This is a genomic window from Gordonia sp. BP-119, from assembly GCF_016924115.1.
GTDB classification, from domain to species: domain Bacteria; phylum Actinomycetota; class Actinomycetes; order Mycobacteriales; family Mycobacteriaceae; genus Gordonia; species Gordonia hongkongensis.
Window position 1 is genome coordinate 1 of the sequence record NZ_JAFFZF010000011.1, and the last position, 114,894, is coordinate 114,894.

General features: G+C 68.8%; 101 protein-coding genes, 4 tRNA genes, 1 pseudogene and 2 riboswitches. Of the genes and pseudogenes, 42 read left to right on the plus strand and 64 right to left on the minus strand.

The window, feature by feature from the left end; all coding sequences use genetic code 11:
- From JW364_RS08740 to JW364_RS08775, 8 genes are all read right to left on the minus strand, one after another.
- On the minus strand, positions 1-643 hold a 643-nt coding region (locus JW364_RS08740), incomplete at its 3' end, for a hypothetical protein (protein WP_240198858.1).
- A 102-nt stretch (positions 644-745) separates the two neighbouring features.
- Positions 746-1,987, minus strand: a complete 1,242-nt coding sequence (locus tag JW364_RS08745; RefSeq protein WP_205333516.1) for an MCE family protein — start codon at positions 1,985-1,987, stop codon at positions 746-748.
- Positions 1,984-3,327, minus strand: a complete 1,344-nt coding sequence (locus JW364_RS08750) for an MCE family protein (protein ID WP_159370212.1) — start codon at positions 3,325-3,327, stop codon at positions 1,984-1,986. The genes JW364_RS08745 and JW364_RS08750 overlap by 4 nt, the downstream gene beginning before the upstream one ends.
- On the minus strand, positions 3,327-4,658 hold the full coding sequence (locus tag JW364_RS08755; protein WP_205333515.1) for an MCE family protein: 1,332 nt from the start codon (positions 4,656-4,658) through the stop codon (positions 3,327-3,329). Before JW364_RS08755 ends, JW364_RS08750 begins: the two co-directional genes overlap by 1 nt.
- Complete coding sequence (locus tag JW364_RS08760; RefSeq protein WP_065629320.1) at positions 4,658-5,764, minus strand: MCE family protein; 1,107 nt, start codon at positions 5,762-5,764, stop codon at positions 4,658-4,660. The genes JW364_RS08755 and JW364_RS08760 overlap by 1 nt, the downstream gene beginning before the upstream one ends.
- A gap of 5 nt (positions 5,765-5,769) precedes the next feature.
- The gene (locus JW364_RS08765) at positions 5,770-6,852 is read right to left on the minus strand and encodes an MCE family protein (RefSeq protein ID WP_058253304.1); all 1,083 of its coding nucleotides are present in this window, start codon (positions 6,850-6,852) and stop codon (positions 5,770-5,772) included.
- Positions 6,849-8,216: an MCE family protein gene (locus JW364_RS08770; protein WP_205333514.1), complete on the minus strand. Its 1,368-nt coding sequence runs from the start codon at positions 8,214-8,216 to the stop codon at positions 6,849-6,851. The genes JW364_RS08765 and JW364_RS08770 overlap by 4 nt, the downstream gene beginning before the upstream one ends.
- Before the next feature lies 1 nt (position 8,217).
- Entirely contained in the window at positions 8,218-9,099 is an 882-nt protein-coding gene (locus JW364_RS08775) for an ABC transporter permease (RefSeq protein WP_068970874.1), read from the minus strand.
- Positions 9,100-9,182: 83 nt separating this feature from the next.
- Here JW364_RS08775 and JW364_RS08780 point away from each other — a divergent pair, with 83 nt between their 5' ends.
- The 4 genes from JW364_RS08780 (at position 9,183) to JW364_RS08795 (ending at position 11,728) form a co-directional block, all read left to right on the plus strand.
- Complete coding sequence (locus JW364_RS08780) at positions 9,183-9,581, plus strand: helix-turn-helix transcriptional regulator (protein WP_128190659.1); 399 nt, start codon at positions 9,183-9,185, stop codon at positions 9,579-9,581.
- A complete protein-coding gene (locus tag JW364_RS08785) occupies positions 9,578-10,456 on the plus strand; it encodes a permease (RefSeq protein ID WP_205333513.1) in 879 nt (292 codons plus the stop codon). Before JW364_RS08780 ends, JW364_RS08785 begins: the two co-directional genes overlap by 4 nt.
- A gap of 43 nt (positions 10,457-10,499) precedes the next feature.
- On the plus strand, positions 10,500-10,661 hold the full coding sequence (locus tag JW364_RS08790; RefSeq protein WP_164877222.1) for a hypothetical protein: 162 nt from the start codon (positions 10,500-10,502) through the stop codon (positions 10,659-10,661).
- A gap of 80 nt (positions 10,662-10,741) precedes the next feature.
- On the plus strand, positions 10,742-11,728 hold the full coding sequence (locus JW364_RS08795; RefSeq protein ID WP_205333512.1) for an IS481 family transposase: 987 nt from the start codon (positions 10,742-10,744) through the stop codon (positions 11,726-11,728).
- Here the strand turns inward: JW364_RS08795 and JW364_RS08800 are convergent.
- From JW364_RS08800 to rplJ, 5 genes and pseudogenes are all read right to left on the minus strand, one after another.
- Entirely contained in the window at positions 11,725-12,531 is an 807-nt protein-coding gene (locus tag JW364_RS08800) for an ABC transporter permease (protein ID WP_004023366.1), read from the minus strand. The genes JW364_RS08795 and JW364_RS08800 overlap by 4 nt on opposite strands.
- A gap of 2 nt (positions 12,532-12,533) precedes the next feature.
- A complete protein-coding gene (locus JW364_RS08805; protein ID WP_068970872.1) occupies positions 12,534-13,760 on the minus strand; it encodes an ABC transporter ATP-binding protein in 1,227 nt (408 codons plus the stop codon).
- A 373-nt stretch (positions 13,761-14,133) separates the two neighbouring features.
- A pseudogene (locus JW364_RS08810) lies at positions 14,134-15,094 on the minus strand (hypothetical protein).
- 283 nt (positions 15,095-15,377) lie between these two features.
- Positions 15,378-15,767 (minus strand): 50S ribosomal protein L7/L12, encoded by a 390-nt coding sequence (gene rplL / locus JW364_RS08815; RefSeq protein ID WP_004019500.1) that lies wholly within the window; start codon positions 15,765-15,767, stop codon positions 15,378-15,380.
- Positions 15,768-15,854: 87 nt separating this feature from the next.
- Positions 15,855-16,385 (minus strand): 50S ribosomal protein L10, encoded by a 531-nt coding sequence (gene rplJ, locus JW364_RS08820; protein WP_004019499.1) that lies wholly within the window; start codon positions 16,383-16,385, stop codon positions 15,855-15,857.
- 279 nt (positions 16,386-16,664) lie between these two features.
- On the opposite strand from rplJ, the gene JW364_RS08825 reads away from it, so the two are divergent.
- A complete protein-coding gene (locus JW364_RS08825) occupies positions 16,665-17,852 on the plus strand; it encodes a glycoside hydrolase family 76 protein (RefSeq protein ID WP_205333511.1) in 1,188 nt (395 codons plus the stop codon).
- Between the two features lie 214 nt (positions 17,853-18,066).
- Positions 18,067-20,094: a CocE/NonD family hydrolase gene (locus JW364_RS08830; RefSeq protein ID WP_205333510.1), complete on the plus strand. Its 2,028-nt coding sequence runs from the start codon at positions 18,067-18,069 to the stop codon at positions 20,092-20,094.
- Positions 20,095-20,100: 6 nt separating this feature from the next.
- Here the strand turns inward: JW364_RS08830 and JW364_RS08835 are convergent, their stop codons facing one another.
- Entirely contained in the window at positions 20,101-20,619 is a 519-nt protein-coding gene (locus JW364_RS08835) for a TIGR04338 family metallohydrolase (RefSeq protein WP_078113079.1), read from the minus strand.
- Between the two features lie 44 nt (positions 20,620-20,663).
- Between JW364_RS08835 and JW364_RS08840 the strand changes: the two genes are divergently transcribed.
- Positions 20,664-21,605 (plus strand): YhjD/YihY/BrkB family envelope integrity protein, encoded by a 942-nt coding sequence (locus JW364_RS08840; protein WP_159370210.1) that lies wholly within the window; start codon positions 20,664-20,666, stop codon positions 21,603-21,605.
- Here JW364_RS08840 and JW364_RS08845 read toward each other — a convergent pair.
- The 6 genes from JW364_RS08845 to JW364_RS08870 form a co-directional block, all read right to left on the minus strand.
- Positions 21,602-22,432 carry a DUF2786 domain-containing protein gene (locus JW364_RS08845; RefSeq protein ID WP_205333509.1) on the minus strand — a complete coding sequence of 277 codons (831 nt, stop codon included), beginning with the start codon at positions 22,430-22,432 and terminating at the stop codon, positions 21,602-21,604. The two genes, JW364_RS08840 and JW364_RS08845, sit on opposite strands and share 4 nt — an antisense overlap.
- Before the next feature lie 10 nt (positions 22,433-22,442).
- A complete protein-coding gene (locus tag JW364_RS08850) occupies positions 22,443-23,144 on the minus strand; it encodes a YoaK family protein (RefSeq protein WP_240198859.1) in 702 nt (233 codons plus the stop codon).
- 72 nt (positions 23,145-23,216) lie between these two features.
- Positions 23,217-23,678 (minus strand): VOC family protein, encoded by a 462-nt coding sequence (locus JW364_RS08855; RefSeq protein WP_065629259.1) that lies wholly within the window; start codon positions 23,676-23,678, stop codon positions 23,217-23,219.
- Complete coding sequence (locus JW364_RS08860) at positions 23,675-24,151, minus strand: helix-turn-helix domain-containing protein (RefSeq protein ID WP_065629258.1); 477 nt, start codon at positions 24,149-24,151, stop codon at positions 23,675-23,677. The genes JW364_RS08855 and JW364_RS08860 overlap by 4 nt, the downstream gene beginning before the upstream one ends.
- A gap of 21 nt (positions 24,152-24,172) precedes the next feature.
- Positions 24,173-24,445, minus strand: coding sequence for an excalibur calcium-binding domain-containing protein (locus tag JW364_RS08865; protein WP_205334516.1), 273 nt, complete (start codon positions 24,443-24,445; stop codon positions 24,173-24,175).
- A 151-nt stretch (positions 24,446-24,596) separates the two neighbouring features.
- Positions 24,597-24,986, minus strand: coding sequence for a hypothetical protein (locus JW364_RS08870; protein WP_139114240.1), 390 nt, complete (start codon positions 24,984-24,986; stop codon positions 24,597-24,599).
- Positions 24,987-25,111: 125 nt separating this feature from the next.
- On the opposite strand from JW364_RS08870, the gene JW364_RS08875 reads away from it, so the two are divergent.
- Positions 25,112-25,996 carry an alpha/beta fold hydrolase gene (locus JW364_RS08875; RefSeq protein WP_205333508.1) on the plus strand — a complete coding sequence of 295 codons (885 nt, stop codon included), beginning with the start codon at positions 25,112-25,114 and terminating at the stop codon, positions 25,994-25,996.
- Between the two features lie 2 nt (positions 25,997-25,998).
- Here JW364_RS08875 and JW364_RS08880 read toward each other — a convergent pair whose 3' ends face one another.
- Positions 25,999-26,952 carry an L-lactate dehydrogenase gene (locus tag JW364_RS08880; RefSeq protein ID WP_137809761.1) on the minus strand — a complete coding sequence of 318 codons (954 nt, stop codon included), beginning with the start codon at positions 26,950-26,952 and terminating at the stop codon, positions 25,999-26,001.
- A 117-nt stretch (positions 26,953-27,069) separates the two neighbouring features.
- Positions 27,070-27,248: riboswitch (cobalamin riboswitch) on the plus strand.
- A gap of 46 nt (positions 27,249-27,294) precedes the next feature.
- Here JW364_RS08880 and JW364_RS08885 point away from each other — a divergent pair.
- The 4 genes from JW364_RS08885 (at position 27,295) to JW364_RS08900 (ending at position 32,203) form a co-directional block, all read left to right on the plus strand.
- The gene (locus JW364_RS08885; protein ID WP_065629253.1) at positions 27,295-28,374 is read left to right on the plus strand and encodes an iron ABC transporter permease; all 1,080 of its coding nucleotides are present in this window, start codon (positions 27,295-27,297) and stop codon (positions 28,372-28,374) included.
- 23 nt (positions 28,375-28,397) lie between these two features.
- The gene (locus tag JW364_RS08890) at positions 28,398-29,204 is read left to right on the plus strand and encodes an ABC transporter ATP-binding protein (RefSeq protein ID WP_137809826.1); all 807 of its coding nucleotides are present in this window, start codon (positions 28,398-28,400) and stop codon (positions 29,202-29,204) included.
- A gap of 11 nt (positions 29,205-29,215) precedes the next feature.
- The gene (locus JW364_RS08895; protein WP_205333507.1) at positions 29,216-30,295 is read left to right on the plus strand and encodes an ABC transporter substrate-binding protein; all 1,080 of its coding nucleotides are present in this window, start codon (positions 29,216-29,218) and stop codon (positions 30,293-30,295) included.
- 249 nt (positions 30,296-30,544) lie between these two features.
- On the plus strand, positions 30,545-32,203 hold the full coding sequence (locus tag JW364_RS08900; protein WP_058253354.1) for an HNH endonuclease signature motif containing protein: 1,659 nt from the start codon (positions 30,545-30,547) through the stop codon (positions 32,201-32,203).
- A 70-nt stretch (positions 32,204-32,273) separates the two neighbouring features.
- Here the strand turns inward: JW364_RS08900 and rplA are convergent, their stop codons facing one another.
- The 10 genes from rplA to JW364_RS08950 all read right to left on the minus strand — a co-directional run bounded on the left by rplA (position 32,274) and on the right by JW364_RS08950 (position 37,167).
- Positions 32,274-32,990 carry a 50S ribosomal protein L1 gene (rplA, locus tag JW364_RS08905; protein ID WP_065629251.1) on the minus strand — a complete coding sequence of 239 codons (717 nt, stop codon included), beginning with the start codon at positions 32,988-32,990 and terminating at the stop codon, positions 32,274-32,276.
- Positions 32,991-33,072: 82 nt separating this feature from the next.
- A complete protein-coding gene (gene rplK / locus JW364_RS08910; RefSeq protein WP_004021736.1) occupies positions 33,073-33,507 on the minus strand; it encodes a 50S ribosomal protein L11 in 435 nt (144 codons plus the stop codon).
- A 75-nt stretch (positions 33,508-33,582) separates the two neighbouring features.
- The gene (gene nusG, locus JW364_RS08915) at positions 33,583-34,446 is read right to left on the minus strand and encodes a transcription termination/antitermination protein NusG (protein WP_165630503.1); all 864 of its coding nucleotides are present in this window, start codon (positions 34,444-34,446) and stop codon (positions 33,583-33,585) included.
- Between the two features lie 70 nt (positions 34,447-34,516).
- A complete protein-coding gene (secE, locus tag JW364_RS08920; protein ID WP_068970021.1) occupies positions 34,517-34,990 on the minus strand; it encodes a preprotein translocase subunit SecE in 474 nt (157 codons plus the stop codon).
- 39 nt (positions 34,991-35,029) lie between these two features.
- Positions 35,030-35,102 (minus strand) — tRNA-Trp (locus tag JW364_RS08925).
- A 246-nt stretch (positions 35,103-35,348) separates the two neighbouring features.
- Positions 35,349-36,446 (minus strand): fused (3R)-hydroxyacyl-ACP dehydratase subunits HadA/HadB, encoded by a 1,098-nt coding sequence (locus JW364_RS08930; RefSeq protein ID WP_065629247.1) that lies wholly within the window; start codon positions 36,444-36,446, stop codon positions 35,349-35,351.
- A gap of 94 nt (positions 36,447-36,540) precedes the next feature.
- A complete protein-coding gene (rpmG, locus tag JW364_RS08935) occupies positions 36,541-36,708 on the minus strand; it encodes a 50S ribosomal protein L33 (RefSeq protein WP_045823858.1) in 168 nt (55 codons plus the stop codon).
- 93 nt (positions 36,709-36,801) lie between these two features.
- A tRNA-Met gene (locus JW364_RS08940) sits at positions 36,802-36,875 on the minus strand.
- A 21-nt stretch (positions 36,876-36,896) separates the two neighbouring features.
- A tRNA-Thr gene (locus JW364_RS08945) sits at positions 36,897-36,969 on the minus strand.
- 117 nt (positions 36,970-37,086) lie between these two features.
- Positions 37,087-37,167: transfer RNA gene (locus JW364_RS08950), tRNA-Tyr, on the minus strand.
- A gap of 155 nt (positions 37,168-37,322) precedes the next feature.
- Positions 37,323-37,417, plus strand: a riboswitch (TPP riboswitch).
- On the opposite strand from JW364_RS08950, the gene JW364_RS08955 reads away from it, so the two are divergent.
- The 6 genes from JW364_RS08955 to htpX all read left to right on the plus strand — a co-directional run bounded on the left by JW364_RS08955 (position 37,405) and on the right by htpX (position 42,293).
- Entirely contained in the window at positions 37,405-38,115 is a 711-nt protein-coding gene (locus tag JW364_RS08955; protein WP_068970022.1) for a TenA family protein, read from the plus strand. Its footprint overlaps the riboswitch before it by 13 nt.
- Positions 38,112-39,137 (plus strand): ABC transporter substrate-binding protein, encoded by a 1,026-nt coding sequence (locus JW364_RS08960; protein ID WP_058253355.1) that lies wholly within the window; start codon positions 38,112-38,114, stop codon positions 39,135-39,137. Before JW364_RS08955 ends, JW364_RS08960 begins: the two co-directional genes overlap by 4 nt.
- Positions 39,112-39,906, plus strand: a complete 795-nt coding sequence (locus JW364_RS08965; RefSeq protein WP_078113040.1) for an ABC transporter permease — start codon at positions 39,112-39,114, stop codon at positions 39,904-39,906. Before JW364_RS08960 ends, JW364_RS08965 begins: the two co-directional genes overlap by 26 nt.
- Positions 39,899-40,726 (plus strand): ABC transporter ATP-binding protein, encoded by an 828-nt coding sequence (locus tag JW364_RS08970; protein ID WP_078113039.1) that lies wholly within the window; start codon positions 39,899-39,901, stop codon positions 40,724-40,726. Before JW364_RS08965 ends, JW364_RS08970 begins: the two co-directional genes overlap by 8 nt.
- Positions 40,727-40,777: 51 nt before the next feature.
- Complete coding sequence (locus JW364_RS08975; protein WP_058253332.1) at positions 40,778-41,269, plus strand: YajQ family cyclic di-GMP-binding protein; 492 nt, start codon at positions 40,778-40,780, stop codon at positions 41,267-41,269.
- Positions 41,270-41,435: 166 nt separating this feature from the next.
- Entirely contained in the window at positions 41,436-42,293 is an 858-nt protein-coding gene (htpX, locus tag JW364_RS08980; RefSeq protein ID WP_078113074.1) for a zinc metalloprotease HtpX, read from the plus strand.
- Positions 42,294-42,326: 33 nt separating this feature from the next.
- Here the strand turns inward: htpX and JW364_RS08985 are convergent, their stop codons facing one another.
- Positions 42,327-43,343 (minus strand): polyprenyl synthetase family protein, encoded by a 1,017-nt coding sequence (locus JW364_RS08985; RefSeq protein ID WP_068970024.1) that lies wholly within the window; start codon positions 43,341-43,343, stop codon positions 42,327-42,329.
- Positions 43,344-43,460: 117 nt separating this feature from the next.
- Here JW364_RS08985 and JW364_RS08990 point away from each other — a divergent pair, with 117 nt between their 5' ends.
- Together JW364_RS08990 and JW364_RS08995 are read left to right on the plus strand one after the other, a co-directional pair.
- A complete protein-coding gene (locus JW364_RS08990) occupies positions 43,461-44,720 on the plus strand; it encodes a geranylgeranyl reductase family protein (protein ID WP_058253334.1) in 1,260 nt (419 codons plus the stop codon).
- A gap of 124 nt (positions 44,721-44,844) precedes the next feature.
- A complete protein-coding gene (locus JW364_RS08995; protein WP_078113037.1) occupies positions 44,845-45,801 on the plus strand; it encodes an oxygenase MpaB family protein in 957 nt (318 codons plus the stop codon).
- On the opposite strand, the gene JW364_RS09000 is transcribed toward JW364_RS08995, so the two are convergent.
- Both JW364_RS09000 and JW364_RS09005 read right to left on the minus strand, forming a co-directional pair.
- Positions 45,798-46,532, minus strand: a complete 735-nt coding sequence (locus tag JW364_RS09000; protein ID WP_058253357.1) for a demethylmenaquinone methyltransferase — start codon at positions 46,530-46,532, stop codon at positions 45,798-45,800. The genes JW364_RS08995 and JW364_RS09000 overlap by 4 nt on opposite strands.
- Before the next feature lie 75 nt (positions 46,533-46,607).
- Positions 46,608-47,762 carry a glycosyltransferase family 1 protein gene (locus JW364_RS09005; RefSeq protein WP_058253336.1) on the minus strand — a complete coding sequence of 385 codons (1,155 nt, stop codon included), beginning with the start codon at positions 47,760-47,762 and terminating at the stop codon, positions 46,608-46,610.
- Between the two features lie 107 nt (positions 47,763-47,869).
- Here JW364_RS09005 and JW364_RS09010 point away from each other — a divergent pair, with 107 nt between their 5' ends.
- The gene (locus tag JW364_RS09010) at positions 47,870-48,490 is read left to right on the plus strand and encodes a Type 1 glutamine amidotransferase-like domain-containing protein (protein WP_058253337.1); all 621 of its coding nucleotides are present in this window, start codon (positions 47,870-47,872) and stop codon (positions 48,488-48,490) included.
- Here the strand turns inward: JW364_RS09010 and JW364_RS09015 are convergent.
- On the minus strand, positions 48,471-49,013 hold the full coding sequence (locus JW364_RS09015) for a hypothetical protein (RefSeq protein WP_058253358.1): 543 nt from the start codon (positions 49,011-49,013) through the stop codon (positions 48,471-48,473). The genes JW364_RS09010 and JW364_RS09015 overlap by 20 nt on opposite strands.
- A 77-nt stretch (positions 49,014-49,090) precedes the next feature.
- Positions 49,091-50,794: a 2-succinyl-5-enolpyruvyl-6-hydroxy-3-cyclohexene-1-carboxylic-acid synthase gene (gene menD / locus JW364_RS09020; RefSeq protein ID WP_159370194.1), complete on the minus strand. Its 1,704-nt coding sequence runs from the start codon at positions 50,792-50,794 to the stop codon at positions 49,091-49,093.
- Between the two features lie 64 nt (positions 50,795-50,858).
- Between menD and JW364_RS09025 the strand changes: the two genes are divergently transcribed.
- From JW364_RS09025 to JW364_RS09040, 4 genes are all read left to right on the plus strand, one after another.
- A complete protein-coding gene (locus tag JW364_RS09025; protein ID WP_058253339.1) occupies positions 50,859-51,476 on the plus strand; it encodes a class I SAM-dependent methyltransferase in 618 nt (205 codons plus the stop codon).
- 45 nt (positions 51,477-51,521) lie between these two features.
- Entirely contained in the window at positions 51,522-52,607 is a 1,086-nt protein-coding gene (locus JW364_RS09030) for an AbrB family transcriptional regulator (protein ID WP_068970029.1), read from the plus strand.
- Between the two features lie 57 nt (positions 52,608-52,664).
- Positions 52,665-53,957 carry a trans-acting enoyl reductase family protein gene (locus tag JW364_RS09035; RefSeq protein ID WP_058253359.1) on the plus strand — a complete coding sequence of 431 codons (1,293 nt, stop codon included), beginning with the start codon at positions 52,665-52,667 and terminating at the stop codon, positions 53,955-53,957.
- Positions 53,958-54,207: 250 nt separating this feature from the next.
- Entirely contained in the window at positions 54,208-54,654 is a 447-nt protein-coding gene (locus JW364_RS09040; protein WP_058253341.1) for an Hsp20/alpha crystallin family protein, read from the plus strand.
- 296 nt (positions 54,655-54,950) lie between these two features.
- Here JW364_RS09040 and JW364_RS09045 read toward each other — a convergent pair whose 3' ends face one another.
- Positions 54,951-56,156: an EAL domain-containing protein gene (locus JW364_RS09045; RefSeq protein ID WP_205333506.1), complete on the minus strand. Its 1,206-nt coding sequence runs from the start codon at positions 56,154-56,156 to the stop codon at positions 54,951-54,953.
- A gap of 461 nt (positions 56,157-56,617) precedes the next feature.
- On the opposite strand from JW364_RS09045, the gene JW364_RS09050 reads away from it, so the two are divergent.
- Complete coding sequence (locus JW364_RS09050; RefSeq protein ID WP_223258822.1) at positions 56,618-57,823, plus strand: diguanylate cyclase; 1,206 nt, start codon at positions 56,618-56,620, stop codon at positions 57,821-57,823.
- On the opposite strand, the gene JW364_RS09055 is transcribed toward JW364_RS09050, so the two are convergent.
- Positions 57,769-58,527 carry a hypothetical protein gene (locus tag JW364_RS09055; RefSeq protein ID WP_165630509.1) on the minus strand — a complete coding sequence of 253 codons (759 nt, stop codon included), beginning with the start codon at positions 58,525-58,527 and terminating at the stop codon, positions 57,769-57,771. The genes JW364_RS09050 and JW364_RS09055 overlap by 55 nt on opposite strands.
- A gap of 171 nt (positions 58,528-58,698) precedes the next feature.
- Here JW364_RS09055 and JW364_RS09060 point away from each other — a divergent pair, with 171 nt between their 5' ends.
- Positions 58,699-60,846 carry an Rv1355c family protein gene (locus JW364_RS09060; RefSeq protein WP_165630510.1) on the plus strand — a complete coding sequence of 716 codons (2,148 nt, stop codon included), beginning with the start codon at positions 58,699-58,701 and terminating at the stop codon, positions 60,844-60,846.
- On the opposite strand, the gene JW364_RS09065 is transcribed toward JW364_RS09060, so the two are convergent.
- Entirely contained in the window at positions 60,837-61,487 is a 651-nt protein-coding gene (locus JW364_RS09065; RefSeq protein WP_165630511.1) for a PaaI family thioesterase, read from the minus strand. The genes JW364_RS09060 and JW364_RS09065 overlap by 10 nt on opposite strands.
- A gap of 34 nt (positions 61,488-61,521) precedes the next feature.
- The gene (locus JW364_RS09070; RefSeq protein ID WP_240198861.1) at positions 61,522-61,755 is read right to left on the minus strand and encodes a hypothetical protein; all 234 of its coding nucleotides are present in this window, start codon (positions 61,753-61,755) and stop codon (positions 61,522-61,524) included.
- A gap of 178 nt (positions 61,756-61,933) precedes the next feature.
- Here JW364_RS09070 and JW364_RS09075 point away from each other — a divergent pair, with 178 nt between their 5' ends.
- Positions 61,934-62,908, plus strand: coding sequence for a 1,4-dihydroxy-2-naphthoyl-CoA synthase (locus tag JW364_RS09075; protein WP_165630512.1), 975 nt, complete (start codon positions 61,934-61,936; stop codon positions 62,906-62,908).
- Between the two features lie 508 nt (positions 62,909-63,416).
- Here the strand turns inward: JW364_RS09075 and JW364_RS09080 are convergent.
- Entirely contained in the window at positions 63,417-63,608 is a 192-nt protein-coding gene (locus JW364_RS09080) for a hypothetical protein (protein ID WP_083207227.1), read from the minus strand.
- A gap of 265 nt (positions 63,609-63,873) precedes the next feature.
- Between JW364_RS09080 and JW364_RS09085 the strand changes: the two genes are divergently transcribed.
- Positions 63,874-65,133, plus strand: coding sequence for an HNH endonuclease signature motif containing protein (locus tag JW364_RS09085; protein WP_205333505.1), 1,260 nt, complete (start codon positions 63,874-63,876; stop codon positions 65,131-65,133).
- 379 nt (positions 65,134-65,512) lie between these two features.
- Here the strand turns inward: JW364_RS09085 and JW364_RS09090 are convergent, their stop codons facing one another.
- The 4 genes from JW364_RS09090 to JW364_RS09105 all read right to left on the minus strand — a co-directional run bounded on the left by JW364_RS09090 (position 65,513) and on the right by JW364_RS09105 (position 84,491).
- Positions 65,513-67,273 carry a DUF4012 domain-containing protein gene (locus JW364_RS09090; RefSeq protein WP_205333504.1) on the minus strand — a complete coding sequence of 587 codons (1,761 nt, stop codon included), beginning with the start codon at positions 67,271-67,273 and terminating at the stop codon, positions 65,513-65,515.
- The gene (locus JW364_RS09095) at positions 67,270-67,893 is read right to left on the minus strand and encodes a low molecular weight phosphotyrosine protein phosphatase (protein ID WP_240198862.1); all 624 of its coding nucleotides are present in this window, start codon (positions 67,891-67,893) and stop codon (positions 67,270-67,272) included. The genes JW364_RS09090 and JW364_RS09095 overlap by 4 nt, the downstream gene beginning before the upstream one ends.
- The gene (locus JW364_RS09100) at positions 67,887-82,823 is read right to left on the minus strand and encodes a non-ribosomal peptide synthetase (RefSeq protein WP_205333503.1); all 14,937 of its coding nucleotides are present in this window, start codon (positions 82,821-82,823) and stop codon (positions 67,887-67,889) included. The genes JW364_RS09095 and JW364_RS09100 overlap by 7 nt, the downstream gene beginning before the upstream one ends.
- 603 nt (positions 82,824-83,426) lie before the next feature.
- The gene (locus tag JW364_RS09105) at positions 83,427-84,491 is read right to left on the minus strand and encodes an LLM class F420-dependent oxidoreductase (RefSeq protein WP_068970733.1); all 1,065 of its coding nucleotides are present in this window, start codon (positions 84,489-84,491) and stop codon (positions 83,427-83,429) included.
- Positions 84,492-84,634: 143 nt separating this feature from the next.
- Here JW364_RS09105 and JW364_RS09110 point away from each other — a divergent pair, with 143 nt between their 5' ends.
- From JW364_RS09110 to menE, 4 genes are read left to right on the plus strand one after another with little or no spacing between them, the layout of a single operon-like run.
- Positions 84,635-85,930, plus strand: a complete 1,296-nt coding sequence (locus tag JW364_RS09110) for an inorganic phosphate transporter (protein WP_137809708.1) — start codon at positions 84,635-84,637, stop codon at positions 85,928-85,930.
- Positions 85,931-85,932: 2 nt separating this feature from the next.
- A complete protein-coding gene (locus tag JW364_RS09115; protein ID WP_165630516.1) occupies positions 85,933-86,214 on the plus strand; it encodes a hypothetical protein in 282 nt (93 codons plus the stop codon).
- A 29-nt stretch (positions 86,215-86,243) separates the two neighbouring features.
- On the plus strand, positions 86,244-86,588 hold the full coding sequence (locus JW364_RS09120) for a DUF3349 domain-containing protein (protein WP_159370171.1): 345 nt from the start codon (positions 86,244-86,246) through the stop codon (positions 86,586-86,588).
- 38 nt (positions 86,589-86,626) lie between these two features.
- A complete protein-coding gene (gene menE / locus JW364_RS09125) occupies positions 86,627-87,751 on the plus strand; it encodes an o-succinylbenzoate--CoA ligase (RefSeq protein WP_307814764.1) in 1,125 nt (374 codons plus the stop codon).
- Between the two features lie 42 nt (positions 87,752-87,793).
- Here the strand turns inward: menE and JW364_RS09130 are convergent, their stop codons facing one another.
- Positions 87,794-88,669, minus strand: coding sequence for a type IV toxin-antitoxin system AbiEi family antitoxin domain-containing protein (locus tag JW364_RS09130; RefSeq protein WP_068971444.1), 876 nt, complete (start codon positions 88,667-88,669; stop codon positions 87,794-87,796).
- A gap of 145 nt (positions 88,670-88,814) precedes the next feature.
- On the opposite strand from JW364_RS09130, the gene JW364_RS09135 reads away from it, so the two are divergent.
- Positions 88,815-89,684 carry a 1,4-dihydroxy-2-naphthoate polyprenyltransferase gene (locus tag JW364_RS09135; protein ID WP_205333502.1) on the plus strand — a complete coding sequence of 290 codons (870 nt, stop codon included), beginning with the start codon at positions 88,815-88,817 and terminating at the stop codon, positions 89,682-89,684.
- Between the two features lie 30 nt (positions 89,685-89,714).
- Here JW364_RS09135 and JW364_RS09140 read toward each other — a convergent pair whose 3' ends face one another.
- From JW364_RS09140 to JW364_RS24125, 6 genes are all read right to left on the minus strand, one after another.
- Positions 89,715-90,515, minus strand: coding sequence for a Clp protease N-terminal domain-containing protein (locus JW364_RS09140; RefSeq protein WP_205333501.1), 801 nt, complete (start codon positions 90,513-90,515; stop codon positions 89,715-89,717).
- The gene (locus JW364_RS09145; RefSeq protein WP_065629224.1) at positions 90,508-90,789 is read right to left on the minus strand and encodes a hypothetical protein; all 282 of its coding nucleotides are present in this window, start codon (positions 90,787-90,789) and stop codon (positions 90,508-90,510) included. Before JW364_RS09145 ends, JW364_RS09140 begins: the two co-directional genes overlap by 8 nt.
- 92 nt (positions 90,790-90,881) lie before the next feature.
- Positions 90,882-93,446: an FtsX-like permease family protein gene (locus JW364_RS09150; protein WP_165630517.1), complete on the minus strand. Its 2,565-nt coding sequence runs from the start codon at positions 93,444-93,446 to the stop codon at positions 90,882-90,884.
- The gene (locus tag JW364_RS09155; protein WP_165630906.1) at positions 93,446-94,147 is read right to left on the minus strand and encodes an ABC transporter ATP-binding protein; all 702 of its coding nucleotides are present in this window, start codon (positions 94,145-94,147) and stop codon (positions 93,446-93,448) included. Before JW364_RS09155 ends, JW364_RS09150 begins: the two co-directional genes overlap by 1 nt.
- Before the next feature lie 45 nt (positions 94,148-94,192).
- Positions 94,193-95,326: a PLP-dependent cysteine synthase family protein gene (locus JW364_RS09160; RefSeq protein WP_165630518.1), complete on the minus strand. Its 1,134-nt coding sequence runs from the start codon at positions 95,324-95,326 to the stop codon at positions 94,193-94,195.
- Between the two features lie 12 nt (positions 95,327-95,338).
- Positions 95,339-95,716: a DUF4229 domain-containing protein gene (locus JW364_RS24125; RefSeq protein ID WP_058252667.1), complete on the minus strand. Its 378-nt coding sequence runs from the start codon at positions 95,714-95,716 to the stop codon at positions 95,339-95,341.
- 190 nt (positions 95,717-95,906) lie between these two features.
- On the opposite strand from JW364_RS24125, the gene JW364_RS09170 reads away from it, so the two are divergent.
- The 3 genes from JW364_RS09170 (at position 95,907) to JW364_RS09180 (ending at position 97,086) form a co-directional block, all read left to right on the plus strand.
- Positions 95,907-96,131: a BldC family transcriptional regulator gene (locus tag JW364_RS09170; protein WP_058252666.1), complete on the plus strand. Its 225-nt coding sequence runs from the start codon at positions 95,907-95,909 to the stop codon at positions 96,129-96,131.
- A gap of 136 nt (positions 96,132-96,267) precedes the next feature.
- A complete protein-coding gene (locus JW364_RS09175; RefSeq protein WP_058252665.1) occupies positions 96,268-96,486 on the plus strand; it encodes a hypothetical protein in 219 nt (72 codons plus the stop codon).
- 123 nt (positions 96,487-96,609) lie between these two features.
- The gene (locus JW364_RS09180; protein ID WP_058252664.1) at positions 96,610-97,086 is read left to right on the plus strand and encodes a helix-turn-helix domain-containing protein; all 477 of its coding nucleotides are present in this window, start codon (positions 96,610-96,612) and stop codon (positions 97,084-97,086) included.
- Between the two features lie 36 nt (positions 97,087-97,122).
- Here the strand turns inward: JW364_RS09180 and ccsB are convergent, their stop codons facing one another.
- From ccsB to JW364_RS09215, 7 genes are all read right to left on the minus strand, one after another.
- Positions 97,123-98,142: a c-type cytochrome biogenesis protein CcsB gene (gene ccsB, locus JW364_RS09185; RefSeq protein WP_165630519.1), complete on the minus strand. Its 1,020-nt coding sequence runs from the start codon at positions 98,140-98,142 to the stop codon at positions 97,123-97,125.
- Positions 98,143-98,162: 20 nt separating this feature from the next.
- Positions 98,163-99,920: a cytochrome c biogenesis protein ResB gene (locus JW364_RS09190; protein ID WP_205333500.1), complete on the minus strand. Its 1,758-nt coding sequence runs from the start codon at positions 99,918-99,920 to the stop codon at positions 98,163-98,165.
- Positions 99,921-99,931: 11 nt separating this feature from the next.
- The gene (locus tag JW364_RS09195; protein WP_065629218.1) at positions 99,932-100,744 is read right to left on the minus strand and encodes a cytochrome c biogenesis CcdA family protein; all 813 of its coding nucleotides are present in this window, start codon (positions 100,742-100,744) and stop codon (positions 99,932-99,934) included.
- Positions 100,744-101,337 (minus strand): TlpA disulfide reductase family protein, encoded by a 594-nt coding sequence (locus JW364_RS09200; RefSeq protein WP_165630521.1) that lies wholly within the window; start codon positions 101,335-101,337, stop codon positions 100,744-100,746. The genes JW364_RS09195 and JW364_RS09200 overlap by 1 nt, the downstream gene beginning before the upstream one ends.
- A gap of 15 nt (positions 101,338-101,352) precedes the next feature.
- A complete protein-coding gene (locus tag JW364_RS09205; RefSeq protein ID WP_078113019.1) occupies positions 101,353-101,979 on the minus strand; it encodes a histidine phosphatase family protein in 627 nt (208 codons plus the stop codon).
- Positions 101,979-103,328: a glutamate-1-semialdehyde 2,1-aminomutase gene (gene hemL, locus JW364_RS09210; RefSeq protein ID WP_165630522.1), complete on the minus strand. Its 1,350-nt coding sequence runs from the start codon at positions 103,326-103,328 to the stop codon at positions 101,979-101,981. The genes JW364_RS09205 and hemL overlap by 1 nt, the downstream gene beginning before the upstream one ends.
- Positions 103,329-103,411: 83 nt before the next feature.
- Positions 103,412-104,353 (minus strand): SGNH/GDSL hydrolase family protein, encoded by a 942-nt coding sequence (locus JW364_RS09215; RefSeq protein WP_165630523.1) that lies wholly within the window; start codon positions 104,351-104,353, stop codon positions 103,412-103,414.
- Positions 104,354-104,489: 136 nt separating this feature from the next.
- Between JW364_RS09215 and JW364_RS09220 the strand changes: the two genes are divergently transcribed.
- Together JW364_RS09220 and JW364_RS09225 are read left to right on the plus strand one after the other, a co-directional pair.
- Positions 104,490-105,959, plus strand: coding sequence for an NAD-dependent succinate-semialdehyde dehydrogenase (locus JW364_RS09220; protein WP_165630524.1), 1,470 nt, complete (start codon positions 104,490-104,492; stop codon positions 105,957-105,959).
- Positions 105,960-106,154: 195 nt separating this feature from the next.
- Positions 106,155-106,643 carry a YdcF family protein gene (locus JW364_RS09225; RefSeq protein ID WP_238995077.1) on the plus strand — a complete coding sequence of 163 codons (489 nt, stop codon included), beginning with the start codon at positions 106,155-106,157 and terminating at the stop codon, positions 106,641-106,643.
- A 142-nt stretch (positions 106,644-106,785) separates the two neighbouring features.
- Here the strand turns inward: JW364_RS09225 and JW364_RS09230 are convergent, their stop codons facing one another.
- Entirely contained in the window at positions 106,786-107,949 is a 1,164-nt protein-coding gene (locus JW364_RS09230) for an acyl-CoA dehydrogenase (RefSeq protein ID WP_205333499.1), read from the minus strand.
- A gap of 170 nt (positions 107,950-108,119) precedes the next feature.
- The gene (locus JW364_RS09235) at positions 108,120-108,815 is read right to left on the minus strand and encodes a TetR family transcriptional regulator (RefSeq protein ID WP_078113015.1); all 696 of its coding nucleotides are present in this window, start codon (positions 108,813-108,815) and stop codon (positions 108,120-108,122) included.
- A 157-nt stretch (positions 108,816-108,972) separates the two neighbouring features.
- Here JW364_RS09235 and JW364_RS09240 point away from each other — a divergent pair, with 157 nt between their 5' ends.
- From JW364_RS09240 to JW364_RS09250, 3 genes are all read left to right on the plus strand, one after another.
- Positions 108,973-111,066: an acyl-CoA dehydrogenase gene (locus JW364_RS09240; protein ID WP_205333498.1), complete on the plus strand. Its 2,094-nt coding sequence runs from the start codon at positions 108,973-108,975 to the stop codon at positions 111,064-111,066.
- 230 nt (positions 111,067-111,296) lie between these two features.
- Complete coding sequence (locus JW364_RS09245) at positions 111,297-112,211, plus strand: manganese catalase family protein (protein WP_078113013.1); 915 nt, start codon at positions 111,297-111,299, stop codon at positions 112,209-112,211.
- 95 nt (positions 112,212-112,306) lie between these two features.
- Entirely contained in the window at positions 112,307-113,011 is a 705-nt protein-coding gene (locus JW364_RS09250; RefSeq protein WP_159370159.1) for a hypothetical protein, read from the plus strand.
- Here the strand turns inward: JW364_RS09250 and JW364_RS09255 are convergent.
- From JW364_RS09255 to JW364_RS09265, 3 genes are read right to left on the minus strand one after another with little or no spacing between them, the layout of a single operon-like run.
- A complete protein-coding gene (locus JW364_RS09255) occupies positions 112,993-113,556 on the minus strand; it encodes a hypothetical protein (protein ID WP_058252651.1) in 564 nt (187 codons plus the stop codon). The two genes, JW364_RS09250 and JW364_RS09255, sit on opposite strands and share 19 nt — an antisense overlap.
- 5 nt (positions 113,557-113,561) lie before the next feature.
- Entirely contained in the window at positions 113,562-113,987 is a 426-nt protein-coding gene (locus tag JW364_RS09260; RefSeq protein WP_058252650.1) for a hypothetical protein, read from the minus strand.
- On the minus strand, positions 113,984-114,754 hold the full coding sequence (locus tag JW364_RS09265; protein WP_205333497.1) for a hypothetical protein: 771 nt from the start codon (positions 114,752-114,754) through the stop codon (positions 113,984-113,986). The genes JW364_RS09260 and JW364_RS09265 overlap by 4 nt, the downstream gene beginning before the upstream one ends.
- Positions 114,755-114,894: the final 140 nt, after the last annotated feature.

The window sequence follows — 114,894 nt, forward strand, 5'->3', positions numbered from 1 at the left end:
CTTCCGGAGCCGGGGCCGGGGCCGCGGGGGCGGGCGCGCCACCGCCGTCGGCGTAGGCGATGCCCTCCAGACCGAGGATGTTCTCGGCCTTCCAGGTGTCGCCGTCCTTGGTCATGCTGACGTCGAAGCCGCGTGTCTCGTCGATCCCGGGCTGGCCGGGGCGTTCGAGCGTCGTCACGACGTAGACGAGCACCTTGGCCTTCTGCTCGTCGGCGTCGACCTCGCTCGGTGCGCTGCGCAAGAGGCGCGCGTTCAGCTTGGCGGTGTTCGGTCCGGCGGTCCCGAGCATGTCGAGCACGTTGCCGCCCTCACCGTCTTTCTCACTGCCGAGCACCTCGTCCTTGGCCTTCCCGGTCAGGGACGCCTCCGCACGCTTGCGGAAGCCGTCGACGTCGGCCGGGTCGATCGTCGTGATGTTGAGGACGGCCTGCTCGGCGGCCTGGGTGGCGGCGTCGCGCGTCTCCTGCGCCGGGTACTCGTCGAAGTAGACGTTGTAGGCCCGCACACCGAACACGGCGACGAGCACCACGCCGACCACGACCGCCACGGCAGCCAGGACGAACGGTGCGGACTTCGCCGCCCGCCGCAGGGCGGGACGGGGGCCGCCGGGCTTGTTCTCTGTCGGTTCTGCGGTGCCAGTCATCGGGAACACACTGTATATATCGCTCCTGAGCGCAAGCCAAGGCCGAGGTTCGGACCGTGGGAGGTCCGATCAGGGGCGGCGACGCTCGTCGGGTGGTCGGGTCTAGCGCGGCCGGACGCCGAGCAGCGCTGCGAGCTGCTGGGCGAGCGGGTTGAGGTTGAGCTTGTCGGGATCCTTCTTGGGGGTGTTGTCCCACGGCTGCGGGTACGCCGGGTTGGCGTACTGGGCACGCCCGGCACTGCGGACACCCGTCGGATTACCGAACGGCACCGTACATTTCGCCTCGGTGTTGAACGCGAAGTCGTCGTAGTGGACGTCGAAGTCCGGGTTCTGGCGACGAGCCTCGGCCAACACCGCGTCGGTGCTCTCGTATCCGCGCGTACAGGCCGCGGGGTTGTTCGTCTCGAGGACGACACCGAAGTGGATCTGGCCGTCGCCCGGCGCGGGTGCGTGGCTGCCCGCCGACAGCGCGGAGAGCATCGCGAACGTCGTCGACGTCGTGTAGGTCGCCGGCTCGATCGTGCGGGCCACCTCGGCGAGATCCTTCACGACCTTCGACAGGTCGTTTCCGTTCTTCTGGATCAGCTCCGAGATCTGCGTCGCCGACAAGGTGCCCGTGGTGAGCAGTCGCCGCAGGTCGGGATCGGCCGAGGCGAGGGTCGCGGTCACCAGGTTCAGGTTGCGCGACCAGGTCAGGATCGCGTCGGACTGGTCGGCCTGCGTGTCGAGCACGACGTTCGAGTTCTGGATGAGCGCGACCGTCTCGCTCAGGTTGTCGACGCCGGCCCGCGAGAGCTTGCCGAGCGAGTCGACGAGGCGGGTCAGGTTCTCGCCCTGGCCGTTGAACGCGTTGCCGAGTTCGGTGATGACCGTGTTCAGGTCGTCGACCGGGATCGAATCGGTGAAGTCGATCGCCGAGGCCACCACGTCCTCGAGCGGCTCGGGCAGCGCGTACTTGGTGATCGTGTCGCCGCCCTTCAGGTACGGCCCCTCCGACGACGTCGGCTGCAGATCGACGAACTGCTCACCGATCGCCGACCGGTTCGCGACGACCGCGGTCGCCGACGCCGGGATCTCCGGCCCACCCGAGTCGATGTCGAGAGCGACGTCCACGCCGTCGGGCGTCAGCGTCAGCTTGCCGACGCGACCCACGGGCACACCCTGATAGGTGACCTCGGCGTTGGTGAAGATGCCGCCGGAGTCGGGCAGCTTGGCGGTGACGGTGTACATGCCGACACCGGCCAGTTTGTCCAGACGGGCGTACTTCGCGCCCACGTAGACCAGCGCCACCAGGCCGACGACGACGAACACGATCAGCTGGATCTTGACGAGCTTGCCGATCATCGTCCACCTCCTGACGGGTCGGATGCCGGGTTCCCGGCGGACGCCGCCGGAGCGAGCCCCATGGCGGCCAGCGGACCGTCGAGGATGCCCTGACCGGGCACCGCCGGGGTCGGCATCTGTCCGGCCGCATCGGCCGGGCGTGAGAACGACGCGGGGTAGGTGCCACCCGACGGCGGGGTGTTCGGTCCCGGACGTGAGTTCGGGGCCGGCGGGAGCAGCGTGATCGTCGGCCAGCCGTAGCGCGGGCCGTTGCCGCGGTAGTACGGGTTGCGCCGGTCGACCGGCACGTTCACCCGAGCGGGCGGGACGTACCTCGGGGTCCCCTGGCCGACACCGAGCGCCTCGAGCTGATTGAGCACGCGGAGGTCCAGCGTCATGAACAGGTTGGTCGAGTCACCGCGCACACCCGGCAGCAACCAGTCCGGGAACGGATGCGTGAGCATCAGCGGCGCGGCGGTGATCAGATCCGGAGCCGCCGCGGCGAGCTGCGTCAGCACCGGCCGCAACGCCTTCAGGTCGTTGATCAGCGCCTTGCGCGACTTGCCCAGCACGTCGGTACCGACCTGGCCGAGCTCGTCGAGCTTGGTCAGCAGTTCGACGAACTGCGGACGCTGCTCCTCGAGCACCTCGACGCCCGCGGGCAGCTGCTTGAGGATGCGGTCGATCTGCGCGGTCTGCGCGGCGGTCCGGGTGGACAGCTCGGCCAGGCCGTCGATCGCGGTGATGATGTCGTCGCGCTGACGGTTGAGGCCGGCGATCAGGTCCTCGGTCTCGCCGATCAGGTCGCGCACCTTGTCGGTCCGGCCGTCGAGTGCCTTGTTGAGCTCGGTGACGATCGGCTGCAGCTGGTTGAGGCCACCGCCGTTGAGCAGCAGCGCGAGCGCCCCGAGGACCTGTTCGATGTCGGTGGCGGTCCGTGTCCGCGACACCGGGATCGGCTGGTCCGGGTTCTGGCGCGGCGCGTCGGCACTGCCGTCGGGCTCGGTGAGCGACACGAACTTCTCACCGAGCAGCGAGGTCTGCTGCACGCTCGCCTCGGCCTCATCGGACAGGTCGACGTTGTTCTGCACCTCGACGGTGACCTGGGCGAACCACTGATCGTTGGGCACCTCGACCTTGGTCACGCGCCCGACCGGGATCCCGTCGCGTTTGACCATCGACTGCGGCACGAGGTCGAGCACGTCGTCGAACTGGATCTTGTACGTGCGCGCGTTGTCGCCTGTGTTCACCCCGCCGGGCAGCGGGATCGACTGGATGCCGTTGGACATACAGCCGGTCACCAGCAGGGTCAGCGACAGCGCCGCGCCGGCCATCGCCGTACGCATCGACGTGCGGTTCATCAGTTGCCTCCCCGGGGTCGCGGGGTGGTCGACGAGGAGGCCGGGGCCCGCTCCGACGGCGGGTTGCCGATCTCCGGATCGGGGTTGCCCGGGACGGTGCCCGGCACCGGCGCACGCTGCAGTTTGTTGTTGCTCATGATGCCGAAGGGCAGCACGGGCAGCAGCGGCTCGAGGACGCCTTCCTGGATCTGCTCACCGATCTCCTCGCACTGGCTGATCAGCGGCCGCAGGGTGTCGCTGAACTGATCGGCGGCCGGGTTGCCCGGCAGCAGCTTGCCGAGGTCGAGCAGGCGACACTGGGCACCGATCAGATCCTGCAGGTCCGGGATCGTCAGGCGCATCGACAGCGTGCCCGACTCGGCGTCGTAGGCGTTGATCAGGTTGTTCACCGTGATCGGCAGCACGGTCAGGACCTCTTTGAGGTTGTTCTTCTGATCGAGCAGGGCCTGGGTCGTCGGCTGCAGGTCCTTCACCGTCTCCCCGATCTGCTCACGGTTGTCGGCAAGGAACGTCGCCACGTCGCCGAGAGCGATCGACAGCTTGTTCAGCGCCGCGGCGAGCTGCTCGCGCTCACCGGCGAGGAACTGGTTGAACGAGGCCATCTGCGTGTTGAACTGCCGCACCTGGGCGTCGTTCTCACGCAGCGCGCCGACGAAGACGTTCAGGTTCTTGACGGTGTCGAAGAGGTTGCCGCGCGAGTCGCTGAGCGTCGTCGACGCTTTCGACAATCCCTCGATGGCCGCGCCGAGCTTCTCGCCGTTGCCCTCGAGGTTCTCCGCGCCGGTGGTGACGAGTTCACTCACCGCACCCTGCCGGCCGGTGCCGTCGGTCTTGTTGGCGCCATCGGGTCCGAGAGCGTCGGACAGCTCCTTGACACTCGCGTAGATCTGGTCGACCTCCACCGGGACCATCGTCTGGTCGACGGAGAGGGTGAGGTCGCGAGGCGCCTTCTCCCCGCCCGTGTAGGCCGGGGTCAGCTGGATGTAGCGATCCGCGACGACCGACGGGATGATCTGCACCGCACGGACATCCGCGGGCAGCTCGACACCGCGGTCGACGGTCATCGTCACCTTGACGGTGTCGCCCTCCGGCGTGACCGAGTCGACCTTGCCGACCGCCACCCCGAGCACCCGGACATCGGAGCCCTCGTAGATGCCGACCGACCGCTTGAAGGTCGCGGTGATCTTGGTGGTGCCGACCGAGGTGAACACCCACCACAGCGCACCCGCGACGATGAGTGCGAGGATCAGCCCGATCACGAGCACCACGATGTGCCGCGGCGTGAACCAGCGACCGGGACCCGAGTTCTGGGTCAGGTCTGGTGCGGTCATCAGCCGACCCCCGTTCCGGCCTGGTTCTCCATGGCCTGCTTGTTCGGCGGCCGCGTCGTGTTCTGCTGCGGCAGTGCCGGCGGCAGGAGGTTCACGACCGACGACTCGAACCATCGACCGTTGCCGAGCACGTTCGCGTACAGGCGGTAGAAGGGCGCCATGTACTTGATCGAGTCGCGGATGTTCTGGTTCTGCCGCTGCAGCAGCTCGTTCACGCCCTTCAGCGCGTCGAGTGCCGGTCCGATCTGTTCCTCGTTGTCGCGCACGATGCCGGTGAGCGAATCACCAAGGCTCGTGGTGCTGGCCAGCAACGCCGAGATGTTGCGCTGGCGGTTGTTCAGCTCGTCGAGCAACTGACCGGCGCCGCCGATGAGGCGCACGAACTCCTCGTTGCGGTCGGCCAGGATCTTCGAGGTGTCCTTCGTCGCGGCGAGCAGTCGCTGCACCTCTTGGTCGCGGCTCGAGATCGTCTGCGACAGACGGGCGATGCCGTCGAGCGCCGGTCCCGTGGTACCCGCGGTCCCCGAGAAGGTGTCCGACAGCACGCGCATCGACTCGGCCAGCTGGTCGTTGTCGAGTTCGCCGATCTGCTCGGCCGCACCGGAGAACGCCTCGATGACGTCGTACGGGGCGACCGTGTCGGTCAGCGGGACGTCGGGATCGGCGGGCTCGCTGCCACGCGGATTCAGCGACAGGAACTTCTGACCGAGGATCGTCTTGATCTGGATCGTCGCCTGGGTCTGGTCACCGATCCAGGTGTTCTCCACCCGGAAGGTCACGTTGACGCGGTCCCCGTCCAGGGTGACGTCGTCGACCTCGCCCACCTTCACGCCCGCGACGCGGACCTCGTTGCCCGGCTTGAGGCCGGCGGCCTCGGTGAACTTCGCCGTGTAGCGCGCACCCGCGCCGAGCAGCGGCAGTTCGGCGAGATAGAACGAGCTGAGTCCGAGCATCATCAGGATGAGGATGCCGATGGCGCCGATGCTGACCGGGCTGCGCCGGCCGCCGAAGCGCCGGTGCGGATGCTGCACCGGGGCGTCAGCCGCGTCGCGTTCGTCGTCGTTCACATTCGGGTCACGCGGGTTCGGATCGTTGTTGTCTGCCATCGTGGTCACCCCCCTGGCCGGTCGTCGGCCCAGCAGCGCGTCGCCGCACTGGTGTAGAGCACATGGTTGATGTCGGGCAGCGGGACAAGCGGTTGCGTCAGCACCGGCGACTTGCCGTTGCCCGCCACCACGTCGATACCGCACAGGTAGAACTGGAACCAGGAACCGAATGTCGCTGCGCGGCCGATCTTCTGGAGCTTGATCGGCAGATTGGTCAGCGTCTCCTCGATGTCCTCGTCGCGCGCGTTGATCTGATCGGCGAGCGACTTCAGGCCGGCGATGTCGCCCTGGATGGACGGCCGCGTCGCACCGAGGATGTTCGCCGTGACCGAGGTCAGATTGGAGACCGAGGTGATCGCCGAACCCACCGAACCGCGTTGCGCCGCAAGGCCTGTCACGAGCTTCTCGGTGTTGTCGAGCAGGCTGGTGAACTGTTCGTCGTTGCGGTTGACGGTGTCGAGGACCTTGGTGAGGTTCGTGATCAGCTCACCGATGACCTTGTCCTTGTCGGCGATCGCGTTCGTCAGATCGGCGGTGTCGCTGACCAGACGGGTGATCGAACCGCCCTGACCGTCGAAGATCGCGATGATCTGCTCGGTCAGCTTGTTCACGTCGGAGGCCGAGAGCTGTTGGAACAACGGACGGAATCCGTTGAACAGCTCGGTCAGGTTGACCGGCGGGTGGGTGTCCTTGACGCCCGGGTTCAGACCGAAGGTGTGCCCCTGCGCGACCGTCTGCGACGGATCGCCCGCCCCGCGCTCGAGCGCGAGGTACCGGAGCCCGGTCAGGTTGCGGTAGCGGATGAAGAGCTGGGTCCCGTCCGGCAGCCGGTCGCGGTCGACGTTGAACGCGACCTTCGCCTTGTTGCGGTCGTAGACCTCGACGCTCTCGACCTGTCCCACACGCACACCGGCGATGCGCACGTCGTCGCCCGGGTTGAGCAGCGTGGCGTCGGTGAAGACGGCGTTGAACTTCGCGTCCCCGTCACCGCCCGCATTGGCGATGGTGACGGCGAGCAGACTCGTGGTCACCACCGTGACCACGCCGAAGATGACCAGCTTGATCAGCGGTCCGACGATCGACTTCATTTGATGTCGACCTTCGCACCCTGCAGCGCACCGCCGCCGATCATGGTCACCCAGGTGGGCACCTCTTCGGGCGCCTTGCCCGAGGTGGCGCCGTAGATGACCTGCAACTGCTTGCGGTAATCCGGGTCGTCGAACGGGTTGGACTCCACCGCGACCGGCTTCGCACCCGACGCGGCCGAGACCGACCCCGCGGGCACGCCGCTGAACTGCGGCTGCGGCAACTCGGGCATCGTGCGCGGACCGGGGTTACGTGACGGCGGCTGGTAGCTGCCGTCGGCGAGCGAACCACCCGGGTACTGCGGGAACGGGCGGTCGCCACCCATCTTGGGGTCGTAACACACAGCGGGCGCATCGAGGTCCATGAAGCGGGGTTCGTCCTGGTTCGGTAGGTAACGGCCACGGGGGTTGACGAACTGCAGGTTCACCCGCACACCCGGATTGTCGGTGCCCTGGCCGACGATCTTGCGCGACTCCGGGATCAGACCCGCGAAGTTGCGGAAGGTGCACACGAACACCGGTGACTGCTTGGCGAGTCCGACGAGGAGTTCCTCGGAGTCGACGGCCAGGTCGATGAGGTCGGTGCGGTTGGCACGGAGCCAGCCGGTCAGGTCGTCGGACGCGACACCCAGGGTGGCGATGAGGGTCCGCAGGTCGTCCTGGCGTTCGACGATGGTGTTCGTCGTCGTGCGCAGGGAGTCGAGCGCGTCCACCACGTCGGGCAACGCCTCGGAGTAGGTCTGCGAGAAGCTGGCCAGCCCCTCGAGGGTGCCCTCGAGTTCGGGCAGGTTCTCGTTGATCTCGCCAAAGATCTGGTCGAGCTCTTCCAGCGTCGTGCCCAGCTGTTCTCCGCGGCCAGACAACGCCGACGAGAGCGAGGTCAGCGTGGCGTTCAGATCCTGCGGCGGGATCGCCTCGAGGACCGGGAGCAGCTTGTCGAACAACTGCTGGATTTCCAGCGCGTTGCCGCTCTGGTCGGTCTGGATCGTCGCACCGTTGCTCAGCGTCGGCCCGGAGTTGTCCTCCGGCACCTGCAGGGCGACGTAGCGCTCGCCGAACAGGGTCTTCGGCAGGATGCGCGCGGTGGTCTCGGCCGACAACGTCGACGCCTGATCGGGGTTGAGTCCCAACACGACTTCGACGGAACCGTCGGGTCCGGGCTTGACCTCGCGCACCTCGCCGACGGTCATGCCGCGGGCCTTGACGTCGGCGTTCGCCGGCAGCGCGTTGCCGGTCGAGTCGGTCAGCAACGTGACGTCGGTGAACTCGGTGAACGTCTTGTTGAACTTGGTGATCGTCAAGGTGAGGAACAACGCGACGACGAGGAAGAAGACGAGTCCGAGCAACCGTTTACGCAGCAGCGTCACGTTAACCTCCCACTCGCACGGTTGTCGTGGTGCCCCAGATCGCCAGGCCGAGGAAGAAGTCCAGGACCGCGATCAGCACCAGAGCCGCTCGAACCGCGTGCCCGACGGCCACGCCCACACCCGCGGGACCGCCCGAGGCGTAGTAGCCGTAGTAGCAGTGCACGAGGATGATCACGAACGCGAAGACCAGCACCTTGCCGAACGACCACAAGACGTCGGCCGGTGGCAGGAACAGGTTGAAGTAGTGGTCGTAGGAGCCGCCGGACTGGCCGTTGAAGACCGTCGTCACCACGCGGGAGGCGAGGTACGCCGACAGCAGGCCGAGCACGTACAGCGGGATGACCGCGATGAAACCGGCGATCACTCGGGTCGACACCAGGAACGGGATCGACGGCACGGCCATCGTCTCCAGCGCGTCGATCTCCTCCGAGATCCGCATGGCGCCGAGCTGGGCGGTGAAGCCGCAGCCGACAGTCGCCGACAGCGCGAGACCCGCCACCAGCGGCGCCACCTCGCGGGTGTTGACGTAGGCGGAGAGGAAGCCGGTGAGGGCCTGCGACCCGATCTGGTCGAGCGCGGCGTACCCCTGCAGGCCGACCACGACGCCGGTGAACCCCGACATCAGCACCATCACACCGATGGTGCCGCCGATGACCGCGAGTCCGCCCGATCCGAACGCGACTTCGGCGAGCAGGCGCAGGACCTCGCGCGTGTAATGCACGATCGTCTTCGGCATCCACCCGAGCGTCCGGCCGTAGAACGACATCTGCTCGCCGGCGCCGTCGAGCACCTTCAGCGGCTTGCCCAGCTGCTTGCGGGCCTCGTACATGTAGTACTCGGGCCGGCTCTTGGCGATGGTCACACCGCCCCCACCTTCGGTCACGTCTAGCTGTACTGACCAGGGACGTTGATCGTTAGACAAGTGCCCACTTGTCACACAAAGAAGCGCTTGTCTATAGTGTGGGTATGACAGTTTCACTGGATGTTGCCATGCCGCGCACGGACCTGTCGGCGCGGGATCACGCGCGGATGCTTGCTCCGTTGTTGAAGCCTTTGTCAGACGAGAACAGACTGATGATCGTGCTGACGCTTGCGGCGGGGGCGTGCTCGAACAAGCAGTTGCAGGAGGCCACCGGGTTGAGCCAGGCGCTGGTGAGTCACCATGTGGCAGCCTTGCGGGAAGCGCGGCTGATCAGTGTGCGGGCCGAGGGCCGGTCCAACATCTACGAGCTGTGTTGTGAGCAGTTGGCGGCGCCGGTGCAGTGGCTCGCTCACTTGGCGACTCTCACTCCAGAGGGACAGAAGGCGTGCTGCACTGCCCCAGCAGGGGAGGGTCAGGCATCGACTGAGGGTGCTGCGCGGTGATTCATGCGGTACAGACCTTCGGGTTGATCCTGGTCCAGTTGCTCGTCCTGTTCTCGCTGATCTCGGTTCTCGTTGCGCTGGTGAACCGGCGGTTCGGGCCGGATCGGATCCAGAGCTGGATGGCCGATGGGCGCCTTCCCGGCCCGGTCAAAGGGCTACTGCTGGGGGCGATCACGCCGTTCTGTTCCTGTTCGACGCTGCCGGTGCTGGCTGGGATGTTGAAGTCGGGGGTGGCGTTCCGGACGTCGATGACCTTCCTGATCTCGTCACCGCTGCTGGATCCCATCATCGTGGCCGGGGTGGTGCTGCTGTTCGGCTGGCGTATCGCGTTGGTCTACACGGTGGTCACCGCCGCATGGTCCCTGCTCGCCCCCCTCGTATGGGAACGACTCGGTATGGCCAGCCAGCTCAAGCGAGTCAAGGTCGTCGGCGACGACAGCACCCCCCGCCCCTGGGCGGGACTGCGCAACGAGATCCGGCCCGCACTCGGCGAGGCCTGGGCCGATCTGAGACCGCTGCTCGTCCCGATGGTGCTGGGTGTCTCGGTCGGTGCATTTATCTACGGTTTCGTGTCTCAGGACCAACTCGCCGCGGTCGCTGGCGACGACAAGCCATGGGCCGTGCCGTTGGCCGCCGTGCTTGGCGTTCCGCTTTACGTGCGGATCGAGACGATGTTGCCCATCGGCTTGGCCCTCAGCTCGGCCGGTATGGGGCTAGGGGCAGTGTTCGCGCTGATGATCGGCGGCGCCGGAGCCTCGATCCCCGAGATCTCGATGCTCACCGCCTTGTTCAAGCCCCGACTGGTCGTCACTTTCGTGGTCACTGTCATCGGCACGGCCATCGCCGCTGGCTACCTCATCCCACTGATCGCCTGACCCCACCACCACATTCCCAACCACACGAGGAGAACAAACAACCATGGGACTCAAGGACCTCTTCACCGCACGCAAGCAGGACAGCAGTTGCTGCGGAGCCCAGATCGTGCCCGACGATGACGACCAGCCCCAGAGCGAGCAGGGAACGCCCACCGAGACGGCTGCCTCTTCAGCGCCGAACCGCGAGGACACGGACGGCAACTGACATACCGAATCGATGGGGGCTGCACCACAGGGTGCAGCCCCCATCACCGTCTCCACCCGCTCGTCACCAGGAAGACCACCATGCCCCACGCCAATGCCGCCCTCACACCGCGTCACCGCTTGAAGGTCGCCCAACTCGTCGTCGACGACGGATGGCCGATCAGCGAGGTTGCCGCCCGCTTCCAGGTCTCTTGGCCCACCGTCAAACGCTGGACCGGCCGCTACCGAGCGGGCGAGTCCATGCAGGACCGGTCTTCCCGACCGCACCACTCACCGAACAAGATCAGCCCGACGGTCACTCGCCGCTGTATCCAGCTGCGGCTACGACTCCGAGAAGGACCCGTGCAGTTGGCGTGTCGGCTGGGGATCGCGCCGTCGACGGTCCACCGGATCCTGACCGACGCCCACCTGAACCGGCTGTCGCATGTGGACCGCGCCACGGGGGAACCGGTGCGCCGTTACGAGCACGACCATCCCGGCGCGATGCTCCACGTCGACGTGAAGAAGCTCGGCAACATCCCCGACGGCGGAGGCTGGCGCTACGTCGGACGCCGACAGGGCGAGAAGAACCGGGCAGCTACACCAGGCAAGCTCAGGAGCAAGTACTCCGACCCGTTGATGGGCAAGGCCTACGTCCACACCGTCATCGACGACCACTCCCGCGTCGCCTACGCCGAGATCCACGACGACGAAACAGCCCACACCGCCACCGCGGTCCTGGTGAGGGCCGTCGAGTGGTTCAACGCCCGCGGGGTGACCGTCGAGCGGGTTCTGTCGGACAACGGCGGGGCATATCGCTCACACCTGTGGCGCGACACCTGCGCCGAGCTCGGTATCAGGCACAAACGGACCAGGCCGTATCGCCCTCAGACCAACGGCAAGATCGAGCGCTTCCACCGCACCCTGGCCGACGGCTGGGCATACGCCCGCTGCTACACCTCCGAGACGGAGCGCCGCGGCGAACTCGACGGATGGCTGCACTACTACAACCATCACCGGCCCCACACGGCCTGCGGGAACCAGCCGCCCTTCTCACGATTGACCAACGTCTCCGGTCAGTACATCTAGCTCCCCTTCGGTGGGACGACCTGCAGGTAGACCGCAGTGATGATCAGGTTCGCCAGGAACAGCAGCAGGAACGTGATGACGACGCTCTGGTTGACCGCGTCACCCACGCCCTTCGGACCGCCCTTGGGGTTGAGGCCCTTGTACGACGCCACGACGCCGGCGAGCACACCGAAGATCGCGGCCTTCAGGGTCGAGACCCAGAGGTCGGGCAGCTGTGCCAGCGCACCGAACGACGCGAGGTAGGCACCCGGGGTACCGCCCTGGACGACGACGTTGAAGAAGTAACCACCGCCGATACCGATGACGGCGACCAGACCGTTGAGCAGCATCGCCACCAGAACCATCGCCAGCACACGCGGTACGACGAGACGCTGGATCGGGTTGATGCCGAGCACCTCCATCGCGTCGATCTCCTCGCGGATGGTGCGCGAGCCGAGGTCGGCGGCGACGGCCGACCCGGCCGCACCCGCGATCAGCAACGACGTCACCAGCGGCGAACCCTGCTGGATGACGACGAGCACGCTGGCCGCGCCGGTGTAGGACTCCGCGCCGAGCTGCTTGATGAGTGAACCCGTCTGCAGCGAGACGATCGCGCCGAACGGAATCGCGATCAGGGCGGTGGGCAGGATCGTCACACTGGCGATGAACCACGCCTGCTGGATGAACTCCCGCCACTGAAACGGGCGCACAAAGGTCTGGCGTGCAACATCGACGAAGAGCTGAACGATATTGCCGGTCTGTGACAGGGCACCTGTCCCGGCTTGCGCGATTCGGTCGACGCCACGCGTGGTGGCACTGCTCATCCCTAGGGTGTCCGCCCTTCGTTCCCATCAGCACGATGGCTGGGCTTGGTCAGTGCATCACCGGGTGTGTGCCACTGTTCGGTCGGGGCATCGCTGCCGCCGTAGTCGATGACGTCGGTCTTGGAGTCCGCGACGGCGACGTTGCTCGGCGCGGTCGTCCACTCATTGCCGGAGCTGTTGTTGCCGGACGGGCCGTTGCCGTTCGCCATGTTGTCGGCGTGCTGGCGGCTCTCCTCGCGGATCTGGTCTTCCTGCTCCTGGCTGCGGCGGATCGCCTCCTGAGCGTTATGGGGCAGGTCGGGCAGCATCGCGTGCACGCGCTCGCGGTGCCGGGCGATCGCCTTGCGTTCGGGCATACCGGGATTGGGCTGCACCTGCGGAATGATCTCGGTGAAGTCCTCCTTGGTACCACCACCGGAGATACCCGCGGCCTGCATCGCCTCTTCCTGCTTCTGGACCGCCTCGTCCTTCTCCTCGGACATACCGATCGGACCGAACCGGTCACCGGAGAGGAACTGCTTGACCACCGGCTGCTCCGAGGTCAGCAACTGCTCCCGCGGACCGAACATGACCAGTTCCTTGCGGAACAACATGCCGATGTTGTCCGGGATCGTCCGCGCGATGTTGATGTTGTGGGTCACGATCAGGATCGTGGCGTCGATCTGGGCGTTGATGTCGATCAGCAACTGCGAGATGTAGGCGGTACGCACCGGATCCAGACCCGAGTCCGGCTCGTCGCACAGGATGATCTGCGGGTCGAGGACCAGCGCGCGCGCCAGCCCGGCGCGCTTGCGCATACCGCCGGAGATCTCACCGGGAAGCTTGTCCTCGGCACCGGTCAGACCGACGAGGTCGATCTTCTCCATCACGATGTCGCGGACCTCGTTCTCCTTTTTCTTCGTGTGCTCACGAAGCGGGAACGCGATGTTGTCGAACAGGCTCATCGACCCGAACAAAGCGCCGTCCTGGAACAGCACGCCGAACAGCTTGCGGATCTCGTAGAGCTCCTTGGCCGAACACTGCGTGATGTCGGTCCCGTCGATGATCACCGACCCCTGCTCCGGATGCAGCAGCCCGATCAGGGTCTTCAGGAACACCGACTTACCGGTACCCGACGGACCCAGCAGCGCCGAAACCTCCCCCTCCGGCAGGGTCAGAGTGACATCACGCCAGATGTTCTGCGAACCGAACGACTTGGTGAGTCCTTCGACGCTGACCTCAACACCCACAACTTCCTCCAGACGATCGCTGCCCCCGAGGCGGCCACGGTGTGACCGCGCACCAACCGGCGGCATTTGTGGTTGGGGTCACTCTAACCGACCCGTCCCCGCCCACAACGCCGCCGCGTGGTTCTCGGTGATGGCTGCGGGAAACCTACCGCCCGGTAACTCTCGCCGCGCCGATGACAATATCCGATGGTTCGCGGTGAGGGAAGTCGGGCCGGCCCCTCGATGTGACGGCCACCGCAGACCTGGGCTTCACCTGCGGAACACGATTTCGACGGCTCAGCACCGCGCGTCGGGGTCGAGGCGCGGGTGGTCGTCGTAAGTGCGTCGAATGCGTAAACGCATTCGATGGGGACTGTGTTAGCTCTGCGTACGGTCAGGCCGCGGGCGAACCTGTCGTCGTCAACCACGGTCGTAGTAGAGCCACGAGTTCTCGGCGTTCGAGAGTCGACCAGGTCCAGCGGATCACCATGATCCCAAGAGCGCGCAGCGCGTCCTCCCTGCGCTTCTCGCGGATCAATGCATCACGTGGCTCTTCGTCGGGGCGGAGTAGCCGACCGTACTTCTGGAGGCCGTCGAACTCACCGATCACCCGGCCGTCCCAGTCGAAGTCCGCTCGTATTTCTCCGTCCGGTGTCGAGAACGAGCTCTGCAGGCGGGGTGCCGGGAGTCCGGCGACGATCATCTGCGCGCGGCTCCACGACTCACCGACGCTTTCCGATCGACGGTTCGAACACGCCAGCGCTCTGCGAGCAGTGCCGACGTTCTTCCATCCCGTGCGTGCGTCGAGCATGGCCGCCATCGTGTCGTGATCCGCGTCCTTCGCCAGCGCCCGGTCGAAGACGACGACCCCCTGGGCGAAGTCACCGGCCATCGCGATGTCGACCGCGGTGCGTTCGACACTCGTGACCGACAATCCGTCCACTGTGACCGTCTCATCGCGGCCCAGCGGGCCGTTGTGGACATGACGGTGTCCGCGCACATAGCCGCCACTGGATTTCGCGGCCTTCGTCAGGTGCACCGTGGTGCGATCGGGATGCAGGGTGTCGAGCCCGAGAAGCGCGGCGGCCGATTCGTGACTCAGTGTCGAGATGCCGCGGTCGCGCGCCGATGTCGCCACGGCTATGGATCGGTGCCGGAAGAGCAGATCGGCGCCCGCCGGCCCCCTCGAACCGCGCTCCCCCCTCGACCCACACCCCCGGCGCCAGCCGCAGGAGTTGACCGCGTCGGACTGCAGCGGCGACGACGTCGTCCCCGACACCGGCCCGCAGGGTCGCTTCCCGACGAACGAGACCGTATCGGTCGACGGGCAGTTCATGAGCGAAGGGCGCAGGCATGGGACTTGGACGCACGGACCGCCCCGTCGGTTTCATCCGCCGAGCCGGGTCTCCTACCGAGCCGGCCAACCTCTTGGTCGCATGCGACTTCATGTCGTCGATGCGACTTCGATCGAGGTCGCAACGACGAAACGAGATCGCATGCGACCTCAATTCGCGGGCCGGTGTGCGGGCGAACCCCGACCCAGCGCCCTCCCGACCCAGCGCCCCTCCCCGGGACAGCAACGAGCCCGGGACAGCGATGCTGTCCCGGGCTCGTGAAACGCTTGCGCGTGAGTCGGTCTTACTTGACCGAAACCTTGGCGCCGGCCTCTTCGAGCTTGGCCTTGGCAGCCTCGGCGGCCTCCTTGTCGACCTTCTCCAGCAGAGCCTTCGGAGCGCTCTCGACGAGGTCCTTGGCTTCCTTCAGGCCCAGGCCCGAGACGACCTCGCGGACGACCTTGATGACCTGGATCTTCTTGTCGCCGGCACCCTCGAGGATGACGTCGAACTCGTCCTGCTCGGCAGCAGCCTCGGCGCCACCGGCAGCCGGGGCACCGGCAGCGGCGACGGCGACCGGAGCCGCAGCGGTGACCTCGAAGACCTCTTCGAACTTCTTCACGAAATCGCTGAGCTCCAGCAGGGTCAGTTCCTTGAACTGATCGATGAGCTCGTCAGCGGTGAGCTTCGCCATGGTTGGCGTCCTTCCTGTCAGTCCCCGTACGGGGCTTCGGTGTTCATCCCCGTACGGTTCGGGGATTGGTGTGGTGCGGCGGACGACCTATTCGGTCTCGCCGGCTTCGTTCTTCTTCTCCTGCAGGGCCGCGGCCAGGCGCGCCACCTGCGAAGCCGGCTGGTTGAACAGACCGGCGGCCTTTGCCAAGTTGCCCTTCATGGCACCGGCGAGCTTGGCCAGCAAGACCTCACGGGTCTCAAGGTCGGCGATCTGCTCGATCTCGGCAATGGACAGCGCGCGGCCGTCCATGTACCCGCCCTTGATGACCAGCGCCTTGTTGTCCTTGGCGAACGTCTTGATCGCCTTCGCGGCCACGACCGGCTCACCTTCGATGAAGGCGATCGCGGTCGGACCGGTGAACAGCTCGTCGAGCCCTTCCACGCCCGCCTCAGCAGCGGCACGCTTCACCAGGGTGTTCTTGGCGACGGAGTAGGTTGCACCCTCACCGAGGGAACGTCGCAACGTGCTGATCTGGGTGACGGACAGGCCACGGTATTCCGTGACAACCGTCGCCGTGGAGCTCTTGAACTGCTCCGCGATCTCCGCAACTGCGGCGACCTTTTCGGACTTGGCCATACTTCGCCTCCTCTCCTCGTCACTATGAGTTGGTCGAGTCCAACAGAAGAGCGACAGGCATCGGGAGGCGATCGAGGGCGGAGATGACAAACGCCCCGGCACACAGGCACGGGGCGTGAACGCACACACTGTTCGTGTGGAGCGACATTCCTCGTTCATCCTGCGTGGGCCGGCGACCTCGTCGCGCCTTCGTCCGGGAAATCCCGACGACCAACGGTCTCTGGTTGAACCGATACGACGCACGGGTGTGCATCACATCGACGACTAGGCTACGCGGACGTGGACGAACAATCCAAATCGTCGGACCTGCGGGACCCCAACGCCCGCGCACAGGCCGCCGCGGACGCCATCTACGACCGTCACCTGCAGCGGGCCTTCTGGCTGCCGGGGACACGTGCCGGAGCCGTCGCCTGGCCCATCGGGCGCGTGCAGGCCCAGTTCGGATCCTGGCATTACTGGTGGCAGGCACACCTCGTCGACCTGATCGTCGACGCCGCGATCCACCGTGTCGGCTCGGACCGCTCCTTCGACCCCGACGTCGCCGACGACGCCAACCGGCTGCTGCGCGGCATCCGGGTCCGCAACGGCGGCCGCTGGACCAACAACTATTACGACGACATGGCGTGGCTGGGACTGGCCATCGAACGCGCCGACCGGCACCTGCACCTCGACCATGCGAGCGGACTCCGTGTCCTCGCCGGGCAGATGCTCGACGCCTGGGTGCCCGCGGACGGCGGCGGCATCCCCTGGCGCAAGGCCGATCAGTTCTTCAACGCACCGGCCAACGGCCCGGCCGCGATCCTGCTGGCACGCACGGGTCACGTCGAACGCGCCGTGGCGATGTGCGACTGGATGGACGCCAACCTCGTCGATCCCGACACCCATCTGGTCATCGACGGTCTCAAGAAGCTGCCCGACGGTTCACTGAAACCCGAGACCGGCACCTACACCTACTGCCAGGGCGTCGTGCTGGGCGCCGAACTCGAGGCGTTGCGGACGACCGGGGATCGCCGGCACCTCGACCGGCTGGCCCGGCTGCTCGGCGCCGTCGAGCACCACTCCTGCACCGACGGGGTGATCAACGGCGGAGGTGGCGGCGACGGCGGCCTCTTCCACGGCGTACTGGCCCGCTACCTCGCACTCATCGCCACCGACCTGCCCGAGGCCGACGGTTCGGATGAACTCCGTACGCGGGCAGCCCGGATCGTGACCCGTAGCGCGGACGCCGCGTGGGCTCATCGCACCGAGTTCGCCGGCCGGGTGATCTTCTCCAGCGACTGGCGACGCACCGCGGTGATCCCGACCGACGCCGGCACGAAAGCCCAGTTCGTGGCAGGCGCCGTCAATCCGTCCGAGGTCCCGGAGCGGGATCTGTCGGTGCAGTTGTCGGCGTGGATGGTGCTCGAGGCGGCGGCCGCCATCGACCTGGGTTTACCTGAATGTGACCAGGAACACACACGGCCATGACCAAAAGACGCCACCTCGTTAGCCATCCGATACCGGCGCTGAGTTATCCTTCAGCGACTACGTGAAGTGACCTGGACCACACTGTGATCCGCAGCCAGCGGACGGGCCGGGAAGCAAGCGACCGACACAACGGGGTGTCGGTGTCCACCCGGCCGTCTCGATCCGTGCAACAACTCGCGGGTGCGACACCTCATCCCAGGCAGGGTGATGCACCATGACGTACCAGCTGGATCCCACACAGCCGCGCGCCCGCGTCGCTCCGTCGACGCGAACCCGCACCACTGGTGCGCCGCATTTCGGCACGCTCCCCCTCGGCGATCCCACCGGCGGCGCCGACGGTCTCCGCTGGCGCGAGCAGGTCGACGGCAAGCAGCTCTACCCGCGCGTCGTCATCGACCGGAACGTCTCCATCACCATGAGCGACGGCGTCGTCCTGCGCGCCACGGTCATCCGGCCCGCCAACCGGTTCGGGCAGACGATCCTCACCCCCTATCCCGCGGTCATCAACATCAACCCGTACAACCGCGCGGCCATCGACTTCATCGACCAGACCCTCCACGCCCCCGTCCTCGGCAAGGCACTGCACACCGCATCCCGGTCGATGGACGCGACGGGCACGGCCCTCGAGGGACTCACGACGTTGACACAGACCCTGTCGGGCGGCGTCTTCGACGTCTTCGGCATCAATCGCAACCTGGTACGCAGCGGGTACGTGCAGGTCGTCGTCGACGTCCGCGGAACCGGCGCGAGCCTGGGTAAATGGCAGATCCTCGGTCCTCGCGAGCAGCAGGACTCGGTGGAGGTCATCGATTGGGTGACCGAGCAGGAGTGGTGCGACGGGACCGTCGGGATGGCCGGCTGGTCGTACTCGGCGATCAACTCGCTGCAGGCCGCGGACAAGCGGCCGCCACAGCTGAAAGCCGTGTTCGCCGTAGAGGGTTGCGACGACCTGGTGCGCGACATCTACATCACCGGCGGCATGCCGTCGGCCTTCATCCCGGTGTGGTTGTCCGCGGTCAACATGCTCAAGTGGGTTCCCAACCCCGCCAACGTGATCCGCGACCTCGTGCGCGGCGACGCGGTGCGCTGGGCGATCGACCGGGTGAAGTCCCCGGCCACCGAGATCCCCTCGCTGCTGTGGGGGTTCCTGACCGCCCGTGATCCACGCATCTTCGACGACCCGTACTTCGACGCCCGCGACCCGATCGTCGACCGCATCGAAGCACCCACCTTCACCGTCGGCGCCTGGCATGATCTGTTCGGCCGCAGTGCAACCGGTGTGTACGAGCGCCTGCAGATGGAGCCGGGCCGCAAGCAGATGATCGTCGGCGACGGCTATCACCTCGACGTGGGGTCGGGATACGGCGGCAAGTTCGCTCCCCCGCGTCTGGACGTCCTCGAACGCGCGTGGTTCGACCGCTGGCTCAAGGGCCACCGCAACGGGATCGAGTACTACGGGCCGGTCACCATGCTGCAGCAGGGCGGTGCGTGGACCGCGGGGCAGAGCTTCCCCCGTCCCGGGGTGGCCCCGACGCGGCTCTACCTGACTGCCGAACCGTCGTCGACCGCCGACCATTGCGTCCACGACGGTTCGCTGAGCACCACTCCCGCACAGGGTGTTTCGTCCCTACACGTCCGGCCCGACACCCGCGGACTCCGGTCCCGGGACATGACCCAGGTGACCGCGGGGGCGACGCTGGCCCTCGGCGCGGACTTCGCCCGGGATGCGCGATACCAGGAGCGAGGCGCGTTGTCGTTCACCACGGAGCCGGTCGGAGAGGCCACCCCGATCAGCGGCGCCATGAACTTGCGCCTCAACGTCGCCACCACGGCACACGAGGCCGTCTGGGCGGTGACCGTGAACGACGTCGCTCCCGACGGTACGTCGGTGGTGCTGACCAACGGTGCGCTGTCGGCGTCGAATCGCGCACTGGATCAATCGAAGTCGACGTACGCCGACGACGGCAGCCTGCTCTCGGCGCACCACTATCTGTCCCGCAAGCGCAAGCTGCCGGTGCCCGCCGACGAACCGATCCGCCTCGACGTCGATCTCGTCCCCACCGACGCGGTCCTGCAGCCGGGCCATCGGCTCCGGGTCGACGTCTACGCCGCGAGTCTCCCGCGTTACCTGACGCTCGTGCCCGACCTCATCAAGGCACGCGGCCGCCGACACCAGCGCCTGGTCCTCGACCCCGACCACCCGAGCCACCTGACGCTGCTCGCCGGCGACGGGCTGCGCTGAGATCATTCACCCCACCCCGGAATCCGACAGCACGACGCGATAGACGAACGCGGCTTCGGGCCCCAGTACGAGCCCGACGAGTTCGATGAGCGTCAGCACGAATCCGCGCCCGTGAGCCGGGCCGGTCGTGCCGTCGAGGTGATGGGCGAGCTCGTGCAGCACCACCAGTTCACGCAGCGCCCAGCGTCCGTCGGCCGCGGACGGGATGGCGATCTCGGCGGCGACCGGCACACCGTTGGATCTGCGAACCCGCGCCGCGTAGTGGGCGGACCGCTGGCCGCGCCGTTCGCGGACCGATACCGGGTGCGACGCGCGCTCGAAACTCGACCGCACGCCCGGCAGCGCGAGCACGCGGCCCACGTAGTCGTCGACGGCGTCGATCGAGGCGAAGCGCGCCTCCGCGGGGAGGGTGACCTCGGTGCCGGCGAGTTGCACCGTCCGTGACGACGACACGTTGTCGAACAGGCGATGCACGAGGTGCTCGGCCTCATAGAATCGTGCGCGCCCGGTGTCCCGTTCACTCACGGCATCGCCGATGATGAGAGACCCCGGAGCCGATGGGAGACTTCATGCGCCGTCCCGACCTCGATGCCGTACGCGAGCGCGTGATGCGGCTGCCCGGCGCCTCCCTGATGCTCCGCATCGTCATCGACATGGCTCGAGGCAATCTCACGGACCGGTCGATGACCCTGGCCGCGCAGGCCTTCACCTCGATCCTCCCGGTCGTGATCCTGGTGCTCACCCTGCCGGGCGCCAGCGTCGTCGACGACGCACTCACCCAGCTCGGTATCCCCGTCAGCAGTCTCGACACGCCCACGATCGACGACCCGACCTCAGCGACGACCTTCGGCATCGTCGGTGCGCTGATGACCATCGCCGGCGCCACCTCCCTGTCCCGTGCCCTCGGCCGAATGTATGTGTCGATCTGGGACGTCGCCAAACTGCCGTGGAGCAGCTTCTGGCGATGGGTCGTCGTCGTCTTCCTCATCCCCGCCGCGGTCACCGTGCAGGGTCTGTCCACCGGAGTGGAGGCCACCTCGCTGTTCGGCATGCACATCGGCGATCGGGGCGTCCTGGGAATCGGGCTCATCGTCGCCGTGACCGTGTTGATCTGGTCGGTCACCTTCACCGCGATCCCGCGGCTCCTGGTGTCGTCGCAGGTACCGATGAAGCTGCTCGTCCTCAACGGCCTCGGTACCGGTATCCTCATCACCGCCCTACTCGCCGGCAGCCGCGTCGCACTGCCGACGCTCGCGGCGGGCACCATCCGCAGTTACGGCACCCTCGGTGTCGTCTTCGTCGCGATCAGCTGGCTGTTCGTGTTCGCACTCATCCTCGTCGTCACCGCCATCGTCGTGCACGCCGTGGCAACGGACGAGGGTCGTCTGGGCCGGTGGGTGCGGCGGTGGGCCGGCACACCGACACCGTTCGTCCCGCACCCGTCTGCATCCTGGTACGACCGGCCGCCCGGGGGTCCGGTCGACGCCCCGCCCACGCGTGTGGAGCCCTAACCCTCCAAAGCGCCACGCGCACCGCCGAACTCGCGGTCGGCACCGATCTTCGCGCGACGTCCCGCGCGGTCGCCGGCGCGGCGTGCGGCCTCCGAGTAGCCGGCCGAGGCGCTCGACGGACGCCACGTCCCGCGAGCACTCGACTCCGTCCGGTAGAAGTCGGTGACCTCGATCTCCTTGTTGCGCAACGCGACCGCCGTCGAGCGCGTGGTGTCCCCGGAGTCGCGTTCGGCGGCCAGGGCCTCCGCACGCGCGGCGTCGCGGGCCTCGGCGAGACGCTTGCCGATGCGTTCGGCGAACGCCGACTGAAAGTTGAGCCGCGCCGTGATCGGCGACAGCGGCTTCTCCTCGATCACCCGCCGGGCACGCCACCCGTTCCCGCGGGTGACGACCCGCGCGAACGTCTCGCCCTTGTAGGCACCCGACCGCAGGTAGGCGTCGCTGGCCGCGACCATCTGCACGATCAGCGACGTGTAGAGGGCCTCGCAGGCGTCGATGTCGGCTTCGTACCCGTAGGCGAGCACGAAGGTCGAGTTGCTCGCCACGTCGACGGTCACGTCGTTGGCGGCGGTGATGGCGACGAAGAGCTGCACATAGGTCCGCAGTCCGCGTTTGCCGGGCTCGCCGATCGCGATCTGGCGACTGATCGGGGTGACCTTCTTGCGCGCCGCGGGGTCGTGGGCACGCGCCACCGCCAGGTCGATCGACGACGCCGTCGCGAGCCGCTGGGCGGCCTGCATGAAGGTCTCGGCCTCGTGCTCGTTGTCGGTGTTCTCCGCTTGACGGAGAAGGGCGGAGATCCGGGTGAGCAGCTTGTCGTCGCGCATGTAACTCAGACTATCCAGCGGCCCGTTCGGTTCCATCTGAGCGCGAATTGCCCCGAGACAACGTCTCGGCAACCCGCAGGAGGAGGGTGCAGGCGGCGATCGCGACCCCGGCCCACAACCCGGCGACACCCCAGTGACGTTCTGCGAAACCGCCGCACACCGCGCCCAGGACGAACACCGGCCACATCCAGAACACCGCCAGCCACGCCCACGGTCGATCGGTACCCAGCGAGGCGACCAGCTCGTGCGCGGACTTCACCAGCGTGCCGGTGACGTACGTCAAGCCGCCCGGCACCGTCGAGGTGTGCGACAGTGCCGAGTTGATCGCGCCGGTCGCCGTCGCCACCACGATCATCCCGGCCGTCGGCGACGCGGTCAGCGCGACAACGGTGCCGGCGAGAAGCGTCACCGTCACGGCTACGAGAACCCAGACCGGCGAGTGCTGTCCGCCCCAGCGACCGAGTGCCGCGCCGCCCACGGCCCCGCCGAAGAAGGCCGCGACGAGTCCGGCGACGACCGCGATCGTCGACCACCCGCCCGCGGCCGTCGACGCTCCCAGGATCGTCGAATTGCCGGACATGAACGCGACGAAGCTGCCCTTGAGCACGACGAACGCGATGGCGTCGACCAGCCCGGCCAGGAACAGCAACGCCGCCGCGATCGCGATGTCCGGGTGGTTGCTGCTCAGGTACTTGTCGAGTCGGACCGCCATGGGCACGAATCTAACGCCTACTCCGGTCGCGGCCGGATCGTTGCTCGCATCCGACCCATGGCCCTGGACTGGTCAGCTGTCCGGTGGGGCCCACCGCGCGATGTCGGCGTCTGCGACCGGCCGGTCCGCGGTCGCCCGCTGGGTCATCCGCAGCTGGTTCCCGAACGGATCCCGGAACGCACAATCGGTGCCGTAGGGCTGGTCTTCGGGGTCCTGGGTGAACTCGACGCCGCGTGCGACGAGCGCCGCGTGGGTGCCGCGACAATCGTCGGTCGACAGGATCGTCACCGGCATCGCCCCCTGCGTCACGAGGTCGCGGATCTTCGCGGCGGTCTCGTCGGAAAGCGCGGGCGGCCCGGGCTTCTCGAGCAGGATGAGCCGGTCGGGTTGACCGGGCGGCGCGATCGTCAACCACCGCATGAAACCCATGTCGACGTCGGTGTCGACCGTGAAACCGAGTGTGCCGACGTAGAAGTCGAGTGCGACGTCCTGATCGAGGACGTAGACGGAATGGATACCGATGCCGTTGATCATGCGCCCGACGATACGACCGGCGGCCCGGTCGGCGCTTCTCCGAAATCGCTCACTTCGGCCGCTCGCGGGACCCCGGTGGCAGCATCGCTCGGCCTGGTCCACCGGCGCACGAAGCAACCGGGAACGGGAATCGGAGCGACACGCTGCCGGTAGGCCGTGGGACTACAGCAGACGATTCGGCTGAACGTCCGGCCGAACGTGCCAGGACTGTCGTAGCCGACCAGCAACGCGACGTCGAGCACCGGGACGTCGGTGGTCCGAAGGAGGGCACAGGCTCGCTCGATGCGCCGACGCTGCAGGTAGCGGTGCGGCGTCTCCCCGAACACGGCCCGGAACCGGCGGATGAAGTGCGACGGCGACATCAGCGCGATGCGGGCGAGCGTTGCGATGTCGAGGTCGTCGGCGTAGGAGAGGTCGATGGCGTCGCGCGCACGGAGCAACCGGCGGTTCTCGTCCTCGACCTGGGTGAACACGTCACCCAGTGTGACGCACGCTCAGTGCTTCTCGCAGGCGATGCCGTCCCCGTCGCGGTCGCTCTCGGAGTTCGCCTCGTACAGTTCGTCGTCGACGGTGAACGTCGTGACCGGCGTACCCGACGTCGAGTCGACGGCGCCGGTCTTGCCGACACCGTGCGGGTAGTCGCCGCGCAGTTCGGTGCAATTGGCGTAGTCGGTTGCCGCCGCGGCGGGTGCCGCCACCATCAGCGGAGCTACCGTCATCGACGCCGCGGCCAGAAATCCGGGAACCATCTTTCGCGAGCAACGCATCGTGCTTGACCTTCTTCGTAGTGTCCCCCGACACCTCAATTGTGACGAAGTGACACTACGGGTTCCGGCCGGCGAAAAGCGCATGCGACGCGAAGATTGGTCCGGCCGACGGACACGCCATCGGCCGGACCCGGCATCGGAAGGCGCGGGGTCAGCGACGCGGCTGTTCCTTCAGCAGCGCACTGCCGAGCGGGACGCCCCAGCTGTACATTGTGCCGACATATCCGTTCTTGGTGCGCCGAAACTCCGTACGCGCGAACCACTGCATCACCGGGTCCGCAGTGTGCGCCACGACGCCGCCGTGTGGAGTCTGCTGGATCTGCTGACGCTGCAGATTCCACGGCCCGATCCCGTAGTAGTCGGTGTACATGCCGTTGCCGATGACCCGCGCATTCGACTCCGGCATCGGAACGAATCCGTAGATGAGTTGCTGCTGTTTGTAGTTGCCCGGCTTGATCTTGGCGTCGGAATCACCCGCGCCCACAGTCAATCCGAATACTGCCGCTCCGGCGATCAACGCCCCCGCTATCAATCTCTTCACGACGGCAGACGCTAGCAGCGTCGACGTCGGGTTCCATCTCGCTTTCCACAGCCTCCGGCAAGCCTGCCATTCGACAACGCGTATTGGTACAGTCCGGCCAGGAAACCACCGACAGCGGGGAAACGATGATCAGGAACGACGTCGAGTTCGATTCGTCCGGGACGACATGCCGGGCCTGGTCGTACCGGCCCGAGGGAACCACTCCGGCGCCGGTCATCGTGATGGCGCACGGGCTCGGTGCGGTCCGGCGGATGCGCCTGGACGCGTTCGCCGAGCGCTTCTCCGCCGCGGGATACTCGTGCCTGGTGTTCGACTACCGCCACTTCGGTGACAGCGACGGCGAACCGCGACAGCTGCTGTCCATTCGCCGCCAACTCGACGACTGGGCCGCGGCAATCGCCTTCGCCCGAACACTCAGCGGTGTCGACACCTCACGGATAGTGCTGTGGGGCACCTCCTTCGGCGGCGGACACGTCCTCGTCGCGGGCGAACGCGACGGCCGGGTGGCCGCAGTGATCTCCCAGTGCCCCTTCACCAGCGGCGTCGCATCCACCGCCGCGCTGGGCGTGGCGTCCGGGGCAAAGGTGACCGTGCGCGCGCTCGCGGATCTGGCAGGTTCGGCACTGGGCCGTCCGCCGGTCACCGTCGGCCTCGCCGGTGCGCCCGGCTCGGCCGCCCTGATGACGGCACCCGACGCGGTGTCGGGATACCTACCGCTGGTGCCCGACGACCTGGAGTTCATCAACGAGGTCGCCGCGCGGGTCGGTCTCGCCATCCCGCTGCACACGCCTGGTCGGGCATTGCGAAAGCTCACCTGTCCCACGCTCGTGTGCATCTGCGACAAGGACACCGTGGCGCCGGCCGGACCGACTGCCCGGTACGCCCGCCGCGCCCCGGCAGCGCGAGTGATTCGTTATCCGGCACAACATTTCGACATCTACGTCGGCGACGACTTCGAGCGGGTGGTCGCCGATCAGCTCGAGTTCTTGCGCGGGACCGTCCCCGTGTGACGTCAGAACCCGAACCGCGCCTGCATCCCGCGCAGCGTTTCCGCCGATGCCAGCAGACCCGCCCGCTCGGAGTCCGACAGCGGGACATCGAGCCGGGTCTGGGCACCACCGCGGTCGACGACGGTCGGCAACGAGAGGCACACGCCGTCGAGCCCCTCGATACCGTCGGCCCGCGTCGACACCGGCAGCACCCGGTGTTCGTTGTTCAGGATCGCTTCGACGATGCGCGTCGAGGCCAGACCGATCGCGTAGTTCGTCGCCCCCTTGCCCTCGATGATGGTGTACGCGGCGTGCACGACCTCGTGGTGAATACGTTCGCGCGCAACGACGTCCATCGCCGGACGGCCGGGTAGCGGCGTCCACGAGGTGAGCGGCACGCCCCCGATCGACGCCGAACTCCACAGCGGGATCTCGCTGTCGCCGTGTTCGCCGACGATGTAGGAGTGCACGCTCTGTACCGCGACCCCGCAGTGTTGCGCGATCAGGAATCGCAGCCGGGACGAGTCCAGCACCGTGCCCGACCCGAAGACCTGGTGCGGTGACAGCCCGCTGATCTCCTGGGCGGCGTAGGTGACGATGTCGACGGGATTGGTGACCATCACATAGATCGCGGTCGGGGCCACCGCCAGCACCCCGGGGAGGATGGCTCGTGTGAGACCGATTGTGGCCTCGGCCAATTCGAGGCGCGACTGCCCTGGCTTCTGCTTCGCGCCGGCGGTGAACACGACGACGTCAGCGTCCGCGCACACCGACACGTCGTCGGATCCGATGATGTCCGCGCGGGGCACGAACTCGAGGCCGTGGGACATGTCGAGCACCTCGGCGGTCACCTTGGCGGCGTTGATGTCGAGGAGGGCGATGGTCCGTGCGACACCTCGGATGAGGGATGAGTAGGCGATCGCGGTGCCCACCGCACCCGCCCCGATGATGGCCAGTTTCGTGTCTCGTACGTCCATCGGTTCACCGTTTCCGCGTCGGGTTCATCGATCGTCGGCACCCAGCGTAGGTGCTCGCGTGCCGGCTGTCCGGGCTGCGCCGGCCGACCGCGCGTTCGGTCGGCGGTCGATGTTGATAGCGTGAGCGCCGAGAACGGTCACACCCGCACACGTGGGTGTCAGGGAACCCGGTGTGAATCCGGGACTGGCGCGCAACGGTATGGGAGACGGATTCGGCGCGGACACCGGGGCGACCCGGGAAGGCGCCGGCGCCACGATCCCGAGTCCGATTACCGGCCGTTCTCGCTCGAGTCCATCGTGTATCTCGCGCACAGATACCCAGACCGATAGGCAGTACCACCCGTGTCCCGTCGTACCGACGGCACGACCGAGAGCGCGACCGCCCCGTCGGTCCGGCGACTCCCGTCGACGCCGCTAGCCGCAGTATTGTTCGTCCTCACCCTCCTCAGCATCGCCCTGGCCACCGCTTTCGGCGCGGAGACCATCCCCGTCGGCGACGTGTGGCACACCGTCGTCGGCCGGATGACCGGGGCTGAGCTCGACTCCGCGCACGCCGTCATCATCTGGGATCTCCGGTTGCCCCGGTCCGTGCTGGCCGCGCTGGTCGGAGCCGGGCTGGCGCTGGCCGGCGCACTCATGCAGGCCCTGGTCCGCAACCCACTGGCCGAGCCGTACCTGCTGGGTGTGTCCGCCGGCGCGGCGGTCGGGGCCACCGCGGTGATGACCCTCGGCGTGCTCGCGGGACTGGGCGTCTGGGCGCTGTCCGGCGGGGCGCTGCTCGGCGCGCTGGCCGCCACCGTCACGGTGTACCTGGTGGCCCGCGCCCAGGGCGGGCTGACCGCGCTGCGACTCATCCTGTCCGGGGTGGTGTTGTCGTCGGCGTTCATGGCGTTGTCGTCGCTGCTCGTGTTCACCGCCGCCGACCCGCACGCCGCCGACAACGTGATGTTCTGGATGCTCGGCAGCGTCGCGGGCGCCACCTGGGCGAAAGTGCAGATCGCCGGGGCGGTCGTGCTGGTCACCGTCGTGGCCATGCTCGCCATCCACTCCTGGCTCGATGCCTACGCGGCCGGCACCGACACCGCGACGTCGCTGGGCGTGCCGGTACGGGCGATGCGCAACGCGCTGTTCGGTGTCCAGGGTCTCCTGGTCGGCGTGCTCGTCGCGGTGGCGGGCGGCATCGGCTTCGTCGGTCTCATCGTCCCGCACGCGGCGCGACTCCTGGTCGGCGCCACCCACCGCGCGATGTTGCCGGTGGCGGTCTGCGGCGGTGCGCTCTTCCTGGTGTGGGTCGACGTCATCTCACGGGTGGCGGCCGCACCGCGCGAGATGCCGCTGGGCATCGTGACCGGCCTGATCGGGGCGCCGATCTTCCTGTTCCTCATGGGACGACGCCAGTACGTGTTCGGGGGAGGCTCGTGATCGACCCCGCCCGCGCATCGTCGATGTCGTTGCGCGCGAACGCGCTTGCGTGCCGTCGCGGTGGCCGCGTCGTACTGCGGGATGTCGATCTCGCGGTCCCCGCCGGCACCCGACTGGCCATCGTCGGGCCCAACGGTTCCGGCAAGACCACCCTGCTGCGCACGCTGTGCGGTCTCGAACGACCAGTCGCCGGCACCGTCGAGGTGAACGGAGACGACCTCCACCACATCCCCTCCCGACGCCGCGCCATGTCGATGGCGGTGGTCGGCCAGGAGGAACAGCCCTCCGCTGAGCTGACGGTCGCCGAGGCGGTCGGCCTCGGCCGGACCCCGTACCGGTCGGCCTGGTCCACCGGGAGTTCCGACGACAAGACGGTGGTCGATCGCGCGTTGATCCAGGTCGGGCTCGACGGCTGGGGCACCCGCTCGTGCACCCAGCTGTCCGGCGGCGAACGGCACCGCGTCGTCCTCGCCCGCGCGCTCGCTCAGCAGACCCCGATCCTGGTGCTCGACGAACCCACCAATCACCTGGACGCCGCCTGGCGACTACGCCTGATGGAGGTTCTCGACGAGCTCGACGCCACCGTGGTCGCGGCGATGCACGACCTCGACCTCGTGTTGCGTCACTTCGACTCCGTCGCAGTGGTTTCCGACGGCGGTGTCATCGTGCACGGGCCACCGGTCGAGGTGCTGACGCCGGCTCTGCTGGCCGACGTCTTCGAGGTGTCCGGCACCGTCGTCGACCATCCATCGACGGGCCTGCCCCATCTGCTCCTGAACACTCCCACCACCACACCCGCCCCCAGCACTCTGACGAAAGACATCCCGTGAGAGGACATCCTTTGACCATACGTACGTCCCGAGTCCACCCGACCGTCGCCATCGTGGCGGCGGCTCTGACGCTGGGAACTGCCACCGCCTGCGGTGCCGACAGCACTGTGGCGTCGGAAAGCACTGTCACCGTATCGAATTGCGGAGCCGACGTCGCTTACCCGCAACCCCTCGACCGGTTGTTCGTCAACGACGGCGGCATGATCGCGATCGCACTCGCCGCGGGTGCCCGTGACAACATGGTGGCGGTCAGCGCGCTCGCCCGGGACAAGGACGTCCTGCGGCTGGAGTACGGACCCCAGGTCGACACGCTGAACGAGGTCGCGACCGAACGTCCCACCCTCGAGAACATCGTCGCGGCGAAACCCCAAGTGCTGTATGCCGGATACAACTACGGCATGAGCGAGTCGCGCGGGATCACACCCGAGATTCTCGCCGGACACGGCATCGACGTGTACCAGTTGTCCGAGGCGTGCCGGCAGACCGAGGGCGAGGCGCAGCGCGGCACCATGGACCCGTGGGTCGCGCTCGACACCGATCTGCGCAACATCGGCACCCTCACCGGCAATCCCGAGCAGGGCGCCGCCGCGGCCGACGAGGTGGCCGACCGCCTCGAGAAGCTGCGCGCCGCACCACAACCCGCCGCGAAACCGACGGTCTTCGTCTTCGACAGCGTCTCGGACACCATCTTCTCCTCCGGATCCTTCGGCGGCCCGCAGGGCATCATCGACGCCGCGGGCGCGCGCAACGCGACCGAGGACATCGAGGACACCTGGACCGCCGTGAGCTGGGAACGCCTCACCACCGCGGACCCCGACGTCATCGTGTTCGTCGACTATCCCGGCCAGTCGGTCGACGAGAAGATCGCCGCCCTGCGTTCTAATCCGGCGAGCCGGAACCTGAAGGCCGTGCGCGAGAACCGCTTCGTGAACCTGCCGTACGCGATGTGGGTGTCGAGCCCACTCAACATCGACGCCGCCGAGATCATGCGCGGCGTTCTCGAGAACCACGGCCTCGCACCGGAATCCGGTATCACCCCTTCCCTGGATGTCGCGCAATTGGACCTCGGGGGCAACAACTGGCTGGAGTGAGTCGCGGGACGCCCCGTTGAACACGTGGGGCCGCGGCGATTGTCGCGCCGCCGCCCATGGGAATCCAGTGCACCCACCGTCGAAGTTCGCAACACCTGACTGCGTTCGCACCCCTACCATGAGGCACCGACAAGTTCGAGCCGACGAATACCGTTGCACAACATGGCTTTTTGGGATTGCCATCCGGCCACGCGGGTGTACACTCGAACGTACATTCGCAGCAACGGTTCTTCGGGGGAGGTGACCGTCATGCCCAGCACCACACCACTCGCCGACCACGGCGCGCCCGTGTCCCGCGCGGCCGAACTCGTCGCCGAACTCCACGCGAACCTCGACGAACTACAGACCGTCGACTTGTCCTCGTGCACCGACGAAGAACTGATCGACGTCGCCGCGGAGACCGAACGCGCCATCGCGCGTCTGACCGTTGCCGGTGACCGGCAGATCGATCAGGTCGAGGCCCGCGACCTACCCCGCAAGGCCGGCTGCCGAACCCTCATGCAGTTCATGACACACCGGCTACGAGTCTCGAACCCGATGCGCCGCCGTAAGCAGATGGACGCCACCGCCCACCGCACCAGCCTCGGCGGCGAGGTCCTCCCACCCGAATACCCCTGCCTCGCCGAAGCTTTCGCACAAGGAACAGTCGGCACCGCGCACGTGCAGGCCACCCTCGACGTCCTCGACCGCATCCCGGTCGCCGTCGACCACGACATCAAGGTCGCCGCTGAACGACAGATGGCCGAGATCGCCACCGACCACACCCCGGCCGACATCACCCAACTCGGCTCGCGGCTGCTTGCCCACCTCGACCCCGACGGCACCCTGGCCGATGACACCGACCAGAAACGACGCCGCGGCCTGTGGATCGGACGGCAACGCGCCGACGGCACCGCCAAAATATCGGGCACCCTGACACCCGCACTCGCCGCCCGACTCACCATGATGTTCGCCGTGTGGGGCAAACCCGGACTCAACAACCCCGACGACCCACAGTCGCCCCAAGGCCCGGCCGGCACCGCCGACCCCGAAGCCCTGGCCACCGCAGCCGACCGCGACGGCCGCACCCTCGCCCAGACCAATCACGACGCACTCGACGCCGCACTCGCCGCCGGATTCGCCGACGGAACACTCGGCACCTCGCACCGCGGCCTGCCCGTGCAACTGATCATCAAAGCCGACCTCGGCGACCTCATCCGCGAAGCCGGACTCGCGACCACCGCCACCGGAACCCTGCTGCCCATCCGGGACCTGATCGCGATGGCCGGTGACGTCCAGCCATGGTTGGCGATCTTCAAAGACGCCACCACCGTCCCCCTGCACTTCGGGCGCGGCAGACGTCTGGCCACCCGCGAACAACGCCTCGTCTCCTTCGCCCGCCCCGACGGGGAAGTGTGTTCGGCACCCGGCTGCGATCAGCCCGCCACCCAGGTCGAACTCCACCACGCCCACAAAGATTGGGCCAAAGGCGGACTCACCGACATCGACGACCTCGCCCCCGCCTGCCCGCGACACAACCGCATGGTCGGCGACCAACCCGGCCAATACACCACCCGCATCGCCCGATCCGGACCCGACGAAGGCCGCTGCCTCTGGCGATTGAACGCCGAACCCGGCGTACCACCCAATCCCGAACACCTCAACCGCCGACCCGACATACCCCGGCGGTTCGCACAACACCTGAACACCGTGCGCAACGAGATCCACAGACCTGCCACCAGGTCCGGCGACCAGTCGCGCCCGAACCGGTCGCGCCCCGACGCCGTCGGCTACGGCGACCGCGGCCGGCGCCTCGAACTCGCTTATCGCGAACTGGTCCATCCGCGAACACCGCCGGAGCACCTCACCACCCCACCGCTGACCCCGGTCGAAGCAGCACTCGCACGCATACTCGCTGACCACGCGTGATTGCACACGACACGAGGGGCCCGGCATCGGAATGCCGGGCCCCTCGTGGGTGTCAGTGCGCCTGATCAGATCAGGCCTGCGGTGCCTCCGCGAAGTTGCGGGTGACCGCCGGGTCGACCGGGATGCCCGGGCCCGTCGTCGTGGAGACGGTGACCTTCTTGATGTAGCGGCCCTTGGCGGCCGACGGCTTGGCGCGCATGATCTCGTCGTAGGCAGCGCCGTAGTTCTCGGCCAGCTTGGCCGGGTCGAACGAGGCCTTGCCGATGACGAAGTGCAGGTTCGCAGCCTTGTCGACGCGGAAGTTGATCTTGCCGCCCTTGATGTCGTTGACGGCCTTGGTGACGTCGGTGGTCACGGTGCCCGTCTTCGGGTTCGGCATCAGGCCGCGGGGTCCGAGGACACGCGCGATACGGCCGACCTTGGCCATCTGATCCGGGGTGGCGATCGCGGCGTCGAAGTCCAGCCAACCGCCCTGGATGCGCTCGATCAGATCCTCGGCGCCGACCTCGTCGGCACCGGCGGCGGTGGCCTCGGCGGCCTTGTCGCCGGCGGCGAACACGATCACGCGGGCAGTCTTACCGGTGCCGTGCGGCAGATTGACGGTGCCTCGAACCATCTGGTCTGCCTTACGGGGGTCGACGCCCAGCCGGATCGCGACCTCGACGGTCGCGTCGGTGTTCTTCGACGACGTGTCCTTGGCCAGTTCCACAGCCTCCAGCGGGCTGTACAGCTTGGTCTTGTCGACCTTCTCGGCCGCGGCCGCGTAGGCCTTGCTCTTCTTGCTCATTGCTCTGTTCCTTCTCCGCCGTCAGTCGGCGGGGTGTGTGGTGCGGGCCGAGCCGGCCCTCCCACGGTGATGATGAGGTCTGTCAGCCTTCGACGGTGATGCCCATGGACCGAGCAGTACCGGCGATGATCTTCGCGGCCTGGTCGATGTCATTGGCGTTCAGGTCTTCGGCCTTGGTCTTGGCGATCTCACGGACCTGGTCCATGCTCACCTTGCCGACCTTGTTGGTGTGGGGCTCGCCGGAGCCCTTCTGGAGGCCGGCGGCCTTCAGCAGGAGCTTCGCAGCCGGCGGGGTCTTCAACTTGAAGTCGAAGGAGCGATCTTCGTACACGAAGATCTCGACCGGGATGACGTTGCCGCGCTGCGACTCGGTCGCCGCGTTGTACGCCTTGCAGAACTCCATGATGTTCACGCCGTGCTGACCGAGCGCCGGACCCACGGGCGGGGCCGGGTTGGCCTGGCCTGCCGAGATCTGGAGCTTGATGATCCCGGCGAGCTTCTTCTTCTTGGGAGGCATCTTCTGTTCCTTGCTTGTTTCCTTGCGAATTCACGCCCGCTGGAGACGTGAAAGTTCTGGGTTGGTGGTCCGGCCCTAGATCTTCTCGACCTGGTTGAACCCGAGCTCGACTGGCGTCTCGCGACCGAAGATCGACACGAGGACCTTGACCTTGCGCTGCTCGGCGTTGACCTCGCTGATCGACGCGGGCAGCGTGGCGAACGGGCCGTCCATGACGGTGACCGACTCGCCGACCTCGAAGTCGACCTCGATGACGTTCGACGCGGCGGCAGCTGCGGCCTCGACGCCCTCGGCGGCGGCACCACGCGACGCGGCGGGCTTCTTGGCCTCGGTCCGCGGCATCAGGAACTGCAGCACCTCGTTGAGCGAGAGCGGCGACGGCTTGCTGGTCATCCCGACGAAACCGGTGACACCCGGCGTGTTGCGCACGGCGCCCCACGATTCGTCGTTGAGTTCCATGCGGACGAGGATGTAGCCCGGCAGCACCTTGCGGTTGACCTTCTTGGGCTGGCCGTTCTTGATCTCGGTGACCTCTTCGGTCGGCACCTCGACCTGGAAGATGTAGTCGCCGACGTCGAGGTTCTGCACGCGGGTCTCGAGGTTGGCCTTGACCTTGTTCTCGTAACCGGCGTAGCTGTGGATCACGTACCAGTCGCCGGGCGCGCGCCGGAGCTGCTTGCGCAGTTCCTCAACCGGATCGACCTCGGCCTCTTCCACCGGGACCTCGTCGGCGGCGGCCTCGTCGACCGGGACCTCGTCGGCATCCTCGGAGACGGTGTCCTCGGCGGGGGCCTCGTCACCCTCGACGACCGCGTCGTCGGCGACCGCGTCACCCTCGGTGTCCACCGCGTCGGTCACGGCCGCGTCGACAGCGTCGACGTCGGCAGCAGCCACGTCGACGGAATCGGTCGAGGCGAGTTCGTTCTCCGGGGTGCTCACTGCAGCCCACGCTCCTTATGGTTCATCTGGCGGTCGTATTCCTCGTCGCCGGCCGAGCCCACCGCGTGGGTCAGCCGAACAACCAGAGCACGCCCTTGGCGAAGGCGAGGTCGAGGCCGGCAATGAACGCGGTCATCACGATGACGAACACGAGCACGACGATCGTGTAGGTGATCATCTCGCGCCGATTAGGCCAGATGACCTTCTTCAGCTCGGCGACGACCTGCGTCAGGAAGACCCAGATCCGTACGAACGGATTCCGGCTCTCCTCGGCAGACGCCTTCTTCTTGGTCTTGCGTTCCTTGACGGCGACCGACCCCGTGTCGGAGTCGGCGTCACCGTCGGTTGCACCCGCCGCCGAGCGACGTCCGCGAGCCGAGCGCTTACCGGACGGACGCAGCTCCTTCGCGGTTCCGGTCGACGTGTCGTCGTCCGTACCCGCGTCGATGGCCTCGTCGCGACCGTCGAGCTCAGCCGCGGCCGAATCGGCCGCAGAACCCTCTGCGGCGTCTTTGGCGCGGGCGGCCCGGTCTCGCTTGCTCAACTTCGCGGTCCTCTCGTCAGCGTGTGCCCTTCACCAGGGCAGGGGCGACAGGACTTGAACCTGCAACCTGCGGTTTTGGAGACCGCTGCTCTGCCAATTGAGCTACGCCCCTTTGCGACGCCCGCCACCGGAGTGGTCGGCGTTGCCGTCCTTCTCGATCCGGCCTCGCGGCCCGTCGACGTTTCGTCGCCGACAAAACCAACGCGCCACCCTATGGGTAGCGCGCAAGTCTGAATCAATCAGACACTTCAGTGTAGATCACCGGGGCGGTGGACCCAAAACGGGCTCGCCTCCGCTCCCCCGACGACCGTACACGCCACCCGTCCGTGAGCCGCCCGAACGGCTCGCGACCGGTCGATCAGTTGAACTGGATGACGGCCTGCGCGCGTCCGAAGATGCGGCGATCGCCCTGCTTGGCGGTGATGGCGATGGTCCCGCGGCGGGTCGCGGGATCGAGCGACTTCACCTTGCCGGTGAAGTCGACGGCCGCGCTGTCGTCGGCCGGGACGTACACCGGGCTGGTGAAGCGCACGTTGTACTCGCAGAAAGCCGCCGGGTCACCGATGAACTCGGAGACGAAGCTCGCGCCGAGCCCCATCGTCTGCATGCCGTGCGCGACGACGTCGTCCATGCCGGCCGCGTTCACGACGTGGTCGGAGAAGTGGATCGGGTTGGGGTCGCCGGCCACGCCCGCATAGTTCGCGAGATTGCCGCGCGTCAACAGGTAGCGCTTGGGCGTGAGTTCCTGACCCACCGTGAGCGTGTCGAAGTCGACGGCACCGAAGGCGCCCGGCGACTGCGTCGGGTCGGGGAGGTCGTAGCGACCCGCCTTCGGCTCGACGGTGTGCCCGGATTCGCCGATGGCGTCGACCTTGATCATCACGTGGTCGAGGGAGGCCTCGAGTTCCGGGTCGACGTCCATGCCGGGACGCGCGGCCAGGGAGGTCCACGTGGTCATGACCGGCTCGTCGTGCTGGTTCCAGATGACGTTCTTGGTGACCATCAGGTCGATCATCTCGGGACTGCTCACGTGCCGGAACGACTCGAGCGAGACGTCGCAGATCAGGCGGTCCCCGACCTTCATCGGCTGGTGGTAGACCAGCCGCTGGTCGGTCTGCATGATCTGCCACATGTCGTAGCCGGTGACGACGTCTTCGAAGAGCTTGCGCTGGGCGATGATCCCGAGCACCGACACATAGGTCGGCGCGGCGATCAGGCGGTCGTGACCGAAGGCCCGGGCGCCCTCCTCGCTCCAGTGGGTCGGGTGCGCATCCTGCACCGCCATCGCGTGCTTACGGATCTCCTCGCGGCCGATCTCGTAATAGTCGTCGACCGTGTAATGGAAGCCGACAAGGCTCTGGGTGTGGGCGGCGATCTCGTCGGGGGTCGGCTTCGCGCCACCGTTCGACGCCTCGTCCGGACGATCCTGGATCTCGGCTCCGCTTACCTGTGACATTGAGCTCTACTCCTTCGGCCGACACAGCAAGACGGGCTGCCTCATCGAGAGGCAGCCCGCTGCTGGTGGTACTTCGAAACGGCCGACGACGGCGTCAGCGCGATTCCTTGTGCCCCTGGTGCTTGCCGCAGTTCGGGCAGAACTTCTTGATCTCGAGGCGATCGGGATCGTTGCGGCGGTTCTTCTTCGTGATGTAGTTACGGTGCTTGCACACCTCGCAGGCCAAGGTGATCTTGGGGCGAACATCTGTTGAGGAGGCCACTTGATTGCCTTCTTTCGGGTGGTACGTGGTCGGGTTCGGAAGTTCCCTCAGGGCTTGCGACCCTTGCGCTCGGTTCCGGTCGGACCCGATGTGTAGCGGTGGAGGGACTCGATCCCTCGACCTCACGATTATGAGTCGTGCGCTCTAACCAGCTGAGCTACACCGCCCCGCGGACTTCTCGTCCAGCGAGCCCCCTGACGGAATCGAACCGTCGACCTTTTCCTTACCATGGAAACGCTCTGCCGACTGAGCTAAGGGGGCGTGCCCCGGGCGGTTGTGCCCGAGAGCCTTAACGAGGTTACACACTCGCGTCTGCGCTAGACAAATCGCTGGTCGGAGACCGTCTGTAGAGCAGTTTCGCGAGATTGGACCACGCTGTGGCAGGTATAGGATTCGAACCTATGTAGCTTGCGCGACGGATTTACAATCCGCTCCCTTTGGCCGCTCGGGCAACCTGCCGTGCCGCTCTTCCGGCCACCGTGACGGCCGTACGAACAACGCCGTGAAGAATACAACGAACACCGCATCAACGCGCAAACCGGCTGGTCAACAGGCCGGGACATGGTCGTGGCACAGGCGTCCCACTGCGACCCCCACTCCTGCTACTGTGGCTGCGTTCTGACACGGGGTGCTCCGCGACGCGGGGCTGAGATGAGACCCGAGAACCTGTCCAGGTAATGCTGACGAAGGGATGTCATGTCTGTGCATGCGCACTTGCCGGTCTCCGGCCGATTCTCCGACCACCTCTGGGAGGAGACGAAGGGGTTGCGGACGGCGATCGACGACCTCGAGTTCCTGCGGCGGCTCGGCGACGGGACGCTGCCACTCGAGGTGTTCCGCACCTATATGGAGCAGGACTCGCTGTACCTGGCCGGGTACGCGAAGGCGCTGGCGATCCTGGCGTCGAAGTCCCCCGACCCGCAGACCGCGGGGTTCTGGGCGAACTCGTCGGCCACCGCGGCCACCGTCGAGTCGGCGCTCCACGGCGACCTGCTCAACGGCGGCCAGCTGCCTCCGCGTGAGGGCGAACCCGAGCCGTCGCCGGCGTGCCTGGGGTACGTGTCCTACCTGACGGCCGTCGCCGCGACCGAGTCGTATGCGGTCGGCGCGGCCGCGGCCCTGCCCTGCTTCTGGATCTACGCGGAAGTCGGCCGGGCCCTGGCCGCGAGTGCCGCCCAGGTGCTCGCCGCCGACCCGAACCACCCCTACGCGCAGTGGGTGACCACCTACGACGCCCCGGAATTCCAGGAATCCGCCTCGCGGGCAAGGGAACTCGTGGACGAGGCCGCGGCGCACGCCGGCGAGCGGGAGCGGGCCGCGATGGCCACGGCGTTCACCGTCGCCACCCGGTTCGAGCTTCTGTTCTGGGACACCGCGCTGAACCCGCAACCGTGGCCCGCCGCATGAGCGCCCGCGCGCGCCGCCTCCTCACCGTGCTCGCCGCCGCGGTCGTCGCGTCGTCGGCGATCACCGCGTGCGGTTCGGGCGCCGGTTCGGACGGCAGCATCCGATTCGCGCTCGACTGGTCCCCGAACACCAACCACACGGGCTTGTTCGTGGCGCAGCAGCGCGGCTGGTTCGAGGAGGCCGGACTCGACGTCGAGATCCTGCCGTACAACAACACCGCCGTGGACACCATCGTGGACGCGGGCAACGCCGAGTTCGGGATCAGCACCCACAACTCGTCGACCTTCTCGCGGGCATCGGGCGCGCACACCATCTCCGTGTTCGCGCCGCTGCAGAAGTGGGCCACCGGCATCGGTGTCCGCGCCGATCGCCGCGACATCACGAGCCCGAAGGACCTCGACGGGAAGACATACGCCGGTTTCGGCGACCCGGGCGAGGAGAAGACCCTCGAGCAGGTGATCCGAAACGACGGCGGCACCGGCGAGTTCACCTCGGTGACCCTCGGGACCTCGGCATACGAGGCGGTCTACTCCGGTCAGGCCGACTTCACCGTCTCCTATCTCGCGTGGGAGGGCATCGAGGCCGAGCATCGCGGAACCCCGATGAGGTACTTCCACTACACCGACTTCGGATTCCCGGAGGCATACGCGATCGTCGTCGACGCCAACGAGGACTGGCTGGCGGACAACCCGGACCGCGCGGCGGCCTTCGTGACGGCGCTGCAGCGCGGTTACCAGGCAGCGGCCGACGACCCGGACGCGGCGGCCCGCGACCTCCTCGCCGCCAACCCCGGTGCGTTCAACGACGAGCAGTTGGTGTTCGAGAGCCAGCGCATGCTCGCCGGTCAGTACATGAAGGACGCCGACGGCCGGGTCGGGCGACAGACGCTCGAACAGTGGGCCGGGAACTCCGGGTTCCTGTACCGCAGTGGTCTGCTGACCGGCCCGGACGGGGCGCCGCTCACGACCGAGCCGGACTGGTCGACGTACTTCACCAATGACTACCTCGACACCCCTCGGTAGCACCGGCCTGCGTCGCATCGCGCCCGCGCTCGTCGCGGTGGTCGTCCTGGTGGCGGTCTGGCAGGTCTACGTCGACGTCAGCGGGATCCGGCCGCAGGTGCTGCCGTCGCCGTCGCGCGTCGTCGCGCAGGGTTGGTCGCACCGCGCGGAGATCGGGGTGCACGCCGCGGCGACGCTGCAGGTGACCCTGATCGGGTTCACGGTCTCAATGGTCCTGGCCTGGCTGCTGGCCATCGTCGTCGACTTCTCGCCGGCGCTGCGACGGGCGTTCGTGCCGTTGTTCGTCGCCTCCCAGACCCTGCCGATCATCGCGATCGCACCGCTGATGATCATCTGGTTCGGCTTCGGCCTGCTCCCGAAGGTGCTGGTCATCGCCCTGGTCACGTTCTTTCCGGTGGCGATCGGCCTGATCGAGGGATTCGCCGCCACCGACCGCGAGGCCGGCGCGCTGATGCGCAGCATGGGGGCCACCCGCCGCCAGGTCTTCCGCTACGTGCGGCTCCCGTCCGCGCTACCGAGGTTCTTCACCGCGTTGCGGATCGGCATCACCTATGCGGTGGTGGGCGCCGTGTTCGCCGAGTACGTCGGCGCCACCCAGGGGCTCGGCATCTACATGAGCCTGCAGAAGAACTCGTTCCGCACGGACCTGGTGCTCGCGGCCGTGCTGGTGACCGCGCTCCTGAGCGTCACGCTGTACCTGCTCACCTTCGCCGTCGAGCGGATCGTCGCGCCCTGGGCCCGCGCCGAGGACCGGAACCACCATGACTGACCACCGGCTGGTCCCGGACCACCGACTTGTCGTCGACCGGCTCACCAAGTCCTTTCCCCGACCCGGACGCGGACAACCTCGCCGGGAGGTCCTCGACGGGGTGTCGTTCACCGCCGAGCCCGGCGAGTTCGTCTCCGTCATCGGGCCCAGCGGATGCGGCAAGAGCACCGTCTTCGGCCTGCTGGCCGGACTCGACGTCCCCGATTCCGGCAGCGCGTCCGTCGGCTCCGAACCCGCCGTCGCCGGACACTGCGCGTACATGCCACAGAAGGACCTGCTGTTCCCGTGGCGCACCGTGCTGGACAACACCATCCTCGGCCTCCAGGTGCAGGGCGTGCCGACGAAGGAGGCCCGACGCCGGGCCGCGGACCTCTTCCCCGCCTTCGGACTCGCCGGATTCGAAGACGCCCGCCCGTTCCAGCTGTCCGGCGGGATGCGACAGCGCGCCGCACTCCTGCGCACCGTCGTCTCGAATCGCGACCTGGTGCTGCTCGATGAGCCGTTCGGCGCCCTCGACTCACTCACCCGGACCGAGATGCAGACGTGGTTGCAGTCGGTGTGGCAGCGCTATCGGTGGACGGTGCTGATGATCACCCACGACGTCCGCGAGGCCGTCCACCTCTCGGACCGCGTGATCGTGCTGTCCGCCCGCCCGGCCACCGTGGTCCACGAGGTGCGTGTCGACCTCCCGCGCCCGCGCGATCCGGCGGGGCTCACCGCTCCCGAGTTCGTCGCCCTCGAGCGAGAACTGCTCGAGGTGCTCCACGACGAGTCACGTCGTGCCCTCGCCGAGCAGGCACAGCGTCGGACGTCCCGGTAGACCCCCGCGGCCGCCCACTTGCGCTGATCGCCATGACATACCCTGTCGGACATGGCTGATTCATCGTTCGACGTGGTGAGCAAGGTCGACCGGCAAGAGGTCGACAACGCCCTGAACCAGGCTGCCAAGGAGTTGTCGCAGCGGTACGACTTCCGCGGCACCAACACCGGCATCGAGTGGTCCGGCGAGGAGAACATCGTGATCACCTCGGACGCCGAGGAGCGCGCACAGGCGGGCCTCGAGGTGTTCAAGGAGAAGCTGATCCGACGCGACATCTCGCTGAAGGCCTTCGACGCCGGCGAGGTCGTCGGCTCGGGCAAGACCTTCAAGATCACCGGCTCGCTGGTGCAGGGCATCGACTCCGAGCACGCCAAGAAGATCTCCAAGAAGATCCGCGACGAGGGGCCGAAGGGCGTCAAGGCGCAGATCCAGGGCGACGAGCTGCGCGTGTCGAGCAAGAAGCGCGACGACCTGCAGGCCGTCATCTCACTGCTCAAGGGCGAGGACTTCGGTATCGCCCTGCAGTTCGTCAACTACCGCTGACCCGCCCGGTCGGTGGGTCGGCGGCACCGAACCCCGACCGTCGGAAACCCAGACGGGCGCTGCGTCGTTTGACCGGATGAGGCGCCTGCACTCCGCGGCCGGCACCGGGTTCGCCCGGGCCGCCCGCGGAGCCCGAGACCCGCGGCGCCGGACAGACGAGGACCCGATGCATTTCAACGGATTGAAGACGGCGGCTCTGCTGGGTCTGATGTCGGCGATCATCGTCGGCATCGGCGCACTGTTCCAGAGCCCGCTGATCCTGTGGGGATCGGTGATCGTCGCCGTCGGCATGAACGCCTACGTCTACTTCAACAGCGCCAAGATGTCGCTGAAGGCGATGCACGCGCAACCGGTCACCGAACTGCAGGCACCGGTCATGTACCGGATCGTGCGTGAGCTGGCGACCACGGCACACCAGCCGATGCCCGCCCTCTACATCTCCCCCACCGAGTCGCCCAACGCGTTTGCGACCGGCCGCAACCCGAAGAACGCCGCGGTGTGTTGCACCACCGGCATCCTGCACCTGCTCGACGAGCGCGAGCTGCGCGCCGTGCTGGGCCACGAGCTGTCCCACGTGTACAACCGCGACATCCTCATCAGCTCGATCGCCGGCGCGATGGCGGCGGTGATCAGCGGCCTGGCCAACTTCGCGATGTTCATGGGCGCGTTCGGCGGGCGGGACAACGCGCCGAACCCGCTGGCGATGCTGCTCATCGCGCTGCTGGGACCGATCGCGGCCACCCTGGTGAAGCTGGCCGTCTCCCGCTCACGCGAGTTCCAGGCCGACCAGTCCGGGGCCGAACTCACCGGGGATCCGCTCGCACTCGCATCAGCGCTGGCGAAGATCTCCGGCGGGGTGCAGGCCGCGCCGCTGCCGCCGCAGCCCGACATCGCGGCCCAGTCGCACATGATGATCGAGAGCCCGTTCCGCACGACCGACCGAATGGCCAAGATGTTCGCCACCCACCCGCCGACCGCGGAACGCATCCGCCGCCTGCAGGAGATGGCCCGCGACGGTCGCTGAGCCGGCTGAGCAGAGATCCTGCCGGTCGACCCCTCAGCCCACGCGTTCGATCGTGTAGTCCACGAGCGACGCCAGGGCACGGTGGGCCGGCGACTCGGGGAGTTCGGCCAGCATCGCGTGCGCCTCGTCGGCGAACTCCTGCAACTTCGCCCGGGCGGCGGTCATACCCGCCGACGAACCGAGCAGTTCGATCGCCTCGGCGACCTCGGCGTCGTCGGTGAGCGGCCGGGCGGCGCCGTCGGCGGCCACCAGGAGTTCGCGCAACCGGGCCGACGTCGCGTCGTCGCCCGTGAGCGCGTACAGGACCGGCAGCGTGTGGACGCCTTCGCGAAGGTCGGTACCCGGGGTCTTGCCCGACTCCACCGACACCGAGCTGATGTCGATGATGTCGTCGGACACCTGGAAGGCGACTCCCACGATGTCGCCGATGCGGGAGAGCCGCTCGATGTCGTCGGGCTCGGCCCCGGAGGCCATCGCGCCGAAGCGGGCGGCGGCGGCGATCAGCGAGCCGGTCTTCTCCCAGACGACCTGCAGGTAGTGCTCGATGGGGTCGGCGCCGGGTTTGACCCCGACCGTCTCCCGCATCTGGCCGGTGACGAGTTCGGCGAACGTCTCGGCGATGATGCGCACCGCCTCGGGGCCCAGCGTCGAGACGAGTCGCGAGGCGCGCGCGAACAGGAAGTCACCGGACAGGATGGCCACGCTGTTCGTCCAGCGCGCGTTGGCACTCGCCGCACCGCGGCGCATCGCGGCCTCGTCCATCACGTCGTCGTGATAGAGCGTGGCGAGGTGGATCATCTCCACCACCGTCGCCGAGGTGATGACATCGTCGGAATCCGGGCGCGGACCGAACCGGGCCGCCAGGATCGCGAACATGGGCCGGAACCGTTTGCCACCGGCCTTCGCGAGGTGGGTCGCCGCCTCGGTCATGACCTCGTCACCCGACGAGAGTTCGGCGAGCAACAGATCCTCGACCCGCTGCAGCGATGAGCGCACCGTATCGGCGAACTCATCCGACACCAGGTCAACCCCGGCGAATGTGGACTTCACGGAAACGCGGCCCCATCTCGTCTGATCCGGCAACTACTCGACGGCGGACACGCGACTGCCGCGTAGACCCCACCTGCTGCGAGCCTAGCCCGTCGGGGGTCCGGACATACTGGTCGGGTGAGCACGGACACGACGCCTCCTTTCCCCGATTCCGCCGATGTCCTCGTCGTCGGTGCCGGACCGGGTGGATCGGCGGCGGCCGCCCATGCCGTCGCCGCCGGCCGGGACGTGGTCCTCGCCGACGCCGCGGTGTTCCCGCGCGACAAGACGTGTGGCGACGGCCTCACGCCGCGGGCCGTCGCCGAACTCGACGCGCTGGGGCTCGGCGCACTCCTCGACGATCGTCCGCGCATCGACGGACTCCTGCTCAACGGCTGGGGCGCACGCCAGCAGGTCCGGTGGCCCTCCGGCCGGTTCCCCGCCTACGGCAGCGCGGTGGCACGCACCGAGTTCGACGACGCCATCCGTACGCATGCGGTGTCGGTGGGAGCGCGAATGATCGAGGGCGCCAAGGCCATCGGCGTCGAGATGGACGGTGACCGGGTGGGCGCGGTGACCTTCGCGACGCCGGCGGGCACACACACGATGCGGGTCACCGACCTCGTCGTCGCCGACGGCGTCCGTTCGGGAATCGGCAAATCGCTGGGGCGGCAATGGCATCGGGACACCGCCTACGGAGTCGCCGCCCGGGCGTACGCACCGTCGGCACGCGCCGACTCGCACTGGATGGGGTCGCACCTCGAACTCCGGGGACCCGACGACGCACTGCTGCCCGGGTACGGCTGGGTCTTCCCCCTCGGGTCGGCCGGGGGCGGACAGGTCAACGTCGGCGTGGGCGCGCTCGCGACGTCGAAACGCCCGGCGCACATGGCACTTCGACCGATCCTCGAGCACTACGCCGCGATGGTGCGCGACGAGTGGGCTCTCGACGGCCCACCCGTCCGGATCACGTCCGCCCTGCTGCCCATGGGTGGTGCGGTGTCCGGTGTCGCGGGGCGCAACTGGATGCTGATCGGCGACGCCGCCGCGTGCGTCAATCCGCTCAACGGCGAGGGCATCGACTACGCCCTGGAGACCGCCCGGCTCGCCGTCGAACTCCTCGGCACGGACGACTACACCGACCGGTGGCGCGATGTGCTGGTGGAGCACTACGGGCTCGCGTTCTCTGCCGCCCGCCGTCTCGCCGGCCTGCTCACCATGCCCAAGACCGTCCCCACCCTGGGCCGGCCCGGCATCCGGTCGCCGCAACTGATGTCCATGGTGGTGCGGGTCATGGGCAACCTGATCACCGCCGAGGATGCCGACCTCGTGGCCCGGGCCTGGCGCACCGCCGGGCGGGTCTCCCGGCAGGTCGACCCGCGCCCGCCCTTCTCGTGAGAGGGGCCGCCGGGCCGCCAACCCGGTGGCGCTTTGAGACGATCGGGCTGTAGTGTTCCAACACGTGTGGCCGCGGCCACAGCTGTGACAGAATCAGGCCACCCGTCGACCCAGGAGATGGAAGATGTCCGCCGCATCCACTCTCGCCACCCGAGCCAAGCACGCCGTCCAGAACCGCCTGGCACAGCGCTACCACCTGCGCGGCGAGATCGACCGCATGGATGCCGTCGGTGACCCGACCGCGATTGCCCGCGCCCTGGGCACGCAGGAATTCCCGTGGGGCATCACACAGGCGTTGAGCTTCGCCCTGTTCCGCACCTACGCGGTGCCGTCGATCGGCGACCTCCTGTACAAGACCAGCCAGTTCACCGAGTCGACGCAGAAGCGCTACGACGACACGGTCCTGCTGCTCGACGCCCCGATCGAGCACGGGGTCGACAGCCCGGCCGGACGGGCCGGCATCCGGCGCATCAACCAGATGCACGGCATGTACGACATCCCCAACAGCGACTTCCTCTACGTGCTGGCCACTTTCGTCGTCTGCCCGGTCGAGTGGGTCAACTCCTATGAGTGGCGCTCACTGACCAACCACGAGATCCTCGGCCTCACCAACTACTACCGCCGGCTCGGCCAGTTGATGGGCATCAAGGACATCCCCGAGACCTACGACGACTTCAAGACGTTCTACGACGAGTACGAGACCGCCCACTTCGCCTTCAGTCCCGACTCCCTGGCCGTCGCCGACGCCACCCTCGACCTGCTCGGCACGTTCATGCCGTACAAGCTGCTGCCGCGGGCGGTGGTGCGTCGGATGTCGTTCGCGCTCATGGACGATCGGCTCCTCGGCGCGTTCGGATATCCGAAACCGACCGCGGTCGAACGGGTCCTGGTGCGCGGCGGGCTCAAGGCTCGCGGTCTCGCGATCCGCCTCTTCGCGTCACCCCGCACCGAACCGCTCTTCGGTCGCCAGACGAAGCAGGTTCGCAGCTACCCCGGCGGTTTCCGCATCGACGACCTCGGCACCTTCGCGCCCGGGTGCCCGGTGTCGCACGACGAGACCCCGCGGGCCGCGAACCACTAGGCCCGCGCCGAGTGGATCGCGGCGATCCCACCGGTCATGTTCTCCCACCGCACCCCGGTGAACCCGGCGTCGCGGATGAGGTCGCCCAGCGCGAACTGGTCCGGCCACGCCCGGATCGACTCGGCGAGATAGACATACGCGGCCGGGCTGCTCGACACCTTGGTCGCGACCGCGGGCAGCGCCTTCATCAGGTACTCCATGTACACCGTGCGGAACGGCTTCAGCGTCGGCGTGGAGAACTCGCAGATCACCAGTCGTCCGCCGGGTTTGAGTACCCGACGGAGCTCGGCGAGCGCCGTCGGGACGTCGTTGACGTTGCGCAGGCCGAAGGAGATGGTGGCGGCGTCGAACGAATCGTCGGCGAACGGGAGCGACAGAGCGTCGGCGGCGACCTTCGGCACGTCCCGATGCGCACCGGCCTTGAGCATGCCGAGCGAGAAGTCCGCGGCGATGCAGTGCGCCCCCGAGGAGGCGAGTTCGACGGTCGACACCGCGGTGCCCGCCGCGAGGTCGAGGACGACGTCGCCCGGGCGCAGGTCGAGTGCCCTTCGGGTCTTCTTGCGCCAGCCGCGATCCCGGCCGAACGACAGGACCGTGTTGGTGAGGTCGTAGCGGCGTGCGACGCCGTCGAACATGGCCGCGACCTCGGCCGGGTCCTTCTCCAGACTTGCCCGGCCCACACTCCGGCCCAGACCCGCTCGTTCCGGTGGTGTCGCACCCGTCGATGACATGCCGATCACGCTACCGGTCGTTCGGGCCAGGACCGCCGTGAGGTGCGTCGCCTCGCCGGGCGGTCGGCCGCCACCTCAGGCGGGCCGCCCCACCTCGGTGACGACTCCGCGGCCCGTCACGCGCGCGTAGTGGCCGACGAGCTCCGCGCACACCGACGGCCAGGTGCGCGCACGCACGGCCTGTACCGCGGCTCGGCCGAACGCCGCCCGGACCGACTCGTCGTGCAGGGATTCGACGATCGCGGGCAGCTCCTCGGCGAAGCGTCCGACCTCCAGCAGATATCCGGTCCGGAACGCCGACACCAGGTCGCGGGGGCCGCCCGCGTCGGGACCGATCACGGGCAGACCGCTGGCCATCGCCTCCTGGATGGCCTGACAGAACGTCTCGTGTTCGCCGGCGTGCACGAAGACGTCGAAGCTCGCGTACGCGCGGGCCAGCGCCTCCCCGCGCAGTTCACCGGTGAACACCGCATCCGGCATCGCGCGCTGGAGCCGGTCCCGCTCGGGGCCGTCCCCGACGATCACCAGTTGCACGCGCGGGTTCCCCGACAGTCCGGCCAGGCGCTCGACGTGCTTCTCCGGCGCGAGCCGACCCACGAACCCGACCACCAGTGCGTCGCGGGCGGCACCCAGCCAGTCGGCGCGCAGCGACGGGTCGCGCTTGTCCGGCGAGAAGAGTCCGACGTCGACGCCGCGACCCCAGCGCGCGAGTCGCGGTATGCCGTGGGCGGCGAGGACCTCCAGCGTCGCGGTCGACGGCGCGAGGGTGAGGTCGCACATCTCGTGCAGCCGGCGTGTGTAGCGCCAGGCCAGCTTCTCCACCGCGCCCAGCCGGTAGGCCGCCGCGAACCCCGCGACATCGGTCTGGAACACGGCCACCACGGGCACGCCGAGCGCCCGGGCGGCGACGGCGCCCGCGGCACCCACCACGAACGGTGATGCCAGGTGGACGACATCCGGTTCGAAGTCGCGCAAGGTGCGGTACAGCAGCGGCGACGGCACTCCCACCGGGAGCGAGGTCACCCGCGGCACCTGCACCGCGGGCAGCAGGTGCACCGGGGTCCGGCGGCCGACCATCCGCGGCCCGCCCGGCACGCCACGCGGGGTGTCGGGTGCGATGACGACCACGGTGTGGCCGGTGGACTCGAGATGGTCGACAACCCGGAGGACGGAATTGACCACCCCGTTCATCTGGGGCAGGAAGCTCTCGGCGACGATCGCGACGCGCATGCTCGCGATCGTCCCCCGCAGAATTGACCGGACCACACGGCGCACGTGTCGGCCCACCCAATTCAGGATGAACGGTGCGTTGCCCTCCGACCGGGCACAGTGGAGGCGTGGTCGACACGCACCTCCTGCTGCTGAGCCGCTGGCTCACCCCCGTCCCGCAGTTCCTCACCCCGTTGACCGGGCCGGGCTGCCGCATCGGTTACGTCCCCACCGCGTCGTCGATCTACACCGACCACGCGTGGCTCGACCTCGAGCGGGACACCCTTCGGCAGCAGGGTTTCGAGGTGACCGACCTCGATCCGGAACTGACCGGGTCAGCCGTCTTCGCCCGGGAGCTCGCCGGGGTCGACGCGGTGTTCGTCGCCGGCGGCAACACCTTCCATCTGCTCGGGGCGCTGCGGCTGGCGGGTGCCGACCGCACCCTCGTCGACGCGGTCCGCGCCGGCCTCCCCTACATCGGGGTCAGCGCGGGCGCCGCGGTCGTCGGCCCCGACATCGCTCCCCTGTCGTTGCTCGACGATCCCGCCGAGGCCGCACCCCTGACCTCGACCGCGGGCCTCGGACTGATCGACACCACGGTGATCCCGCACGCGGAGGGCACCGTCGGGGGTCGCGGACCGATCGAGGCGACGAGGCAACGGTTCGGCGCCGAGCACCGGCTGCACTTCCTGACCGACGCCGAGGCGATCGTCGTCGCCGGCGGAGACCTCAGGGTGATCCCGGGCTGACCGTCTCGTCCCGGTCGGCCGCGGCCGGGTCCCGGTCTGCCGCGTCGCTGTCGGCGTCCTCGGCGACAGCATCGTCGGCGACAGCACCGTCGGCGGTGCCGCGACGGGCCCAGCGGCGACTGGACTCCGCGACCCCGACCATCAGCAGGCCGATGACGAGCCACGCTCCGACCATCACCGACAGGGCGGGGATGATGGACAGCACCGCGGTGCGACCGGTCGGGCGGGCGAGATCCGGGTTGTAGACCGCATAGTCGACGCTGATGCGCTGTCCCTCGCTCAGCTCGGTCGGATACAGCAGCCCGAAGCGGGGACTGTGGAACGAGCCGTCGGGTGTCTGGAAATTCACCGCGGCGTGCAGGCTGTCCACGGACACGACCTCGGCCATCACGGTCGCCTTGCTGGCCTCGATCGTCGCGTCGTTCTTGAAACAACCGGCGATGAGCGTCATCGCCATGAAGGTGATCGTCACGCCGACGACGAGCAGGCCGAGCTGCACGCGTCGCTGGATCACCGGATTCATGCCGTTCAGACTAGCGGGCACCGATCCCCCGGCGTCCGGACCGACCGGTCGCGCACCGCCGGGACGCACCGACAGCCCTACCGCAGTCGCGCTGCGATCGCCGCGTGCACGGATCGCAGCCGTTCGCGGTCGGTGGCGACCTCGACGACCTCGATCCCGCCGGGAGCAGGATCCTCGGCGAGCACCGCGCCGAGCTCACCGACCCCGACCCGACGATGCGGGATGTGGAAACCCGCGCACATCGACGCGATGTCGGTCCGATGCGGGGTCCCGAAGACCCGCTCGTAGGCCCCGGCGTACAGCCCGGTGTTGTAGCGCGGGTCGCCCTGTTCGAGCAGACCGAAGATCCCGCCGCCGTCGTCGTTGGCGACCACGATCCGCAGCGACGACGGGCGCGGCTCGCCCGGGCCGATGACCAGACCGGTCGCGTCGTGCACGAAGGTCAGGTCGCCCATCAGGGCGATGGTCCGCGCGCCGGCCTGATCCCGGTCACGTGCCATGGCGGCACCGATCGCCGTCGAATTGGTCCCGTCGATACCCGCGACCCCGCGGTTCGAGAGGACCCGCACCCCGTCGGTGATCCGGCCGGCCAGGGCGATGTCCCGGATGGGGTTGCTGGCGCCGACGACGAGTTGGTCGCCGGCGGCCATGGCGTCGCTGACCGCCCGTGCGACGTGGAGCCCGGTGGCCGGGCCCGGCTCGTCGAGTTCGGCGGTGACGGCGAAGGCCGCCCGCTCCTGTACCGCCGCGCACTCCTTGAGCCAGTCCTCGCGCGGCTCGCCGACGACCTCGATCCGGGTGCCGGTCGCGTAGACGTTGCCGGAGACGTCGGGCCAGCGCGGACCGGTGGTCAGCGCGTAGACGCGGACCTCGGGGTCGGCGAGCAGGCGGGACACCCCGCGGTGCAGCGTCGGCCGACCGCAGATGATCGCCTGCTGGGGCCGGACGGAGTTCAGGCCCAGCGGATGCAGCGGCGTCACCGGCCGCGGTGCCGTCGGTTCGGCGACCGTGGGGATCCCAGCGAGGCCCGGATGGACACCCGACCCGTGCCCCGACACGACCACGGTGTCCAGCGACAGGTCGATCGGCAGCGGGACGTCGAGCTTGCCGACGGGCGCCTGCGTCCAGGGCAGTCCGCCGGGCCGGCCGGAGAAGGAGCCGAGGTCGGTCGACGGGTCGGGGCCGGCCAGTTCGTCCGGGTCGGGGACCAGCGGTTCGCGCAGCGGGATGTCGAACTGAACGGGTCCGGCGTTGCCGGTACGCGCGCCCCGGGCGGCGGCGAGCACGCGACCGACCGCCGAGCGCCACTGGCTGTTGGTGTCGAGATCCTGTTCGGCGAGGCCGAGACTGATCGCCGCGCGCACCTGGGTCCCGAAGATGCCGAACTGTTCGACGGTCTGGTTGGCGCCGGAACCGAGCAGCTCGTACGGCCGGTTGGCGCTGACGACGACCAGGGGCACCCGCGCATAGTTGGCCTCGAAGACCGCCGGTCCCATGTTCGCCACGGCGGTGCCGCTGGTCATCACGATGGGCACGGGCTGCCCCGACGACACCGCGAGCCCCAGAGCCAGATAACCCGCCGATCGCTCGTCGATCCGCACGTGCAGACGCAATCGCCCGGCGGCGTCGGCGGCGTGGAGGGCGAAGGCGAGCGGCGCGTTGCGCGACCCCGGACACAGCACGGCCTCGCGGACACCGCCGCGGATCATCTCGTCGACGATGACCCGGGCCTGCAGTGTGGACGGGTTGGGCCCGGGGGCGTTCTGGGCCGGTCGGTTCATCCCACAAGCCTAGTGCTCTCCCGAGTCCCCACATCGCGGCGGGGAGCGGCGTTACCCTCGTCACGTGGGCTTTTACGACGATCGAGTCCTGCCGCACCTCATCGAGCGCACCTGCGGAATGGCGGCGTTGACCCCGCTGCGGGCGCGGGCCTGCGCGTCGTTGTCCGGCCGGATGATCGAGATCGGCTTCGGCTCGGGCCTCAACGTCGGCGTCTACCCGGCCGGGCTCACCGAGGTCGCGGCCGTCGAGCCGTCGACCGTCGGATGGTCGATGGCCGCCGACCGCGTCGCCACCTCCCCCGTGCCCATCGAACGCGCCGGACTCGACGGCCAACGACTGCCGTTCGACGACGACTCGTTCGACGCCGCGCTCACCACCTTCACCCTGTGCACCATCCCCGACCACCAGGCGGCGCTCGCCGAACTCCGCCGCGTGCTGCGTCCGGACGGACAACTCGGATTCCTCGAACACGGTTCCGCCCCCGACGCCCGCGTCCGGCGGTGGCAGCGCCGACTCGAACCGATCCAGAAACGCGTCGCAGGCGGCTGCCATCTCACCCGCGACGTACGCGCCGAGCTCACCGCCGCCGGCTTCGCACTCGGGCCGGTCGATGCGTTCTATCAGCCCGGCGTACCGAAGCCGTTCGGCGCGCTGACCGTCGGGACCGCCCGGCCGGTCTGAGGTCCCGCTCGCTCCGCTCCCGGCGGCGGGCCTACTGTGGAGCCAGTGCGTCGCTGGACAGTGCTGATTCTCCTCACCGCGGTCGCGACGCTCGTTCTGGAGCTCCTCGAGGTCGACGCCGCCGCCCTGTTCGCGGGGCTCGTGGTCGCGGGTGCTCTCGCGATCGCCGGCCGCGCGCCCGGCCGGACGAACACCGACGCCGACGAATCCGACGACCCGATCGTCCCGCGATGGGCGTTCGTGGCGTCGCAGGGTGTCCTCGGCGTCTTCATCGGCACAATGGCCGAGCCCGAGACCGTCGGCGGACTCGGGTCGTCGTGGTTCCCGGTGCTCGTCATCGGCCTGGGGACACTGGTCATCTCGATCGCCTGCGGCGCCCTGCTCGGGCTGCACCGAGACGTCGACTCCCTGACCGGCTCGCTCGCGCTCGTCGCGGGCGGCGCGTCCGGGCTGGTGGCGCTGACCCGCGAGTTCGGCGGCGACGAACGGATGGTTGCGGTCATCCAGTACCTGCGCGTCGCGCTGGTCACCGTCACCATCCCGGTGGTCGCCTCGCTCGTGTTCGGTGCCGAAAACGGAGCCGTCGCACCGGGATCCGACGCCTGGTCGGCGGAAACGCTGCAGAATCAGGGCTGGGGACTGCTACTGCTGGCGGTGTGCCTGGGCGTCGGGATTCCGCTCGGCCGGTTGCTGCGCATGCCCGCAGCCGGTCTGCTGGGTCCGCTGGCGCTGGCCACCGCGGCCGAACTGACCGGGATCGCCGGTTCCGCCGAGGTGTCCCCCGCACTGCTCGCGGTCGCCTACGCGGTGATCGGCTGGCAGGCGGGCCTCGGATTCACGATGCCGCGGTTGCGTGCGATCGGCCGTGTCCTGCCGCTGGCGCTGGTGTTGATCCTCGTCATCGGCGCCGGCTGCGCCCTGCTGGGGGTCGTGCTGTCCGCGTGGACCGGCGAGTCGATGTTCGACTGCTATCTCGCGACCACTCCGGGCGGGATCTACGCCGTCCTCGCCGCGGCCACCGGGGCGGGCGGGAACGTCGCGTTCGTCGTGGCCGCCCAGATCCTGCGCGTCCTGCTCATGCTGTTCGTGGCGCCCTTCGCCGCGCGCCTCGCCGCTCGGCGGGCGTCGTGACCGTCTCGCCCGACTCGACGGTTACGTGTGACCCCGGTCCCACGTAAGGTCGGGAAGATGAGCGGGGAATCGAACACCGACACGACATCATCCACCTCCCACGGCCGCGAATTCGACGTCGTGGTCTACGGCGCCAGCGGCTTCGTCGGCGAACTCACGGCACGGTATCTGGCCGACCACGCGCCGATCGGTACGAAGATCGCGCTGGCGGGCCGCAACGAGTCGAAGCTGACCGACGCCCGCAAGCGGCTGCCGTTGCGCGCACACGACTGGCCGCTGATCATCGCCGACGCGGAATCACCCGCGGCGCTCGACGCGATGGTCGCGCGCACCCAGGTCGTCTGCACCACCGTCGGCCCCTACCTCAAGTACGGCGAGGCCCTCATCGTGGCGGCGGCCACCGCCGGCACCGACTACGTCGACCTCACCGGCGAGGTGCCGTTCGTGCGATACGCGATCGACAAGGTCCACGACGTCGCCGCCGCCTCGGGGGCACGCATCGTGCCCTCCTGCGGCTTCGACTCCGTGCCCTCCGACATCACCACCTACGCGCTGCATCGAAAGGTCTCCGACGACGCCGCCGGCGAGATGACCGACACGACCCTCGTCGTCGCGTCGTTCCGCGGCGGGATCTCCGGCGGAACGATCGACTCGATGCGGGTCATCGCCGAGGAGGCCCGCAACGCCCAGTCCCGGCGGCTCATGCTCAACCCGCAGGCCCTCTCGGGCGGCCCCGGCGAGGTCCCACGGGTCAGCTTGTCCGATGAACCGAGCGACCTGTCCATCATCAACGCCAAGAAGGTCGATCCGTCGCTGCGCGGCACCCTCGCGCCCTTCTTCATGGCCGCCCACAACACCCGGATCGTGCGGCGCTCGAATGCGTTGCTGGACAACGCTTACGGCAAGGACTTCCACTACGCTGAGACGATGAGCGTCGGCGGCGTCCCCGCGGTGTCGACCCTGATCGCCGGCGCCGTCGCGGTCGGTACCGGCGCGTTCATGGGAGCGATGAGTTTCGGCCCCACGCGACGTGTCCTCGACCGCGTGTTGCCGAAGCCCGGTGACGGACCCAGCGAAAAGGCCCGCGAGAACGGTTATTTCGTGGTCGACACGTTCACGCGGACCACCACCGGACGACGCTACAAGGCCCGGATGCGCGCCCAGGGCGATCCCGGTTACAAGGCCACCGCAGTGATGCTCGCCGAGAGCGCGCTGGCACTGGCCCTCGACCGCGACCACCTGCCCAAGCGGGCCGGAGTGCTGACGACTGCCGTGGCGATGGGCGACGCTCTCATCGACCGTCTCCGCAACGCCGGGTTCAGCATCGACGCCACCGAGCTCACCGACTGACCTGACCCGACCCCGCCCGATCGCGTCGTTCGACCCTCCGGCAGCCACGCCGGCGCAGACCGGACCCACTCCGGCACAGTCGAACTCGCGGTCGGGCGGCGTCGTCTTCGGGCCCCGGAAAAATCTGGCACTCTCACCTCCAGAGTGCTAGACGAGTGCCGGATCCGGTGCTATCTTCGTTGGCAGTACAGCGATGAACTGCTCGTCTAACGGGTGGCGAGCAGCCTTGAGAATCAGGAGGTGAACTGCTGTGCTTCGTTTCGATCCCTTTTCCGACATGGATGCCTGGACCCGAGGCATGATGACCGGTTCAGCGGCCGGAACTGCCCGCACTCCCCGCTTCATGCCCCTGGACCTGTACAAGGTCGAGGACCACTACCTGCTCATCGCCGATCTGCCCGGCGCCGATCCCGGTTCCATCGACGTCAGCGTCGACAACGGGGTCCTCACCCTCTCCGCCCAGCGGAGCACGCCGTCCGACGAGGGCGTGCAGTGGCTGACGAGCGAACGATTCTCCGGAACCTACCGCCGCCAACTGACTCTCGGCGACGCCATCGACAGCGCGGCCATCTCTGCGCGCTACGACAACGGCGTTCTCACCGTGACCATCCCGGTCGCCGAGAAGGCCAAGCCGCGGCGGATCGAGGTGGAGTCGGCCGGCCGACCACAGGCGATCGAGACCAGTACGGTCACATGAGCCGCTGCAGCACAACCTCTCTCCCATTCGGAGGAGCTGTAATCCCTGATCCCTGAGGTGCGAGGAGCGATAGCGACAGCCTTTCGCTCCCTGAGGTGCGAGGAGCGATAGCGACAGCGTTTCGCTCCCTGAGGTGCGAGGAGCGATAGCGACGAGCCTCGAAGGGCCTGGCAAGAAATGTTCACCACGCCCTTCGAGGCTCGCTTCGCTCGCACCTCAGGGAGCAGGATCGGCCACGCTTCGCACCCCAGGGAGCAATACGCTGCGCCACAACGAAATCGGGCACCTAGCCTTCGCTACCGGTCAGACCCGAACAGTTCGACCAGCGGCGCCGGGCGGCCGAACAGGAAGCCCTGGGCGTAGTCGAACCCGAACTCCTCGAGCATCGGGAGCACCGCCTCGGATTCGATACCCTCGGCGACCATCTTCACCCCGGTGGCGGCGGCCATCTCACCGATCGCGCGGACCACGGCGCGGTCGGGCGAGCTGTCGGCCAGTTGCGCGATGAGCGTCCGATCGACCTTCAGGACGTCGACCGGGAGATCGCGGACGTAGCGCAGGGCCGAGAAGCCGGCCCCGAGGTCGTCGATGCAGATCGTGCACCCGAGGTCGTGGAGCGCGTTGATCGCTCGCGACGCGGAGGTGTCGACCCGGATCGCCTGGTCCTCCCGCACCTCGACCCAGACCCTCGACGGCTCGACACCGTGACCGTCGATCAGGCCGTGGACGTACGAGACGAGCCCGTCGTCCCACAACTGCTGCCCGGACAGGTTGAGGGAGACGAACGTGCTCGCCCCGACGTTCCGGGTGATCGCCCCCGACAGGTCCCGGATGGCCTCGCCGATGGCATGCCGTCCGATGGGGGCGAGCAGCGAGATCCCCTCGGCCACAGACAGGAACGCGTCCGGGGCCAGCACCCCGGACTCGGTGTGCCACCGGAGCAGCGACTCGTAACCGACGACCCGCCGGTCGGGTACCGCGACGATCGGCTGATAGAAGACGGAGAAGTCACGCTCGACCGATCTGGTGAGCCACCCCGCGAGGTCGACCTCCGCCCGGATGTGGCGCTGCATCGTCGGCGAAGCGAATGCGACGGCGGTGCGGCTGCTCAGCGCGATGCACAGAGCGGCGTCGGCGTGGCGGACCAGATCGTCCTCGGACTCGGCGGCGAGGTGCACGTCGCAGACCGCGACGCCCATGCACACGTCGAGGAACCAGCTGCGTTCCCCGTCGCTCACGGTGTGCGCACCGAGTTTGGTACGGGCCGCCTCGATCAGTGCGTTGCGTCCGCTCTCGTCGTCACCGGCGCCGGTCCACGGAAGGTGGATGAGCCAGTAGAAGTCCGATCGCCGCTGGAAACGCGCCCGCGGACTGATGGGCATCAGCACCTGTTCGATGAAGCGCTCGGCGGCCGCGGCCGACGTCTCGTAGCCATAGGCGACCACGGCTCGGTGGTACGGGTCGACCGACACCGCGATCACCGAGGTGCCGAACGTCAACACGACGTCATCCGCTGGTCCGATCCCCCCAGGGCGACGCCGGGAGCGTCGCAGTTCTCTATCGCGGAGATACTACTCAGCCGGTCCGCTTCCGGGAAGAAGGACGAGGCGCCACCGCTGGCGGACCAGGGCCGGCCGTCATGACCGTTCTCACAAATGCCCGCCGCGACGGTTCGACGAAACCGTGTGCAATTTTCGTGGGCCCGGGTCGAGACATCGATTTCTTTTGACAGATGTTCACAAAATCTGAGACCGACGCGGCCGGCGATTCGCCACTATTCTCGGCAGCGCTGCTAACGATTCCGCGAGGTGCGGCAAAACTGCTGGTAAGGTGCTTTCATTGCCTATGCGTAGGACACGAAAGATTACGCGGTTTCCGCCAATGCAGTCGCAGTGGCATTAATGCGAATCTCGGCGAACAAGCGGCTGTCCCCACAGCCGCCGACGGAAAGCGGTCGTGGTAGATGTCGTTGATCAGGAGGGTGCTCCGGCGCTACGACGCCCGGTCGATGGCGACACTGATCAGCACCGGCGGTGTCATCCCGCTGCCGGTCATCAGCGTGCTCGCGCCCGAGACGCTGTACCCGGGCGGCATGCCCATCCTGCTCACCATCTGGTCGTTCATCGCGGTCGTCTTCGCGGTGACGGCCATCCGCGCCCGGCTGACCGACCTCGAGTTCGCGTTCCTGGGCGGGTTGGGGATCGTGGGCATCTGCGGCACCTCGATGATCCTGGCCTCGCCACGATCGTCGACGCTCGTCCTCGCCATCGTCGCGGTCATCCCGGCGATCGGCGCGATCTCGGCGACCACCCGACTCATCCTGTCCCATCTGGCGCTGGCGGTCGTCTGTGCGGCAACCGTCCTCGCGGTGACGACGCCCTCGCTGCCGGAGTACCTGATCAGCTTCGGCGCGATGCTCGGCCTGATCGTGGTGCCGGTCTTCCTGGTCGTCGCGTTGCGCAAGTCGATGGAGGCCGTGCTCGATCAGCAGACCCGCCTGGTCGGGATCGACCCGCTGACCGGCCTGCTGAACCGGCGCGGCTTCCTGATCCGCGCATCGCAGCTCCTCTCGGCCGCACGGTCGTCCACCGGTTGGATCGGCATCCTGCTGCTCGACGTCGACCATTTCAAGAAGATCAACGACCAGTACGGCCACCTCGCCGGTGACGGCGTGCTGCTGGCGGCATCGGCCGCGATCCGCGAGCACGCCCCCGTGGGTTCGGAGGTGTGCCGCTACGGCGGCGAGGAGTTCCTCATGTTCCACGTCGTCCACGACGCGGACGAACTGTGGCTCAGCGCCGAACGCCTACGGGCCGCCGTCGCCGCGGCAGCGCCGGTCACCATCAGCGTCGGCGGCGTCTGCGCGCCGCTGCGCGTCGCCGGCGACCCGCTGGTCTCCGGCCGTTTCGACACCGCCTATTCGACCGACGACGTGATCGGCAACCTCCTGGGCCAGGCCGACGCCTGCGTGTATCAGGCCAAGGAGAACGGCCGGGACACCACGGTCATCAAATCCATCGACGCAGTGACCTGGAACGACGGCGCGCCGAGCGCACATGCCGCCGACGCCGAGCGGACGGTGTCTCCGCCGTCGGCGAGCCTGTACGAGGTCTTCTACCGACGCCCGGCCGACTTCGTCGACATCGACAGCCGGACCAGCGGGCGCTGAGTCGTCGCGGCCTGGAGTGCGTCGGCCTCCCGGCGCATCCGACGCCAGGTCTCCGGGCTGGTGAGGGTGTCGAGCCGGGCGCGGTCCCACCACATGAGCCGGGTGCGGTACCGGTCGTCGGGGAACGGCGTCGCGGACACCGACTCGTCGAGGCGTCCACCACCGGACTGCCAACGGCGCAGAACGTGGTCGGCCGCGGTCGCCATCATGGCCTCGACCCCGGACATCTCCATGATGACCAGCCCCAACCGCGACAACTGACCGGCCACCGACCCCGCGATCGCCGATTGCTCGTCCACCCAGGCCGTCTTGACCTCGACGATGCCGTCGTGCAGGCGTTCTTCGATGGCGTTGACGAGCTGCACCTGACCGGGCTGACCCGCCCATTCGACCAGCGCGTGCGACTGCGCAGCCGCCTCCAACCGGGGTTGGACCCGTAGTCCGCCGACAACCTTGCCCTCGCTGTCGAGCACCGCGAAGAACATCGAGGTGCCCTCGCCGCCGGCGACCTCGTCGTACTCGAGTGCGGCCGCGCACCCGTGGCGGTGGTACGACGCGTCCGCGCCGGCGAGGTACTCACGCCACAGTTCGGGCTCCGACCGCGGGCTCGCCACGACCACCGAGTACTCCGCCCCGGTTTCGGGTGCGATCGATCGCAACATCCCGGTGCGAACCTGATCATTGGTGACTGACATCTTATTCATCGCAGTATTGCCTTCCAGGAATTAGTAAATTTAGAGAACGAGATCTCCCCCGACCCCGCGTGTAATGCTGCCACAAGGCCACATTTATGCACTCCCACAAGCGCAGTTCTTTGTGCCCGACCGTCGCTTTGACGGTTGGCGTCGTGCAATCCCGTGCGACACCATGGGCTTATGCACACGCCGCCGGATGCCGCCGCCACCCTCTACTTCCCGGACGAACTACCCGCCGCGTTGACCGCGGAGCCGTCCCTCACTGTGTCCGACATCACGGCCGGCGCCGCCCGCGCGCTCGATGAACTCCTCCCGCCCGCCGAGCCCGCTCTCCGGGACGAGACACCTCGTTACGCGCACTTTCCCTGGCGTAACGCCCTCGTCAAGATCCCCGGTCCGAGCACGTTCCGACGCCTCCGGCTCGACCGCAACCGGCACAAACTGACCGCGTCGCAGCAAGACGCTGCGGGCGAGCTCCGGATCGGTGTCGTCGGTTTGAGTGTGGGACACGCGATATCACTCACGCTCGCACTCGAAGGCCTTACCGGCGAATTACGCCTTGCCGATTTCGACGATCTCGAACTCACGAATATGAATCGAATTCCGGCGACCCTCATGGATATTCACGACAACAAGGCCGTGATCGCCGCTCGACGCATTTCCGAGATCGACCCCTATCTCACCACCGTCGTACATGTGGACGGCATAACAATCGAGAACATCGATGAATTCCTCGACGGCCTGGATCTCGTCGTCGAAGAATGTGATTCTTTCGATGTAAAGGTCCTCGTGCGCCAGAAATGTCGCGAGCGAGGAATTCCGGTCCTCATGGAGACGAGCGACGGCGGAACCCTCGATGTCGAGAGATTCGACCTCGAACCGGATCGGCCTCTTTTCCACGGCCTGGCCGGCGACCTGCGGATCGAAGATCTCGTCGGACTCGACCGCGCGTCGCTTACCCCGCTCGCCGTCCGGGTACTCGAGCCGACGAAGGTGACCGCGCCGATGGCGGCGTCGGCCATCGAGCTCGGGCACACGGTCACCGCCTGGCCGCAGCTCGGCGGCGACGTCCTCCTGGGCGGCGCCACGGTGGCCGCGGCCGTCCGCCGCCTCGTCCAGGGCAAGTCCCTGTCGTCCGGGCGCGTCCGATTCGACCGGGACGCGTGGCTGGACGGCCTCGAGGACCCGATCGACACCCATGGCTCCATACCCGTAGCACAACCACCGGCCGACGCCGAACCGATCCGTCCGCAGGTGCAGCCCGCCGTCGAGGCGATGACCGATCGCGAACTCGTCGTGTACGCCGCGAGCCGGGCGCCGTCCGCCGGGAACCAGCAGCCCTGGCAGATCATTGCCGACGACGACGCCGTCACGATCGTCCTGGACCGCACCCGCACCTCGACCCTCGACGTCGAGCACCGGGCATCTGCGGTGGCGGTCGGCGCCGCCCTGTACAACGCGCAGGTCGCGGCCGTCGCGCGCGGGGTGCTCGACGACATCGAGATCGTCGACGCGGCCGACACGCTGGCCGGCCGGGCACGCCTCAAGGGCATCGACACCGGGTCGCGCTCTGCGGACGCGGAGACCGAACTCGACGCGTTGCTCGCCCGCGGCACGCGACGTGGAGTCGGGGACGGATCACCGCTGTCGGCCTCCGATCTCGTCCGACTGCACGATGCCGCCACGAGTGATCGGACCCGGTTGGTGGCGCTCGACGACCGCGCGGACATCGACCGATATGCCTCGATCATCGCCCGATCGGATCGCGCCCGGTTCCTGACGCCCGAACTGCACCGGGAGATGTTCGCCGAGCTCACCACCGATCCGGCCGCCGCCGAGGGCATCGACGTCGCCTCGCTCGACCTACCGCCGGCAATGGCGGGGATGCTCGACGTGTTGCGGCGTGCCGATGTCATGGCGTTGCTCGACGAATGGGGTGGCGGTGCCGCGCTCGGTGCCGATGCCGGCGCCCGGGCCGCCTCGTCGTCGGCGATCCTGGTCTTGGTGCAGCAGGGCACGACCCCCGCCGATTACCTCCGCGGTGGGATCGTCGCGCAGCAGCTGTGGGTGGCCGCCGAGCGTCTCGGCTTCGCGGTTCACCCCATGACACCGACGTTCCTCTACGCCGGGGACGACGCGACCGCGCGAACGCTGTCGAGCAATCACGGCGACGAACTGGCCGCCCTGCGCGACGAGATGCTCGAGACGTGGCCCCTCGATGCCGGCGAGGCGCCGACCATCGTGCTGCGCCTGTCGCGCACGGATGCGCCGGTGGAGGTGAGCCGTCGGCTACCCGTGCGCCCGCCGACGAGTGCTGGTCAGGCCTGACCGGGGTTGAGCTTGATGAACAGGGCATCCATCTCCGCACAGAGGCGGTCGCCGTCGTACAGGGTGCCCTTGATGAAGACCTTGCGCCCCTCGATCCGGTCCGCCCAGGCGTGGATTCGCAGCGGCGTGTTCAGCGGTGTGATCGACCGGTATTGCACGGTCAGGTACGCGGTCCGGCTGACATGCTGGATCGCGACCGCCGACGCGAAGCCGCCCACGTCGTCGAAGGCGACCGCGACATGACCGCCGTGCGCGGCGTTGTTCCCGCCGAGGTGGAAATCGCGGAACGTCAGTTCGGCGACGACCCCGTTGTCGTTCACCTCGGTGACCACATACGGCGGCAGGGTGATGTTGCCGCGCGACGGGAGGTCGATGCGGGTCCCCGCCGGCGAGTGCCACTCGTCGATCCGGGAATCGGCGAGCCGGTCGTTGAGCGCTTTCAATGATTCGATGAGTTCGTCGACTAGCTCGTCGTCGGGGCAGGCGTAGCGGGCGTTGTCCATCAGCAGGCGGACCTGCTCACTGAACTCGCCGTAGCGGGGTCCGCCGCGGTCGGTGGTGATGGCCGCATGAGCCCGGAAACCACCCTCGTGCGGGTCCTCGTCGACGGTCTCGACGGCGCGATCGTTCGCTTCACTCACCGGCCAACCGTATAAGAGGCGGCGGTGCCGCGCCCTAGTCGGTGTCGGTGTCGGTTATCCCCTCCGTGCGACGACGGTCGGCGAGATCCACACACACCCCGCCCCGGGCCAGCCGGCGTGTGGACTCGGGTATGTAGTCCGGCACGCCACGCGGACCGCGTTCCTTCTCGTCTCGGATCCGGACCGCCCTCCCGACGATCACCGCGACCGCCGCGGACACGACACACCACGCGCCCCCGAGGATCAGAATCCACCCCCATACAGCCATACGGACAGCTAAGCATCCGAAACTGAGATTTCGGTGATGTTCGAGCCGAAGACCGGCCGGCATCCAATGGTTGAATGCAATCCGCGTCGAACCCGTCACGACTTCGTGACCTCTTCCGACCAATCCGCCGCTTGCAGGCGTGCGAAGCGCCCGGTCGCCGCGTCGATAGGCTGACCCCATGAGTGCGACGCCCGACACCCAGGGACCCTCCGGCCAACCCTTCGACCCGGCATCGTGGGCGGTGGTGCCCGGCTTCGACGACCTGACCGACATCACCTATCACCGCCACGTCGGCGAGGGCCGCGAGTACGGGATCGTGCGCGTCGCATTCGACCGTCCCGAGGTCCGCAACGCCTTCCGCCCGCACACGGTCGACGAGCTGTACCGGGTCCTCGACCATGCGCGGCGGTCGCCCGACGTCGGCACGATCCTGCTGACCGGCAACGGCCCGAGCCCCAAGGACGGCGGATGGGCGTTCTGCAGCGGCGGCGATCAGCGCATCCGCGGGCGTAGCGGTTATCAGTACGCCACGACACACGACGACGACGTCGCGGCGGCCGGCGCCGAGACGGTCGACGCGGCGCGGGTGAAGGCCGAGGGCGGGCGGTTGCACATCCTGGAGGTCCAGCGCCTGATCCGGACGATGCCCAAGGTCGTGATCGCGGTCGTCAACGGCTGGGCGGCCGGCGGCGGGCATTCGCTGCACGTCGTGTGCGACCTGACCCTCGCCTCGGCCGAGCACGCCCGGTTCAAGCAGACCGACGCCGATGTGGGTTCCTTCGACGCCGGGTACGGGAGCGCCTACCTCGCCAAGCAGGTCGGGCAGAAGTTCGCGCGCGAGATCTTCTTCCTCGGGGAGGCCTACGACGCCGAGACCATGCACCGGATGGGCGCGGTCAACCGCGTCGCCCCGCACGCCGAGCTGGAGGCCACCGCCATCGACTGGGCGCGCCGGATCAACAGCAAGTCGCCGACGGCCCAGCGCATGCTGAAGTTCGCGTTCAACCTCACCGACGACGGCCTCATGGGTCAGCAGGTGTTCGCCGGTGAGGCGACCCGCCTGGCGTACATGACCGACGAAGCCGTCGAAGGACGTGACGCGTTCCTCGAGAAGCGCGACCCGCGCTGGGACGATTACCCGTACTACTACTGAGCCGGGTGCCCGAGAGTGTCGAACGCACAGAGCATTCATTGAGGGCGGGTGACGACCAGCGTCGCTCGTCTGACGTAGATCGACGTTGGATGTGGGCGATCATTCTTCAGCGGGTTCGACCCCGTCGACAACGCAGCTCACGCTCCTCCGGGTTCTCGACCGGAGTCGTGAGTTGGCCACTCGCAGGCGATTCCGGACGATATTGACACCGCCCTGATCGAACCGGCGGCCAAACCAGGTCCGGTGCGAACGACGCCGCCGAATCGAGCTGAGAGACCACACCCGCCTCGGCGTGCGGCAGTAGTACGCGGTGAACCGTAGGTGCGTCGCGTGGCCTGCCAGTGCGCCAGACACTTCCAGATCGCGGCGCCGCCGCTGTCGTGGCGTCAACTCGACGCGGCGTTGCCGACCTGCACGCGCAGAAATCCAGTCCGCGAAATGATGAGAGGCGCAACGCCTTTCATGACATGATGGCAGGCGCACTCCGCGGCGATGAATTCGAAACGACTCACCGATGATGCTGCGCCGCATAGTACGCCGAAATTTCTTTCCGTAGCGCGACATCACGGCCCTTCTCGGCGAGCTCGGCACGCAGTCTGGTCCGTTCCGCGCGCTCACCCGCCGCCTCGGTCGGGCGGCACCTTGCGATCTCGTGGACGTTGAGTTCCCGTGCCACCTCGGTGACTGGCCCGTCCACCATCAATCACCCGACGAGCAGCGCCTGTGCTCAGTAGTAATCGACCGCTTCCTGGACAAGCAGATACTTCTGCAGCAGAACGACGCGCGACATTCGGTCACACGACAGTCGTTGGTCAGCAGCACATCTACCGTTCTGGGACAGAATACGGTACGTATGTGACAGGATTAGACTACTGACGACGATCGAGGCACAATCAACGAAACATGCTGCACAGTAGTCAGTTTCGCGATTTCCGAGCCTGTGGAAACTCCTCGAAATCGAACCCATGTTCCTGTACCTTGGAGTCATGCCAGAGCTCACCACGCTCCTCGATCAGCTCGTCGAGACCGCCCCACCCGCCGACGATCCCACGGGCAGAGCAACATTCGACACCCTTGACACGTGGCGTCTGATCCGCAACCTTGCAGATCATCAGATCGCCCTGCACGCAGCGCAACTCGACGAACTCGGCGTCGCCCAGAAGGCCGGTAGCACCACCAAGAGACTGCTGATCGAGTCAGGACATGCACCGGCCGCCGCTCTTCGCACCATGCGGGGTGTCGACGCGCTGCCGACGCTGCCCGTGGTGGCGCGTCACGCCGCTGATGGGCGGCTGTCCGGCGAGGTCGTCGATGCCATCGTGCGGGGGATCAACGAGATCGAGAAGCGTTGTCACAAAGCCCTTTCCGATGACGAGCGCGCCCAGTACGAACTCGAACTCATCGCGCAAGCACTCTCCGGCGCAACACCGACAGAAGTGCTCAAGCATGGCCGAGCCATCGCCAATACTCTGGCGGACACCGCCGACTCCGGTGTACCGGCCGCCGACGACCCATCGCTGAACGCGGTCAACGCCCACACCACCGACGACGGCCGCGTCGAAGTACATGCCGACCTCACCCAAATCGTGGGAGAGAAGTTCCAGGCCATGATCGATGAACGCTCCTGCCCCAGGCCGGAACCCGACGGCGCACAGGATCGACGCACCGCCGAGCAACGCCGCGCCGACGCCTTCGAACTGATCCTCGACCAAGCCGCGATCGGCGCTACCCTCGATACCGTTGGTTCCCCACGCACTCAATTGATGCTGACGATCCCCGCGACCGGAGACCTCGCAACGCTGCCGTGGACCGGATCGGTCAGCCATGCCACCGCCAAACAGGTGTCGTGCGACGGCTCGCTCACGGAGATCATCCTCGATAGTGAGGGCGTACCGCTTCAGATGGGTCACACCCGCCGGTTGTATCCGTCACACCTACGCAAAGCGATCATCGTCCGCGACGCGTGCTGCGTCAAATGTGGTGCACCGCCGTCCCATACGCAGGTGCATCACATCAAGTCGTGGGCCGACGGCGGTCCCACCGACCTCGACAACGGCTGCCTGCTCTGCCAGCGCTGCCACACACAGGTCCACCACCACGGCTGGGACATCGTGATGGGTTTCGACCGCCACCCCTGGCTCGTACCGCCCGTGTCGATCGATCCGCAACGCCGACCGCTACCCGCCTACAACCGCCGCACCATGCGACTCGACGACGCCGCCTGACCGGCCCTCCGACACACACTTTCGCGCAGCACCCTTTCGCACCCGGGCCACACCCGGGACCGCATCCGTCCCTTGACAACTCCACAGTGACGCTCTAGTCGGCCCCGTACCCGGCCAGAATCGTGGGCCGAGTACGGGCCGTCGGGACCACCAGAGAACTCCGCTCTGGGAGCGAGCTTCCCTCCTGCTCCCTGAGCTGAGGAGCCAGGTTGCGAGCGTCCCCCTCCGCTCCCTGAGGAGCGAGCTTGCGAGCGTCCCCCTCCGCTCCCTCCGCACGCTCCGGACGCTCCTCAGGGAGCGGGATTGGCCGCGCCCTCCGCACGCTCCGGACGCTCCTCAGGGAGCAGGGGCTGACGCGCCCTCCGCAAGCTCCGGGTGCTCAGTTCTCCGGCCCACACGCCGGGACGTCGACGGTGACGGTCGGGTCGTCGACGAGCGGCTGGATCGGGACCTCGGCGTCCCCGTGTGCCGAGGTCGGCTCGTCGATCTTCAGCACGATGGTGGCGGTCTCGCCCGGTGCGATGCCCACGCGGGTCGAGTAGTACGGCCGACCGTGCAGGGCCTGCTCGACGTAGAAGGCCCCGCCCTCGCCGAGGGTCATCTCCTTGAGGACCGCGCCCTTCGTCGCCAGGAACTCGACGTTGGCGAGGTTGGTGCCCTTCTTCACCGACAGTTCGGTCCCGAGGTTGCCGGCGACGTAGTCGGTGGTGTCCGTGGTGTCGAGGGTGTTGGTGAGCTTCACCGTGATCGTCGACTCTCTGGTGTCACCCTCGCACCCGCCTGAGGTGTAGCTGATCTCGCGCCGCAGGTAATAGTCCAGCTTCGTTCCGGACGCATTGCCGATGGCCACCTGCAGATAGGGCGACGACGTGTCGGAGATCTGGTGACCCAGCTTCGTCGACTCGAGGATCTTCTGATCCTCGGCATCGGTGCTGTACACCATGATCCGCCGCTCGTGCACGCCACGGCCGAGCGCCTCGAGCAGATCCCGCGTGCTGCCGCCGGACGTGACGAGTTTGTTCACCACGGCCTGGGAGATGGCCTGCAAGTAGTCCTTTCGCGCGGCGTTGTCGTCGGCGAAGCGCTGGTATGCCGTCGACAGCGTGATCGGCACGACATTGTCGGCGGTGATCTTCTCCCGTCCCACCGACACCGGGCCGACTACCTCGAGGACATACTTCAGCGCGATCGGATCCAGCGCGATCGCCCCGTCGAGCTGGCGGCCGGTCTGGGCGCGCCAGTTCGCCAGCCAGATCTGCGCGGCGTCAGGGAAATGGGCGCTGAGGTTGCCGTTCCGGAAGTCGGTGTAGGGGCGGTAGTAGGAGTAGATCGCGTCGTACTCGGGGCCGAGGTTGATCTGCGGGGTGGCCGGGTCGCGGAACTCCGAATTCGCACCGAGCTCAGGGATGGTCACCCGGCCCCCGGTGGCGTTCAGTACCGCGAAACCGCCGACGAGGCCGCCGGTGCCACGTGCCTCGGACGGTGTCTGGAACGCCATGAAGTAGTTGCGCGGACCGTCGGCACCGAGCATCGACGGGACGAGTTCGGCCGCGATGCTCGTCGCCTGCACCGTCGAGTCGGCAGCCTCGACCTGCTCGGCGAGCTGATCCCGGGCATCGGCCACGACGCCCAGCCAACTCGGTTCGATCGCCGAGACCTGGGCGGCCACCGCCGCCGACTCCTCCGCGACCGACTTCAGCGCCGGTTGCGCGTCCCGCAGCAGTGCCAGGTTCACGGTGTTGCCCGAGCGCAGGCGATTCGGGTCGAGCACGGTGGCGAGGTCGGCAGCCGGCACCAGCACGTCGGCCGAGAGCGCCGCGACAGCATCGCTCATCTGCTGCACCGACTTCAGCGGCGATCCGACGACCGGCACCGCCGCAGCCGCCGACCACAGGAAGCCGTTCGCACGATCCTGGGCGTCCTCGGCCCGCACCGACGCCGCCTCGGCCGCCTGACGGGCGCCGGCCTGATCGCCGTCGAGCATCAACGCCCGGGCGCTGCTCGCATCCGCGCGCACCGATTCCAGGTCGTCGCGGACCTGGAATGCCGCGTACGCCAGCCAGATCAGCGCGGCGGCGACGAGCAGCAGCACCACCGCGACGACCTGGACGACGCGGTTGCCCGCCAGCCGCCGGATCATCGGCTCTCCCCCGTCGCGTGCCGGCCCGCTCGAGTGGCGGAGGCCTGCTCGGCGGACGATTGGCCCGCTCGCTTCGCTCCCGGCGCCGCCAGCCACGTGACCAACGCCTCGACCTTCGGTTCGACCTCGGCGAAGACCCGGTCGAAGTCCTCGCGCGGACGGCCCATCGGGTCGACGATGTCCAGCAGGTCCGAGTTCGGATCAAGGCGTCCACGCCCGGCGATGATCTCCGGCAGCGCGCCGAGGTCGCAGAGCGCGGCGAACTCGGTCAGCGTGAACACCCGCTTCCAGCGTGCCGGGGCCATCTGCTGCGCGGCGGCACGGTGTTCGCGGCTCATGCACAGCACGAGGTCGGCCTCGGTGAGCATCGGCGGACGCAGATACCGGGACTCGAACCCCGATGCGTCGTAACCGTTCTCGACCAGGACGGCGGAGGCGTGCGGATGGATGGGCTGCCCGTTGAGCGCTCCGACACCGGCGCTCGACGACGTCACGGGGACACCCGCCCGGCCGGCGAGGCCGGTCAGCACGCGTTCGCCGATCGGTGAACGACAGATGTTGCCCGTGCACACGAACAGGATCGACATCTGCGGCGTCGCCGCTTCGGATCCGGTCACCATTCCTCCTCGATTCTGCGGGCCACCCGCGCCAATACGTCCGGATGCCCCAGCTCTGCGTGCGTCGTGCCGGCGTGCAGCACGTCGACGACCGCCCGTCCGGCCGGATCGACCGCACGCCTCCAGGCGTCCGGGTCCGGGTTGTCCTGCGCCGCAACGTAGAGCACCTTACCGGCGGCCACCGGACGCAGGTCGTAGGAGCGCGCCGCCGCGGCCAGGCCCCTCGTCCGGTCCTCGAAGCGCCGCAGTGCGTCGGGATCGTGCTGCTCGGCCAGGGCACGCAGGGGGTGATCGGCGGCTCGCAGCTCCGCGTCGTCCACCATGGCCAGTTCGGCCGGCGTCCGCGCGTCGAGCAGCACCAGCAGCGCGACCTCTTCGCCGAGTTCGACGAGCCGGCGTGCGATCTCGTGGGCGACGACACCGCCGACGGACCAGCCGACGACCCGGTACGGTCCCTGCGGCTGGGTCGCCCGGATGGCCTCGACGTGCAGTGCCGCGATGCCCTCGATGGTCGTCGGCAGATCCCGTTCGGCGAGTACGAGTTCGGGCAGTTGCAGGCCGAACACCGACGCCGACGGCAGGGACTCGCCCAGCGCCCGGAACGGTTCGACCATCCCGGTCGCGGTGTGCACACACCAGACCTCGGGTCGTCGGCCGGTGCCGGGCGACAGCGGCACGACGCGTCGGCCGCTGTCGCCGCCTTCGGGGTCGTCGAGCAGCCGGGCGATCTCGGCCGGGGTGCGATGACCGAAGAGTTCCGCCGAGTCGACGACCCGGCCCGTCCGGCGGGCCAGTTCGTCCCGCAACTGCAGCAGGGCGAGCGAATGCCCACCGGCGGCGAAGAAGTCGTCGTCCATGCCGATGGGTGTCCCGGCACCGTCCGCGCCCGCGTACGGACCGGCTGCCGCATCGCCCAGCACGGTCCGGAAGGCGTCGAGAACCGCTGCCTCGGTGGCGGTTCCCGGTTCGCGCGTGGACTCCGACCAGGCCGGTTCGGGCAGTCGGCGTACGTCGATCTTGCCCGCGCCGCTGAGCGGCAGGTCGTCGAGCACGACGATCCGGCTCGGCACCATGTGCCGCGGCAGCGACGACCGGCACGCGGCCCGGAGCTCGGCGACCGGCACCGACGGTGCCACCACATAGGAGACGAGGGCGGGTCCGACCGGACCCGGTCGCAGGACGGTCACCGAGCGCTCGGCGCCCGCCCGCACGATCACCGCGTCGATCTCGGCGGGTTCCACTCGCTGGCCCCGGATCTTGACCTGGCGGTCCGCCCGGCCGACGTAGACCAGCTCGCCGGTGTCGCGATCCCACCGCACCAGGTCCCCGGTGCGGTAGCGGCGCACGCCGTCGGCGCCGGCGACGAACGTCGCAGCGGTGAGCGCCGGGTCACCGAGATAGCCACGGGCGACCCCGGTTCCGCCGATGTACAACTCGCCGACGACACCCGGCGGGACGTGGCGCAGCTGGGCGTCGAGCACCTCGGCGCCGATGCCCGGGCGCGGATGCCCCAGCCGGATCGGGTCGCCGCGCCGGAACGCACTGGTGGACACGGTCACCGTCGTCTCGGTGGGGCCGTAGATGTTGAGGACCTGGGCGTGCTCCGACCACATCGCGGCCAGATCGGCCGAGAGCGCCTCGCCGCCGATGTACACCAGGCGCAGCGCACCGATCGCCGCCGGTCGCAGTGTGCGGACGACCGAAGGCGTCGCCGTGAAGACGCTGACCCCGGTGCGGTCGAGGAACCGGGTGAGGTCGTCCCCGCCGGTGATCCCGGCCGGGACCACCACCAGGGTGGCGCCGGCGGCGAGTGGCAACAGCATGTCGTGGAACGTGGCGTCGAATCCCGGACTGATGGCCATCCCGACGCGGTCGTCTGGTTCGACGTCGCCGAGCGAGGCCACGCGGTGTACACCGCGATGGGTGACCCCGACGATGTTCGGGGTCCCGGTGGTACCCGACGTGGTGATGACGTAGGCCAGCGCGTCGCGCGACACCGATGTGACCGGTTCGGACACAACCGGTTCCGTCGGTTGGGCGGGGATGTCGGCAGGCGTGATCACACTCGCGGACGCGCCGGCGACCACGTGGTCGATCCGGGCCGTCGGGTAGGTGACGTCGACCGGTACGCACACCGCGCCGATCCGGCTCACCGCCCAGATCGCGACGACCGACTCGATCGACCGCGGCACCACGACGGCCACCGCGTCACCGGCACCGAGCCCTCGACGTCGCATCGCGCGGGCGGTCACCGAGACCCACCCGTCGAATTCGCGGTAGGTCAGGGACCGGTGCTCGTCGGCGATGCCGAGACGGTCGCCGTACGCCTCGACAGCCGACGTGAACAGCTCGGCCAGCAGCGGTTCGGCCCCCGTGGTCGATGACGCCCGCGCTCGGTCGGCGACGAAGCGTCGTTCGGCGCCGGTCAGCGGCTCGATGGCCGCGAGACGACGTGACGGCTCCCCCACGACGGCGGCGACCGCGGCGACCACTCGCTCGCCGAGAGCGCGGATCGTGCCCTCGTCGAACAGTTCCCGGCCGTGGTGGACGCGCAACCGCCAGCCGCCGGCGTCGGGCACCGCCTCGACGTGGATGTCGAACTCGCTGCGCGGCGACATCCACGTCGACGCGCCGGTGTCTGCCGGGTCGGGCCCGGGCATCTCCGGATCGGCCATCGAGAACGCCACCTGTACCAGCGGATGCCGCCCGGGGACGCGCGGCGGATCGATCAGGGCGACCACATCGTCGAAGGCGATCGCAGCATGATCGAGCGCCGCCAGGTCGTCGTCGCGGACCGCCGTGATCAGCTCGCCGACGGTCATGCCGGGGCGAATCCGGGTGCGTAACACGACGGTGGAGATGAGCATGCCGACCGTGCCGGCGGTGTCGGAGTCGCGGCGCATCGAGGCGGGCGTGGCCAGCGCGATGTCATCGGACCCCGACTGCACCGCGAGGGCCAGCACCAGCGCCGCGTGCAGGATGTGGAACTCGCTCGCCGACGCCCGGCGCGCGGCCGCCGGAATCGCCTGTCCGACCGCATCTTCCAGCAGATACTCGGTCGTCGAGGTCCGCAGGTCCCGAACAACGGGGCGGCGCTGGGCGAGGTCGAGCTCGCCGCTGTGCCCCTCGAGCGCGCGCCGCCAGAAGTCCACCAGGGCAACCCGGGATCGCTCGTCGTCGGCCGCCATCTGCCGGGCGACCGCCGCGAAACCCGTCGGCGCCGGGCCGAGGTCGTGACCCGCCAGCAGCGACGCGAGCTCACGCTGCACGATGCCGGCGGATTCACCGTCCATGGTGATGTGGTGCGCGATCACCACGACCGCCACCGGGGTCACCTGATCGTCGCCGGTGACCAGCCACACCCGGACCGGTGGCTCACCGGTGAGATCGAAGGCCTCCCCGAGCATCCCGATCCCCGCGGGCGTCGTGAGCTCGGCCGCACCCACCCGCCGCAGGGACGGGCGCCAGGCGTCGAGAACACGCTGCCGGGGACCGTCAGGCGTCGCGAGGTAGCGGGTACGGAGCGCGGGATGGCGGTCGACGAGGGCCTCGACCGCGCCGATGACCGCAGACTCGTCGGTTCCGGGCGGCACGGGCACCACCGCGGGCACGGCGTAGATCGGCACCGCTCCGAGCATCTGCGCGGCCACCCACATCCGGCGCTGCGTCGGGGCGAGTGGGAGGTCGCCGAGGTCGGCCTCCGACGCGCCGGTCGGCGAACCGCCTCCCGCATCCGTCCCCTCCGCGGGGAGTTCGGTCACCGCCCGTGCGAGCGCGACCGGGGTGGGGTTCTCGAAGAGCAACCGGGTGGGCACGCGGACGCCGAGCCGGCGCCCCAGCGCGGAGGTCACCCGTGTGGCCGAGAGCGAGGTACCGCCCATCGTGAAGAAGTCGTCGGTGTCCCCTACCGAACCCGGTGAGACCTCCAGCACCTCGGCCATCGCGTCGGCGATCGACGCGACGAGTGGAGCCCAGGACACCGCATGCGACGACGCCCCGGCACCAGCCGGCGCCACCGCGGTGCCCGATACTCGTTCGGCCGCAATGACGTCGACGTCCGGTCCGTCGACCTCCGGGAACGGCTGATCGGCATCGGTTGCCGCCGCGACGACCGATCTGCGGAAGTCGTCGAGAAGCGCCTGCGCGACCACGGTCGGGACGGCGGCGGAGTGCACCACCGTGATGTGCAACTCGTCATCGCGTTCGGCGAGAACGACCTCGACGTCGAACTTGGCGTCCACGGTCTCGGTGTACTCCGGGACCAGCCTGGCGATCACGGCATCCGCCTCGGGACCCGGGCCACCCGCCGACGCTCCGCCCAGCACCACCTCGCCGGAGGACTGGGGCACGACGTCCTGGTTGACCAGCAGTACCGAGATCAGCGGGTCCCCGGCCTCCCGGCCGTCGGGACGGACCATACGGGCGACGTCCTCATAGGGGACCTCACTGTGCGGTTGGGCGGCCAGGGCGGCATCGCGAGCCCGCACGACGGCCTCGCGGATCGGGAGCCCCGGATGCAGCCGTGTCCGCAGGGCCACGGTGTTGACGAACATGCCGACCACCGACTCCCACTCCGGCGCGTGCCGGCCGTGCACCGGTACGCCGATCAGCAGGTCCCACTCACCGGTCCACCGGCCCAACACCGTCGCGAGCGCGGCGTGCGCCACCTGGAACACACTCGCCGACATCGCTTTCGCGGTCTGGTGCAGTGAATCCGTGCCGACGATCGACGCCGACAACCGCCCGGCGGCAGCGTCGCGCGGCCGCCCGCCGGTGTCCGCGATGCCCGGCAACCGGAGCGGGCCGGGGGCATCGGCGAGCGTCGACGTCCAGAAACGCAGTTGCCGTGCGTACCTGCTGCGCGGATCGGACGGGTCGCCGAGACGGGCGATCTGCCACTGCGTGAAGTCGGCATAGGTGAACGCCTCGTCGGCGGGGACCGACAGCCGCTGGCCGTCGTAGGCACGGAGCAGGTCCGTGAGCAGCACCCGGATCGACCACCCGTCGATCGCGACGTGATGCAGGACCACCGCCAGATGGGTGTGCGGATCCTCCGCCGAGTCGAGCTCGAAGACCGCGGCCCGGAACCCGGTCTCGGACTCCAGATCGAACGGCCGTCGCAGGAAGTCCTCGACGTCACGACGGAGACCCTCGGGACCCGCCGCGGCGTCGACGAGGTGATGCCGTAGCACCGGACTCCGGTGCTCGATCCGGCGCTGCCGTGGACCCGACGGCGAATCCGGGTGGACCGTCCGGAGGACGGCATGAGCCGCGACCACCTCGTCGACCGCCTTCCGCAGGCGGGCGAGGTCGACACGGCCACTCATCCGCAACACGAGCGGAACATGGTAGGCCGTCGAACGCGGATCGAACTGATGGTGAATCCACATGCGGCGCTGCGGATATGCGAGCGGCAGGAACTCCGGCACCGGGAGTCGGGTGGGTGCCGCGCCGGACTCCACTCCGCTTCCGGCGCCGGTATCACCCGGCCCGGCCAGCAGTTCGTCGACACGTCGCGCGACTCCCGCGACCGTGCGTGCTTCGAAGATCTCGCGGACCCCGATGTCCGCACCGGTCGCCGCCGTCAGCCTCGACGTCACCTGCGTGGCCGACAGCGAGGTACCACCCTCGGTGAAGAAATCGGAATCGGCGTCCAGCGACTGAACGGGACGGTCGAGGACCTCCGCCCACACCGCGGTCACCAGTTCCTCGGTGGCCCCCGACGGCGGCCGCCCGGGGCGAACATCCGAACCCGCTGCCGCACCGGCGAAATCGGGATCGGGCAGCGCCGCCACATCGATCTTCCCGTTGCGTCCGAACGGCAACGCCGGGACACCGACGATCGCACTCGGGATCATGCTGCGCGGCAACAGGTGCGCGAGCTGACGAGGCAGGTCGGCCACTTCCGCATCGTCTCCGTCGACCACGACCCACGACACGAGGATCTTCTCGCCCGCCGGGGTGGTCCGCGTCGCGGTCACCGAGGTCGCCACGCCGGGCAGCCCCGACAGCGCCGCATCGACCTCACCCGGCTCCAACCGCACGCCGCGGATCTTCACCTGATCGTCGGTGCGACCGTGGATCACGAACGTGCCGTCGGGACGACGGTGGACGAGGTCACCGGTCCGGTACATCCGCCCGCCGGCGAGAAACGGGTCGGCGCTGAACGGATCGGGGACGAACGCCCCGGCCGTCGTCGCCGGGTCGTCGAGATACCCACGAGCAAGGCAGTTCCCGGAAAGATACAGTTCGCCGACCGTGTGGTCGGGCACCGGTCGCAGCGCACCGTCGAGCACATACACCCCCACACCCGGCAGCGGAGCGCCGATGTGAACGGGCCCGCTCGGAGTTGCGGTGTACCGCGCACTGCTGACCGCGACGGTGGCCTCGGTCGGGCCGTACTCGTTGCTCAGCGTGTGGCCGGCCGTCCACTCCCGGACCAGCCCGGCGCCGAGGGGTTCACCGCCGACCGCCACGTGACGAACACCGGGGAGTTCGTCCGGACGCAGGGTCGCGAGCACCGACGGGGTGGTCAGCAGGACGCTGACCCGTTCGGCATCGACGAACTCGGCGAGCTCGTCCGCGGCGATGACATCGGGCGGGCACACGACGATCGTGGCCCCGGCAACCCGCGGGGGCACGAGCCCCATCAGGTGTGCGTCGAATCCGGTTGCATACGTGTGCAACACCGCGTCCGACGAGCCGAGCCGCAATCGGGCCACGGTGTCGTGCGCCCAGTCCGTGAGGCCCCGATGGGTCACCTGGACACCCTTGGGCAGTCCGGTCGTCCCCGAGGTGAACGTGATGTAGGCGACGTCGTCCACCGACAGCGGGCGCACCCGCTCGGCGGCGTCGAACGGCGGCGAATCCGGCGTATTCGCACTCGAATCGGCATGGCGCGCAAGCAAGTCGTCGAGGGCGAGCACCGGGATGCCGCCGGTCACGGACTCCGCGGTCGCCGCGAGGGTGACAACGGCACGCGGTCGGCACCGCTCGATGATCATCTGCCGGCGCCCCGCGGGGTCGGCCGGATCAACATTCACGAAGGCCGCTCCCGCGCGTGCGACCGCGATCGTGGCGAGCACGCCGAATACCGAGCGCGGCAGCAGCGCGACCACCACGTCCCCCGGACCGATGCCCGCGTCGATGAGCGTGCGCGCCGTGAACGTCGCGAGCCGGTCGAGGTCGGAATCGGTGAGCGAGACACCCGGCCCGGGAATCGGATGGCGTCGGTCGACGACCGCGATCGCATCCGGGTCGTGGCCGAGCCCACCGGTCAGCAGCTCGTCAAGCGTCTCGAACTCGCGACTCCGGTTCTCCGGCGCGGTTTCTGGGACCGACGTCGAGTCCGACGGGGCGAGCAGCGCCGCGACCGTCCGGTTCGGTTCGCGCACCCCGCGCCGGATCGTCTCGACGACGAGGTCGCACAGCGCGTCCAGTCTCGCCGCGCTCGCCACCGTATCCGTGCACGTCATCATCAGATGCAGCGCACCGTCCCGGCGGTACATCGACACGTCCACACCGAACAGCGGCACTCCCCCGAAGGGACTCGCATCCGACGGGACACCCGCTGCCGCAACCGGACTCGCCGCCACCAGCTCGTCCGGGACGGCGCCGAGGGAGACCTCGAACAGCGGGGTGCCCGCCTTGACCCGACCGGGATCGGCGATCTCGGTGATCTCGGTGAGCGGGAGGTCGGCGTGCGCGAACGCGCCGAGGTCGACCGCGGTGACCGAGGCCAGGAGGTCGACGAACGGCAGGTCGGCGTCGATCGGGGTGTGCAGGGGTACGGCACGGGCGAACAGCCCCGGTACGGAGACCAGGCGCGGGTCGATCCGCCCGGACAGAGCGGTGCCGATCGTGACCACCTCGGCGTCGGATTGCCTTGTCAACACCGCCGCGAGCGCGGTGTGCACGACGATGAACGGCGTGCTGTGTCTGGCCACCGCCAGTTCGTCGAGTGCTCCGGTCTCGGCGCGGTCGAGCGTCCGGTGCGCACGGTGCACCACCGCCCGTTCCGGCGCGGACGGATGCGGGGCCGCCGGGTTCAGTTCGGGCAGGCGCAGCGGTTCGACGGCCCGATCGAACGCCGAGACCCAGTGCGCGACGAGCTCGGTCCGCCGGGCGGCCAGCGACCCGGCTCGCCACGCCGAGTACTCCTGGTAGTCGACGTCGGCGGGCGCCGGGAGGGTCCCGGACAGCGCGGATCGCAGCTCTGCGGACAGGATGCCGAACGACTCGCCGTCGACCGCGATGTGGTGCGCGACGACGAGAAGCCAGGTCTGCCCGTCCACCGCGCAGATCCGTACCCGCCAGGGCAGTTCGGCGGCCAGGTCGATCGGCGTGTGCAGCGCACGCAGCGCGGCGTCGACCGAGTCGATGTCTGCGACCGAGACCGTCTGCGCCAGTTGCGCTCTCAGTTCACCTGCGACATGGGAGTCGGGTCGGCGACGCTGCACCGGGCCGTCGGGACCCGAGGGGAACACGGTGCACAGCGCGTCGTGCCGCGTCACGATCTCGAGCAGGGCACGGCGCAGCTCGTCGGGGCCGGCGTCGACGGGGAGGGCGAGCGGCATCAGATACCCGGTGAAGTCCGGCTCGGTGCGCCACCGGAGCCACAGATCCATCTGCTCGGGGGTCAGCGGCAGATCCACCCCGTCGGCGGCTGCGAAGTCGGCGAGACCGGTCCGGGAGCCGTCGGCGATCGTCCGTCCCGAACTCGCACCGGACTCGATATGCGCGGCGAGCGCGGCCACCGTCGGGTGGGCGAACACATCGGCGACGGAGACATGGTCGCCCGTGCCCGTCAGCGTGGCCGCGAGTCGTGCTGCCGACAGCGACGTCCCTCCGGTCGCGAAGAAGTTGGTGTCCGCGGCGACCACGGCATCCGTGCCGATCACGGCACGCATGGCGTCGGCGACGGTCTGCTCGACCGGTGTCAGTGCTCGGGTCGATCCCGTCGGCACCTCGGGCAGCAGTTCCGTGAGCCGGTGGCGGTCGAGTTTGCCGGTCGGGGTCATCGGCCAACCGTCGACGATCGCGACCCGCGTCGGGATCATGTGCGCCGGGAGCCTGTTCGCACAGGACACGAGGATCTGCTCCGCGGAGAGGGCGTCCAGCACATCGAAGTCGGCGAGGCCGTCCTCGGTGACGAATGCGAGCAGGCGTTCCTCCCCGCGGCGGCTGCCCGGGTCGAGGAGCACGCGCGCGTCGCCGACGCCGGGGTGCTCGCGCAGCACCGACGTGATCTCACCGAGTTCGATGCGATGCCCGCGGATCTGGACCTGGTCGTCGCTGCGGCCGAGATAGACCATGCGGCCGCCGGCGATCTCGCGTACGCGGTCGCCGGTACGGTACATCCGGCGGCCGGTGCCGCGCGGGTCGGCGACGAATCGCACGGCGGTCGTGGCCGGGGCGTTGTGATAGCCGAGCGTGACCTGATCGCCGCTCACGTACAGTTCGCCGATGGCGCCCACCGGAACCGGGCGGAGGTCTCGCCCCAGGATCGCCGTCGAGACGCCGTCGAGCGGGACACCGATGTCGCTGCGGGCGTCGTCGACGTCGACGTCGACCGCCGTGAGGTGCACGGTCGTCTCGGTGATGCCGTACATGTTGACCAGCCGGACGTCCGGATGCGCGGCCGACCACTCCCGTAACAGCCCCGGCGACAACGGTTCGCCACCGAAGACGACGGCGCGCAACGCGGTTGATCCGGCGTCCGGGGCGACGGCCGCCACCGTCGGGTCGATGAGGTTGCCGAACGCCGTCGGGGTCTGCGAGCAGACGGTGACCCCGTACCGGTCGATCGCCGCCGCCAGCAAGCGCGGGTCGAGCACAGTGGCGCGCTCCAGCACGACGACCACACCACCGGAGGCCAACGGCCCCAGGATCTCCCAGACGGAGAAGTCGAACGCGTAGGAGTGCACCCAGCTCCACACGTCGTCGTCGGACGCGGCGATCGTGTCCAGCGCGGCGCCGAGCATGGCCGCCAGATTCGCGCGGGTCACCAGTACGGCTTTCGGGACACCGGTGGAGCCGGAGGTGTGGATCACGTAGGCGCCACCCGGAACCGGTTGTGCACGTTCGCCCGTCGCGACGGCGCGCACCGCCGGCCCGGCTTCGATGACCGCGACGGGAGCGGTGGCGTCGACGATCAGCTCCGTCCTCGACGGCGGATCGTCGGGTTCGATGGGCACGTACACCGCGTCGGCCAAGAGCACCGCGACGATCGCGATCACGGCCTCGGCGCTCCGGGGCAGCGACAGCGCGACTCGGTCACCCGGTTGTACCCCGTTCTCCCGCAACGTGTTCGCGAGGGCCTCGGCGCGACCGAGCAGATCCCGGTAGGTCAGAGTCGCGTCGTCGTCTATCACCGCGGCGGCGTCCGGCTTCGCCTGCGCACGGCGTCGCAGGGCATCGATCGGGTCGACGGGAGCGGTCCGGCGGCTGCGGTTGGAGAGCGCCCGGTCGGCGGGAACCGGGATGCACCCCGCGACGACCGAGTCGTGCGTCGCGACACCGAGCGCGGCGACCGTCTCGACGAATCGGTCGAGCAGGTGGCCGGCAGCCATCGTGTCGACCCGGCGTTCGGCGACGGTCAGCGCGACCGACAACCCGTCCGGTTCGTCGAAGACGGTTACTTCCAACGCGGTTCGCGCCTGGCCGGCGGACAAGGTCTGGACCTCGGCGAACACCGCCGGGTCGGCGACGTCGGGCCGGGAGGCGTGAAAGGCGAAGATGACATCGGCGAGCCCCGTCGGTGCCGCGTCGGCGTGGGTGATCGCCGCCGTCAGGCCCGCGCCCACGCGGGCGAGGGCCTCCGCAACGCTGCTGCGCCGCACCCCGGTGATCCGCACCGGCACCGTCTCGACGAACATGCCGACCGGGCGTAGTTCCTCGGTGGTGAATCGCCCTGAGACCGGCACCGACAGCACGAAGTCGTCGGAATCCGAGTACTCGGCCAGTACGGCCGAGAGCGCCACGCACAGCATCGTGTTGAGCGTCGTCCCGGACTCGCGTGCACGAGCAGCGGCACGGTCCCGGGCCCCGCGGTCGACGTCACGACGCAGGACGGTCGCCGGGCCGGAGGTGAGTCCCGCCGGCACCGGTTGCGCCGGCTCCGGCAGCACGATGCGAGAAGGGGCCTCCCGCAATGTCTTCGCCCAATAGACCTCGGCCGCCGCATCCACCGCGGCCGGCCGCGCGGACAGCGCGGCACTGAAGGCCACCGCGTCCTCGGTCCACACCGGAGTCGCACCGTCGAGACGAGCACGCAGTGCATGCGCGAAGTCGTCGACGACGGTGTGCAGCGACCACTCGTCGATCGCGATGTGGTGGGCGACGAGTACGAGCTCGGTCCGTTCGCCGGTCTCGTCGACGACCGCACGCCACGGCAGGTCCACCGTCAGGTCGAAGGGGGCCGCGACGGCGAGGTCGATGCCGGTCGCGTCGAGGGTGGCCGCGGTCATCGGCGCGGCCACACTCGCCTCGTCGACTCCGCGGACGACCGCGACCGGCTCCCCGCCGTTGTCGGGGTACACGGTCCGCAGCGCCTCGTGCCGCGCCGCGACGTCGATGAGTGCGGCGCGGACGACTTCGGCCGAGATATCCTCGGCGAGAACGACATGCACCGGCAGGTGATAAACGGTCGCCTGCCGGTCGGCGCGATTGAGCAGCCAGATCTCCTGCTGCGCGCGGGTCGGCCGGTAGCGGACGGTGCCCGCGGGATCACCCGGCGCGGCGCGGCGCGGCGCGGAGGCCTCGAGGACGGCGGCGAGTTCGGCGAGGGTCGTGACATCACCGAGATCGCGCACGCTGACGACGACCTGCAAGGTGTCACCGAGGTGCGTGGCCAGTCGCATGAATCCCAGTGACGTGGCGCCGAGCTGGACCAGTTCGTCGTCCAGGGACGGCTCGGGCACGCCGAGGACGGACGTCACCGCGTCGGCAACGGCGCGTTCGACCGGCGTCGACGGACGGCGGCGCGCGGCCCGCGTTTCGGGCGCCGCGGCGATCAACCCGGCGGCGGCAGACCGGTCGACGCCGCCGAACCCGTCGAGCGGTACCGCATCCAGGATCGTGACCCGGCGAAGCCACAGCACCGCCGGGAGTTCCGCGTTGACCCGGCGCCGAGACGCCGCCCGAATCCGTTGCGGATCAAGGGGTTCGGTCGCCTCCGACGACGCGGAACGGGCGGGCACGAGTCCGAGCGCGAGCCCGTCGCCGTCGCCGTCGCCGAGTACGGTCGCGGTCGCGGCCGCAACACCGGGGACCTCCGCGGCGGCACGTTCGAGCAGTGCGAGATCGACTCGGATGCCGTCGATCTCGACGATCTCACCGGCGCGGTGGTCGATGACGAGAAGTCCCGTCCCCGGTTCGAGATGCCCGCGGTCGCCGGTGACCAGCATGCGCCGGCCGGGATGCCACGGACAGGCGACGAGTGTCGTCGACGTACGCGAGCCTTCCCCAGCGAAGTGCTGTGGCACAACGCTTCCCACGACGTACACGTCGCCCGTGATGCCGGGCGGCAGGGGTCGTAGACGGCGGTCGAGGATCGCGATGCCGACGCCGTCGCGCGGGTGTCCGCTCGGGAGTGGCCGGCCGATCGGCTGGTCGGGACGGACACGGTTCGCAGCGGTGTAGGGACCCAGCACGCCCCGAGGGCTGTAGGCGGTCCGCACATCCCGGCCGGCGGCGTATCGGACGGCCGGCGCCGGCGCTGCGCCGGCGTCGACGATCAGCACCGTCGTCGCGGCGCCGCGCCCCGTGTCGTCGGCAAGTAACCCGGAGGGCACGATCCGGTGCGTCACTCCGGCGGCGTCGGGCTCGACGAGCCGCAACCCGTGGGCGGCACCGGCGACGATCTCGAGGTGGGCCGCCCAGGAGGCCATCGGCGCCGTGACCGCGAGCTGTCCGTGTCCCGCATCGGATGTGTTGTGGCCGAATGATTCCGGCGCGAACAGGCCGTCAACGATGAGCGCGGCCACGGCCCGCTGCGGGAGTGCGACCACACCCTCGGCGCCGACGGCGAAGCAGGCGGTGTCCTCCGGACGGGGCGACGCGGGCTCCGCCGACGGCGCGACCCCGGTCAGTCCGGCCAGCGTGTGCACGTCCTCCGCGCGGACGCCGGCCGGCACGTCCGCATCGTCGTCGGCGATCACCAGCACGCCGGACACCCCAGGGACATCCGGCGACACCGAGTGCGGTGCTGCGGGATCGAGCAGGATCACGGCGGCCCCTGTCGCCGCGACGGCCCACCACGACAGCACCCGGTCCGCGTCCGACCCGACCAAGACGCCGACCGCCGAGCCGGGTCGCGCTCCGAGCGTGCGCAACCGGGCGCCGAGAGCGCGAGCCCGCGCGTGCAGCTGTTCGAAGGTCAGCAGCGTTGCGTCCGAAGATGTTCCAGAGATCTCGACGGCGGGATCACGCCGGTGCCGCAGCGCGACGTCGGTGAGGGCCGTCCAGACGGTGCCCGCGTCCGGCGCCTCGTTCGCCGGCAGCTCACGCGCCTCTCCGGCCGAGGTGTCGGAGAAACGCAGCGGCAGGTCGTCGACGCGGGTGTCCGGCGCCCGGAGGAGCGCATCGGCGAACGTGTCTAGCATCGACAGGAACTGCCCGTGGTGTTCGGCGACCTCCGCGTCGTCGTATCGGTTGGGGTTCGCCTCGACGCCGATCATCAGCGAGGAATCCTGATCCTCGCCGGGTACCGGGTAGATGTTGATCGTCAGGTCGTCGGCTGGGCCGACGGTCAGGATGTGAAACGTGGCTCGGGCTTCGCCGCAGGGGAATTCGCGGTCGAACAGCATCAGGTTGAGCATCGGGCCGGAGCGTTCCTGAGCCGCCGTGCGCGGTGTCGCCCCGGAGGATTCGTCGGCGGCGAGGTCGGCCCAGATGTCCTCGCCGCGGTAGCGCTGGTGCCGCAGCGCGCCCATGAGCGCGGCCTGGGTGGACGCGAGCGCGTCGGCGACGCTGCCCGATCCGGTGACCCCGGTGCGCAGCGGCACCATGTTGGCGACCGGGAGCGGGGTGGCACGCAGCGCCGCGGTCGTGCGCGCGGCGACCGGGAACTGGAAGATCACCTCGTCGCCCTGCGCGGCCGCGCGGCCCAGATAGGCCGCGAAGGCCGCGACGAGAACGTTGGGCAGGATCGTCGAACCGCGTTGTGCCGCCGCACGCAACCGCGCCATCGTGTCGGCGGGCACCGCGGCGGCGACGCGTCTGGCGACGGCTGCGGGACGCCCCGGGCGGTGCGCCAGGGTCGCGGCGATCCCCACGCCCGCCATGTTCTCCCGCCAGTACGCGCGGTCGGTGGCGAAGCGCTTCGACTGGCGGTACTCGGCGTCGGCGCGGGCCGGTAGGTCCAGGTCGACCGGCTTCTGGGGCGGCGCGGGCTCGCCGGTGACCGCCGCGTGATAGGCCGCGAGGGCCTCGACCATCCGGTCCTTGCCGCCCATCCCGTCCGAGAGCAGGTGATGACCGCGGTTGTAGACCAGCGCCTTGTCGTCGGACAGCCGGAACAGGCACCCGCGTGCGGTCCGGTCCACCCGCGGGTCGAGGGGTCGCGAATAGTCCTGCGCCATCATCTCCTCGGCGACGGCGCGCGGGTCCGGCCGGTCACGGAGATCGATGATGTCGGCCCAGTAGTGCAGGCCGGGGTCGTACACGCCGACCAGCCCGTCCTCGGTGTCGACGAACCGGAGCTGAGTGAACTGCGCGCGCTGCACCACCGTGCTGGTCGCCCGCACGAAGAGTTCGGCGTCGATGGGACCGTCGATCTCGACGTACTGGGCGACGTTGATCGGCACATCGAGCGCCGCCTGCTGGGTGAACCACAGCGATCGCTGGGCCGCGCTGAGGGTGAAACGACGCGGGGCGTCGGGGTCGGAGGGACCCGACGGGGCCACGAACTCGCGCTTGGACGAATCGCTCATACGACGACCCGGCCTTTACGCGTGCGGCCGGGGAGAACGGGGCTCACGGGGCGGGCCGACCGTCTGATCCCCCCGGTCCCAGAAATGCCATGCCACACCCCGACGTGCATGAAAAAGGCGTGCGTCGGCCGCGAGATCGAAACACGGGCGTCGTCGAATTCAACGCCTTGCCTCACCACTCACCATGTGCCGTCCTCTTGTCACGCCGATCCGTTGCCGTCGGTCGCGTGGTGATTCTCATCATCGACGCGTCACCGGGGCGAACGGCCATTTCCCGACACTGTCATCGCAACGGCCGCTCGGCGTGAAACCGATGCGCGCCGAGCGGATGACAAGAGCCTATGGGACGGGTTGTCGCCTCACAACTCGGGGGAACGCCGTTACTGACGCTCATCGATGTGAACGGAATGGTATTTCGCGCGACCTGCGACGGGATTCGGAAACACCGTGAATGCACACCCGAATTCACGGTCGGCAGAACATCGTCGAAGTGTAGTGAAATGTCTCGGAATTGCACCCGAGGTGCAAATGACCGAGAAAGGAAAACGACGGCCGTGCGTACACGGGCCGTCGTTTTCCGGACAACAATCGCCGATCGCGCGATCAGCCCCCGAAGATGTCGCGCAGGTGCTCGACCTCGGTGACGCGCTCGGCGTGGGTCGGCGCGGTGGGCGAGGCCAGGATGCACGTGACACCGGCCTCCCGGAACGCTGCGACCCGCTCGGCCACCTGGGCCTTGGAACCGATCAGCGACATCGACGTGACGAGGTCCTCGGGGACCGCGGCCGCGGCCTCCATCTTTTTGCCGTCGAGGTAGAGGTCCTGGATCAGCTTCGCCTCGTCGGTGTAGCCGTAGCGGATGGCGAGCTGGTTGTAGAAGTTCTTCCCGCGGGCGCCCATTCCGCCGATGTACAGGGCGGCATGATGGCGCACGAGCTGCTTGGCGTTGTCGATCTGCTCGGCGTCGTCGGAGATGCGTGCGGTGGCCTGGACGACGATGCCCAGATCCCCCAGCGACGGATCGCGCTTGGCCTTGCCCGCCGCGAGCGACTCGCCGAAGGCGGCGTCGATCTGCTCCGGGTGGAAGAGGATCGGCTGGAGCTCGTCGAACATCTCGGCGGCCAACTCGATGTTCTTCGGTCCGATGGCGGCCAGGAGCAGCGGGATGTTGTCGCGTACGGGGTGATTGATGATCTTCAGGGACTTGCCCAGTCCCGAGCCGCCGTGCTCCTCGTCGAGCGGCAACGTGTAGTGCTTGCCCTGGTAGTTCAGCTTCTCGCGGCGCCAGACCATCCGGCAGATCTCGGCGTGCTCGCGGGCGCGTCCCAGCGGGTAGTCGTACTTGACGCCGTGGAATCCCTCGATCACCTGCGGACCGGATGCGCCGATACCGAGCACCGCGCGACCGCCGCTGATGTAGTCGAGGCCGGCCGCGGTCATCGCCAGGTTGGTGGGCGTCCGCGAGTACATGGGCAGGATCGCGGTCTGCAGTTCCATCGTCTCGGTCTTGGCCGCGATGTACCCCAGCTGCGAGACGGCGTCGAAGCTGTAGGCCTCCGGAACCGCGATGCGCTGCACGCCCGCGGCTTCGAAGTCCGCGAGGTTGTTGATGGTCTCGCGGAAGTCGCCCGCGTAGTTGATCGGCATGCCCAGCTTCATCGATGTCATGCCGACGGATTCTTCCACAGCGGCGACCGGTTTCCGAGGGTCTGTTGAACGTTCGATAGGTCGGCCCCGGCCGGGGACCCCGCGCACCGGAACTGTGCCCGATGTTTAGGTAAATGAGGGCGGTAGGTCCCACAATCGTCACCATGAGCGGCGAGATGCTGATCCTGGTGCTGTTGGTGGTCACAGCCCTCGGCTTCGACTTCACCAACGGCTTCCACGACACCGGCAACGCGATGGCGACGTCGATCGCCACCGGCGCCCTGAAGCCGAAGGTCGCGGTCGGGCTGTCGGCGTTGCTCAACCTGGTCGGCGCCTTCCTGTCCGTGGAGGTCGCGGCGACCATCACCAAGGACGTGCTGAACATCCAGCAGACCTCGGGACCCGACGCCGGGGAGCTGGTGGCCGGCTTGTCGGCGACGACGGCGCTGCTCATCATCTTCGCGGGCCTGATCGGCGGCATCCTGTGGAATCTCTTCACCTGGCTGTTCGGGCTGCCCTCGAGTTCGTCCCACGCCCTGTTCGGCGGGCTGATCGGTTCGGGCCTGGCCGCGATCGGTGTCAGCGGGATCAACTGGTCCGGGATCACCTCCAAGATCCTCATCCCCGCGCTGGCCGCACCGGTCATCGCCTGTCTGGTCGCGGCGTGCGGAACCTGGCTGGTCTTCGCGATCACCCGCCGGATCGCCGACCGGCAGAAGGAGGACGGCTTCCGCTACGGGCAGGTCGCCACCGCATCGCTGGTCTCGCTGGCCCACGGCACCGGAGACGCCCAGAAGACTATGGGTGTCATCGCGATGGCCCTCATCGCCACCGGACACCTCGAGGCGTCGAGCGTCAGCCACGGACTCCCCTTCTGGGTGGTGTTCAGCTGCGCCGCCGCCATCGCGATCGGCACCTACCTGGGCGGCTGGCGGATCATCCGCACCCTCGGCAAGGGACTCGTCGAGATCACCTCGCCGCAGGGCATGGCCGCCGAGGCGTCGTCGGCCGCCATCATCCTCACCTCGAGTGCCGCGGGCATGGCGCTCTCGACCACCCAGGTCGCGACCGGCTCCATCCTGGGTTCGGGGGTCGGCCGCAAAGGCGCCCAGGTCCGCTGGTCGGTCGCCGGCCGGATGGCCGTCGCCTGGGTGACGACCCTGCCCGCCGCCGGCGCGGTCGGTGCCGCCTGCTACTTCCTCGCGCACCTGTTCGGCGACGTCACCGGGGCCCTCATCATCTTCGCGATCCTGGTCGTCGCGTCGGGCTACATGTACTGGCGCGCGCAGGAGAACAAGGTCGACCACGAGAACGTCAACGACGCCTGGGAGGGCGAGGCCCTCGCGGGCGAGGAGTGGGAGGAAGCGGTCGCCACCGAGACGGACGACACGACCCTCCCGCTGCCACCGGTCATCCCGGCCGAGATCATCGTGCAGCACGACCCGGAGAGGAGCGCCTGAGAATGGAGATGTTCGAGGCCATCGGCAAAGTCCTCATCGTCGGACTGGTACTGGGAGCGGGACTGCCCGCGCTGTTCGCAGTCGGGTTGCGTCTGCGGTCCCTCGCCGAGGGTTCCGTCGCCGCCGACGGAACGACCTCCGATCCGCATCCCGCGCTGAAGCCCGTGGCGTACCTCATCTTCGGCGTCGTCATCCTGGTGATCGTCGTCGGGATCCTCTGGATCACCCGGCAGACGATCTTCTACCACACCGGCGTCAAGATCTTCCCGTTCGGCTACAAGTGATCGTCCCCGCTTCTGATCGGAGACACCCCGTGGACCGCCCGACACTTCTGCAGAAGGTCGTGGAGTGGTTGCGCGCCGGCTACCCCGACGGCGTCCCGCACAACGACTACATACCGCTCGTGGCGCTGCTGCGCCGGCAGCTGACCGACGACGAGGTGAGCCAGGTGTCGGCGGAGCTGGCCCGCGAGTCCCCGCCGCCACCCGAACCGATATCGCGGATCGACGCGGCGGTGAAGATCACCCACTACACCCATGAACTGCCGCACGAGGACGACATCGCGCGGGTACGCGCACACCTCGTCGCCCGCGGATGGCCGTTCAGCGACGACCCCGATCCTGATGGGGACGGTCCGACCGATGGGGACCTGCCCTGAGGACCCTGCGAACCCTGCCGCTGCCGTCGACCGCCGCCGTGCTCGACCACGTCGACGACCTCCGGGCGATCCTCGACGGTTCCTCGGCCTTCCTGCCCGTGCCCGACGACGCCCGCGCCGCAGCCGAACTCGCCTCGGCGCTGCAGGTGGGCGCACCCATCGACGACCCCGTGTCCCTCGTGGTCTCGACATCGGGGTCGACGGGCACCCCCAAGGGCGCGCAACACACTCCGGCGACCCTCGCCGCGTCGTCGCGGGCCACCGCCGATCATCTGGGCGGGCCGGGCAACTGGCTGCTGGCGCTGGCCCCGCACCACATCGCCGGCCTGCAGGTCCTGCTCCGCGCGCTGACCGCCGGGCAGACGCCGGTGGTCCTGGACATGCGGGCCGGTTTCGATCCCGAGGTCTACGCCCGCGCCGTACGCGACTTCGAAGGTCCGCGGCGATACACCTCGCTGGTGCCCACCCAGCTCGTCAAGGTTCTCGACCAGCCCGCCGCGACCGCCGCCTCGCGGGAGCTCGACGCCATCCTCGTCGGCGGTGCGGCCACCCCGAAACCGTTGTGGGACAGAGCGGTCGACGAAGGTCTCCCGGTCGTCGCGACATACGGGATGAGCGAGACCGCCGGAGGGTGCGTCTACGACGGGCGACCCCTCGACGGCGTCGCGGCCCGCATCGCCGATCCGGCACCCGACGGCGTCGGGCGCGTACTGCTCGGCGGTCCGGTCGTCGCCTCCGGCTATCGCAATCTGCCCGACCATCCGGCCTTCGCCGAGCCGGGCTGGTTCCGCACCGACGACCTCGGCCGCGTCGACGACGCCGGACTGCTCTCGATCGTCGGCCGCGCCGACGAGGCCATCTCGACCGGCGGCCTGACCGTCGTACCGCAGGTCGTCGAGGCCGTGATCGCCGATGACCCGGCGGTCGCCGAATGCGTCGTCGTCGGGCTCCCCGACGACCGGCTCGGCGAGGCGGTCACCGCATTCGTCGTCGTCCGTCCCGGAGAACGCCTCGACGTCAAACGCATTCGCGATTCGGTCACCGAGCGGCTCCACAAGTACGCGGCCCCCCGGCGGGTCGTCGAACTCGACGCCCTCCCCCTCCGCGGACCCGGCAAGTACGACCGTCGCGCGTTACGGGCCCGCTTCGGTGCGCAGATGTAGTGTGTCGTCGCGCCTGGCGCAACGATGTGCGACAACTGCAGTTCAGGCGGCGGTCGCAAGTGCCTGGGAGATCGACGTCGCGACGTACTCCGCTCGGTCGCGGAGGTCACCCCAGGTGTAGTTCAGCACCGTCCAACCCGCCGCTAGGAGCGCATTGCGTCGGGTGCGGTCACGCTGGAACGTCTTCGAGTCGCGGTGGAAGGCGAACCCGTCGATCTCCACCGCCACCATCCGGTCGAGGAAGGCGAAGTCGATCTCGTACCCGCAGGTCGGATGGTTCGCCACCCACCCCTCGATACCCGCGGTCCGGAGGATCGTGACAGCGAGCCGCTCCGCGGCCGACCGCGCACCCGATTCCAGCAGCTCGACCATCGAACCCATGTCCGCCGCGCCGACGCACCGGCGCCGCCGCTCGTAGGCCTCGACGAGACGCTCGACCGTGGTGCGCCGCTGCTGCAACGCGGCATCGATGACCTCGATGCCGCCCTCTACCGCACCCTCCAAAGCCGACAACGCGACCCCGGTGACCCGTAGCCCGTCCCGGGTCAGCACGTCGGCGTCGGCGAGAGCGCGGTTGAGAATCCGGACTCCCGTCACCGGATGACCGTGGCGTCCGCGAAGAGCGGTGACCGTGGGCGAGGTGGGTGGGGCATCGACAATCCCATGCCACCACGCTGCAGCGAGTCCCGAGAGGACCCCGTGAGTGCCGACGGCCAGCGTCGCGGTCCGGATTCGCGTGCGGTCGGTCTCGGGGTGGTCGGCGAGCCGATAGACACGAGGATGCACCGATACCCACTCGCCGGCCCGCACCCGACGGTGCACCGCCGACCGGTTGATGCCGTGTTCGCGGGCATCGGCAGCGGTGAACACGCCATCCTGTTCGAGGGCGAGCGCCCGAAAGTCCGGCGGAAGATGCATGACCTTCAGACGCACCTGCGCCGCAACCGGTTCCATCGCTCGACGGCCCCCGCAGATGTAGTGTGTCGTCGCGCCAGGCGCTACGGAGTTCTACACCTACCGGGCAGCCGCCGGCTCGCGCGCGCGGCCGTGACACGATGAACCCGTGGCTACCCCCTCGCAGTGGATCCAGGGCGCTCGTCCGCGCACGCTCCCCAACGCGATCGCGCCGGTCGTGGTCGGTGTCGGCGCGGCGGCGCACTCCGGCGACGTCACGTGGTGGAAGTCCGTACTCGCGCTGGCGGTGGCCGTCGCGTTCATCATCGGCGTGAACTTCGCCAACGACTACTCCGACGGCGTGCGGGGAACCGACGACGATCGGGTCGGTCCGATGCGCTTGGTCGGGTCGGGCGCCGCGTCGCCGAAGGCCGTGAAGACCGCCGCGTTCCTGTGCTTCGGGATCGGCGCGGTCTGCGGCCTCGTCCTCGCGATCGCGACGGCGTGGTGGCTCGTGCTGGTCGGCGCGATCTGTATCGCCGGCGCCTGGTTCTACACCGGCGGCAAGCGCCCCTACGGTTACGCCGGCTGGGGCGAGGTCGCAGTGTTCACCTTCTTCGGGCTCGTGGCCGTCCTCGGCACCCAGTTCGTCTCCGCCGGCCGAATCGACTGGGTCGGACTGGCCGGCGCGATCGGGATCGGCGCGATCTCGAGCAGCGTGCTGGTCGTCAACAACCTCCGAGACATCCCCAGCGACACCGAATCCGGCAAGATCACCCTCGCCGTGCGCCTCGGTGACGCCCGGACCCGGATCCTGTTCGCCGTGCTCCTGCTGACCCCGCTCGCGATGAGCGTCGTCCTGGCCTTCGCGACCCCCTGGGCGCTGCTCGGACTGGTGACGTTCCCGCTGCTGTGGCAGGCCTACGCCCCGGTCCGGACCGGGGCGGCCGGACCGGGACTGATCCCGTCGATCGGGACGACCGGGAAGGCGATGCTCGCCTGGGCGGTCGTCACTGCTGTCGCGCTCGCGCTCACCTGACGGACCTCGACGCCAGACCTGCGCCGACGATCAGACCTGCGCCTCGACGTCGGGCAGGCTCGCCACGACCGCGGCGCGGAGTTCGTCGGCGGTGGTGGCGGATTCGATCAGCGCCCGCGACGCGTCGTCGGCGGTGTCGATGATGCCCAGCAACAGGTACTCCGCGCGGAGGCGGCGGTCACCCCGTTCCCGCGCGATCTCCATGGCCCGGCCGAACACCGTCCGGGTGTCGTTCGCGAAACGGGGCCGGGCGCCCCGGCCCCGCGGTCCGCGCCGGCCGCGACCCGGCTCCCAGGGCCCCTCGCCGCCGAACGGTCCGCCCGGCCCGTAACCTCCCGGCCCGAAACCCTCTGGCCCGAGACCCTGTGGGCCGCAATCCGGCCGGGGTCCGCGACCGCGACCATGGTGCCGGTGCCCCCGACGCCCGTGACCACGTGCCCGGGGGCCACGCTCGGCACGCTCGCCCCAGCCGTCGGACAGGTCCTCGCCGAAGCGACCGCGCACCGCTTCCCGGACCTTGTCGAGGTCGATTCCGATGCCGCGCAGGGCTTTTCGATCCTCCTCGTAGCGTTCGCGGGCCGACTCGTCGTCGGCGGTCTCCGCGGTGTCGGACCGTTCCGCGTGCTCGCCGTGGTACTTCCGGACCACCTCCCGGGCCGACGTCAGCGTCAACCCCTGATCGGCCAGCAGCGCGAACAACGGGCTGCGGGCGTTGCAGAGCATGCCCAGGATCAGGTGGTCGTTGCCGAGTTGCCGGTGACCCAGGTCGCCGGCCTCCTGCGTGGCGAAAGCCAGCAGCATCTTGTCATCGCGACTGATTCGCTCAAACATCTGTGTCTCCTTCTGGCCCACTCGCGCGGGCCTCACGTTGTGAGTGCTTCTGATGCACGGCCTGTCGGCTGATCTGCAGCACTTCTGCGATCGCCTGCCAGCTCCACCCGTGGGCACGGGCGTTGGCCACCTGCACGTCCTCGAGTCGGTCGGCCAGGGTGCGCAGGGCGCGTACCGCGGCCAGGCCCCTCGCCGGATCGCCGCTCGCGGCGTCTCCGGCCAGCTCGGCGCTCGGTGCGTCGGGTGCGGTGTCGGTGCTGTGGTCGTCGTGCATGATGTCAGGTTATGTTGACATCATGGTCGTGTCAAGAATAGTTGACGAGCGGGGCATGGCACACCTGGTTCGATCGCGCATCCGCGACCGGACTACTCGTTCTGGATCGACTCGCTGATGTTCATCCGCCCGGCCCGGACCGCGGGGACGAAGGCACCGATCAGGCAGAGAGCCACGGCGATGGTCACGAAGAGCAGGGCCGACGGCCGTGGCGAGTACAGCACCGTCAGGGACGTCGTGATGGTCAGGATCTGGTTGCTGAGCAGATGCATGGCGGCACCGAGGACGACGCCGAGGACCGACCCGACCAGGGCGACCGCTCCCGCCTCGGCGAGCACCGTCCGCGAGACGAACCGGCGGGAGGCCCCCATCGCCCGCAGGACGCCCAGCTCGCGGCGTCGTTCGAGGACCGACAGCAGCAGCGTGTTGAGCAGTGCGATCGCGGCCGCACCGGCGACGATCCACTGGATGGCGACCGCGAACGCGCCCGCCTGCTCGACAGTGGCCTGGGTGGCCGCGAGGGCCTCGGCACCGCTGTAGACACTGATGGGCTTGTTGCCCGTCGTCGGGACGCCGTCGACGAGCGCCTCGAGGTCCCGGCGGACCTGCTCCGGGTCGGCATCGGGCGAGGTGATCACCTGAAGGTAGGTGTCGCCGTCGCGGTCGAACCACTCCCCCAGCAACTCCTGCGACATGGCCGCCACACCGGAGTCGAGGGAGACGTAGTCGACGGTGTCACGCACGACCGTCTGCCGCGGACCGTTGGGGGTCGCGAGTTCCACCGTGTCGCCCGTGCCCACGCCCAATGCGCGGGCCAAGACGCTCGACATCAGGATGCCGTCGCCGGCGAGGACGCTCGCCACCGCTTCCGGCGACGCTTTGCGCATGAACGGTGCGCGCGAACCCGGCTCGAGCCCTTGCACATTTGCCTTGCTCTCGCCGATGTTGACCGCGGCCCACTGACCACCGACGACCTCGGTGACCCCAGGAACCGCCGCAACGCGTTCGGCCACCGAGGGCGGCAGGATCGGACCCAGGGGCAGGCTCGCGGCCGACGTCGACGACACGTAGAAGTCCGGATCCCCCAGTCCGTCGAGCGATTTCGACATCGACGAGACGAGGTTGTCCAGCGCTCCCGACGTCCCCATGCCGACCGCGATGGCCACCGCGACCGTCATCAGCGTCGCCCACGCGCGCCGCGGGGCGCGCTCGGTGTTCACCGAGGCGAGCTGTCCGGGGCCTCCGAACCAGCGCGCCACCCGAACCACCGCCCAGGCCAACGGTTTCGACAGCGCGAAGCACAGCAGCAGCGCGCCGACCAGATAGAAGACGCCGGCGACGATGGCCGGGCGGCCCGGCACGGTTGCCACGACCACCCACGACGCGATCAGGCCGGCGACCCCGAGCACCGCGGCGATCACCACCGCGGGACCACGCCGCGCGGCGGAGTCCGACACCTCGACCGGAGCCATCGCCTCCACCGGCGAGACCGCGAACACCGCCCGCGCGGCCAGCGTCGTCGCCGCGACACACGCGACCACGCAGGCGATCACCGCCGCCGCGGGCGCGTATCCGGGCAGGTGATAGTTGATGACGGTGCCGACGGAATCGGCCGGGGGTTCGGGCAGGCTGCTGATCACCGCCCGCCCGGCCAGGATTCCAAGGGGGATGCCGAGTACGCCGCCGACGAAACCCATCAGCGCGGCCTCGCCGAGCATGTCCCCGACGAGGTGAGACCGCTTGGCCCCCAACGCTCGGATCATCGCCAGCGACCTCCGCCGCGACGCCACCGCCATGTTCATCGTGTTGAACACCAGGAAGGCAGCGATCACCAGCGACACGAGCGAGACCAGCAGGGTCGCATCGCGGGTCACCGAACTCGCGACCTCGGCCTGCTTGGCGCGGAAGTCCGGATCGACCACCACCGCACGGCCGTCCACGATGCCCTGCAACTGCGAGCGCACGGCGGACAGATCGGCGCCGGGCTCGGTCACGATGAGGATCGAGTCGAGCCGGCCCTCGAGTCCGACGAGCCGCTGCGCGAGGTCGACGTAGGCGAAGAGAAAGCGGCCGTTGTTGAGACCGGCGGCCTGCTCGTTGCCGACGACCTCGAGGACCTCGACCTCGATCCCGTTGACGGTCAATCGGTCTCCGCGGTCGAGCCCGAGTCCCGGGCCGACGAACACGCCGGTGCGCAGTCGGTCCAGGTCGACGGTCCCCGGACCGGTCCCGGCCTGCCCCTGCTGCAGGGCGCCGCGCAGACTGCCCGAGAGCTGGGTGACGCGCTGATCGGAGCCGAGCAGCGGCACGGCCGAACCGTCGACGACGACCGACCCGCGGATCATCGGCACGACGGCCGCCGCCGCGTCGACGTCGCGACGGATCTCGCCGGCCAGCGACTCGTCGACGCCGGTGTCGGTGATACCGGCGACCTCGATGTCGGCGACCCCCGACACCGCGTTGTTGAAGTCCCGCACCGATTCCGACGCCGACCCGTAGGTGCCGAGCACCGCGATCAGCAACGCCGACGACACGACCACCACCGCCAGCGAGGTGAGCAGGCGCAGCCGGTGGGTACGGATCTCGCGCAGATTCAGCAGGCGGATGCGGGTGAGACCGGCGGCTAGGGCGGCGGCCCGAGAACCCCGTCCCGCCACTAGGCGATCTTCCCGTCGCGGACCGTGATGGTGGTATCGGCGACCGCAGCGGCCTTCGGGTCGTGGGTCACCATCACCACCAGCCGGTCGGGGGTGTCGTGCGCGACCTCGAAGAGCAGTTCGAGTACCGCCTCACCCGTCTTGGAGTCCAGGTTGCCGGTCGGTTCGTCGGCGAGCAGGATCGTCGGGTCCATGATGAGCGAGCGGGCGATCGCGACGCGCTGCATCTGGCCGCCGGACAGCTCCGAGGGCCGATGGTCGATTCGATCGCCGAGTCCGACCCGCCGGAGCAGGTCCACGGCACGGGGTTTCGCCTTGCGGAGCGACTGGTTGTCGAGCAGTCGCGGCAGCGCGACGTTCTCCCACGCCGACATCGTCGGCACGAGGTTGAAGAACTGGAAGATGAACCCGACGCGGTTGCGCCGGAACTCGGAGGCGGCGGTGTCGTCGAGTGCCCCGAGGTCGACGCCGTCGATGCTGATCCGGCCCGACGTCGGGGTGTCGAGAGCTCCGAGTACGTGCAGCAGGGTGCTCTTGCCCGCTCCCGACGGGCCGACCACCGAGACGAACTGACCGCCGTCGATGGACAGGTTCAGACCGTCGAGGGCGCGAACCCGTTCCTCGCCCATCTGGTACTCGCGCACCAGATCGACCGCTTCCACCAGGGCACTTCCGGTGCCGGGCGTCCGTCCGGGTTCCATCGACACTCCCGGATCGTAACCCACCCGCGGCGGCCGGCCCGGGTCTCAGGCGGTCCAGCGGCCGGTGGCGAGGAACTGGTCGAGCACCGTCTCGGCGGGGCCGAGGTCGAACGAACCGGCGGCGAGCCAGTCGTCGTCGAAGTAGGTCGTCGCGTACCGATCCCCGGAGTCACACAGCAGGGTGACGATACTGCCGGGCGTGCGCGCGGCGACCATCTCGGCGACGAGCGAGAAGGCCCCCCACATGTTGGTGCCGGTGGAGCCACCGACCCGACGACCCAGGAGGTCGCTCACGCGCCGCGCGGTCGCGATCGACGCCGCATCGGGCACCCCGATCATGCGGTCGATGACCTGCGAGATGAACGACGGCTCGACCCGCGGCCGGCCGATGCCCTCGATGCGCGAGCCGGTCTGGGCGGTCAGCGTGCCGTCCGCCGACGCGTAGGCCGGCAGGAACACCGAGTTCTCCGGGTCGACGACGGCCAGCCAGGTGTCGTGGCGCCGGTAGCGCACATACCGTCCGAGGGTCGCCGATGTACCGCCGGTACCCGCCCCCACGACGATCCAGGTGGGGATCGGGTGTTCCTCCTCGGCCAGCTGGGCGAAGATCGACTCGGCGATGTTGTTGTTGCCGCGCCAATCGGTGGCCCGTTCGGCCATCGTGAACTGGTCGATGAAGTGGCCACCGAGTTCGGACTCGAGACGCAACGCCTCGGCATAGACCTCACCGGGGTGCTCGACGAAATGACACCGCCCGCCGTGGCGTTCGATGAGTGCCGTCTTCGCCGGGGACGTGCTCCGCGTCATCACCGCGATGAACGGGACCCCGATCAGTTCGGCGAAGTAGGCCTCGCTGACCGCCGTCGACCCCGACGACGCCTCGATCACCGGCGTGCCCTCGACAACCCACCCGTTGCACAGCGCATAGAGGAACAGCGAACGCGCGAGCCGGTGCTTCAGCGACCCCGTCGGATGGGTCGACTCGTCCTTGACATAGAGGTCCACGCCGACCTCGCGGCTCGTGTCGCCGTCGGCGACGGTCCAGCGCGACCATGCGGGCAGCGCGACGCGGAGGAGATGGGTGTCGGCACTGCGCCGGCCGTCGGCCTCGATGAGGCGGACGGCGTTCTGGGTCCAGGCCCGATCAGCGCGACGGTCGACGACTCGCGTGGGTTCCACGGGTCGGCGAACTCACTTCTCGCCGCGGAGCCGAGCCTGCAGGTCGTCGTGCTTGGAACGGCGACCGGCCTCCAGTGCCGCGATCTCGCTGTTGACCTTCAGACGCAGGGTCTTGAAGAGGACCATGCCGAGCGGGAGCGCGATCAGCACCCCGAACACCGCCGCCACGAGGAACGGCACCTCGACGCCGACCAGGTTGCCGCCGACCATGATGATCACCACGACCGCGGTGACGAGCAGCAGACGCGCGAACGTGTATGCGAACAGCGCGAACGCGAGGGTCATCGGGCGTCCACCCGCCTGCGGCGTGGCGTCGCCGGCCGTGGTTTCGCGGGTGGCCGCGTCGGGCGTGGCCTTCTTGCCGGGGGTGGGGTCGGGCGTTTCACTCACCCCCTCAGCGTACTGGGCGGTCTCGGCGCTCCCGCAGGTCGCGGGCCTTTGCATGCTCTTTACCTCCCACTGACGGTTCGAGTACCTGGGCGATTTGCGTGTATTCATAAGGAACTCGTCCACCACCGTGCAGAGCCGCTTCGCCATCTCGGCGCACCGACCGAGCACTCCAACACGCACAGGGGGAATCATGACCAGCATCGAGACCGCACCGCCCACGACCTACATCACCCCGGGACTGGCCAGCCAGCACACGTTGACCCCCGGCCAGGTCGCCGCGATGTTCAACGTGAATCCCAAGACGGTCGCCCGCTGGGCGAGCTCCGGCATCCTCGGCTCGATCCGCACGCCGGGCGGCCACCGACGCTTCCGCGAGGAGGACGTCGTCGCCTTGCTCAACCGCCGCGCCCACTGACCCGACGGCCCTGTAGTTCTTCCGACGACCCGACGCCCGGCCGGACCTCATCCGATCGGTGGAGAAGTGCGGGTCAGGTCGGCTTTCGCCCTGACCTCTCAGGCGTCTCACGTACGCTGGTCGTCGGGAGGTTGTCATGATCTATCTGTTCGCCGTTCTGGGTCTGCTGGCCATCGGTTTCCTCATGTGGCGCGCCTTCGGACCCCACTCCGACGAGTCCGGCGACACCCCTTCGCCCGGCCCGCGTCGATCCCGTCCCCGCGGCCCGCTCGGCCCCGACGACGACCCCGATTTCCTGCGCGACCTGGACAATCGCACCCGCGGCACCAACGGCACCGACGGTGACGAGATCTGAGGCGTGACGCGCGGCCGAAAAGCTGAGACCAGGTTCAGAACGTCTCTGCGGAACATACCCGTGGGTAGGGTATTGTCCACTTCACCATCGACTCCCCGATGGCCGGACCGAGAGAAGGCGCCGTTGAACCCGGGACGATCTCCGCGAGGGGCGTCGACCGATGACGACCTGAGCTTCGCCGAGAAGATCGGATACCTCTTCGAACACAGCCGTGACGAGAACGGCATCCGATATACCGGCAAGAAGATCGCCGAGAAGGCCAACCGTCTCGGCTACTCGCTGTCCGACGCGTACATCTCCCAGCTACGCACCGGCAAGGCCCGCACGCCGTCGTTCCGCACCGTCGAGGCCATCGCTCGCGCCTTCGACGTCAGCGTCACCTATTTCCTGTCCAACCCCGACGAAGACCTCGAACGCGTTCGGCAGCAACAGAATTACGTCGAGATGCTCCAGGTCACCGGGAGCCACCTGTCCGGCATCGACATGGGTTCGCTGTGCCCGGACACCATCGACGCACTCATCGACCTGCTCAAACTGGTCAAAGCCCAGGCGATCGCCAAGCGGGCGGAGGAGAACTCCCCGAGCGAGGCGTCCGGCTGACGGTTTCCGCCGGCGGGCCTCACGACCGGGCGGTACTCACAGACCGGCGTAGGAGTGCAGCCCCGAGACGACCAGGTTGATGATGAACAGGTTGAACAGCATCGCCACGAATCCGGCGACGTTGATCCAGGCCGCGGCATTGCTGCGCCAGCCCGCCGTCGCGCGTGCGTGCAGATAGGCCGCGTAGATCACCCAGGCGATGAAGGACACCGTCTCCTTGGGGTCCCAGCCCCAGAATCGGCCCCAGGCCGCCTCGGCCCAGATGGCACCGCAGATCACCCCGAGGCCGAACAGCGGGAAGCCGATCACGACGCACTTGTAGGCCAGGCGGTCGAGTTGCTCGACGGACGGCAGATGTTCGACGACCCGACGGACTGCGCCGCCCAGACCCGGACGGGTCGCGGTTGTGGCGGAGTCGTCGGACGAGGTCGGAGCCCACCGCATCTTGATCAGGTAGAGGATGCTAGCCACACCGGACACCAGCAGGATGCCCGAGGACACCGAGATGATCGAGACGTGCACGGCGAGCCAGTAGGACTTCAGGGCCGGGACGACGGGTGCGGCCTGGGTGTAGAGCCAGCGACCGGCGATGAACATCAGCAGGATGACGGGCAACAGCACGAACGAGAGCAGCGGGCGGTGCTCGCGCTTGCGCAGGATGATCAGGGCGGCGAGCACGCCCGCGGCACACGTCATCGAGATGAACTCGTACATGTTGCCCCAGGGCGCACGGTCGGTCGCGATGCCGCGGAGCACGATCGAACCGATGTGCGCGGCGAGGCCGACGACGACGACCGGGAGCGCCATGTTGCCGAGCTTCTCGCCCAGGGTCCGGCGCGACGACTCGTCGACCCGCCCGGGCACCCGCGTGTCGGTTCCGTTCGCCCCGGCGTTGACCAGCTGCTTCTGCTCGAGGCGTCGGCCGCGGACCGCGGCGAGGGCGCCCAGGAACAAGATGACCGCGACGACGTAGACCGTCATGGCCGTGCCGTAGAGCAGGTCCGAGTACCGCGCGAGGGTCTCGTCGATCGGCATCGCCGGAGCGTCGGTGTTCATGTGCTTCCTTTCGCCGGCCGCTAGAGCCGCCGGGTCGTCCGCCGCGAGGCAGGTCCGTCGGCGTCGTCGGCCACCAGCTCGGCCGCCTGCTCGTCGAAGCCCTCACCCCAACCGGCCTGATCGGTACGCGCCAGCCCGGCGATTTCTACTACAGTACGTCGTTGCCCAGTGTCCGGGCCATCGGTGTCCGGGCCATCGGTGTCCTGGCCATCGCCGTCGGCATGAGCGCTCGCAGCCGGCACCGGGACCAGGCGGGCCCAGATGCGGCGGCGGCGGATCAGCAGCGACACCAGCAGACCGCCGAGCATGACGATCGAGCTCACCAGCACCCAGATCTGGGCGGGGTCGTGCGAGACCTGGACCGACACCCACCGCTCGTAGCCGTCGAAGGTCACCGTCGTGCCGTCGGCGAGGGTGTGGCTCTGGCCGACCGCGAGGTTGACCTGCGCCTGACGTTGGAGGCGGCCCTGTTCGACGAGGTCCTGATCGAGCGAGTAGACGTTCTGCGGTCTGCCGGTGTCCAGACCGGTGTCGCCCTTGAAGATCCGGATCGCGACGAAGGGGTCGTCGGGGGTCGGCGACGACGACGTCAGCAGCGAGCCGTGGAACGACGCGGTGGGCGCGAACAGGCCCTCCAGCGCGATCTGGTTCTTCCGGCGGTCGTCGGCGTCGGGGTACAGACCCGCCGGGGTGTCGAAACGGGCCGCGCCCGAGGAGAGCATCGTCTGGAGCTCGTCCGGCACGAACGGGGTGGTCTGCGTGCGCTTCTCCCCGTTGGGGAAGGTCACCGTGAACGTCGGCGCGAAACCGTTGCCGAGGACGTAGACCCGGTCGCCCGCGACGCGAAGCGGTTCGTTGACGCGCACCGACGCGGTGTCCCAGCCGGCGGGATCGCCGAGGTTGCCCACGCTGCCGTCACTGCCCGCGGCGTACCGGATGGTGGCGTCGTACATGTCGGGCTGACCGCTGGGCAGGAAGGTCGCCGAGAAGTCGTCGACGCGGAAGCAGAACGGCGACAGGTCGGTGCCGTCGACCAGGTTGCCGGCGCGGAACGAGTCGTAGACCGCGGTCGAGGTGTTGCACAGTCCCTGTTCGCCGTCGGCGACGAGGCTGCGGGTGCCCTCGTAGCCGTACATCTTGCCCAGCGCGATCGACACCAGCAGCGCCAGCAGCGCGAAGTGGAACACCAGGTTGCCGAACTCGCGCAGGTAGCCCTTCTCCGCCGAGACCTCGACGCACCCGTCCGGATACGCCTTGCTCGGCTCGCGGACCACGACCTCGCGACGCCACCCGCGCAACCGGCCGTCGATCCGTCGGGCGACCGTCTCCGGATCCCCGTCGACGGTGTGGGTCACGTGCCGCGGCAAGCGCGACAGGTTGCGCGGTGCGGCAACGGGTTTCGCGCGCAGGCTGTGGAAGTGCTCGACCATGCGCGGCGTCAGGCAGCCGACGAGGGAGATGAAGAGCAGGACGTAGATCGCGGTGAACCAGGCGCTGGAGAAGACGTCGAAGAGCTGCAGGCGGTCCATCCACACGCCGAGCTGACCGCGGGCGGCGATGTACTCCAGGGTCTTCTGCTCGTTGAGCTCGCGCTGCGGGAGCAGGGCACCCGGGATCGCGGCGAGGGCGAGCAGGAACAGCAGGATCAGCGCGGTCCGCATCGAGGTCAGCGAACGCCACAGGTTGCGCAGCGGCCACAGCACCCGGCGGCGGGCCCAGTGGGGCTTCGGGGCCGGCTCGGGGGTGTCCACCTGCGGGCGGTCGGTCACATCGGTCATCAGGACAGCACTCAGATCGGTAGTTGGGTGTCGGTGACGAAGCGGACCTGGACCCAGACGATGAACTGGTCCCACCAGCCGGTCAGGAGGGCGACGCCGACCCCGATCAGCAGGACGCCCCCGATCACCTGGATCGTGCGGGCGTTCCGGCGGAGCCAGCCGAGACTGCGCAGGGCCCAGGCCGAGGAGAACGCCAGGATCACGAAGGGCAGGCCCAGGCCGAGGCAGTACGCGACGATGAGGGTCACGCCCTTGGCCGCCGTCGACCCCTCGGTCCCGCTGACGGTCGCGATCACCGCCGCGAGGGTCGGCCCGAGGCACGGCGTCCAGCCGAGTGCGAAGACCGCTCCGAGCAGCGGCGCCCCGACGATGTTGGAGACCCGCCGCGGCTCGAAGCGGACCTCCCGCTGCAACGCCGGGATGAGACCGATGAACACCAGTCCCATGGCGATGGTCACGACCCCGCCGATGCGTTGCAGCAGTTCGCGATTCAACACGAAGGTACTGGTCACGCCGAGGACGGTGGCGGTGGCGGCGACGAAGACGACGGTGAAGCCGAGGACGAACAGGCCGGCGGCCAGCGCGACCCGCGACCGGCCGCTCTTGGCGCTCTCCCCCACCTTCACCGCGGGCGCCTCGGCCCCGACGAGACCCGCGAGGTAGGACAGGTAGCCCGGGACGAGGGGCACGACGCACGGGGAGGCGAAGGACACGAGCCCGGCGAGCAGGCAGGCGGCGAAGGCGAGCAGCAGCGGTCCGCTGGAGACGGTGTCGGCGAAGGTGTCGCCGATCGAGGAGGCGAGCACCAGGGTGGTGGGGTCCATCACATCGACCCCGCCGGCTCGGCCGCGACGCGCTTGACGACCTCGTCGAGCTCGTTGTCGGAGACCGCCTTGAGGAACACCGCCGCCGGACGGTGCTCACGATCGAGGACGATCGTCGTCGGCACCACCGAGGTGGGCGTGGTCAGAGCGGCCAGTGACATCCCCGGGAAGTCGTAGATCGACGGGAACCCGACCTTGCGGTCGAGCACGAAGTCCTTGGCGGACTCCCGGTCGTCGCGCAGGTTGATGCCGAGGAATTCCACCCCGTCGGCGCGATTGCGTTCGTAGACGCGCTCGAGGTCGTCGGCCTCACCGCGGCAGGGTCCGCACCATGAACCCCACACGTTGACGACGACGACCTTGTCCGCGAACCGCTCGTCGGACAGCGACAGCGGCTGCTCGGTGACGAGGTCCTCGCCGGCGAGTTCGGCGATCGGCTTGCGCTCGTCGGGCGCGTAGGTGATGACGGTCTGCCCGCCCGGTGACACGAACTGGAAGGTGTTCCCCTGCGCGACCGCGTCGTCGCCGGTGCTGCATCCGGCGACCAGCAGGATCAGGGCCGACAACATCGTCGGCAGGAGGAACTTGCGCACTACGTCAGGCTTTCTTCACGCACCGGTGGCCAGTGGGTCCGAGGACCCGGCCGGCTCGGAGTAGATGATGTCGACGAGGGCGTCGTCGTCGTAGATGAGGCTGGTCAGCGAGGCCAGCGAGCACTGGCGGCGACGCGGGTCGTGCCAGAGGCGCTGACCTTCGAGGAACCGGCGCAACGTGTACACGGGCAGTTGGTGGCTGACGCAGACGGCTTCGTGACCGCGGGCGGCGTCGCGGGCCTTGTTCGCCGCGGCCAGCATGCGGTGCGCGAGCTGGATGTAGGGCTCGCCCCACGACGGCGTGAACGGGTCGCGGAGTTTGGGCCAGTGCCGGGGCTTGCTCAGCGCACCGTCGCCGACGGAGACCTTGAGACCCTCGAAGACGTTGTCGGCTTCGATGAGGTCGTCGTTGGTGAGGATCGGGATGCCGTGCGCGGCGGCGATCGGGGTGGCGGTCTCCTGCGCGCGCTGCAGCGGCGAGGCGAACACGGCCTTGACGTCGTGGTCGGCGAGGGTGTCGGCGACCTTACGGGCCTGCGCCTGGCCGTCGCCGGAGAGGCGGAAGCCGGGGAGACGGCCGTACAGGATGCCGTCGGGGTTGTCGACCTCTCCGTGGCGCATCATGTGGACGATCGTGTGCATCAGGCGTTGTCCCCCGGGGTGGCTGCGGTCGCGGCCGCCTGCGCTGCCGCGGGCAGCGCATCGGCGATCTGCGAGAAAGCATCCTCGTCCAGCGCCGCGGACACAAACCAGGCTTCGTAGGCGCTCGGCGGCGCGTACACGCCACGCTCGAGCAGGGCGTGGAAGAATGGCGCAAACCGCCAGGTCTCGGTGGCGGCGACGCCGTCGTAGTCGAAGATCGGGATCTCCGGGTCGGTAGTGAAGAACACACTCAGCAGGCTGCCCGCCTTCTGCACGCGGTGGGCCACCCCGGCCGCGGAGAGGGCCTCGTGCAGCACGGTCGCGAGCCGGTCGGCGTTCGCGTCGAGCGTGCGGTAGACCTCGACGTCGGCGTTGCGCAGGGTGGCGAGGCCGGCGGCGACGGCGACGGGATTCCCCGACAGCGTGCCCGCCTGGTACACCGGCCCGGTCGGCGCGAGACGTTCCATGACGTCCGCACGGCCGCCGAACGCCGCCGCGGGCAGACCTCCGCTCATGACCTTGCCGAAGGTGTAGAGGTCACCGGCCACGCCCTCGAGTCCGTACCAGCCACTCGGGCTCACCCGGAACCCGGTCATGACCTCGTCCATGATCAGCAGCGCGCCGTGGCGGCGCGTCAGGTCGCGGAGTCCGGCGTTGAATCCCTCGACCGGCGCGACCGCGCCCATGTTCCCGGCCGCGGCCTCGGTGATGACGGCGGCGATGTCGTCGCCGAACTCGGCGAAGGCGTCGGCGACGGCGGTGAGGTCGTTGTAGGGCAGCACGAGGGTGTCGTGTGCCGACGCACCGGTGACGCCGGGGCTCGTCGGCAGGCCGAGCGTGGCGACGCCGGAGCCGGCCGCGGCCAGCAGCGCGTCGACGTGACCGTGGTAGCAGCCGGCGAACTTGATGATCTTGGACCGGCCCGTGTAGCCGCGGGCCAGCCGGATCGCCGACATCGTCGCCTCGGTGCCGGAGTTCACCAGCCGGACGCGCTCGACGGGGTCGACGCGGCCGATGATCTCCTCGGCGAGTTCGATCTCGGCCTCGGTCGGGGCGCCGAAAGACAGGCCGCCGGTGGCCGCCTCACGCACCGCCTCGACGACGGCCGGGTGCGCGTGCCCCAGGATCATCGGACCCCAAGAGCTCACGAGGTCGACGTAGTCGTTGCCATCGGCGTCGGTCAGCCGGCATCCGGACGCCGAGGCGATGAAGCGAGGGGTCCCGCCGACCGCGGAGAACGCGCGCACCGGGGAGTTGACGCCGCCCGGGATGGCCTGCGTCGCGCGGGTGAACAGCGCGGCGGAGGCGGCCGTGCCGGGAGCGGGCGTGGCAGCAGCGGAAGGGGTCACGGCCTACAGTGTTCCAAACGGCACCGGGTGACCCAAATCCTCGCTGGTCGGAGGGGGTGCGACCCGGCTCGAACCGGACCCGGTCAGCTCGCGAGCGCGGTGCGCACCTGCTCGGCGATCGCCGCCTGACCCGCCTCGTTGGGATGCACCGCGCCGGGTCCCGAGGTGGTCATCGGCTCGATCCAGCGCTGCGCGCCGGCACACGCGTCGTGACCCTCGGACACCTGTGACATGTCGACGAACTCGACGCCCTCGTCCTCGGCCGCGCGCCGCCCGTACGTGTTGAGCGCGGTCTGGAGCTCGCGGATCATCGATACGTCCCCGGCGGCGAGTCGCATCTCGGGATAGCAGCCGGCGGTCGGCGGGACCAGCCAGGGATAGCCGACGAGCAGGACGCGCGCGTTCGGCGCGCGGTCCCGGACGTCGCGCAGGGCCTGGCGCACGGCGGGATAGATGTCGGTGGCGACCGGCTCGATCAGCGCCCGTCCGTAACGGTCCGTGCACGGCGAGCCGGTGCGGTCGGCGTCGGCCAGTTCGCCGCAGAGCCGGATCGCGCGACCGTACGTCTCCTCGTCGTTGCCGCCGATCATCATCGTGACCACGTCGGTGTCGCCGTCGAGGGCGTCGAGCTGGGGCGGCACGCCCTGGTGCTGCGACTCGCGGAAGTCGGCGGTGTCGGCGCCCGCGCAGCTGACGTCGGTGAGGTCGAAGTCCTCGTCCGCCGCGACGACGTGCGCGTAGTTCCTCGACGACCGCAGGCAGTAGATCGGCGAGTCCTCCTCCAGTGGCCGCACGCCGGTCCCGGCGCTGAAGCTGTCGCCGAGGTTCACGTACTCCGTCGACTGTGCACTGTTCTCCGTCGACTGTGCAGTCGTTCGCGTCGACTGGGCAGGTGTTTCCGTCGACTGGGCGTCGTTCTGCGTCGACTGGGCACAGCCGGCGAGGACCGCTCCCGCCGCGAGCAGCACGAGCCCGGACCGGATGAGCCGCCGTGGACGTCGATCGTCGAACCTGCGTGCCGTCATGCCGCCATCCTGCGTCCGGTGAAGCCCGTCGGCAACCACCGACCGGCCGCCCGCCCACGCGAGTAGCGTGGTTCGCCGAGGGGGATCGCCGCATCGTGCGGGGTCCCGCAGCCGAGTCACGAGGATGTGAATGCGCATGAGCGACAAGGAGATTCTCGACCCGCAGGCCGTGCTCGACGGCGTGCCCACCGGGCTCTGGATCGACGGCCGGTCCACACCCGCAGCCGACGGCGGGACCTTCGAGGTCTACGACGCCGCGACCGAGGAGTCGCTCGTCTCGGTCGCCGACGCGGGGGTTGCCGATGCCCGCCGCGCTCTCGATTCCGCCGTCGCCGCGTCGGCGGACTGGGCGGCCACCGCGCCCCGGGAGCGCGGCGAAATCCTCCGTCGGACCTTCCAGTTGCTCACCGATCGCGCCGACGACATCGCCATGCTGATGACCCTCGAGCTGGGCCGCGCCCTCCCCGACAGCCGGGCGGAGACGACGTACGGACTCGAGTTCTTGCGGTGGTTCGCCGAGGAGGCCGTCCGGATCGGCGGTCGGTTCAGTCCGTCGCCGGCCGGCAACGGGCGCATCCTGGTGGCCCACCAGCCCGTCGGGCCGTGCCTGGCGATCACACCGTGGAACTTCCCGCTCGCGATGGGGACGCGCAAGATCGGGCCCGCGCTCGCCGCGGGCAACGTGATGCTCGTGAAGCCGGCCCGCGAGACGCCGCTGACGATGCTGGCACTGGCCGAGGCCTTCGCCGAAGCCGGTTTGCCGCCCGGCGTGCTGTCGGTGTTGCCCACCACGTCGAGCGGCGACGTGTCGTCGACGTTGATCACCGACGATCGCATCCGCAAGATCAGCTTCACCGGGTCGACGCCGGTGGGTCGCAGTTTGCTCGGTCAGGCCGCCGACCGCGTCCTGCGCACGTCGATGGAGCTCGGCGGCAACGCCCCGTTCCTGGTCTTCGACGACGCCGACGTCGACGCCGCGGTCGAGGGCGCGTTCGCCGCCAAGATGCGCAACGGGGGCGAGGCCTGCACCGCCGCGAATCGGTTCCTGGTGCAGTCCGGTGTCGCCGAGGAATTCACCGAGAAGCTGGTGGCGAAGATGTCGGAGGTCCGGATGGGACCGGGGTACGACGACGGGGTGACCCTGGGGCCGCTGGTGAACGCCGACCAGCGGGACAAGGTTGCCGACGCGGTCGAGCAGGCCGTCGCCGACGGTGCCCGTGTGCGACTGGGCGGCGAACGTCCGGAAGGTCGGGGTTTCTTCTATCCCGCAACGGTTCTCGACAACGTCGATCCGTACGCGCCGGTGACGCGCGAGGAGATCTTCGGACCCGTCGCGGTGATCAGCACCTTCGACGTCGAGTCCGCGGGCATCGAGGCCGCCAACTCGACCGAGTACGGCCTGGCGTCGTACTTCTACAGCCGCGACCTCGAGCGCTGCATGCGCGTCGCGGGCGCCCTGGACTCCGGCATGGTCGGGGTCAACCGCGGCGTGATCTCCGACGCCGCAGCACCGTTCGGCGGCATCAAGCAGTCCGGGATCGGACGCGAGGGCGGCAGCGAGGGCATCGACGAGTACCTCTCGGTGAAGTACATCGCGCTCACCTAGCGTGTTACGTATGTGACTAGTGATACAGGTGTTATCGATCCGATACCTGTACGACCGTACTGATCCCTACACTCGGTCACCATGCGTCGTAGAACCCTCACGACCGCGGCAGCCGCGGCCGCAATCGCAACTGCCGCCTCGGTGGCGGTCGCCGTCGCACCGTCCGAACCGGTGGCGTAGGTCGAGAACGCCGCGATCAGTACCGATTTCGGCAGCGTCGACCTCGGTAGCTCCGAACTCGGCACCCCGAACAGCAACTTCCTCTGGCAGAGTCCGGGGACCCGGTACATCGTCGTACTCGGCGCCAAGTTCGGCGTTCTCGGGCAAACTCCGGATGTCCTCAAGCGTCGTCTCGACGTCGCGGCGAACCTCGGCAAGAAGCACCCGTTCAACCGCATGATCGTCTCCGGGGGCGACACCCACTGGCTGCCCGTCACCGAGGCCCAGTTCATGAACCTCGGGCTCATCCGACGTGGAATTCCCATGTGGCAGATGGTCAACGAGGGCGCCTCCACCTCCACGGTGCAGAACGCCCAGAACACGGTGCGGATGCTGAAGCACATGGGCGCCAACGGCGCGATCATCGTGACCAACGGCTTCCACATGGAACGCGCGATGAAGAACTTCCGCGACGCGGCCCGGCAACAGGGCGCGCGCATCGAGTTCCGGTCGGCGTACGCCTAGCACCTCGCGAATACCCTTCTCGCGTCGCCATTTCCATCCCGCTGATTCGATCCCATCAGCGGGACGGAAACGGCACCGCGAGAACGCAGCTCGCCCCGCCGGCCGAAGCCGACGGGGCGAGATCGTGTTGCTTCAGGGGCGATCAGCGCAGGAGCGCGCGGCTCATGACGACGCGCTGGATCTGGTTGGTGCCCTCGTAGATCTGGGTGATCTTGGCGTCGCGCATCATGCGCTCGACCGGGAAGTCGCGGGTGTAACCGGCACCGCCGAAGAGCTGGACGGCGTCGGTGGTGACCTCCATGGCAACGTCGGAGGCGAAGCACTTCGACGCCGAGGAGATGAAGCCCAGGTTCTTCTCGCCGCGCTCGGCGCGAGCGGCCGAGGTGTAGACCATGAGGCGAGCGGCCTCGACCTTCATCGCCATGTCGGCGATCATGAACTCGACGCCCTGGAACGAGCTGATCGGCTTGCCGAACTGCTTGCGGTCCTTGACGTATTCGATCGCCTTGTCGAGCGCACCCTGCGCGATGCCGACGGCCTGTGCACCGATGGTCGGGCGGGTGTGGTCGAGGGTCTGCAGGGCGGTCTTGAAGCCGGTGCCCTCGTCGCCGATGATGCGGTCGAGCGGGATGGTGCAGTCCTCGAAGTACAGCTCGGCGGTGGGCGAACCCTTGATGCCGAGCTTCTTCTCCAGCGGGCCGACGGTGAAGCCGGGGTCGTCCTTGTGGACCATGAACGCGGAGATGCCGTTGGCCTTCTTCTCCGGGTCGGTCACGGCCATGACGGTGTACCAGGTCGACTTGCCGCCGTTGGTGATCCAGCACTTGGAGCCGTTGAGGACCCAGTTGTTGCCGTCCTTGCGGGCGCGGGTCTTCATGCCTGCGGCGTCGGAACCGGCCTCGCGCTCGGACAGCGCGTAGGAGGCCATGGCCTCACCGGAGGCGATGCCCGGGAGCACCTGCTGCTTGAGCTCGTCCGAGCCGTTGAGGATCAGGCCCATGGTGCCGAGCTTGTTGACGGCCGGGATCAGCGACGCCGAGGCGTCCACGCGGGCCACTTCCTCGATGACGATGCAGGCTGCGATGGAGTCGCCACCCTGGCCGCCGTATTCCTCGGGCACGTGGATGGCGTTGAAACCCGATGCGACGAGGGCGTCGAGCGCCTCTTGCGGGAACCGCGAGTTCTCGTCGACGTCGGCGGCGTGCGGCTCGATCTCCTTCTCCGAGAGCGCACGGATCGCCTCGCGCAGCGCGATGTGCTCTTCCGGGAGCTCGAAGACGTTGAAGTCGGGATTTCCGTAGCCCATGACAACTCCTCACGGCACAGCGAGTGCCTGTTCGTTCCCGGCACACGGGGTGCCGGCAGATGTTGACAACCAGTTCAGCACGGCACTGAGTGCCATGTCAATCGATGCAATCCCCGTCCCCGCCGATTGTCCCCGAAACCGGCGCCGATGTCCCGCAGCCCTCCGCCGGGTCAGTCCTCCCCCAGCTCTTCGGCCACCCGACGTGCGACTTCCGAGCGAGACATCCCGGCCGGATAGGCAACCACGGTGACCTGTCCGCGCGACCCGCCGCCCGGGACCGATGCGCCGCCGGCGCCCCCGGCACCGAGTGCCATCGCCACTCGGTGCAGCTCGTCCCGCAGTCGTTCGGGGGTGGCTTCGGCGTCGCCGCGGATCATCTGCCGCAGCAGGAAGTTGTGGGTGCCCGTGACCGCCGCGACGTAGGCAACCACCCGCACCGGCGACTCGCCGGGCAACCGTGCGCGCAGGAACTCCTCGAACGCACCCTGGTAGCGGTACGTCGTCACCAGCTCCCGATCCCGCAGCGCGGGCACCTCCTGCACCACCTGTGCGCGCCGCACCGCGAGTTCGCGATCCCGGACGAAGTGGGCGAAGACCAGCTCGGCCGCCGCACATACCGCCAGCCACGGATCCTCGTCGGAGGCCGCGAGCCGGTCGCCGACCTGCGCGAGCAGCGACTCGTGGTCGGCGAAGATCACGTCCTCCTTCGACCCGAACTGCCGGAAGAACGTGCGACGGGACATCCCGGCGGCGGCCGCGAGCTGCTCGACGGTCGTCGACTCGTAACCGTGCTCGCTGAACAGACGGATGGACTCGGCGACGACACGCGTGCGGAAGGCGGCCGGATCGGTGTCCGCGACTGACATGGGACAAGTATCACCACATCGAGGCGACGAGACCCTCGGACCGTCCCGAACCGGGAGTTCGGCGCGGACCCGTGCAGCGGATCGGTGCGCATTACTCGTCAGTAGCGACCGCCACAAAAGCTGGGTCCGACGCGTGGTCACTACGTACGGTGGAGCCATGGCAACCCCCACCGCTCCCACCGAGAAGACCCCGGCTGAGAAGAGCTCGACGGAGAAGACCCCGTCGACGACGAGTCCGACACCCATCGCGACCGAACCGACCGTCGACGACCCGGTCGCCCCGACCGACGTCTCCGCCGACGACGAACTGTCCGCGGACGAGCGTGCCCTGCTCGTCGACAATCTGCGGTTCGTCCTCGACGGTCGCTGGCGCGCGACGAGGGAGACGGTGCGGGAGAACTCGAACCGCGCCGACCTCCTGCCCGACCCGTCCCGGACGCTCGACGAGGCACGCGCCCACACCCTCGAGGTGATGCGCGAGCTCGCCTCGCAGGGCTTCGCGGCCGCCGGTTTCGCCGAGGACCACGGCGGCAGCGGTGACATCGGCGCGTCGATCACCGCCATCGAAATGCTCGGCTACGCGGACCTGTCCCTCATGGTCAAGGCCGGCGTGCAATGGGGCCTCTTCGGCGGCGCCGTCGAAAACCTCGGTACCGCACGGCATCACGAGAAGTACGTGCCCGGCATCATCGACCTGAGCGTCCTCGGGTGCTTCGCGATGACCGAGACCGGGCACGGCTCGAACGTGCAGGCCATTGAGACCACGGCGACCTACGACCGTGAGGCCCGCGAGTTCGTGATCAACTCCCCCACCCCGTCGTCCCGCAAGGACTACATCGGCGGCGCCGCCGCCCACGCCCGGTATGCCGCGGTGTTCGCCCAGCTCGTCACCGGCGGGCCCGACGAGGAGCCCGAAGGCCGTGGCGTGCACTGTTTCGTGGTGCCGATCCGGGACGAGGACGGCGCCGACCTGCCCGGCGTCACCACCAGCGACTGCGGGTACAAGGGCGGACTCGCCGGCGTCGACAACGGCCGGATCATGTTCGACAACGTCCGCATCCCCGCGGAGAACCTGCTCAACCGCTACGCCGACGTCGCCGAAGACGGCAGCTACAGCTCGCCGATCGAGAACACCAACCGCCGCTTCTTCACCATGCTGGGCACCCTCATCCGCGGCCGCGTCAGCGTGGCGGCGACCGCGGGTGCCGCCGGCCGCAAGGCGCTGGCACTCTCGACCCGCTACGGATTGATCCGCAAGCAGTTCGAGGCGCCCGAGGGCACCGACGAGATCACCGTGATGGACTACCTCGGTCACCAGCGGAAGCTGTTGCCGCTCATCGCGAAGTCGTACGCGATCGGATTCGCGCAGAACGAGATCGTCGACGAACTGCACGAGGTCCAGTCGGTCGCACCCGACGACTCCGACGCCGGACGCCAGCGCCAGCTCGAGGGGCAGGCCGCCGGCCTCAAGGCCTACGCCACGTGGCACGCCTCCCACGCGATCAACGTCAGCCGTGAAGCTTGCGGCGGCGCAGGCTATCTCGACGAGAACCAGCTGTCGATCATGCGGGGTGACATCGACGTCTTCACCACCTTCGAGGGCGACAACACGATCATGACGCAGCTCATCGCCAAGGAGCTGCTGTCGGCGTACTCCGAAGACGTCCAAGGACTCTCGGCGGGCGGCTGGGTGCGCTTCATCGCGGGGATGGCCCGCGACGTGGTGGCCGAGAAGACCGCGGTCCGGCAGGTCGTGCAGACCCTGCTCGACGGTTCCGACGAGGACACCGAGAAGTCGGCGCTCACCGACCGCAGCACCCAGATCAGGTTGTTCCGCAACCGCGAGGACCACCTCGTCCGGACGTGCGCGCAACGTCTACGCCGCGCGCTCGACGACGACAACGACGCTTTCGAGGTGTTCAACAACGCGCAGGACCACCTGCTGAAGGTCGGGCACGCGCACATCGAACGCGTGGTGCTCGAGGCCTTCGTCGAGGCGATCGAGAATTGCGATTCACGTTCGGCGGCCGAGCTTCTGGGCAAGGTGTGCGACCTGTACGTCTACTCGGCACTGGAGGACGACCTGTCCTGGTTCATGATGCACCGGCACATCTCGGTGGAGCGCGCCAAGGCGATCCGCCGCGGCGTGAACGAGCTCTGCCAGGAATTGCGGCCGCATGCCCGGTCGCTCGTCGACGCCTTCGGCGTCCCGGAAGAGTTGCTGCGCGCACCCATGCTCCAGAACGGCTGAACCCCGCTCTCGAGACCTTCGCGGCCACCGTCGAACAGACGGTGGCCGCGTTTCGTTTCGGCGCCGGTGTTTGGACATGCGCACCACGGGCATACTGCCGCCGACGCCGCTGTGGAGACCACGCTGCGACGCACCGACGAGATCGCGCGGGCTCGCGTCCACTGCCTGTGCCCCGACTTGTCCCACTCGCGCTGCCACAGCGTGCCACATGCCTATTCGGAAGGGGAATCATGTTCCGCCACACCGACTACATGCAGTTCGACGTCAAACCCGAGAAGCCCGACCCCATCTACGCCCGCAAGCTCCAGGAGTTGCTCGGCGGCGCCTATGGCGAGATGACGGTGACGATGCAGTACCTCATGCAGGGCTGGAACTGCCGCATGAAGGGCAAGTACAAGGACATGATCATGGACATCGCGACCGAGGAGATCGGTCACGTGGAGATGATCGCCACCATGGTCGCACGTCTGCTCGAAGGCGCGCCGGTCACCAACTCGACCGAGAACGCCCTCGGTGACCCGGTGGTCGCCGCCGTCCTCGGCGGCACCGACCCCACCCAGGCCATCTTCTCCGGCGGCGGCCCCCGTCTCGCCGACAGCAACGGTGTGCCCTGGAACAGCGGATACATCACGCACAGCGGCAATCTGCTCGCCGATTTCCACGCCAACGTGACCGCCGAGGCGCAGGGGCGCGTCCAGACGGCCCGCCTGTGGCACATGACCGACGATCCGGGCGTGAAGGCCATGCTGCGGTTCAACCTCGCCCGCGACACCTTCCACCAGAACCTCTGGCTGAAGGGGATCGAGGAGCTCAAGGAGGACGGCCTGGAGGGCACGATCGCCCCCGACGACCTCTTCGACGAGGAGTTCAGCGAGCACGCGAGCACCCTGTGGCACCTGTCCGACGGGGAGGACTCCAACAAGGGCGGCTGGGCCAGCGGCCCCACCCCCGACGGCGCGCACGAGTTCAAGTTCCTGGCCGATCCGCAGCCCCTGGGCGACCGGCAGTCGGGTCCGCCGCCGGACCCGAAGCTCTACGCGACCTACGACGGCGCGATGGGCACCCCGCAGAAGCCGCAGTTCGGCACCGAGAAGGGTGTCATGGGCAAGATCAAGGACGTCGTCGACCCGGACCCGTCCGGCTAGACCGACAGCATGTGCAGTGCACGCTGCCCGGCGGTGGACCCGATGTCGGGGACGCCTCCGGGCACGCGTGCGCCCACCCGACAACCGGAGTTCTCATGAGCGCACTACCCGACCTCATCACGACCCCGTTCCGCTGGCTGGCCGCCCTCAGACACGCCCGGGTGTTCCACCCCGACGGTCTGCTGTGTGGTGGCACGGCCGCGCTGTCGGCCGACCACCCACTGCCCTTTCACAGCGGCCCGGTGTCGGTGCGGGTCTCCAAGGGCATCGGCACACCCGGCGGCCTACCGGACATCGTCGGCCTGGCCATCCGCTTCCCGTCGACCGACCCCGGCACCGTCGGCGGCGGCGGGGTGTCGCCGTCGACCAACGCCACCGGCGCGTGGGATCTCCTGCTCGCCGGCCCGGCCCCGCTCGACGGCCGACTACCCGTCCCGCTGCCGACGACGCACTGGGCCACCGCGGTGTCGAGCCTGACGCCGTACCGGTACGACGGTGACCTGTACTGGATTCGGGCGCGCATCCTCGAACCGTCGGACTCGTCGGGCCTGTCGATCGAGGACCTGGCTGCACGTCTCCGCCGCAACCAACCGATCGTGATCGTCCTGGAGGCCGGCGCCGGACGGTTCGTGCCGGTCGTCCGGATCGAACTCGACCATGTCCTCACCGGACTCGACGTGGATTTCGACCCCATCCTGCACCGGCCCGAGGGCGTCGAGTTCGCCCCGTCGTGGCTCGGGGATCTACGACGCCGCGCCTACCGCGACAGCCGGGCGGGGCGTCACTCCGTGGTGTCCTGATCCTCCGAGGACGGTTCGGTCCTCGACGTCCCCCGAGGCGGTAACCCCAGCCGGACGGCCTCGTGTGCCTGCGTGAGCTCGCTGCGCAACCGCTCGACGTCGCGGGCCCACGCCTGGGCGATCCGCCCGGAGGTCAGCTGCACACCGATTCCCTTGCGGCGGCGCGGTACACCGTGCAGCTCGCCCAACGCGGACGCACTCTCCCAGTCCTCGGGGGTGTGGCTGTGATTGGGCGGGAAGATCTTCGCGATGTCGGCCAGCGGCGTCGTGACGGCACCCTGGCGGAGCGTGGTCTCGGTGAGCTCGACGCTGACATGCCGACGGGCTGCCGACACCTGCACGAGCGAGAACCCCAGCAGCAGCACGAAGAATATCGCCAGCACCGGCCAGTGCACCTGACCGGGCCCGGCGATCTCCATCGCGAGGACCGCGCCCACCAGGACCGGACCGATCAGCACCACCCACCAGCTGCCGCCGGACTCGGCGAACAGCACCTCGCCCGCCGGCTCGACGGGGTCGTGACCTTCGGGATCGTCGTCGGTCATGTGCCCTACTTGCGCGATCGCGGCGTCTTGGGTTCCGGCTCCTTGCCGGTGTACCAGGTCTCGGCGGGCGGACGGTAGGCGAGCAACGACCCGAACAAACCGATGAGGCCCGCGAGCAACGGGAACGCGAAGAAGTTCATCCCCAGGCTCAGGAACAGCAGCATGGCCACGACGACCAGGGTCAGTGCCGCCAGCGACGACCGCCACCGCACATCGCCGGTGTAGGCCTTGCTGCCCAGCAGGATGTACCCGACACCCACGACGGCGACCATGGCGCCGAGAACCCCGGACGTGACGGTCCCGGTGTCGCTGGCCGCCGACACGACGATGACCAGTGCACCGAGCGCGATCAGCAGTGCGCCGGAGGTCAGCCAGCACCGGTAGGCCCAGACGACGAGTTTCGGACGCAGCGCCGGATCAGGACTTGTCACTGGTTCTTCGGTCCTTCGTTCTGGTTGTCGGTGCCCCGGTTCTCCGGATGCGGCTTGTCGAGGTGAACGGGCTCGGATCGGGCGTCGTCGGAGTACGGGCCGGGCGCGCCGCGACGATCGCTGTCACCATACGGCCTGTTCTGGCCGTACGGGTTCTGGCCGTACGGGTTCTGGCCGTATGGGTTCTGGCCGTATGGGTTCTGGCCGTACGGGTTCTGGCCGTACGGGGGTGACGGCGGGTGGACCGGCTGCGGCTTCCGCGCCGCGGCCATCTCCCGGCAGTACTTTTCCGAGTCCCCGCGCATGAGGAGCACGGTCGCACCGAGCGCCGCGACGCCGCTGATCACCTGCGGGACCATCGCCCACGCCGGCGACGTGTCGCCACCGAACAGCGAGAAGAGCAGGCTGACCACGACGTAGACACCCATCGCCGACAGCACGATCCGCGCCCAGTTGTAGCCCTTACGGGTGAACCAGACGACCAAGGCCGTGATCGCGGTGAGGAACAGCGACGTCACGACCAGCACACCGACCACGAACCCCGACGAGGTCATGAAGTCGATCTGCTCGGGCGGGACCCCTTCCTGCGGAGCAGAACTCACCTGATCGCGAATCATGTCGACGAAGGTGCCGGTCTGCGCGAACATCGCCACGATCTGCCCGACGATCACCACCACCCACAGCTCGACGGCGATGGAGACGGAGTCGGGGATCTTCGGTCGCGACGGCGCGCCGGGGTCGGACGCGGGGTCGTACGGTGCGGACATGGGACCAGCCTAGGAGACTGCTGAAATAGTCGGTGTCGTTTCGGTGTGGGGTGAGCGGGTTTGCCTGGTGGGCTGGGATCCTGGTGGGTATGCAGGGTGAGCCGGATCGTCAGGGTGAGTTTCTGGATGTGAACTCGGTC

What these genes read in the sequence shown, in the direction of transcription:
- JW364_RS08745 (WP_205333516.1), bottom strand. Translation starts at nt 1,987, where the DNA reads ATGATCGGCAAGCTCGTCAAGATCCAGCTGATCGTGTTCGTCGTCGTC.
- JW364_RS08750 (WP_159370212.1), bottom strand. Translation starts at nt 3,327, where the DNA reads ATGAACCGCACGTCGATGCGTACGGCGATGGCCGGCGCGGCGCTGTCG.
- JW364_RS08755 (WP_205333515.1), bottom strand. Translation starts at nt 4,658, where the DNA reads ATGACCGCACCAGACCTGACCCAGAACTCGGGTCCCGGTCGCTGGTTC.
- JW364_RS08760 (WP_065629320.1), bottom strand. Translation starts at nt 5,764, where the DNA reads ATGGCAGACAACAACGATCCGAACCCGCGTGACCCGAATGTGAACGAC.
- JW364_RS08765 (WP_058253304.1), bottom strand. Translation starts at nt 6,852, where the DNA reads ATGAAGTCGATCGTCGGACCGCTGATCAAGCTGGTCATCTTCGGCGTG.
- JW364_RS08780 (WP_128190659.1), top strand. Translation starts at nt 9,183, where the DNA reads ATGACAGTTTCACTGGATGTTGCCATGCCGCGCACGGACCTGTCGGCG.
- JW364_RS08790 (WP_164877222.1), top strand. Translation starts at nt 10,500, where the DNA reads ATGGGACTCAAGGACCTCTTCACCGCACGCAAGCAGGACAGCAGTTGC.
- JW364_RS08795 (WP_205333512.1), top strand. Translation starts at nt 10,742, where the DNA reads ATGCCCCACGCCAATGCCGCCCTCACACCGCGTCACCGCTTGAAGGTC.
- JW364_RS08800 (WP_004023366.1), bottom strand. Translation starts at nt 12,531, where the DNA reads ATGAGCAGTGCCACCACGCGTGGCGTCGACCGAATCGCGCAAGCCGGG.
- rplL (WP_004019500.1), bottom strand. Translation starts at nt 15,767, where the DNA reads ATGGCGAAGCTCACCGCTGACGAGCTCATCGATCAGTTCAAGGAACTG.
- rplJ (WP_004019499.1), bottom strand. Translation starts at nt 16,385, where the DNA reads ATGGCCAAGTCCGAAAAGGTCGCCGCAGTTGCGGAGATCGCGGAGCAG.
- JW364_RS08830 (WP_205333510.1), top strand. Translation starts at nt 18,067, where the DNA reads ATGACGTACCAGCTGGATCCCACACAGCCGCGCGCCCGCGTCGCTCCG.
- JW364_RS08840 (WP_159370210.1), top strand. Translation starts at nt 20,664, where the DNA reads ATGCGCCGTCCCGACCTCGATGCCGTACGCGAGCGCGTGATGCGGCTG.
- JW364_RS08845 (WP_205333509.1), bottom strand. Translation starts at nt 22,432, where the DNA reads ATGCGCGACGACAAGCTGCTCACCCGGATCTCCGCCCTTCTCCGTCAA.
- JW364_RS08850 (WP_240198859.1), bottom strand. Translation starts at nt 23,144, where the DNA reads ATGGCGGTCCGACTCGACAAGTACCTGAGCAGCAACCACCCGGACATC.
- JW364_RS08855 (WP_065629259.1), bottom strand. Translation starts at nt 23,678, where the DNA reads ATGATCAACGGCATCGGTATCCATTCCGTCTACGTCCTCGATCAGGAC.
- JW364_RS08865 (WP_205334516.1), bottom strand. Translation starts at nt 24,445, where the DNA reads ATGCGTTGCTCGCGAAAGATGGTTCCCGGATTTCTGGCCGCGGCGTCG.
- JW364_RS08875 (WP_205333508.1), top strand. Translation starts at nt 25,112, where the DNA reads ATGATCAGGAACGACGTCGAGTTCGATTCGTCCGGGACGACATGCCGG.
- JW364_RS08880 (WP_137809761.1), bottom strand. Translation starts at nt 26,952, where the DNA reads ATGGACGTACGAGACACGAAACTGGCCATCATCGGGGCGGGTGCGGTG.
- JW364_RS08890 (WP_137809826.1), top strand. Translation starts at nt 28,398, where the DNA reads ATGTCGTTGCGCGCGAACGCGCTTGCGTGCCGTCGCGGTGGCCGCGTC.
- JW364_RS08900 (WP_058253354.1), top strand. Translation starts at nt 30,545, where the DNA reads ATGCCCAGCACCACACCACTCGCCGACCACGGCGCGCCCGTGTCCCGC.
- rplA (WP_065629251.1), bottom strand. Translation starts at nt 32,990, where the DNA reads ATGAGCAAGAAGAGCAAGGCCTACGCGGCCGCGGCCGAGAAGGTCGAC.
- rplK (WP_004021736.1), bottom strand. Translation starts at nt 33,507, where the DNA reads ATGCCTCCCAAGAAGAAGAAGCTCGCCGGGATCATCAAGCTCCAGATC.
- JW364_RS08930 (WP_065629247.1), bottom strand. Translation starts at nt 36,446, where the DNA reads ATGTCACAGGTAAGCGGAGCCGAGATCCAGGATCGTCCGGACGAGGCG.
- JW364_RS08955 (WP_068970022.1), top strand. Translation starts at nt 37,405, where the DNA reads ATGTCTGTGCATGCGCACTTGCCGGTCTCCGGCCGATTCTCCGACCAC.
- JW364_RS08960 (WP_058253355.1), top strand. Translation starts at nt 38,112, where the DNA reads ATGAGCGCCCGCGCGCGCCGCCTCCTCACCGTGCTCGCCGCCGCGGTC.
- JW364_RS08965 (WP_078113040.1), top strand. Translation starts at nt 39,112, where the DNA reads ATGACTACCTCGACACCCCTCGGTAGCACCGGCCTGCGTCGCATCGCG.
- JW364_RS08970 (WP_078113039.1), top strand. Translation starts at nt 39,899, where the DNA reads ATGACTGACCACCGGCTGGTCCCGGACCACCGACTTGTCGTCGACCGG.
- JW364_RS08975 (WP_058253332.1), top strand. Translation starts at nt 40,778, where the DNA reads ATGGCTGATTCATCGTTCGACGTGGTGAGCAAGGTCGACCGGCAAGAG.
- htpX (WP_078113074.1), top strand. Translation starts at nt 41,436, where the DNA reads ATGCATTTCAACGGATTGAAGACGGCGGCTCTGCTGGGTCTGATGTCG.
- JW364_RS08995 (WP_078113037.1), top strand. Translation starts at nt 44,845, where the DNA reads ATGTCCGCCGCATCCACTCTCGCCACCCGAGCCAAGCACGCCGTCCAG.
- JW364_RS09000 (WP_058253357.1), bottom strand. Translation starts at nt 46,532, where the DNA reads ATGTCATCGACGGGTGCGACACCACCGGAACGAGCGGGTCTGGGCCGG.
- JW364_RS09005 (WP_058253336.1), bottom strand. Translation starts at nt 47,762, where the DNA reads ATGCGCGTCGCGATCGTCGCCGAGAGCTTCCTGCCCCAGATGAACGGG.
- JW364_RS09015 (WP_058253358.1), bottom strand. Translation starts at nt 49,013, where the DNA reads ATGAATCCGGTGATCCAGCGACGCGTGCAGCTCGGCCTGCTCGTCGTC.
- menD (WP_159370194.1), bottom strand. Translation starts at nt 50,794, where the DNA reads ATGAACCGACCGGCCCAGAACGCCCCCGGGCCCAACCCGTCCACACTG.
- JW364_RS09035 (WP_058253359.1), top strand. Translation starts at nt 52,665, where the DNA reads ATGAGCGGGGAATCGAACACCGACACGACATCATCCACCTCCCACGGC.
- JW364_RS09050 (WP_223258822.1), top strand. Translation starts at nt 56,618, where the DNA reads ATGTCGTTGATCAGGAGGGTGCTCCGGCGCTACGACGCCCGGTCGATG.
- JW364_RS09055 (WP_165630509.1), bottom strand. Translation starts at nt 58,527, where the DNA reads ATGAATAAGATGTCAGTCACCAATGATCAGGTTCGCACCGGGATGTTG.
- JW364_RS09060 (WP_165630510.1), top strand. Translation starts at nt 58,699, where the DNA reads ATGCACACGCCGCCGGATGCCGCCGCCACCCTCTACTTCCCGGACGAA.
- JW364_RS09070 (WP_240198861.1), bottom strand. Translation starts at nt 61,755, where the DNA reads ATGGCTGTATGGGGGTGGATTCTGATCCTCGGGGGCGCGTGGTGTGTC.
- JW364_RS09075 (WP_165630512.1), top strand. Translation starts at nt 61,934, where the DNA reads ATGAGTGCGACGCCCGACACCCAGGGACCCTCCGGCCAACCCTTCGAC.
- JW364_RS09080 (WP_083207227.1), bottom strand. Translation starts at nt 63,608, where the DNA reads ATGGTGGACGGGCCAGTCACCGAGGTGGCACGGGAACTCAACGTCCAC.
- JW364_RS09085 (WP_205333505.1), top strand. Translation starts at nt 63,874, where the DNA reads ATGTTCCTGTACCTTGGAGTCATGCCAGAGCTCACCACGCTCCTCGAT.
- JW364_RS09090 (WP_205333504.1), bottom strand. Translation starts at nt 67,273, where the DNA reads ATGATCCGGCGGCTGGCGGGCAACCGCGTCGTCCAGGTCGTCGCGGTG.
- JW364_RS09095 (WP_240198862.1), bottom strand. Translation starts at nt 67,893, where the DNA reads ATGGTGACCGGATCCGAAGCGGCGACGCCGCAGATGTCGATCCTGTTC.
- JW364_RS09100 (WP_205333503.1), bottom strand. Translation starts at nt 82,823, where the DNA reads ATGAGCGATTCGTCCAAGCGCGAGTTCGTGGCCCCGTCGGGTCCCTCC.
- JW364_RS09105 (WP_068970733.1), bottom strand. Translation starts at nt 84,491, where the DNA reads ATGACATCGATGAAGCTGGGCATGCCGATCAACTACGCGGGCGACTTC.
- JW364_RS09110 (WP_137809708.1), top strand. Translation starts at nt 84,635, where the DNA reads ATGAGCGGCGAGATGCTGATCCTGGTGCTGTTGGTGGTCACAGCCCTC.
- JW364_RS09115 (WP_165630516.1), top strand. Translation starts at nt 85,933, where the DNA reads ATGGAGATGTTCGAGGCCATCGGCAAAGTCCTCATCGTCGGACTGGTA.
- JW364_RS09130 (WP_068971444.1), bottom strand. Translation starts at nt 88,669, where the DNA reads ATGCATCTTCCGCCGGACTTTCGGGCGCTCGCCCTCGAACAGGATGGC.
- JW364_RS09140 (WP_205333501.1), bottom strand. Translation starts at nt 90,515, where the DNA reads ATGTTTGAGCGAATCAGTCGCGATGACAAGATGCTGCTGGCTTTCGCC.
- JW364_RS09145 (WP_065629224.1), bottom strand. Translation starts at nt 90,789, where the DNA reads ATGCACGACGACCACAGCACCGACACCGCACCCGACGCACCGAGCGCC.
- JW364_RS09155 (WP_165630906.1), bottom strand. Translation starts at nt 94,147, where the DNA reads ATGGAACCCGGACGGACGCCCGGCACCGGAAGTGCCCTGGTGGAAGCG.
- JW364_RS09170 (WP_058252666.1), top strand. Translation starts at nt 95,907, where the DNA reads ATGACCAGCATCGAGACCGCACCGCCCACGACCTACATCACCCCGGGA.
- JW364_RS09175 (WP_058252665.1), top strand. Translation starts at nt 96,268, where the DNA reads ATGATCTATCTGTTCGCCGTTCTGGGTCTGCTGGCCATCGGTTTCCTC.
- ccsB (WP_165630519.1), bottom strand. Translation starts at nt 98,142, where the DNA reads ATGAACACCGACGCTCCGGCGATGCCGATCGACGAGACCCTCGCGCGG.
- JW364_RS09190 (WP_205333500.1), bottom strand. Translation starts at nt 99,920, where the DNA reads ATGACCGATGTGACCGACCGCCCGCAGGTGGACACCCCCGAGCCGGCC.
- JW364_RS09195 (WP_065629218.1), bottom strand. Translation starts at nt 100,744, where the DNA reads ATGGACCCCACCACCCTGGTGCTCGCCTCCTCGATCGGCGACACCTTC.
- JW364_RS09205 (WP_078113019.1), bottom strand. Translation starts at nt 101,979, where the DNA reads ATGCACACGATCGTCCACATGATGCGCCACGGAGAGGTCGACAACCCC.
- JW364_RS09215 (WP_165630523.1), bottom strand. Translation starts at nt 104,353, where the DNA reads ATGACGGCACGCAGGTTCGACGATCGACGTCCACGGCGGCTCATCCGG.
- JW364_RS09220 (WP_165630524.1), top strand. Translation starts at nt 104,490, where the DNA reads ATGAGCGACAAGGAGATTCTCGACCCGCAGGCCGTGCTCGACGGCGTG.
- JW364_RS09230 (WP_205333499.1), bottom strand. Translation starts at nt 107,949, where the DNA reads ATGGGCTACGGAAATCCCGACTTCAACGTCTTCGAGCTCCCGGAAGAG.
- JW364_RS09235 (WP_078113015.1), bottom strand. Translation starts at nt 108,815, where the DNA reads ATGTCAGTCGCGGACACCGATCCGGCCGCCTTCCGCACGCGTGTCGTC.
- JW364_RS09240 (WP_205333498.1), top strand. Translation starts at nt 108,973, where the DNA reads ATGGCAACCCCCACCGCTCCCACCGAGAAGACCCCGGCTGAGAAGAGC.
- JW364_RS09245 (WP_078113013.1), top strand. Translation starts at nt 111,297, where the DNA reads ATGTTCCGCCACACCGACTACATGCAGTTCGACGTCAAACCCGAGAAG.
- JW364_RS09250 (WP_159370159.1), top strand. Translation starts at nt 112,307, where the DNA reads ATGAGCGCACTACCCGACCTCATCACGACCCCGTTCCGCTGGCTGGCC.
- JW364_RS09255 (WP_058252651.1), bottom strand. Translation starts at nt 113,556, where the DNA reads ATGACCGACGACGATCCCGAAGGTCACGACCCCGTCGAGCCGGCGGGC.
- JW364_RS09265 (WP_205333497.1), bottom strand. Translation starts at nt 114,754, where the DNA reads ATGTCCGCACCGTACGACCCCGCGTCCGACCCCGGCGCGCCGTCGCGA.